Below are 108,321 nucleotides of genomic sequence, written 5' to 3'. Positions count from 1 at the left end.
AGGGGCCGGCGTCCCGTCCCCGGCGCGGTGCTGGCCCTGGCGCTGCTGCCGCCGCTGGTGCTGCTGGAGTGGTGGGCCCCCTTCATCAGCGATCTGGTCTTCAAGCTGATCGAGCCGGACAGCGCCTATCGGCTGGTGTGGACCAGCTTGTTCTGGATCTGCATCCCGGCGATGGCCCAGACCCTTGACCCCGGCGGGCGCCGGGACAGCTCCATGAGGTGGTCCGTGGAGCGAGGGATCCTGATGGCGATGCTGGCCGGACTGATCACCGTGCTGGCGGTCCCGATCGGGTTGCGGGGCCGATCGAATGCGTTCGTCTCCAAGCTGCCCCACCTGCTCACCTCCCCGGAGGAGGTGTGGCCGGCGGATGGCGCCACAATCGAGCCGATCCTCGGGTCCCTGCGGGAGCTGTGTGGGCGGGAACCGCGGCTGCAGGGCCGGACCCTGCTGAGCGATCCCTACGTCGGCGCGGTGCTGGGCACGCGTCAGTGCCTTGCCCCTGTGGCCGGCCGGGACATCAACCATCTCGGCGCGTCCTCGGTGGAGACGGGCCAGTATCCGGGGCTGCGTCCCGCGATCGGGTCGCCTGCCGCTCTGCGGGCCTGGCTCGATGAACGGCGGGTGGATGTGGTGGTGCTGCGCGATGCCTACCCGCCCTACGAGAGCCGGATCGCCCGGGCCAGCAACCATTGGCAGCCGGATCTGATCAGCCGCTACGGCGATCTCTCCATCAACCGTCTTTCCACGGCTCAGCTCGCCCGGGTGGGATTCCTGCTGGTGCGGCACGAGCACGGGATGAGGGTGTACCTCAGGACACCCCCTGCGCCTCGATGAGGGCTAGGCCGGGCTGGCGATCGCTGCCGCGGTAGCCCCCCGGATTGGCGCTCTGCCAGACCCAGCCATCGCGGCAGATGTCCGCCAGGGAGCGCTTGGTCTGCCAGCCCATGCGCCGCGCCGCCTCGCGGGGATCGGCGACGCTGATGGCGGAATCCCCCGACCGGCGTTCCACCACCGAATAGGGCAGGGTCAGGTCGTTGGTGGCCTCGAAGCTGCGCACAAGATCGAGCACCGAGTGGCCGCGACCGCTGCCGAGATTGAGGGTGAGCAGCTGGGGTGGCTCCGCCTGGAGCACTTCAAGGGCCCGGCCGTGGCCCTCGGCCAGATCCATCACGTGCAGATAGTCGCGGACGCCCGTGCCGTCGGGGGTGGGCCAGTCGCCGCCGAACACCTCCAGCCGCTGGCGGCGCCCGGCCGCCACCTGGCAGAGAAAGGGAAACAGATTGTTGGGGGGGCCGGAGGGGTCCTCACCGATGCGCCCGCTGGGGTGGGCGCCCACCGGATTGAAGTAACGCAGCAGGGCGATGCGCCAGCCGGGGGTGCTGGCGGCCACATCGGCCAGCATCCGCTCCACCGCGGCCTTGGTGTAGCCGTAGGGATTGATCGGCTGCAGCGGGGCCGTCTCGGGGATCGGCACCCGGTCGGTGAGGCCGTAAAGGGTGGCGCTGCTGCTGAAGACGAGCGTCTGACAGCCGTGGCGGTCCATGGCCTCCAGCAGCCGGACCGCCCCGACGACGTTCACGTCCCAGTAGCGCAGCGGCTGGCCCATCGATTCCCCCACCGCCTTGAGGCCGGCGAAGTGGAGCACGGCGGCGATGCCGCCGGCGCCCATCGCTTCCCCCTCCCCGAAGGCCCGGTCGAGGTCAAGGGGGCAGCGCACATCCCCCTTCAGCAGGGTGAACCGGGCCGGGCCCCCGTCCCCTGCGGCCCAGCGCTCCGGGGACAGCTGCCGCCAGCCCCCCAGCCCGGCCAGCTCGCTCACGCGGCGCAGGGCTTCGGGACTGCCGTTGCTGAAGTCGTCGATCACCACCACCCGGTGACCGGCCTCCAGCAGCGTCAGACAGGTGTGACTGCCGATGAATCCGGCTCCTCCCGTCAGCAGCACCGTGGTCAAGGACCGGCCCCCGTCAGGCTCTCGGCCACAACTTACCCGTCCTTAACCTCCGGCACCGCCATTGCCTGGCCACGGCCAAAGCCAGGCGATGGCGGTAATGTCCCCGCAGCACTGCCATCCCCCATGGACCCGGCCCAACCGCCGATTCGCACCATCTGTTGCATCGGAGCGGGCTATGTGGGGGGGCCGACGATGGCCGTCATCGCCGACCGTTGTCCCGGGATTCAGGTCACGGTGGTCGACCTCAATGCCGAGCGGATCGCGGCCTGGAACGACCCGGATCTGAGCCGTCTGCCGGTGTATGAACCCGGACTGGATGCGGTGGTGGGCCGGGCCAGGGGGCGCAACCTCCACTTCACCACCGAGGTGGATAAGGCCATCGCCTCCGCCGACATGGTGTTTCTCTCGGTGAACACCCCCACCAAGACCAAGGGCGTGGGGGCCGGCCAGGCCAGTGATCTGCGCTGGATCGAGGCTTCGGCCCGCCAGGTGGCCGCCTCCGCCCGGGGCCACACGATCGTGGTGGAGAAGAGCACCCTGCCGGTCCGCACCGCCGAGACGGTGAAGGCGATCCTGGGGGCCGCCCAGCAGAACCGCCCGGAGGGCGATCGCCGGCAAGCCAAGACCTTCGCCGTGCTCTCCAATCCCGAGTTCCTCGCCGAGGGCACGGCGATCGCCGACCTCGAGGCCCCCGATCGGGTGCTGATCGGCGGAGAGGACCCTGCGGCGATCGAATCCCTGGCCGGGATCTACGGCACCTGGGTGCCCCAGGAACGGATCCTGCGCACCAACCTCTGGAGCAGTGAGCTCTCCAAGCTCACCGCCAACGCCTATCTGGCCCAGCGGATCTCCTCGATCAACAGCATCGCCGCCCTGTGTGAGGCCACCGGGGCCGACGTGCGCGAGGTGGGCCGCGCCATCGGCACCGATTCCAGGATCGGCGCCAAGTTCCTGCAGGCCGGACCCGGCTTCGGCGGCAGCTGCTTCCAGAAGGACATCCTCAACCTGGTGTACCTGTGCCGTCACTACGGGCTGGAAGAGGTGGCGGGCTACTGGGAGCAGGTGGTGACCCTCAACACCTGGCAGCAGGACCGCATCGCCCGGCTGGTGGTCCAGCGCCTGTTCGGCACCGTCACCGGCAAGCGGCTGGCGGTGCTGGGCTTCGCCTTCAAGGCGGACACCAACGACACCCGCGAGGCCCCCGCCATCCGCATCTGCCAGGACCTGATCGAGGAGGGGGCCCGCCTGGTGATCGTGGATCCCAAGGTGTCAGCCGCCCAGATCGCCGAGGACCTCGGCCAGCCCGCCTCGCCGGCCGACGGCGGCTGGCAGACGGCGGCATCGCCGCTGGAGGCGGCCGCCGGCGCCGATGCCGTGCTGATCCTCACCGAATGGCGTGACTACGCCCGGCTCGACTGGGGCGCGATCGCGGCGGTGATGCGCCGTCCGGCCTGGCTGTTCGACGCCAGGGCCATCGCCGATGCCGCGGCCGCCCGGGCGGCGGGTCTTAACGTCTGGCGGGTGGGTGAGGGCTGAGTGACGCGGCGCAATCTGATCACGGGCGGGGCCGGCTTCCTCGGATCCCATCTCGTCGACCGGCTGATGGAGGCCGGGGAGGAGGTGATCTGCCTCGACAACTTCTACACCGGCCGCAAGGACAACATCCGCCACTGGCTGGGCCACGCCAACTTCGAGCTGATCCGCCACGACGTCACCGAGCCGATCCGCCTGGAGATCGACCGCATCTGGCATCTCGCCTGCCCGGCCTCGCCGGTGCACTACCAGTCGAATCCGATCAAGACCGCCAAGACCAGCTTCCTCGGCACCTACAACATGCTCGGGCTGGCGCGACGCGTCGGCGCCCGGCTGCTGCTGGCCAGCACCAGTGAGGTCTACGGGGATCCGGAGGTCCATCCCCAGCCCGAGAGCTACCGGGGCTGCGTCAACACCATCGGCATCCGCTCCTGCTACGACGAAGGCAAGCGGATCGCCGAGACGCTCTGCTTCGACTACCAGCGCATGCACGGCACCGAGATCCGTGTCATGCGGATCTTCAACACCTACGGCCCCCGCATGCTTCCTGACGACGGCCGGGTGGTGAGCAATTTCATCGTTCAGGCCCTGCAGGGTCTGCCCCTCACCCTCTACGGCGACGGCAGCCAGACCCGCTCCTTCTGCTATGTGGATGACCTGATCGAGGGCATGATCCGGCTGATGAACGGGGATCACACCGGCCCGATCAACATCGGCAACCCCGGCGAGTTCACCATCCGCCAGCTGGCCGAGAAGGTCCGGGACCGGATTCAGCCCTCCCTGGAACTCACCACCCAGCCCCTGCCCCAGGACGACCCTCTGCAGCGTCAGCCGGTGATCGACCTGGCCCGCGAGCTGCTCGGCTGGGAGCCGAAGGTGAGCCTGGAGGAGGGGCTGGGGCCCACCATCGCCTACTTCCGCGAACGGATGCAGGCGGTCCGTTGACGGCGAAGGGGCCGATCCTGGTCACCGGGGTCGCCGGCTTCATCGGGGCCGCGGCGGCCGAGCGGTTGCTGGCCCGGGGCGAACGGGTGGTGGGGCTCGACAATCTCAACGCGTACTACGACCCGGCCCTGAAGCGGGCCCGGCTGGAGCGGCTGGAGGCCCTGGCTCCGGCCGGAGCCTTTGATTTCCATCGCCTGGATCTGGTGGAGGCCGAAGCGGTGGCGGCCCTGTTCGCCGCCGAGCGCCCCACCCGGGTGCTGCATCTGGCCGCCCAGGCCGGGGTGCGGCACTCGATCGACAATCCGGCGCTCTACATCCAGAGCAATCTGGTGGGGTTCGGCACGGTGCTCGAAGGCTGCCGCCATGGGGGTGTCGAGCATCTGGTGTATGCCTCCAGCAGCTCGATCTACGGGGGCAACCGCCACACGCCCTTCCGCGAGCAGGACCCGGTGAACCATCCGGTGAGCCTGTACGCGGCCACCAAGAAGGCCAATGAGCTGATGGCCCACACCTACAGCCATCTCTACGGCCTGCCGGCCACCGGTCTGCGCTTCTTCACCGTCTACGGCCCCTGGGGTCGGCCCGACATGGCGCCGATGCTGTTCGCCCGGGCGATTCTGGCCGGGGAACCCATCCGGGTGTTCAACCAGGGCCGCATGGAGCGGGATTTCACCTACATCGACGACATCGTCGAGGGGGTGATCCGCTGCCTCGACAAACCCGCCACGGCGGATCCGGCCTTCGATCCGCTGCACCCCGATCCGGCCACGGCCGCGGCACCCCACCGGGTCTTCAACATCGGCAACGCCCAACCCGTGCCCCTGCTGCGGTTCATCGAACTGCTCGAGCAGGCCCTCGGCCGTCCGGCGATCCGGGATCTGCAGCCCATGCAGCCCGGGGACGTGCCGGCCACCGCCGCCGACACCACCGCCCTGGAGTCCTGGGTGGGGTTCCGCCCCTCCACGGCGATCGAGTCCGGGATCGGTTCCTTCGCGGCCTGGTACCGCGCCTTCCACGGCGTCTGAGCCGAGCCCTTCGGGCACAATGGGGCGCTGCCGATGCGCACCGTCTTGAAACCGCTCCAGAGCCTGCGGGGCATGGTCGACCTGCTGCCCGGTCAGACCCCCTTCTGGCAGCGGATCGAGGCCACCGCCAGGGAGCACTTCCGCAGGGCCGCCGTCGAGGAGATCCGCACGCCCCTGCTCGAGGTGACCGAGCTGTTCGCCCGGGGCATCGGTGAGGCCACCGACGTGGTGGGCAAGGAGATGTACAGCTTCGAGGACCGCGGCGCCCGCAGCTGCACCCTGCGGCCCGAGGGCACCGCCTCGGTGGTGCGGGCCGCCATCCAGCATGGCCTGGTGGCCCAGGGACCCCAGCGGCTCTGGTACGGCGGGCCGATGTTCCGCTACGAGCGGCCCCAGGCCGGCCGGCAGCGCCAGTTCCACCAGATCGGCCTGGAGTTCCTCGGCCACGCCGATCCCCGCAGCGACGTCGAGGCCATCGCCATCGCCTGGGATCTGCTGATGGACCTGGGGGTGGGCGGCCTGTCCCTGGAGCTCAATTCCCTCGGCAGTCCCGAGGACCGGCAGCGCTACCGGGCCGAACTGGTGGCCTGGCTGGAGGCCCATCGGGAGCGTCTGGATCCCGATTCCCAGAACCGGATCACCACCAACCCCCTGCGGGTGCTCGATTCCAAGAACCCCGACACCCAGACCCTGCTGGCCGGAGCCCCCACCCTGGCCGATGCCCTCAGCGGCGAGAGCCATGAACGCTTTCTGCGGGTGCGCCAGGGCCTGGAGGCCCTCGCCATCCCGTTCGAGCTCAACCCGCGCCTGGTGCGGGGCCTCGATTACTACGGCCACACCGCCTTCGAGATCACCAGCAGCCAGCTGGGGGCCCAGGCGACCGTGTGTGGCGGTGGGCGCTACGACGGCCTGGTGGAGCAGCTGGGCGGCCCCCCCACGCCCGCCATCGGCTGGGCCCTGGGCATGGAGCGGCTGGTGCTGCTGCTCAGCCAGGCCATGGAGGCGGGCACCCAGGCTCCGGTGTCGGCCGCCCAGCCTGACCTCTACGTGGTGAACCGGGGGGGCCTGGGCGAGGCCTGCGCCCTGGAGCTCGCCCGTCGCTGTCGTCAGCGCCCCGGGGCGCCCCTGGCGGTGCAGCTGGATCTCAGCGGCGCCGGCTTCGACAAGCAGCTCAAGCGGGCCCGCAGGAGCGGCGCCCGCTGGGCCCTGCTGCTGGGCGACGAGGAGGCCGGGGCCGGCCAGGTGCGGCTGCTGCCCCTGGATGCCGAGGCTGGATCAGGGGATCGGGTGCTGAGCCGGGAGGCGTTCCTGGCGCTGCCGCCGGATGAGCTGACGCGCCTGGGCTGAACGGCGGGCCATCGGGTGTCGTGACAGGCTGGGCACGCTGTAGGGCTGGCTCAGCGAGCCATGGCGATCGATGCGCACGGGAGCGGCCAATTTCGTGATCTTCTTTGATGAGAAGGAGGGCACCACGGCCTTGATGTCGCTGCTTGACAAGCTCCCGGGGATCACGATCCTGAGGAAGGACCGAGGCCATGGACTCACGAGCGTGGAACCCTTTGACCTCCACTCCTGTGGACGGATGTCCGAGGCTGATCTGAGATTTTGCCTGCATGGCCTTCTGGGCTCGCAACCTGTCGATCCAGAGGCCATCCAGGCACGGTATGGCCGAACGGCCATGGGCCGTTTATTGGGGGTCCGTCAAGGGGCCGTGACAGGCTTGAAGATGCGATTCCGGGTGTTGACATTGCCGTGGTATCCCGATCGCCTTCCAACACTGCATCGTGTCCTGAGTCGTACCCTGCCGCGAGTCAGCAGACAGCTAGAAGATCTTTCGCAAAGAATCAATCTCAGGAACTACAGGAGGTTGATGATCAAGATTCTGAAAAGGAATCAAGTCGTCGTCTTCCTTGCTGTGCGGCAGGATGTTTTTCGATGGGCCCTCTCGAAGTATCACGGTGATGGAACGGGCCAGCCTGGTCACCTGCAGTTCAGGCTGGCCAGAGGTGAACTTCAGAGAAGCGAGATTGGGAAGATTCATGTTGACCCCGTCCGTTTCGAGACCATCGTTGCCAGCTGCGAAGCCTTTCTGGCTCGAAAGCGGGAACTCATGCAGGTGCTCGTCAGGGCAGGACTGGAGGTCTATCCCATCTGTTATGAAGACTTTTTGAGCAGTCCGTATGAGACTCTGGCGCGTATCTGTCGATTGATTCGATTTGAGGTTCCCGAAGATGATCTGCGCAGGGTCGTTGCTGAGGGGGCCGACGTCCAGAAGGTTCATTCTGAGGACATCTCCGAGTTCGTGGAAAACGATCGCCAGATGATCGAACGTTTCGGCAACCGCTTTGTCCCATGGCAATGAGGGGTTCACGACCCAGTTCAGCTCGAGGCCAGCATTGCCCGACAGGACGGGAGCAGGGCTTCTGACGCTTTTTGATGCATTTCTGGTGAAGGGTAGTAGCGGTTGTAGTCGACGATGATGCCCTGGCTGTTCAGCAAGGGCTGGGGCATGCCCGCAGCGGTGCTGCACTCCACGAAGGCATCGGCGAAGGGGCGAATCATCTTCAGCATGGGTTCCGTGACGAGATGGGGGAACTTGCCGAGGAGCGATGGCTTGGGGCTGCGGTCCCATATCCCTAGCTTGTAGAGGACTTTCGCATAGAGCCGTCCTTGGGGCGTGCGAGAAAATCTCAACTCTTCCAGCCGTTGTCGACTTGGAAACCGATAGCTTTCCGGAGCGCGCTCCGAAAACCAGAAGAGAATCTTGGGCACGGAAATCTTGTTGAGGAGTTGAACCATTTTTTCGACATACGCCCTGGAATTCTCTTCGATGAGCTGCTCGATGAACTCGGGATCATCCCCCCGTTTATCTTTACCCAGGAAAAGGTCACTCCAGACCTGCTCAGATCTCATGGGCTGGCCATCGGGAAGCCGATGGCCTTTGGAAGCGCCCAGACCACAGAAAAACACCGAATTGTTGAGGCTTCTCCCCGACATGACCTGGACAACGACCAAGCGGGCCTGGTTGGCCAGGCCCAGCAGCGCCTGTGAATCCTGGGAGGAGAGGTAGTAATCCGGGCCTGCTCCCCCTCTGCCGAGATTCATGGTGCCCACGCCCAGTGTTCTGCCGATGATGGTGGGGAAAGGGTCCTCGCAATACGTGCCGAACGTCTGAGCTGCACCCAGGTAGGCGATGCCGTCGGAGCGGCTGGACTGGGGACCTCGCAGGGTGAGCCCGTCCAGCTGATACAGCTGATAATCAATGAACTCTTTGTCCCGGGCCTGATAGAACTTGCCCATGCCATCCCTCGTCGCCGTGGGTCCTGGCGGAAGCTTAGGGATTGGGACGTATACCGCCGGCTGAACCGTTGTCTGCCGTCCGTTGCGCGCCGTGGTGCATGGCGAAAAAAAAGCGGATCCCGGAGGATCCGCTGCAGAGCATCGGAGAACGATGGGGGCCGTTCAATCAGGCCGAACCGACACCCACGTAGGAGCCGTAGAAGAACAGGCCGACCACGAAGATCACGGCCATGCCACCGGCGGTGGCGACCATCCAGAGCGGCAGGACCCCTTCGGTCCACCGGCTCTTCCAAGCCACGGCCGGGCGACCGTCAGGAAGGCGGTCGGGGATCCGGCCGTCAGGAAGTGAGGATTTCTTGCCGCTCATGGATGGGGTGCCTCCCGATCAGTTGAAGAAGTAGCTGGAGAAGAGGATGCCGATGACGAACACGAACAGCAGCCCGAGATAGAGGCTCGTGCGGTTCAGCTCGACCGGCAGGTTGTTGGGGTTGGGATTGCGCTGCATGGATGTCTCAGCGACGGACGAACTGCATGGCCGCCAGGGCACCCAGGAAGAAGACCGTGGGGATGCCGAGGGCGTGGACGGACAGCCAGCGCACCGTGAAGATCGGGTAATTGCGCGGCGTGGTGGGGGCGGTGGACTGGGTCATGGTTCCTGGAGGCGCAGATCAAGGCTGCTCTTGCCCTCGTAACGCTGGCTCACGACGGGAGCCTTGGTTTCCTGGGCCTGGAAGTAGGCATCCGGACGGGGCGTGCCGAAGGCGTCGTAGGCCAGGCCGGTGGACACGAACAGGAAGCCCGCCAGGAAGATGGCCGGCAGGGTCACCGCGTGGATGACCCAGTAGCGGATGCTTGTGATGATCTCGAAGAACGGGCGTTCCCCTGTGGAGCCGGCAGCCATAGCAACAAGCGTTCAGCCCGGCAATCCTAGGGGTCGGCCAGCGGCTGGCGGGAGCGGGTCGGGGGGTTGGTTACAGAGGGATGCAGTTGCCCCCCGCCCTCAGCCCACCCAGCGCAGCAGCACACCCCGCTCCCCCAGGACGAAGCCCTTGCCATCGGCGGCGAAGACGATCCGGGAGAAGTTGGTGGGCTGCTCGCTGCCCACCGGATCCCGCTGCCAGCTGGCGCCGGCATCGTTGCTCACGAGCAGGGTGCCGTTGCCACCGCCGGTCCAGACGGCGCCGCGGGGATCCCAGGCCATGTCGAGGTAGCCGTAGCCGTTGGTGATCGGGATCACGGGCTTGCTCCAGTCGCCGCTTTCGGTGCTTTCGGCGGTGCTCGGGTCGCCGTCGAAGCGCAGCTGGGCGCCCCGGGCCACCATCCAGAGGTGGCCGTCGGGCTGGAAGCCCATGGACTGCAGCCGCTGGCTGCTGACCCGCTGGTGCACCTGCCAGGCGGGCAGGCCGGGTTCCCAGGTGGCGAAGAAGTTGCCCAGGCTGCTGACGCTGACGTAGTCGCCGTCGGCGCTGCGGCGCAGGTCGCGGATGGCGCCGGCGGCATCGCCCACCAGGGCCTGCCAGCTGGAGCCGGCATCGGTGGTGCGGTACACCGCGCCGACGTTGGTGGCCAGCTCGGCGGTCTTCGGCCCCAGGGCCGTCACCAGGTAGGGCTCGCCAGGCAGCTTGGTGTCGAGCAGCAGCCGGCTCCAGCTGCTGCCGGCGTCGTCGCTGTGCAGCAGCAGGCCGGGCTGGCCCACGATCCAGCCCTCAGGCCCGTTGAAGTCGATGCTGATCAGCCGGAAATTCTCCTCCTCCGGCAGGTCCAGGGCCCGCTCCTGCCAGCTGGCACCGCCGTCGTCGGTTTCCATGATCAGCCGGTTGCTGCCCACCAGGAAGCCGTGGTCGGCGCTGCTGAAGGCCACGTCGAGGGGGTTGGAGCGGGTGTCCAGGGGAACGGCCTGCCAGGGGCTGGCGGCGGCGGTGGGCAGTCCGGCGGTGACGCAGCCCGTGAGGCCGAGGGCGAGCACGAGGGAAATGGCCAGGCTGAGCAGGGGCCGCAGCGGGCGAAGGATGGCCGGCAGGGCGGGGAGGGGCGCAGGCATCAACGCAGGGAATAGAGGGAGAGGAAGAAAGCGAAGGCCAGGGCGAACCCCCCGAAGATCAGGACGTTCTTCTGGCCGGGGGTGAGGCGGTTCACCCCCAGGCCGAAGTTGAGGTTCTCCTCGAAGCCACTGGGCTTGTTGCGGGGGCCGATGTCCTTGAAGGCTCCCACCCGGCTGCGGCAGACCGGACAGCGGAATGCGACCGGGTCGAGCTCGAGGAAGGAGGTGCCGGCCGCGATCCCCAGCTTCTTCACCCCCTCGGCCGGGTCGTAGACGAAGCCGCAGCTGCGGCACTCGAAGCGGTGGCTGGAGGGGTCCTCGGCGACGGGTTCGGCCGCCTCGCCGAGGGTGCCGGCGGCCCCGCTGGGGAGCTCTTCGGTGGATGTCTCCGTCGGCGGTTCCGTGCTCATCCCGTGCCTGGCCATACCAGGGGACTCTATCGAGGGCGACCACGGGCCCAGCGGCCCCTCCGGCCGGCCGGAGGGGCCGGTCGTCGCGGCGACCGCCGCCCCCGGAGGCAGGTGGCAGAATGCGCGCCAGGTTGGGTCTGCCGATGTTCGTGCTCTCCGGCTACGACGCCTTTCTGGGCTTCCTGCTGATTTCGGCGGCGGTTCCGGTGCTGGCGCTGGTGGCCAACAAGCTGCTGGCGCCCAAGAGCCGCCAGGGGGAGCGTCAGCTCACCTACGAGTCGGGCATGGAACCGATCGGCGGGGCCTGGATCCAGTTCAACATCCGCTATTACATGTTCGCCCTGGTCTTCGTCATCTTCGATGTCGAGACCGTCTTCCTCTATCCCTGGGCGGTGGCCTTCCACCGTCTCGGGCTGCTGGCCTTCATCGAGGCTCTGATCTTCATCTCCATCCTGGTGCTGGCCCTGGCGTACGCCTGGCGCAAGGGCGCCCTTGAGTGGAGCTGAGCACCTCCCCACCATGACCCTCACACCTCCTGCCGGCTCCCTCTCCGTCGATGCCCTGCGCGATCTGCGTGAGGCCAGCTGCGGCCCCGTGGGCGCCCCCGGCGTCACCGCCGACCTGTCCGAGAACATCATTCTCACCAGCCTCGACGACCTCCACAACTGGGCCCGGCTCAGCAGCCTCTGGCCGCTGCTCTACGGCACGGCCTGCTGCTTCATCGAGTTCGCGGCCCTGATCGGCTCCCGCTTCGACTTCGACCGCTTCGGTCTGGTGCCCCGTTCCAGCCCCCGTCAGGCCGACCTGCTGATCGTGGCCGGCACCGTGACGATGAAGATGGGCCCGGCACTGGTGCGGCTCTACGAGCAGATGCCGGAGCCCAAGTACGTGATCGCCATGGGGGCTTGCACCATCACCGGCGGCATGTTCTCCGCCGACTCCACCACGGCGGTGCGCGGGGTCGACAAGCTGATTCCCGTCGATCTCTACCTGCCCGGCTGCCCGCCCCGCCCCGAAGCGATCTTCGATGCGGTGATCAAGCTGCGCAAGAAGGTCGGCAACGAAGCCCTGGCTGAGCGCGGCAACCTGCGACCCACCCCCCGCTACTGCACGACCCCCCACCAGATGAAGCGGATCGAGCCGATCGTCACCGGGGCCTACCTGCGGGCCGAAACCCAGCAGGCCGCCTTAGCCGCCGCCGCCGGTCTGCCGATGGCCGCCGCCGCTGACACCGCCACCGTCCCTGCCACCACCGCCACCACCACCGATGCCTGAGGAGTCCCCCGTCACCCCCGGCGCCTCGGACGCCAAGGAAACCACCACGGATGCCGGTGCCCTCCAGGCCGCCGCCCCTGGCCCTGTGGCCACCTGGCTGAGCGGCCAGGGGTTCGATGCCGTCGCCCTTGGCCCGGACCACTCGGGTGTGGAAATGCTCGGGGTGGAGCCCGCCGCCCTGCCCCTGGTGGCCACGGCCCTGAAGGCGGCCGGCTACGACTACCTCCAGTGCCAGGGGGGCTACGACGAGGGACCGGGGGGCCGGCTGGTGAGCTTCTATCACCTGGTCAAGCTGGCGACGATGGTCGATCAGTTTTCGGCCATGGCCGATGGCCACGGCCCCCTGCCGGCCGAGGCACGTCCCGAGGAAGTGCGACTCAAGGTGTTCCTCCCCCGGGATGGTGCCCTGTCGATCCCCAGCCTCTATGGCCTGTTCCGCGGGGCCGACTGGCAGGAGCGCGAGACCTTCGACATGTTCGGCATCGCCTACGAGGGCCATCCCCATCCCAAGCGGCTGCTGATGCCGGAGGACTGGAAGGGCTATCCGCTGCGCAAGGATTACGTGCAGCCTGATTTCTATGAGATGCAGGATGCCTATTGATGGCCCCTAGGGGAGCCCAGAGCCGCTGATGGCGGCGAGCGTTTCCTGCAGATAGCGGCTACCCCAGCGTTGATCGGGTTCGAGGTGGTTGCCTTCGGCCCATTCGTTCCAGGCGTTGATGAACACGATCGGTTCAGGCAGACCGCAGGCTGGGAGTCGTGCCACGGTCTGCCTGAGCCAGTGGCCGTAGCGCTCAGGCGTTGCATCCTGGAGGATGATGCCTCCCCAGCGTCGCCGGGCGGTGTTGTCCCAGGACGGGGTGACACAGGGGAAGCGGGGATAGGGGGGGACAGGCCTGGAAAGGGCGGCCTGGCAGACCTTGTCGTAGTCGACCACCCGGTGAATGCCTTTACCCGGTGACTCCTTCTTGATCAACCCCTTGACCCTTTCCCGCAGGCTGGGGGTCTGGTGGGGGAGCGAGCCGAGCATCGGCCAGCAGGGCTGAAACTCCACCGCGGCATCAAAGCCGAAGTCCTGAGGGTTCCTGATCTCACCCTCCTTCGATTCAACGGAAACGAGATAGAGATCTCCCAGGCCATGGTCATGGGCGATCGAACGCCAGATCTCTGCCGTTCGGTCCGGATGGGGCAAGGCGCTGGTGCGATAGACGAGGAACAGGGGTTTGCCCTCGATCCTGATGTAGCGAGGATCCCTGAAGGCCGTCAACAGGGACAACAGGTGGTCGCGGTCGTCCTGTTCGCTGTAGATCTGCTCCAGAAGAATCTCATCATCAGATCCGTCCCAGCGCCGGGTCCAGTTTTCATTGGCCCAGCAGAGACAGAAAGGAAAGTCCGGTTCACCGGAAGCCAGCACGTCTTCGAACGGCCGCTGCAGCACGCGCCGACCATTGAACCAATAGTGGTAGTAACAGAAACCATGCAGGCCGAAGGACTGTGCCAGCTCTGCCTGGGCCCGGCGGACTTCCGGCAGCCTCAGGTCGTAGAAGCCCAGATCCGCGGGCAGGTGCGGCTGGTAGTGCCGGGGGTACAGCGGCCGGGCCCTGGTGACATTCCGCCATTCCGTGAATCCCTTACCCCACCAAGCATCATTCTCCGGTATCGGGTGATATTGGGGAAGGTAGAAGGCAATGGCTTTGGCTGAATTCACGGGGAATGAAGGCCTGGCGTTTCGGACATCTATGCAGCGGAGCGAGCTGGATGCAGCGGAGCGAGCTGGATGCACACATTCAGGCTCACCCTAGGGCCGGATACGGTGCACCACCCTCTCACTGTTGCTGGGTTGAGGTGAATCACCATTCGCTGTCCTTCCTTCAGAGCCCCCTTGCCGGCGCTGCCTGCTCTGACCTGAGGGGGCGGCCCCCCACGGTTGGCTGCGCCGGATGGTCGTCAAGAGCAGACGCAGCAGTCGCCTCAGCAACAGCGTTTTGGAGCTGAGGACGGCGTCCTGGGCCCGGATGGTTTCGGCCTGTGCCTTGATGGACCTCTCGCGGTCATCGAGGCAATGGACCATGGAGGCGACCCAGGTGTCCGTGGCTGGTGCGGTGGGTTGCGGTGTGGCGTCCTTCAGTCGAGTCCGCTCGCTGCCGGGCGCGGCGGCCTGGATGATTCCGGTGATGGTCTCGATATGGCTGTCGATGATGCTCAGATCCTCCATCTGGGCATGGTCATCCACCATCCTGACGGGATGGATCGAAGCGATCAGAGAGTTGACGGCGAACGCCAGCCCATCGGGCTCAACGCCGAATGGATAGTCGCCGTCGTTGCTTTCTGACCAGCAGTTGACCTTGTGCACATTCATGGTCAGCCGAGGCACACCATAGGATCTGGCGACGATGCGGTAATGCAGGCTGGTTGATACGACAGCCGCAGCGCTGGCAATCTGCTGACAGATGGCGAAGATGTCAACTGTCGGCAGGACTTCCATGGGAACGGAAGACCTATCGGCCAGCTGCTTGAATCGATAGAGATCTTCCAGGGAATCGTGATAGTTGGCCGTGCCGGCAAGACCGATCTTCAGACCGCCTGCAAAGCCGCCGGCAATCTGCGAGAGTGATTGGATGAGGGCAGTGGCGTGTCTTCGCAGATAGCTGCCATTGAAATGCAGCAGCAGATAGGGTGGCTTCCCAGGGTTGACAACGGGCATCAATCGGCTGATGGACAAAACAATGTCCGGGGTGAATGTGCTGTGGCCAACTCCCAGGCTCCTGGCGTTGTCTAGGGAGTGGGCATCTCGGAAGCCGATCATTCTGGCGGCAGCCAATGAAGCTTTCAGCTGTTCGTTGTGGGCACTGTCGTCTGCCAGCTGGGTGAGGCCGATGCCATAAAACAGTCTGTTCTCCCATCGCTTCAACTCCTTGTCGAAACGTTCTTCGGTTGGTGTCAGATAGGGGAAGGGGCGGTCCGTGCCCAGCTGCTGATGGACATTGGAGCAGACGACGTCCTTGAGATGGAAGGGCAGAGGGGCAGGGGAGTCGCAGGCCAGCGCCTCCCTGAAGGAGCAGGACGCCGTTTCACCTCCGACATGCAGGATGGGGATGCTTGTATCCAGCCCGCTGGCCAGCAATCGGAAGATGGAGTGGACCCTGGTGCCTCCCCACTCCGTCAGATCATTCTCAAGAATGCTGGCATGAATCGTGCGGATTCCTTTCTGTTGGAGCAGCTTCTCAAAGGCAAAGCCCATGAGGAGATCTCCAAAATTGTGCCTTTCAAAGGCGCCGAACAGAATGGCGTCGGGATTCATTCGTTAGCGGCATCGGCCGGGTTGGGAGCGCATCGGAAGCTGCGGAGCCCATCCATGGAGGCTGCTCGGATGGTCCCCTGGCTCCTCATCGCTCAGGAGCTCCAGATGCACCGGCCTGGATGATCGCTGGTCGATGGGTGCGAGGGCTTCGGCGCATTCTTTCCGCCCTGACAGCGACGGGAGTCTATGCCTTCAATCCCGCTTGTGCTTCCGGTAGAAGCGGATCACCTCCTTGGCCACGCTGCGGGGTTCATGGCGCAGGGTGGCGCTGGGGCGGGCCCCCTGCAGCGGCGCCAGGATCACCTCATAGCCCTGCTCCCTGAGGACCGAGGCCTCGCAGGTCACGGGTTCGGCGCCCCGCAGCCGGTAGATGTCGAGCAGGCTGGAGTCGTCCAGGTCCTCCTGGGCCAGCACGGCCGTGAACAGGCGCTGCTCCACCCCCAGGCTGGCCAGCTGGGCTTCGATCGCCCGCAGATGGCCGCCCACGTCCAGGCCGTCGGTCTCCCCGGGCTGGGTCATGAGATTGCAGATGTACAACCGCGGCGCCTTGCTGGCGCTGATGGCGCTCACCAGCTCCGGCACCAGCAGGTTGGGCAGCAGGGAGGTGTAGAGGCTTCCCGGTCCCAGCACGATCAGCTCGGCGTTGGCGATCGCCTCCAGGGCCCGCGGCAGGGCCGGCGGCCGTTCCGGGGTGCAGCCCAGCCGGACGATCGGGCAGGGGGCGTGGCCGATCTCGGATTCCCCCTCGATCCGCTCGCCGTTCTCCAGCTCCGCCCAGAGGCGCACGTCGGCGTTGGTGGCGGGGACCACCTGACCCTGCACCGCCAGCACCCGGCTGCTGGCGATGATCGCCGACTCCAGACTGCCGGTGATCGCCGTCAGGGCGCTCAGGAACAGGTTGCCGAAGCTGTGGCCCTCCAGGCCGCTGCCCGCCTTGAAGCGGTACTGGAACAGGCGGGTCAGGAGGGGCTCCTCCCGCGCCAGTGCCGCCAGGCAGTTGCGGATGTCGCCGGGGGGCTGCACCCCCAGCTCCCGCCGCAGCACGCCGCTGCTGCCGCCGTCGTCGGCCACCGTGACGATGGCGGTGAGGTTGCTGCTGTAGCGCTTCAGGCCGCTCAGCAGGGTGGCCAGCCCCGTGCCGCCACCGATCGCCACGATGTTGGGTCCCCGGTTCAGGCGCCGCTGGGCCAGCAGGGCATCCACCAGCAGGGTGTCCTTCTCCGGGGCCAGGGCCTGCTGGATGGCGCCGAAGCTGCGGCTCTGGCCCAGCCAGATCATGGCGGCGCCGATCAGCAGCACCAGCGGGCCGGTGATGCCCCGGGGCATCACCTGGGTGAGGCGGTTGAGGCCCCACCGGATCGTCTCCAGGGTCCAGTAGATCGGCTGCAGGTCCGCCCACACCGCCGCCCCCAGCAGGGCGATCACCAGGCCCAGGCCCGAGGTGATCATCCAGCGCTTCACCACCAGGCCCGGCTGCAGCCAGCGGGCCGCCCGCCGCGAGCGGCTCATCAGGTCCTGCTGACGCAGGTCGCCGCGGCCCACCCAGCGGGGGCGCCCCGGGCGGGAGCCGCCCCGGCGCCGGCGGGCGTTCGCAGCGGGGCCTCGGACCGTCAAGGGCAGGGCGTGGCGACGCGGCACAGACCAACCGAACTGTACGGATGAAAAGCCCGTCCTGAACCGGCAGGATGGGAGCCGGGCCCCAGGGGCCCCCTCGCCGTGGTTCCTTGGCCTCCAGTCAACTCGCGCTGAAAGTTCCCCCGGCCATCCCACCGGTGGCCCAGATGGAGAACCTCAGCATGCGCTGGGGACCCAACCTGGTCCTCGACCGCGTCGACCTCAGCCTCACCCCGGGCGAGCGCCTCGTGGTGGTGGGACCCTCGGGCTCCGGCAAATCCACCCTGCTGCGCCTGCTGGCGGGGCTGCAGCTGCCCACCTCAGGCCTGCTGCGGATCCACGGCGAACCCCAGACCTACCTGCGCCTGGACCAGCGCCACCCCCCGGACGTGCGCCTGGTCTTCCAGAACCCCGCCCTGCTGGCCTCGCTGTCCGTGCGCGAGAACGTCGGCTTCCTGCTCTACCGCTTCAGCCGCCTGGGGGAGCGCGAGATCGCCGAACGGGTGGACCAGGCCCTGCAGGCCGTGGGGCTGGCGGGCATCGCCGACCGCATGCCGGGGGAGCTCAGCGGCGGCATGCAGAAGCGGGTGAGCTTCGCCCGTGCCCTGATCGACGACCCCACCCTGGCCTCGGCCCGCACCCCCCTGCTCCTCTTCGATGAGCCCACCGCCGGCCTCGATCCGGTGGCCTGCACCCGCATCGAGGACCTGATCGTGCGCACCTCCCGCATCGTCCACGCCTCCACCCTGGTGGTCAGCCACGTGATGAGCACGATCGACCGCTGCGCCGAGCGTGTCGCCCTCCTCTACGACGGCCGCTTCCGCTGGGTCGGCACGGTGGAGGACTTCCGGGTCAGCACCAATCCCTATGTGGTGCAGTTTCGGAGCGGTAGTCTGCACGGACCGATGCAGCCGGCCGAGAACTGAGCCCATGCGCCGGAGTGTCCGTGAAGCCCTGGTTGGATTTTCCCTGCTGGCCGCCATCGCCAGTGGCCTGGGTCTGTGGTTCTGGCTGCGGGGGATCTCCCTGAGAGGCAACACCTGGACCATCCGCGCCAGCTTCGCCGATGCCGCCGGTCTGGCCGACCGTTCGCCGGTGACGTTCCGCGGCGTGCTGGTGGGCAGCGTGCGCCGGGTCACCGTCACCGACGCGGCCGTGGTGGCCGACCTGGAGATCACCGACCCGCGCCTGCGGCTGGCCCGCCCCCTGGTGGCCCGGGTCGGCAATGCCTCCCTGCTCGGGGGCGACGCCCAGGTGTCCCTGCTGGTGGGCGGCCCCCCCCTTCCGGCCAGCCTGCCGGGGCCGCGGGAGCGGGGCTGCAACAACACCCGCATGGTCTGCGATGGCGGCCAGGTGAAGGGAATCGCGGCGGCCAGCCTCGACACGGTCACCGAAACGGTCCAGGGTCTGCTCGACCAGGCGGAGAAGGAACAGCTGGTTCAGCAGATGGTGGCGGCCACCGCCGCCTTCTCCAAGACCGCCAAGGAGACCGAGAAGCTCACCAAGAGCGGCCAGGTGTTCCTGACCGACGCCCAGGTGCTGGTCAGCCAGCTGAACCGTTCGGTGGGCAAGGTGGATCCGATCCTGAGCAACCTCAACCTCGCCAGTGCCGATGCCGCCCGGGCCAGCAAGCACGTGGGCAACCTGGCGGCGGCCCTGGACAACCCGAAGACCGTGGCCGATCTCCAGGCCACGCTCACCAACGCCAAGCAGCTCACCGACCGCTGGTCGGCCGTCGGCGGTGATGTGAGCAAGCTCACGGGGGATCCCAAGTTCCTCGACGGCATCCGCAGCGTCTCGATCGGCCTGGGCCGGTTCTTCGAAGAGCTCTACCCCGCCGAAGTGGATGCGGCGCGCGACCGCAAGGCCCGCCAGGATGCCCGCCAGCAGGAGGCGAAGGCCGCCCGCCAGGCCGCCCAGGACCGGCTCGCTCCCACGGTCAGAAACCGTTGATCGCCTCCAGGGCGATGGCGGCGATGGCCTGGTCGCTCGCCTTGGGCAGCTGCACATAGCGGCCGCCGGCCGCCTCGGCCAGCACCTTGCCCATGCCGCTGCCGATGAACTTGCGCTCGGTGTCGATCACCAGCAGCCGCAGACCCAGGCTCTGGTAGCGGCTGGCCACCTGCCGCAGCTCCTCCTTGAGATCCACCGGTTCCTCCCCCTCCAGCACCGGCTGGCCCAGGGAGCGGCTCAGGGGCACGTTGCCGCGGCCATCGGTGATGGCCACCACCACCACCTGGCCCAGGTCGCCGGTGGCCAGGGCGTTCGCCCCCACCCGGGCCGCCTGGGCAAGGCCGTGGGCCAGGGGTGAGCCGCCGCCGCAGGGCATCGATTCCAGCCGCCGGCGGGCGGCGGTGATCGAGCGGGTGGGCGGCAGCAGCACCTCGGCCTGCTCGCCGCGGAAGGTGATCAGGGCCACCTCATCCCGGTTCTCGTAGGCCTCGGTGAGCAGGCGGATCACGGCCCCCTTGGCGCTCTGCATCCGGTTCAGGGCCATCGAGCCGCTGGCATCCACCAGGAAGATCACCAGGGCGCCGGCCTTGCGCTGCAGCTGCTTGGCCCGCAAGTCACCCTCCTCCACGATCACCTTGCGGTGCGGCTCCCGGGCGCGGCGGGCCTTCTGGTAAGGCGCGGCGGCCCGCAGGGTGGCGTCGATGGCGATGCGGCGCACGGGGCCCCGGGGCAGCATCGGCTTCACGTAGCGGCCGCGGCTGTCGCTGAACACCCCCGCCCGGCTGCCGCTGCCGCCGCTCCTGGCCTTCGCCGAAGCGAACACCAGCAGGTCGGGGTCGATGGCGGTGGCCTCGGGATCCAGGAGGAATTCCTCGGGGATCTGGGGCGGGGCCTGATCCTCCGGGCTGTCGTCCTCGTCGTCGTCGTCCTGGTCCTCGGGCTCGTCGTTCTCCGGCTCCTGCTCGGGCGGTTCCGGGTCCTCGGGGGGCTGCTCCCCCTGGGGCGGTGGCGGTGGCGGCGGCTCCATGGGCTGGTCGGGATCCGGGGGCGGCAGCTGCAGGGCCCGCGGGGCGATCACCAGGCGCACCGCCACCTGCAGATCGTCCGCCTCCACCCGGTCGCGGCCGGAGAGGGCCGCATGGGCCCGGGCCACCCGCACCGCGTAGAGCTCGGCCCGGTGGCCCTCGACGCCGCCGCGGATCGCCTCGGTGACCAGGTAGCGGATCTGCTCCCGGTCGATGGTCACGTCCGGCAGCCACTGGCGGGCCAGCAGCAGCTGGGTGGCCAGGGCCTCGGTCTCCTCCTGCCAGCGGGCGCCGAAGGCGCTGCTGGAGGCGCCGTGGTCGAGGGCCGAGCGGGTGATCGCCACCCGCTGGTCGGTGTCGAGCAGCTGGTTGGCCGACAGGGCGATGGCGAAGCGATCCAGCAGGTGGTCGCGCACCGCCCCCTCCTCCGGGTTGTAGGTGGCGATCAGCAGGCAGCGGCAGGGGTGCGACAGGCTCAGCCCCTCCCGTTCGATGCGGTTCTCGCCGGAGCCCACCGCCGCCAGCAGCAGGTTGGTGATGCCGTCATCCAGCAGGTTGAGCTCGTCGACGTAGAGCACGCCCCGGTGGGCCTCCGCCAGCAGTCCGGGCTGGAACACCGGCGCCCCGGCGGTCAGGGAGGCGGCCACGTCCACCGAGCCGATCAGCCGGTCTTCGGTGACGCCGAGGGGCACCTGGATGAACGGGGCCGGCATCACCCGGGTGGGCAGCAGGGCCTCCGGATCGGCACCGCTGGGATCGCCGCCCAGCTCGGTGATGCGTTGCCGGGTGGGGCCGTCCCACTCGTCGGGCCGGGAGGGATCCGCCTGCCGCAGCCCCGGACCATCGGCCAGGTCGATCACGTCGATCGGCGGCAGCAGGGCATGGAGCCCCCGGGCCAGCACCGACTTGCCGGTGCCGCGCCCGCCGGCGATCACCACGCCGCCCAGGCCGGGGTCCACCGCCGCCAGCAGCAGGGCCAGCTTCAGGGTGCCGTGGCCGGTGATGGCGGCCAGCGGAAAGCTGCCGGTAGGCGCGGCACCGGCGGGGGCGGCAGGGGACCCGCTGACGACCATGGGGCAGTGGCTGGGTGGGTTGGCCAGTCTCGCCGACCGGGTGGCGGCGGAGGCGTGGCCGTCGTCTATCCGTTCCGCCCGCTCCAGATCAGCCCCAGAAGCACATGGAACCCCCCCGCCGCCAGCAGCACCAGCGCACTGATCCGGGTGAGGGTGGCGCCATGGCGCAGCAGCTTCCGGGAGGTGCCCATCAGACCGGCCCAGAGGCTGGTGGCCGCGATCAGCGCCGTGTACCCCAGGGCATAGCTCACCATCGTGGCCACCGACAGCAGACCGGAGCCGGTGCCGGCGGCGGCGGCCAGCACCGAGAACAGCACCGGACTGGCACAGGGGGAACTCACCAGGGCGAAGCCCATCCCCACCAGGAACGGCCCTCCCGATGGGGGCAGAGCCGGCAGGCGGGGCAGGCGCAGCGGCAGCCATCCCCCCAGATGGAGTCCCATCAGCAGGATCACCAGACCCACCCCGAGGTGGACCGGGCCGCGGTGGTCCACCACCACGGCCGAGGCGAACGAGGCGACCAGGCCGAACAGGCTCAGCACCAGGACGGTCCCGGCCACGAAGCCGGCCACCCTGACCAGGGCCTGGCGTCGGCTGAGCGGCCCGAGGGTGCCGATGTAGCCGAGGTTCAACGGCAGCATCGCCAGCACGCAGGGCGACACGCTCGCCAGCAGCCCGCCGAGGAACGCGGCGATCGGAACCAGCAGCGGTGGGGGCGAAGGCCAGGCCTCGAACCGTTCGGCGTAGGCCTGCGACGCGGCCAGGATCGCCTGATCCAGCTGGGCCCCGATCCGCGGCAGGCCCTCCAGCCCCAGTGCCGCCGCCAGGGACGCCGCGGCCAGGACCATCAGCAACGCCGGTCCGGTGCGGTTCAGGGGCGACCGGATCATCGCCGGATCATCGACCGGGCCTTGCCGATGGCGGCGACGTAGGCGCCCGCATCCGTGCTGGCCCGGAAGGTCTGCACGCTGGTGCCGTTGCGGGGGTCGATGACCGCCACCAGGGAGGTCTGGCTGCGGTTGGCTTCCAGGAACGCACCGAGCCCGAGCGACCTGGCCCGTTCGCGGGAGGCCTTCAACGTGGCGGCATCGGACACGTCGAAGGTCACGAACGTGGCTTGGCCGGCCTGACTCTCCGCGAGGGAGCGCAGCGTCGGCGCGATCGTGCGGCAGGCGGGACACCAGCTGGCATAGATGTCCACCACCACCGGGCGGCCCTGCAGCGACGGGGCGAGGGCCCCGGCCGGCTTCTGGGCCAGCCACGCCCCAGCGCCGTCCACCGGAAGCGGTGCGCGGAGGGACGCCGGTCCAGCCAGGCTGCCGGGCAGCGGGTTCGCGAGGGAGAGCAGCAGCACGGACAGGGGGAAGGACATCGGGGCGGCGTCGATGGACGCCTCCAGTACCGCCAGCCCCTTGCGGTGGATTGCCGCAGCGCCGTCCCGCCGCCGGCCGTTGGCCAGGATGGCTCCCACCGGCCCGGAAGGGTGTTGCTGGCGGAGGCCCGAGGGCGACGGTCGATGTTCCACTCCCCTGCCGATCCCCTCTCCGTCAGCCTGGCCATCGCCCTCGGGGCCAACCTCGGCGACCCCGTCGCCACCCTCACGGCCGTGCGGCCGCAGCTGGAGGCGGAGCTGGGCGCCTGGGCCGCGGCGCCCCTGCAGCTGAGCTGGTCGCCCCGGTTCCGCACCCAGCCGGTGGGGGGGCCGCCGGGACAGCCGCCATACCTCAACGCCGTCCTGCTGGCGCGGCTCAAGACGCCGCCGCTGCTGGCGGCGGCCTGGCCTGATCCCGCCCGGCTGCTGGCGCGGCTTCTGCAGCTGGAGGCGACGTTCGGCCGGGAGCGCCGTGAGCGCTGGGGACCCCGCCGTCTCGATCTCGACCTGCTCTGGTGCGGGCCCTTCACCTGCCGCAGCCCGGAGCTGGAGCTGCCCCATCCGCGCCTGGGGGAGCGGGCCTTCGTGCTCGCGCCCCTGGCGGCGATCGACCCGGACCTGCCCCTTCCGGTGGCGTCCACCGGCACCCCCGTCACGGCCTCCGCAGGGCTGGCGGCCCTGCCGCGGGCCGCCATGGAGCCGCCACCCCTGGTGCTGCCGGGGGAGCCGGGCTGGCCGGAAGGGCCCTGATGCCGCGCCCGGCGGCCCCCGCCCGTCACACTGGGGGCCCCGATGGCCTGTCCCATGGCTCCCCTGCCGCCCCCCGAGCCCTGCACCCATCTGGAGACCACCGCCGCCCTGCAGGCCCGCAAGGTGCGGTTCGAGCTCAACCGGGTCGTGCTGCCGATCGGCATCGAGGGCACCTACGGCGTGATCCGCCATCCGGGGGCATCCCTGGCGGTGCCCGTGCTCGAGGACGGCCGGGTGGTGATCCTGCGCCAGTACCGGTTCGCCGTGGCCGGCCGGCTGCTGGAGTTCCCGGCCGGAACCCTGGAGGAGGGGGAGGAGCCCCTGGGTTCGATGCGGCGGGAGCTGGAGGAGGAGACCGGCTACAGCGCCAGCCGCTGGGACCCCCTGGGCGCCATGCACCCCTGCCCCGGCTACTCGGACGAGGTGATCCACCTGTTCCTGGCCCGCGATCTCACCCTGCTGCAGGACCGCCCCCCCGGTGACGACGACGAGGACATGGAGGTGCTGCTGCTGGAGCCGGCCCAGCTGGATGCGCTCCTGGCCAGCGGCGACGAGGCCCTGGACGGCAAGACCGTGACCGCCTGGTACCGCGCCCGCCAGCTGCTGGGATCCTGATGGCCCCGGAGCGCTGGCTGTTCTGGCATCGCCGCGACCTGCGCCTGGCCGACAACCTGGGCCTGGCGGCGGCCGCCGCCGCCACCCCGGCGGTCACCGGCCTCTACGTGCTTGATCCGGCGATCCTTTCAGGCCCGCTGATGGCTCCGGCCCGGGCCTGGTTTCTGTGCGAGAGCCTGCGGGAGCTGGCGGCCCGCTGGCGGGCGGCGGGCAGCCGGCTGCTGATGCTGCAGGGGGATCCCGCGGCCCTGGTGGCCCAGGCGGCCCGGGCGACCGGGGCCGCGGTGGTGGCCTGGAACCGGGAGGTGGAGCCCTACGGCCGCGAGCGCGACCGGCAGGTGGCGGCGGCGCTGCGGGCCCAGGGCACCCGGGTGCTGGTGGACTGGGACCAGTTGCTGGTGGCCCCGGAGGCGATCCGCACCGGCGCCGGGGAGCCCTACCGGGTCTACGGCCCCTTCCTGCGCAACTGGCGCGGCCAGGTGGAGGCCCGGGCGGCCCTCGGCGCCGGATCCGCCGGCGGCCTGGAGCCGGTGGCGGCGCCGGGCGGTCTGCTGGATCTCGATCCCAGCGCCCTGCCGGAGGAGCGGGCGCCCCTGTGGCAGGCCCTGCCCAGGCTGGATGTCGTGCCCAGCGCCGAGGAGCTCGGTTTCCCCTTCAGCGGCGCCGATCTCTGCCCCTGCCGCCCCGGCGAGGCGGCCGCCCTGGCCCAGCTGCAGGCCTTCGCCGACGGCGGCGTCAACGGCGGTCCCCTGGCCGCCTACGAGCCGGGCCGCAACCTGCCGGGTGAGGCCGGCACCTCCGCGCTGTCCGCCGCCCTCAGCGTCGGCACCCTCAGCCCCCGCCAGGCCTGGGCCGCCGCCCGGGGCGCCCGGGCCCTCGCCCGCAGCGCCGAGGCCCTCACCTCCATCGGCGTCTGGGAGCAGGAGCTGGCCTGGCGCGAGTTTTACCAGCAGGCCCTGTTCCATTTCCCGGAACTGGCCGACGGGCCCTACCGGCCCCAGTGGAAGGTCTTCCCATGGGAGAACGATCCCGAGCGGCTGCGGGCCTGGGAGGCGGGGTGCACCGGCTTCCCGATCGTGGATGCGGCGATGCGACAGCTGAACTCCAGCGGCTGGATGCACAACCGCTGCCGCATGATCGTGGCTTCCTTCCTGGTGAAGGATCTGATCTGCGACTGGCGCCTGGGCGAGCAGGTGTTCATGAAGCGGCTGGTGGACGGCGACCTGGCGGCCAACAACGGCGGCTGGCAGTGGAGCGCCAGCAGCGGCATGGATCCCCGGCCCCTGCGCATCTTCAATCCCGCCACCCAGGCGGCGAAGTTCGACCCCGAGGCCACCTACATCCGCCGCTGGCTGCCGGAGCTGGCCCATGTGGCCACCGCCGACCTGATCAGCGGCGCCATCGGAGCCATGGAGCGCCGGAGCTACCCCGAGCCCATCGTCAGCCACAAGGTTCAGCAGGCCCGCTTCAAGGCGCTCCACGCCGCCCTGCCCCGGGGCTAGAAGGGGGCTGTCTCAGGCGACGACCGCTTCGGCCCCCACCAGGCTGCGCACGGCGGCGATGACGCTGTCCTGCTGCTCGGTGGTGAGTTCCGGGAAGATCGGCAGGCTGAGCACTTCGGCGCAGAGCCGTTCGGTGATCGGCAGGCTGCCGGGCCCGTAGCCGAGGTCGGCGTAGGCGGGCTGCCGGTGGATGGGGATCGGGTAGTAGATGATCGTCGTCACGCCCGCCTCCTGGAGCTGCTGCTTGAGCCAGTCGCGGCAGCAGGCCTCGGGCAGGCCGTAGCTGGCGCTGTCGGCCGCCGGGGTGCAGCGTCCCCCGCAGGCGCTGGTGGCGGCGGGGCAGCGGGGCACCCGCACCACGAACTGGTTCCAGCTGTGGCCCTCCGGTCCGGGCGCCGCGGGCACCAGGCCCGGCAGGCCCGCCAGTTCCCGCTGGTACCGCTCGGCGATGGCCCGACGCCGCTCCACCCAGTCGGCCAGGTGGGGCAGCTTCACCATCAGGACGGCGGCCTGCATGGCATCGAGGCGGCTGTTGTAGCCCAGATCGGTGTGCAGGTAGCGGCGGGGCATGCCGTGCACGGCCAGCTCCCGGATCCGCTGGGCCAGCTGCGCGTCACCGCAGACCACCATGCCGCCGTCACCGGCCGCGCCCAGGTTCTTGGTGGGAAAGAAGCTGAAGCAGCCGGCGTCGCCCCAGCCGCCCACCGGCCGGCCGGCCCAGCTGGCGCCGCTGGCCTGGGCGCAGTCCTCGATCACCCGCAGGCCATGGGCGGTGGCGATGGCCATGATCCGCTCCATGTCCACCGGCCGGCCGAACAGGTGCACGGGCATCAGGGCCCGGGTGGCGGGGGTGATGGCGGCCTTGATCCCCTCCGGATCGATCAGGTAGGTGTCCGGGTCCACGTCCACGAACACCGGCGTGGCCCCCACGGCGCTGATCGCTTCGGCGGTGGCGAAGAAGCTGAAGGAGCTGGTGATCACCTCGTCACCGGCGCCGATCCCCAGGGCCCGCAGGGCCAGGACCAGGGCATCGGTGCCGCTGTTGCAGCCGATGGCGTGGGGGACCCCGCAGGCCTCGGCGAAGGCGGCCTCGAAGCCGCTGATGGTGCTCCCCCCGATGTACTGGCCACTGCGCAGGACCTCCAGAACGGCCTGATCAAGGGCGTCTCCCAGCTGCTGCAGTTGCTCGCTGAGACTGAAGGGGGGCACATGCATGGCGGCAACATTAAGCCTGCGGATCCGACCGCCGGGGGCGGCCCCTGGAAGCGTCAGCCGCTGAACCAGGGGGGCTCGGCTCCGGCCCGCCACTTGATGTTGCAGCCGATGGCCGGCCGCTGCGGCTCCGGCACCGGCCGCCCCTCCAGCAGGGCGGTCACGGCCGCCCGCAGATCCCGGCCGTCGCAGGCCTCGCCGCCGGGGCGGCTGCCATCCAGCTGGCCCCGGTAGGCCAGGCGGTGCGCCCCATCGAAAAGGAAGACGTCCGGGGTGCAGGCGGCCCGGAAGGCGCGGGCCACGTTCTGGTCGGGGTCCTGCAGGTAGGGGAAGGTCCAGCCGCAGGCCTCCGCCTGGGCCGCCATCCCCGCCGGCCCGTCCTGGGGATGGCTGGCGGTGCTGTTGCTGCAGAGGCCGATCAGGCTCACCCGCCCCTCCAGGTCGCCCTGCAGCCGGGTGAGCTCCGTCTCCACGTGCTTCACGAACGGGCAGTGGGGGCAGAGGAACAGCACCAGCACCGGCCTCCCGGCCAGGGCGGCGGCCGCGAGCGGACCGCCCCTGACCGGCCGCAGAGCGGCCTGCATGGCGGCCAGCGGCAGGGGTGTGCCAAGGGGCAGCATGGTGGAGCTCGTGAGGACCATGGCTGTGCTGCCGCCCTTGCTGCAGAGCGGATGGGGGATAGCGGGTCAGGATCATCGCCGCCACCGAGCCGTTCCCGCCGTGCCGCCGCCGAGCCCGCTGGCCCGCCGCCCGCGGGCGACCCTCCCGCCGGCCTCGCGCCTGCTGGCCCTGCCGCTTCTGGCGGCCCTGCTCGCCGGCTGTGTACCCGCCGATCAGCGCCCCAGCGGCCGGGTGTACCCCCTGCCGCGACACCAGCCCAATGACGGGCTCGCCGTGGTGAGCCGGCCCGGCGGCGAAGGCCTGCACATCTGGATCGAGACGGACACCGCTCGCCCGGGGATCTGCCGGCCGCGCTGGCTCCCAGACGCCGCCCGGCTGTCGGGTGGCAATGGCCCCCATCCCACCAGCTTCGGGCTGGCCCCCCGGGAGGAGTTCTTCCAGTCCCTGGAGCGGGGCAGGGTGCGCCTGGCCCTGCGGCGCCAGATGGAGGCGCTCTGCCGCCAGCGGGCGCCCGGCAGCACCTTCCTCTGGGAGCCGCCGCCGCGGACGGCGGCCGAGCACCGGCCGCCGGTCCTGCCCCTGCTGGAGGAGCCCGATCTGCTCAGCGATCCCCGGGCGATCCGGCGGGCCGAAAAGCAACTGCTGGGGCTGCCCCTCAGCCCCGAGGACCTTGAGGAGCCCGGGGCGACGGACCACGGGGGCTGGTGACGCCCACCGCCCGAGCGGCTCAGGCCAGGGCCGCCGCGCCCACGTACCCCTCCGGCAGCACCAGGGGCCAGACCACCGGCTGCGGTTCCCCCGGGGCGGGAGGCGGGCCGAACAGACCCTGGCCCCTGGCCTTGAGCTGGGCCTCCAGCCGGCACCAGGCGGCCAGGAAGGCTTGCTCACGCCGCGGCTCCGGCAGGCGGCCGATCGCCTCCCGCTCCCCCGGCGGCAGGCAGCGGCGGGCGATGCTCTGCCACTCCGGCACCGGTCGCCGCTGCTCCACATCCACCCCCACCGGCCGCCGGGGGTGAAAGCCGAGAAGGATCAGGTCCCCCGAATGGGAGACGTTGAAGCGGGGGGCGGCCGGCGGCGCGGTAAGCAGCTCCGGCTTGCCCTGGGGACCACTCCCCAGCACGAGTCCGGCGGGGTCACACCCCAGCCAGCTCCCCAGGAACAGCCGCAGGGCGCCGCGACCGAGCAGGAAGCGCTCGCCATCCCCCTCGCCCCGGAGCCGGCCCAGCCGTTGCCGTTCCCCTGGATCCAGCAGATCCCCCAGGGGGGACCGCAGCGCCCGGACGTCCGGGTCGCGGCGGTCGATCAGAACCAGCAGGGGAGGTCCCTCGGGCCCAACGGGGGGCCAGGGCGGCGGGGCCGGGGCCGGGCCCGTCCGCTCTGGCCAGCGTTGGGGAATCAGGCCCATCAGCTCCCGTACCGGCCGCCGTCGGACCCGGGCGAGGGCAGGCAGGGGGCCCCCGCGGGTGGGGGAGAATCGCCGCACTGCATTCCTTCGCCCTCCGGCGCTCCGTTTCCCATGCTCCTTGATCTGCGCGGCAAGAAGGCTCTCGTCACCGGCATCGCCAACAACCGCTCGATCGCCTGGGGCATCGCCCAGCAGCTGGCGGCGGCGGGCTGCGAACTGGGCATCACCTACTTGCCGGACGACCGGGGTCGCTTCGAGGGCAAGGTGCGCGAACTCACCGCCCCCCTGAACCCCACCCTGTTCGAGCCCCTCGATGTGCAGAACCCGGCCCAGATCGAGGCCCTGTTCCAGCGCATCGCCACGCAGTGGGGAACGCTGGATGTGCTGATCCACTGCCTGGCCTTCGCCGGCAAGGATGAGCTGGTGGGAGATTTCAGCGCCATCAGCCCGGAGGGCTTCGCCCGGGCGCTGGAGGTGAGCGCCTATTCCCTGGCGCCCCTCTGCCGCCATGCCAAGCCCCTGTTCAGCGCTGGGGCCAGCGTCATCACCCTGAGCTACCTGGGCGCCGAGCGGGCGATCCCCAACTACAACGTGATGGGGGTGGCCAAGGCGGCCCTGGAGGCCTCGGTGCGCTACCTGGCGGCGGAGCTGGGCCCAGAGCGGCAGGTGCGGGTGAACGCCATCAGCGCCGGCCCGATCCGCACCCTGGCCAGCTCGGCGATCGGCGGCATCCTGGACATGATCCACAACGTCGAGGAGAAGGCCCCCCTGCGCCGCACCGTCACCCAGGACGAGGTGGGCGCCACGGCCGCCTTCCTGGCCAGCCCCCTGGCCAGCGGCATCACCGGCCAGGTGATCTACGTGGACGCGGGGTACTGCATCACGGGAATGTGATCCGGCCCTGGCTGCTTTCGGCCAGAGGACGGTCGGCACTGGAGAGTCCTTGAGCGATGCCATGCAGAGAACCATTGTCGATAAGGGCATTGCGGGGCTTGGTAATCGCCTTCAGGTCCTGGGCCATTGCTGTGATCTCTCCAGCCGATTCAACGCTGTTCTGTGTGTTGACTGGACCCATAATTCATGGAATGATCTTTTCGAGCACTATTTTTCGCTGGCGTGCCCTTCGGAGCCGGCCTTTCAGCGGTCTGAAGGTGATTTCGGCCATGTGATCCCGCCGCGATATACGAGTTGCATCACGCAAGATCCCCTGAAATGTGAGGCCTTGCAGCATGGAATGTTTCTGACCGACCAAGAGCCAGCCCTGGACGGACCCTGGGACACCTTGGTTGTCTGCCGCTATCTCGCGCGCTACTCCAATCGTCTCTTTCGGCTTCTTCGCTTGCATCGAGAGGTCAGGAAGGCAGTCGTCGATCGGATGGGCGACCTGGGCCTGGCGCCGAGCAGTTATGACTGTTGGCATGTGCGTCATACGGATGCCTCGGGTGGATGCCCTCTCGACATTCTGAAGGCCATTGCACACTCTCCAAGTAAGCGGAAGAAAGTTGTGATCACTGACAGCGTGGAGGTTGTCGGCTTATGTGTGCCCTATGGAATCATCTGCCCATCCATCATCCCTGTGGTCAAGAGCGGCAGCCGACATGGGGTTCATCATCTCGGAGAGGCCCAGCTTGGCCAGCAGGGGTTGGTCAAGCAGGACGTCAATCGTTCAGCTGTGGTGGACCTCATGATCGCTGGTCTGGCCTGTCAATTCTGGGGAACTTGTCAGCAATCGACATTCAGTGAATTCATCTACCGTGGCAGAATTGTTTCTTGGTTTGATGCGGCGATTTTCGGTCAACGATTGAGCCTGCTTTGCTGGGCCAATGCCCACGTCGCCAGTCTACTGTTGCGTTGCTACCTTAGTTACAAGATTCGCTGGGGGCGGCGCCTGGGGTGGATTGTCCAATGATTCACCTTTTGTGTCTCGAAGACTCTCGGACGTGATGACGTTGCATCTTCCGGCTGGTCCTTCCACTCCCCGCAACCTCTCCCACGTTCTGCTGTTCTGGTTCGGCGATGACTGGGGGGTGTACGGCCGCACCTACGAGCAGATCGCCACGACGCTGAGCCGATGTGACCATGTCAAGCAGGTGCTGGTCATCCTGCCCTCCTCGAAGGGGGAGACGCTGGCCACATCCTTCCAGGTCATCTCCGACAGACTTGCCGTCGCCCGTCTCTACTGGAGACCGGGTGGGATCAGCCCCTGGCGGCCACGAAGTCTCGGTTCGCTGCTGAAGCTGCAGCGGGAGCGCATCGCCCTGGGGAGACGGATTCGATCCCTGGGGTTCCGGAAACGGAACACCCTGCAGTGGTTGTTTCCGCCCCATCCCGTCCTGGATGAGCTGGTGGCTCAGGTGCCTGCTGCTGCCCGGATCATCCAGATCGTGGATGATTTCACATTGGTGGACAAGACCGACTGGTACTACCCCTTTGCGGTGGATCAGTATCCGCGCCTCGGGTCGATGGCCGACCTGATCGCCGTCACCTCGAAGGCAAATGAGGACAAGTTCTCGCCCCAGGCTCCCTGTGTCCGGATTGATCAGGCCGTCAGCTCGGCGTTCCTGGCGCAGGCCTCCGACTTCCAGCCCGCTGGCCCCCAGCCGGTTCTGGGCTATGTCGGCACGTTCTGGGATCGCACCGACATCGATCTGCTGCGCAGGATCGCCCTGGAGCGCCCCCACTGCCGGCTGCTGCTGGTGGGTCCCGAGCTCAACCGGCGCCTGTCGGACTCCGGCCTGCTTGGCCTCGCCAATGTGGAGTGGCTGGGGAGCCTTCCCAATGATCAGGTGCCGATGCAGCTGAAGCGGATGAATCTCTGCCTGATTCCCCATCTCGATACGCCCTTCTCGCGGTCGATGAGTCCGCTGAAACTGTTTCAGTACATCGCCAGTGGCAAGCCGGTGGTCTCCTCCGCCGTGGAAGGGCTGGAGCTGGCTGAGGATCTGATCCGGATCGAGAAAGATCCCGCTTGCTTCCTTGAGGCCATCGATGAGGAGCTGGCCTCCGACAGCCTGGAGAAGTTCCGTGCGCGGGTGGCCTTCGCCGCCGCCCAGACCTGGGAAAGCCGGGTGGAACGGATCCTGGCGGCTCTGCCGACTCAGCCCTGAGGCATCGGCATCAGGGTCCCCATCCATTCGATGCTGGTGGTGTGCAGGTTGTAGTACGCCGCCTCCACCTGCAGCCGGCCCGATCGGAGCCTGTCGGTGAGCATCACGCTGGAATCGACGAGGTTGCGGGCGGCGTTGAGGGTGTGACGCCGGCAGGCCTCCTCCAGGTTGTGTGCGCCACCGAGGCTGAACAGCTCCATGCGCAGCTGGCCCACCACCTGGGACAGGCTCGGCGTCAGGTTGAGGTCCCGGTCGAAGGCGGCCGCCACCGCACCGCAGGCGGCGTGGCCGAGCACCACGATCACCGGCACCTCCAGGTGACTCACGGCGTACTCGAGCGAGGCGATCGCGGCCACGGTGCTCATCGTGCCGGCATTGCGCACCACGAACAGATCGCCGAATCCCGTGTCGAACAGCAGCTCCACCGGCACCCGCGAGTCGGCGCAGCCCAGGACCGCCGCCACGGGAGCCTGGCCCGCTTCCACCTCCAGCATCCGCAGGCGATCGCTGTGGGGGTGGAGCACATGGCCGTCGAGAAAGCGCTGGTGCCCTGCACGCAGCTGATCGAGGACGGCACCGGGACGGTCATGCATGGGACTCACCCCACCACCCCTGGCGGCCCGGCGCCGTAGCGCTGCACACCGTCGCTCCCCCGATCGCCATGGGCGCACCGGACCGACGGAGCGCGGTCTCTGGGGCTTTGGCATGATTCAGGTCCGGCCCGTCGCCTTCGCCCGCGTGTCCATCAGCTCTTCGCGCACCGGCCCTGCACGCACCGGCGAGGTCCATCGCGTCACCGGTGAGACCGACGTGCACGTGGCCCTCGATCTCGATGGCACCGGCCGCGCCCAGGTGGCCACCGGCGTCCCCTTCCTCGACCACATGCTCCACCAGATCGCCAGCCATGGCCTGCTGGATCTGGAGATCACCGCCCGGGGCGACACCCACATCGACGACCACCACACCAACGAGGACGTGGGGATCGCCCTGGGCCAGGCCCTGGCCCAGGCCCTGGCCGACCGGCGGGGCATCCGCCGCTTCGGCCACTTCCTGGCCCCCCTCGATGAGGCCCTGGTGCAGGTGGCCCTCGACTGCTCCGGCCGGCCCCACCTCAGCTACGACCTGGCCATCCCGGCCCAGCGCATCGGCACCTACGACACCGAACTGGTGCGGGAGTTCTTCGTGGCGGTGGCCAACAACGCCGGCCTCACCCTGCACATCCGCCAGCTGGCGGGGGTGAACTCCCACCACATCGTCGAGGCCGGATTCAAGGCGTTCGCCCGCGCCCTCGACCAGGCGGTGGAGATCGATCCCCGCCGTGGTGGGGCCGTGCCCAGCAGCAAGGGGGTCCTCGAGCGTGCCGGCCACGCCGGTGTCTGACGGGGTCGTCGCCACTAGCATCGGACCATCCGTGCACACGCCATGCGTACCCTCCTGCTGCTGATGGCGGGCTTCACCGCCGCCGTTGCCGTGGCTGCCCCGGCCCGGGCCGCCGACTGCCTGCCGGGCCAGGTCCAGGCCGCCCCCTGTGCCGTGTCCCAACCCCCCTGCCCGGTGGTGGAGCTGCCCTGCGAGGCCTGAGGCCGGCACGACCGCCCACGTCTTCACACTCCGTTACGTGATAATCGAAACAGCGCGCTGCGCTGTTCTTTCCGTGGGTTGATCCGATGACCGTTGCCTCCCCCGCCGCCGCGGCCTCGCCTGCCTACGACCGCGCCGACTGGGCCAGCTCCTTTCGCAACGTCAGCGTCGAGCTCAGCGACGAGCCCCTGATCGCCGCCCGCGGCGCCATTCCGGCCGAGCTGAGCGGCACCCTTTACCGCAACGGGCCCGGCCGGCTGGAGCGGGGCGGTCACTGGGTCCATCACCCCTTTGACGGTGATGGCATGGTCACGGCTCTGCGCTTCTCCGAAGGCGGTGCCCGGCTCAGCAACCGCTTCGTGCGCACCGAAGGCTGGCTGGCCGAGGAGAAGGCCGGCACGGTGCTCTACCGGGGGGTGTTCGGCACCCCCAAGCCGGGTGGTCCACTGGCCAACGCCTTCGATCTTCGCCTCAAGAACATCGCCAACACCCACGTGGTGCGGCTCGGCGACCAGCTGCTCGCCCTCTGGGAGGCCAGCTCCCCCCATGCCCTCGATCCCGTCAGCCTCGAGACCCGCGGCCTGACCCTTCTGGACGGGGTGCTCAAGCCGGGTGAGGCCTTCAGCGCCCACCCCCGCTTCGATCCCGGCCACCACGGCGCACCCCGCATGGTCACCTTCGGTGTGAAGGCCGGCCCGCGCAGCACCGTGCGCCTGATGGAGTTCGCCGCCGACGGTCCCGAGGCCGGCACCCTGCTGGCCGACTCCAGCCACAGTTTCGGCGGTTTCGCCTTCCTGCACGATTTCGCCATCACCCCCAACTGGGCGGTGTTCCTGCAGAACGCCATCGACTTCAACCCCCTCCCCTACGTGCTCGGCCGCAAAGGGGCCGCCCAGTGCCTGAAGTCCCGGGCCGGTGCCCGTGGCCAGTTCTGGCTGATTCCCCGCCAGGACGGCGCCTTCGCCGGCCAGGAGCCGCGGGTGCTGGAGGCTCCGGAAGGCTTCGTGTTCCATCACCTCAATGCCTGGGAGGACGGCGACGCGGTGGTGGTCGACAGCATCTTCTACGCCGATTTCCCCTCGATCGGCCCCGACCAGGACTACAAGGAGGTCGACTTCGATCGCATCCCCGAGGGCCTCCTGGAGCGCTGCCGTCTCGACCTGGCCAGCGGCACGGTCACGGCCACGCGGCTGAGTGAGCGCACCTGTGAATTCGCCATGGTGGCCCCCGCCCGGGTGGGGCTCGAGAGCCGCTACGGCTGGATGGCGGTGGCCGAGCGGGAGCGGGGCAACGACCCTCTGCAGGCCCTGATGAAGCTCGATCTGGCCAGTGGCGAGTCCCTGGTCTGGAGTGCGGCGCCCCGCGGGTTCGTCAGCGAGCCGATCATGGTGCCCCGTCCCGGCGCCACGGCCGAGGATGACGGCTGGGTGCTCGGCCTGGTCTGGAACGGCGCCCGCAGCGCCAGCGATATGGTGGTGCTCGATGCCGCCTCCATGGATGAGGTGGCCGTGCTGGAGCTCCCCCTGGCCATCCCCCATGGCCTGCATGGCAGCTGGGTGGCGGCCTGAGGTCGCCTGTTCCGGCGTTCGCCCGGGGGCTCAGCGCCGCAGCAGCCCCCGCAGGCGGCGCGCCACCTTTCGGATCAGGTTGAGCACGGGCCAGAGCAGGGAGAGGGGAAAAGGCTGGCGGATCAGCGGGGTTTCGGCCTTGCGGTAATCCCTGTAGAGCCGCCGGTGGGCGTTGGGGTCGGCCGAGCCGTCAAAGAGGCTGTAGCGCAGGCCGACCTCTTCGCTGCCCACCAGGCGCCGGTGGGGATGGGCCGCCAGGATCGGATGGATGCTCTGGGTGTACGCGACCGGGCCGGTGGTGCAGATCACCGCCTCCCAGGGATGGGCGAAGGCGAAGGGATCGAAGCGATCGATGTTGCTGAGCACCGCGGCGATCACGGCGGCCAGAAAGGGATGGCCCGGGGAGGCGATGACGTGCCACTGCTGGAATTCACCGCCCGGGATGGCGGCCAGCTGCCGGTGGGTGCCCCAGCCGGCATGGGGACTGCCGGGCGAATGGTCCCACTGGCTCAGCAGGTAGGCATCATCGTCGCGCAGGACGTCGGACAATGGCCGGGTGACGCCGACCTTGACGTCCAGGTAGACACCGCCGAAGTGGTAGATGCAGAGGTAGCGGAACAGATCGGCGCGGGCGGCACCGTAGGCAGGATCAATCCGCCGGTAGCGGGCCAGGATCGCCTCGCCGTAGATCTCGCCGATGAGGCGCTCACGATCGTGATCGTCGTAGAAGCGATAGGTGAAGTCCGGGTTGAGGGCTTCGATGGCGCGGCAGTTCTCCTCCAGCACCGCCGGCATCCGGCTCCTGCTGCTGAAGGTCTGGTGGATGATCCGGGGGATGCCGCGGCTGGCCGGAGGATGGGTGGCCAGGGACGCCCCTGGCAGCAGCCATGCGCTGACCGGGTACGCTTCTTTCCGCGCCCGCATCGCCTCCGCCATCGTCCAGCCCCGACAGGCCCTGTCCGGCCTCAGCCGCGGGAGAAGCGGCTGAAGGTGGCGGGGGAGAAGGTATGCCCCTCGGAGAGCGCGATGGCCACCACGGCATCGGTGTCGGCGGCGGCTTCCACACGGGCCTTCAGGGCAGGATCGGCCGCCACCTTGGCGAGGAACGCGTTGAGCTGGGATTTCGACATGGGACCATCGACGACGGACTCTCCGTCCTACTCCCTTCCGGAGCGTGGCCCGGAGCCCGATGCGGTGTTCCGTTCCTGCCATGGCCTGGTTCATCAAGACCGAGACCTTCCGGCTCCCCGCTGATGCGGTGATTCCCCACCTGCAGGAGCATCGCCGCTGGGTGGAGCGCCTGCGCCAGGAGGGCCTCAGGATCAGCAGCGGCTACCTGGTGGACGACCAGGGGCGGCCCGGCGGCGGCGGCCTGCTGCTGCTCGAGGCTGCCGACCATGATGCAGCCCTGGCCCTGGTGCTGCAGGATCCGATGGTGCTGGCGGGGTGCGTGCACTGGCAGCTGCAGGGGTGGCGGCCGGCGGTGGGGGACCTGGCGGTGTCCTGATGGCGGACCGGCGTCTCCTGGTCATCTCGAGGATCGGCGTCGGCCCCCCCTATGCCGGCAACCGCAGCCGCCTGGCCGCGTTGCTCGACGACCTGCGGGCCCTTGGCTTCGAGCTCCACTTCGCCGGCGTCGATCTCTCCGCTGAGGAGAAACGGGAGACCCGCCAGGCTGTGGACCACTGGATCCACGACTTCGTCTGGCCCGAGGGCGGCCGCCGCCCGCTGGCGCAGCGGATCCGGTATCGACTCGGAGGGGCATGGCAGGGGCTCCGTTGTCGCTGCAGCCCCGGCCGGGAGCGGAGCCTCCCCATCGGCAACCACCCGCTGGATGACTGGTTTCATCCGAGCTGGCTGGCTGAGGCGCGCCGTCTCCAGCGCGCCGGCCACTACAGGCGCGTCTTGGTGTCCTATGTGATCCATTCCGCCTTCTTGGAGGCGTTCGACGACCGCTGTCTGAAGATCCTGGATTGTCATGACGTCTTCACGGATCGCAACGCCCTGCTCCACGAGGCGCAGCTGGATCCGGATGATTTCTGGATCTCGCTGAACCAGGGGGATGAGCGCCGGGGATTGCGGCGTTCCGATGTCATCCTCGGCATCCAGGAGCGGGAATCCAGCTACTTCCAGCGCCTCACCCATGGCCGGCGTGTCGTCAGGACGGTGGGCCACATCCTTCCATCCGACCCCTTGCCCTTCTCCGAAGATCAGGTTCCCGTCGTGGGCTATCTGGCCTCGGCCAATCCCCTCAACCGGGTGGGACTGAACTGGTTTCTCGAGGAGGTGTGGCCCCAGGTCAAGGCCAGGGGTGGCGTCGGCCGGCTGGTGGTGGCCGGTGGAATCTGTGGGGCCATGCCCTTCCCTGAGGAGGTCCAGCGCCTCGGGATCGTGACGTCACCCCGGCAGATCTATCAGCAAGCGCTCTTCATGATCAATCCCATGCGTTCGGGCACCGGACTGAAGATCAAGACGATCGAAGCGATGGCCCACGGCCGGGCGATCGTGACCACTCCGGCAGGCGTGGAGGGGATGGCGCTGGCACCGGGGGTTTCGGTGGCCGGAACGGCGGACGATTTCGCGATGGCCATGCTCGCCTACCTGCGGGACCCTGCGGAAGCCCGCACCGCCGGTGCCGCTGCAGCGGAGCATCTGGGGGGCCTGCGCCATCAGGCGCGGCAGGCCCTGCTGGAGGCCCTCCACACCCCTCCTCTTCAACGGTTTCGGCCGGCTTTCCGGTAGGCCTCGGCGATCGGCTCGGCCATGGCCGCCCAGGTCAGGGTTCTGCCGAGGCGGCTGTTGTGGGAACGCATCCCGGCGAGATCGCGCCCCTCGATCCTGGCCAGGGCCTCCGCCAGGAGGCCGGGGGCGTAGTACTCCGCTCCGGCCTCACCCGGCAGGTCGTAGACCCTGGCGGCATCGGGGAGCACCATGGGACAGCCGAAGGTGAGCGCGAGCGAGACCACCCCCGAGGTGAGGGTGGCGGTGTAGGGGGCTACCAGCACATCGGCGAGGGCAAAGAGGGCGGACACATCGTTGTCCGACACGTAGCCGATGCGCAGGCGAAGGCGTGGGTCCTTCGCGGAGGCTTCGTTGAGCCATTCCGTCGAGACTCCCGGGATGGGGGCACCGGCGATCAGGAGCCGGCAATGGGATCCAGGCTGGTGGCGAAAGGCCTCCACAAGCGACTCGAGACCCTTGTAACGACGGATGTTGCCGAAGAACAGGAAGGTGAAGTTGACCTTGCTGAGGTCTGTTTCCCTGGCCAGGGTTTCCACCCGGGACGGATTGGGCGGATAGTCCTCAGGGTAGGCGGCATGGGTGGCCACAATCGCCTTGCTCTGGAGCGGGACGGCGTATTCCTCTTCGGCTCGGGCAATCGATGATCTGCTGTGGAAATGAATGCCGTTGGCAAATCTGGCGATCAGTCGGCGCATCTTCCGCTCCCTGGCGGGGTCTGGGCATTCGTGGCTGATCAGGTTGTGAACGGTCCAGAACAGACTTCCCCCCCGCAGCCTGAACAATCCCAGGTCGCAAAACATGAGAACGTACCAGACCAGAAATCGAATACTGGAATGGGCGTAGACGGCTTGATCCGTCAGCCCGTTCAGCCAATGCAGGTGAATGATCACATGCCTGGAATGCAACCGTTGCTGCCGAAAAAAGGCCCCCAAGAGCGGCGGGGGATCCTTGACGATGACGCGGAAGCCCTGCTGGATGAGCGCTTCGGCAAGCCGCTTCTGGTAGGGATTGAATCGTCGCTTGTCGGGGAGGAAGACCACCGTCTCTCCCGTCCCTTGTCCGCCCTTGTCGAGAACTGACATGGCTGGACAGCAGGACGGCTTCATCCCAGCCAAGGATACAGGCCCCGGCCTCCGGTCCAGGCTGGCCTCGGCCAGCGGCTGGATCGACAGCTTTAGAATCAGAAATCGATGGCCGACTCGTCCTGCCGTGACTGAATCAGCCAGGACGACGGATTCAGCCGACCCAACGGACCAACGTCAAAGTCTTTTCGTCGTCGGTTCTGAAGAGCCTTATCACCGGGCTCTCTTCGAGTCACTGGAGACAATCTGCTCGGTGCAGACACTGGACCCCCGCATCAGCTGGCGGGGCTGGCTGCCCTCCTTCGGTCGCCGTCGCCACGCCTGTGAGCTCCCCCGCGGAGCCTTCTCCCGTCATCGCTGGCTGGTCAGGATTCTTGCCCCCCTGGTGCAGCGGCGGCTGCTGGCCACCTACGGCCGGGCCGACGCCCTGATCCTCACCGATCCCCACGCCTGGCCCTATGCGATTCATTACCGCGGCCTCGCTTCCGTCATCGCCTATCTGGTCAGCGATGACTACGCGGCATACCCCCATGTGCGACTCGATCAGGAACACGATCTGGTCCGCCATGCCGATCTGATCTTTCCGGTGTCGCGGCGTCTCGCCGAGGTGCTCCAAGCCCGGTACGGCATCGAGGACTCCCGCTTTCACACCATCCCCAACGGCATTCCCTCCTCCTGGCTGCCGGCCGACCCTCCCCCCGCGCTTCCGCCCCGGCCATCCCAGCGCCCCGCCCTGCCGGCGGATCTGGTGCCCGCCGATTTCCGGCCCCTGATCGGCATCATCGGCGTGATCGGCAGCCGCATCGACCTGCTGCCGATCGTCGCCGCCCACGACGCCCTGCCTGAGCTCCGCTGGCTGTTCGTGGGGCCGGTGCGCCGCCAGGTGCCCGGCCTGGCCCATCTCCAGAGCAGCCCGCGCTGCCGCTTCCTCGGCGCCATGCCGTACACCGAACTCCAGGCCTGCTTCGCCACCCTCGATGCGGCCGTGCTGCCCCTCACCGACGGTGACATCAACCCCTGCAGCAGTCCCGTCCGCTTCTTCTCCCAGCTGCCCACCGGCCAGCCCATCCTCTACACCGGCACCTGCGCCCAGATCGCCGAAACTCCCCGCCTGGCGTACCACTGCGCCGATGGGCTGGCCCTCACGGCCACCCTCGAGCGCCTGGCCGCGGCCGGCTTCCAGGACGGCCGCGCCGCGGAGCGCCACCGCTTCGCCACCGGATGCACCTGGCAGAAGCGGGCCGCAGCGATGGCCAAAGCCCTGGAGGCGGCGCTGGAGGCCCGCGGTCGGACCCCTGCGGCCCGCTAGGGAACCGTCGGTGTAGCTCCGCCTCCCGAGGCCAGCAGCTCCCGCAGGCCAGGCTCCAGCTGGGCGAAGGCCCGCCCCCGGTGGCCCAGCTGGCCCTTGAGGCCCTTGTCCATCTGCGCGTAGCTGAGGCCCGTCTCCGGCACGAGGAACACCGGGTCGTAGCCGAAGCCGCCGCTGCCCCGCGGGGCCTCCAGGATCTCCCCGTCGCAGCGGCCCTCCACCTCCAGGCGGATCGCGCCGCTCGGGTCGGCCACCGCCAGGGCGGCCACGAAGGCCGCCCGCCGGTCCGGCGCCAGGCCCTGGGCGCGCCGTATCCCGTCGACCTCGCCCAGCTCCCGCAGCAACCGGGCGATCCGGGCGGGGTCGCTGTCGGCGTAGCGGGCCGAATGGACCCCGGGGGCGCCGCCCAGGGCCGCCACCGCCAGGCCGGAGTCGTCGGCCAGGGCCCAGTGGCCCGTGGCGCGGGCCACTGCCTCGGCCTTCAGCCGGGCATTGGCGGCGAAGGTGGTGCCCGTTTCCTCCACCTCCAGACCCTCGGGCTGGGGCCGCACCTCCAGGGGCAGGGAGGCCAGCAGATGGGAGAACTCCCGGATCTTGCCGGCGTTGCCGCTGGCGATCACCAGCACGGTGGGCGCCACCCCGGGCTCCGCTGGGGCGGCCATCAGATGCACTCCGCCAGCTGGCGCGCCCAGGCCAGCACCGCCTGAACCCGGTCGGCGTCGGGGGCTTCGCAGTAGAGGCGCAGCAGGGGCTCGGTGCCGGAGAAGCGCAGCATCAGCCAGTGGCTGGGACCCATCCGCAACTTGACGCCATCGGTGCGGTTCACCTCCAGCACCGCCGCTCCCGCCACCTCCTTGGGCGGATCCTGGGCCAGCAGGGCCTCCAGCCGGCGGCGGCTGGCCATGTCCGGCAGGCGCAAGTCGAGGCGGTCGTAGACGCTGGCGCCACCGCAGCGCTCCTGCAGGGCCGCCAGCCGGGCGCCGAGGGGCAGGCCCCCCTCCACCAGCGCCTCGATCAGCAGCAGGGCGGCGAACAGGGCGTCCCGCTCCGGCAGGTGGAGGCCAAAGCCCACCCCGCCCGATTCCTCGCCCCCCACCAGCACCTCGCTGCTGAGCATCTCGGCGGCGATGTACTTGAACCCCACCGGCATCTCGATCACCTCCCGGCCCAGGTCGGCCGCCACCAGGGCCATCAGGTCGGAGCCGCTGACGGTCTTGACGACGCGGCCCCCCAGCCCGCGGGCCCGGGCCAAGTGGTCGATCAGCAGGGGCATCAGCAGCTGGGTGCTGCAGAAGCGACCCTGCTCGTCCACCGCGGCGATGCGGTCCCCGTCGCCGTCGAAGACGATGCCCACCGCGGGGCGGCCGGCGGCCGTGGCCTGGCGCACCTCGGCGATCAGCCGCTCCAGGTAGGGGGCCAGCGGCTCGGGCGGGTGGCCGCCGAACAGGGGATCCCGCTCCCCCCGGATCTCCCGGATCACGCCGGCGGCCGCCCCCGCCTCCCCCAGCAGGGCCGGCAGTCCCCCGGCGGCCGAGCCGTGCATCGGGTCCACGATCACCTGCAGCCCGGCGGCGGCCAGGCCCGCCACCAGGGCCGGGGCGTCGACCTTGGCGCCGAGGCCCGCCAGGTAGGTGCCCATGGCATCAAAACGCTCGGTGTCGCCGGGGATCGGCACCGTCAGGCCCCCGGCCGCCAGGCGCCGCTCCACCCGGGCGGTGAAGTCGCCCTCCACCGAGCCGCCGAAGGGCCCCTTGATCTTGAGCCCCAGCCATTCCGGCGGGTTGTGGCTGGCGGTGATCACCAGGGCCCCCAGGGCGCCCCGCTCCACCACCGCCCAGCTGCAGGCAGGGGTGGGCACGGGGGTGGCGGCCAGCAGGGGCAGCAGATCGGCCCCCCGCACGGCGCCGGCGATGGCCTCGGCCAGCTCCGGGGCCAGGAAACGCCGGTCGTAGCCGATCACCACCTCCCGGCTGGCGAGGCCCTCCGGGGCGCTGGCGGCCAGTTCCCGGGCGGCGGCGGCCGCCACCGGCAGCAGGCGCTCCATGGTGATGTCCACCCCGAGGATTCCCCGCCAGCCATCGGTGCCGAAGAGGATCGGTCCGGCCTCGAGGGGCAGGGGGGCGGAGGCCATGGGCGGCGCGGAGGCGAGGGAGGGGCAGGCCGGTCGTAGCAGGCCGGCCGCTCCGGATGGCCGCGGCGGGTGCCGGCCTGATGGCAGGCCACCGGTCCCCCTAGCCTGCAGCCCATGCCCCAGACCCCGGACGCCCCCTCCCCCGGATCCCCCGTCCTCACCGACCGCCTGCTGCGCAGCTGGGTGCGCTGCCGGCGGCGGGCCTGGCTCGATCTCCACGGTGCGCCCGAGGAGCGGCTGTGGAGTGCCCACCGCGCCCTGGCCCTCGATGACCAGCTGCGCAGCTTCCAGAGCCTGCTGCCCCAGCGCCCCGGCCATGGGGAGGCGGCCTGCCGGGACGGGGCGCCCGGTGTGGTGGGCCTGCGCCTGGCGGGAACCGGCCCCCGGGGCCTGCGTCTCGAGGCCCACCCGAGCCTGCTGGAGCGGGTCGAGGGGCCCAGCCGCTGGGGCGCCCACGGCTACCGGCCAGTGCTGGCCCGCCAGGGCCGGCGCCTCACCCGGGAGCACCGCCTGCAGCTGGCCCTGTGGGGGCGGCTGCTGGCGGAGCACCAGCGGGCCCCCGTGCCCCATGGGCTGGTGGTGGCCGGTGCCGACCGGGGGCTGGAGCGGGAACGGCTCGCCCTCGGCCCTTCCCTGCAGCGCCAGCTCGATGAAAGCCTGGAGCGCCTGGCCCTCGACCTGGCCCGCAGCGAGCCGCCGCCCCTAGTCAGCGACCGCAAGAAATGCACCCTCTGCAGCTGGCGCGGGGCCTGCGATCGGGTCGCCACCGCGGAGGGGCACCTCAGCGAGGTCAGCGGCATCGGCGGCAAACGGCGCGAACTGCTGCTGGAGCTGGGCATCGCCAGCCTCGACCAGCTGGCGGCGGCCGATCCGGACAGGCTGGCCGACGACCTGGCCGCCCACGGCGAGCAGCACCGGGAGGTGGCCCCCCGGCTGGTGGCCCAGGCCCGGGTGCAGCGGGAGGGCACCCCCCGGCGCAGCGGCGAGGGGGCCGGCCCCGCCCTGCCGGAGCTCTCGGCGGCCCCCGGGGTGCTGCTCTACGACATCGAATCCGACCCCGATGCCCGCGACGACTTCCTCCATGGCCTGGTGCGGCTGGAGCGCGGCGCGGACGGCCATTGGCCCGGGGCGCCGGGGCCGGGCGAGAGCCTGGGGAGCTATCAACCCCTGCTGGCCCTGCAGGAGCACGGCGAGGCGCTGCTCTGGCGACGGCTGAGCAGGCTGCTGGCCCGCTACCCCGACTGGCCGGTGCTGCACTACGGCGAAACTGAGTCGGTCGCCCTGCTGCGGCTGGCCGAGCGCCAGGGGGCCGGCGAGCGGGAGCGGGAGCGGTTGCGGGCCCGGCTGGTGGACGTGCACCAGCGGCTGCGCCGCCACTGGCTGCTGCCGGTCAACAGCTACGGGCTCAAGGCCGTCGCCGGCTGGCGGGGTTTCACCTGGAGCCAGAAGGGGGTCGACGGCGCCCGCTGCCTGCTCTGGTGGCGCCAGTGGCGGGAAGGCTCCGGCGGCCCGCGGCGCCCCAGCCGGCGGGCCCTGGGCCGCAAGCTGCAGCGGATCTTCCGCTACAACCAGGACGACAGCCTGGCCACCTGGGCGGTGGTCCGCTGGCTGCTGGATCAGGACGCGGCCTTGCCCCCCGGTCCCACCGGCGGCGGCTGAAACGCCTCCGGCAGCGAAAGGCTCAGGGCCACCCCCGGGGCCGCCCCGGCCATCAGCTGGCTCTCCTCCAGCCAGGCCTTGCGCACCAGGGCCAGGCCGATCCAGCCCCCGTCACCGGGGAGTTCCAGGCTGGAGGTGATCAGGCCAGCGCGGCCCCCGGCCCCGTCCAGTAGGGGCGTGCCCGCAGCCACGGCATCGGCGGGAACAGCCCCTTCCGGGCCAGCCCCTTCCGGGACAGCCTTGGCCCACCAGCGGCGCAGCTGCTGCTTCACCCCGTCGTAGGTGGCCAGCTTGGCCAGGGTCTCCTGGCCCACATAGCAGCCTTTGCTCAGGCTCACCCGCGCCGCCAGCCCCAGCTCGAAGGGGTTCACCTCCTCGTTGATCTCCCCCGGCGCCGCCGGCAGACCCTGCCGGAGCCGCCAGCGTTCCGCCTCCAGCGGCTCCAGGGGGCGCCGGGCGGCCAGGGCGGGGGGCAGGGGGGCCTCGGCGGGCAGCAGCAGGGCGTCCCCGAGCCGCCAGCCCGGCGATCCCTCCAGCGGCGCCCAGGTGCCGGCGGGCAGGGCCTCCGGTTCCGGCGCCCCCAGCGGCTGGTGCAGGACGGCCGCCGCCACCGGACCCAGCCGCACCTTGTCGGCGGGGAACAGCACCCGGTCGAGGGCGGTGCGCACGGCCGCGGGATCCCCGTCGACGATCACCAGCCAGGCCCCGGCGTCGTCCACCAGCACCTCCGCCACCGCCCGCAGCCGGGCCGTGGGGCTGATGCAGCAGGTGCCGAGCCACTGGCCCGGCCGCGCCCCCTCCAGGGCCTGGCTGGTCTGGCCGTGCAGCACCCGCAGGGTGTCCGGGCCGTCGAGCCGCAGCAGCCCCACCGGCCGCGACCAGCGGCTCCCCTGCGGTGGCGTCCAGTGCCAGGGATCGGCCGCAGCCGCTGTCGGGTCGGGGGAGGGGGCCATGGCGGAGCGCGTCGCGGGGGTGAGCCTGTCGTCGGGTCAGCCTGCCGCGCCGTCCAGCCCGGCGGCCGTGGCGGCCACCTCCTCGAGCAGGAACAGGCTGCGCAGGTCGAGGCCCGCCTCCTCCATCGCCTCGGCTCCCCCCTCCTGGCGATCGACGATCGCCACCACCCGCTCCACGGCGTAGCCCGCCTCCTGCAGCTGGGCCACGGCCTTGAGGGCCGAGCCGCCGGTGGTGACCACGTCCTCCAGGACCGTGATCCGGCTCCCGGCCGGCGGCAGGGGGCCTTCGAGCCAGGCGCCGGTGCCATGGCCCTTGGCCTCCTTGCGCACGATCAGCGCATCGAGATCGCGGCCGGCCAGGGCGGCCTGCAGGGCCACGGCGCTCACCAGGGGATCGGCCCCCAGGGTGAGCCCCGCCACCGCGGCCGCTTCGCCCTCCACCTGCTCCAGCATCAGACGGCCCAGCAGGGCCAGGCCGGTGCCGCTCAGGCTCACCGGCTTGCAGTTGACGTAATGCGGGCTGCGGCGGCCCGAGGCCAGGGTGAAGTCGCCCAGCCGGTAGGCCCGCTCCGCCAGCAGGGCGAGCAGGGCGGAACGCTGTTGGCTGGGGCTGGAGGGCAGGGAGACCATGGACGTTGGAGGGGGCGGCGTTGGGGGGCGGCGTCGCAGAGGCGGCCGGTGCGGAAGCCCATGGATGGGCGAGAGCGTCAGAGCTCGCTAACCTGCGCTCATATCGCCCGGGAGCTGGGCCCGTAGACCCCATGACAGCACCGATCCTGGCAGTGCCTGCCCCCCTCGCTGCGGGCCTCACCGCCCTGCTCCCCTTCGCCGTCCTGGCCCCCGCTCTCGCCGGGCCCGTGCTCTGCACCACCACCCTCGAAGCCCCCATGCCCGGCTCGGCCGGCTCCGGGCCGGTGGAGGTCACCCGCTGCGGCGTGACGCGCTCCGCCCCCGAGCTGATGGAGCAGCGCTTCTACAGCTTCTCGGCCCCCTTCGCCCAGGGCATCAACCTGCTGCACCAGATCACCGATCCCCTCGGCCTCTCGATCCCCGGCCGGGACGGCGGCAGGATCGTCGCCTTCGGTTTCCCCGACCAGAACATCGTCTGGGACGGCACCGCCATCGAGAACACGGCGTCGGTGATGCTGACCGAGCAGAGCGGTCTGATGCCCCAGCGCACCGCCGACATCACCAACGGCTTCAGCACCAGCCTCGGGTCAGGGGCCGCCACCCCCACCTATGTCCGGCCGCCGGCCGGCACCACCTGGACTCCGCCGATCCGGGGCCTCTGGTGAGGCCCCCGCCGGAGACGGCGGCCCGTCCCCCGGGGGTCTAGCAATCTGGTGAATGCAGCGAACTCATAATTCGCCTTAGGCGAGTTCGATCCTCGCGACCCCCATCTCCCTCACTCGCCCCACATCCGCAGCAGGTTGGTGTAGCTGCGGGTGAGCAGGTCGAAGATCTCGTCCTTGCCCTGCTTCTGGAAGAGGGCGCGACGGGCGGTGTCGAGCTCGAACAGGAGTTCGCGTCGGTCGCTGCGGCGCACCCGGCTCTGGATCCAGCCCACGGCCACCAGCCGTTCACCCCGGGTCACGGGTTCCACCCGATGCAGCAGGGAGCTCGGATACACCAGGGCATGGCCGGCCGGCAGGCGCAGGGCGCACTCGCCCCCCGGATCCTCCAGCACCAGCGCGCCGCCGTCGTACTGCTCGGGTTCGCTCAGAAACAGGGTGAAGGAGAGGTCGGAGCGGCCGCCGGCCATGAAGGCATTGTCGACGTGGCGGCCGTAGCCCTCGCCGACGCCGCAGCGGCTGAAGCGCAGGCTGTGCAGCCGCACCGGCAGGGCCGCCGCCTGCAGCAGCGGATGCTGGAGCAGGTGGTCGCTGAGGGCGGAGGCGAGGGTCTGGTGCAGGGAGGATGCCGGCTCCAGCTGGCGGTTGCGCTTCACCTCCCGGGCGTGCCATCCGGCCGTTTCGGCCCCGTCCCTCCAGGGGGCGTCCTTCGCCAGCAGGGCCAGGCGCAACTCGCCGACCTGGCCGCTGCTCAGCAGAGGTTCAAGACGGAACTGCATCCTTTGGCGCTCCGCTGTCCCAGAATTCTCGCCCCATCCATCACGGTGCAGGCCATGGCCCGATCGAGCATCGCCCTGTTCCTCGTCACCACCGGACTGATCACGGCCACCCTGGGCTGCGCCCAGTCCCCCGAATCGAAGGACCAGGAGGGCGGCGAGAACGGCGTCAGCGCCCCGGCCCCGGAACGGCCGGCCGCCGGGGCGCCGGAGGGGGCCGATAAGAACGGCGACCGGGATGGCGTCGGGGACGCTGGCGAGGGAGGGGAGGGCGGCGAGGGCGGCGAAGGCTGAGCCGGGGGGCGGGGCCTAACCTTCAGCCACGACACCCCACCGATGCGCTTCCTGGTCCTGGCGATCCTGTTGGCCCTGCTGGCCTTCTTCGCTGCCGGGGAGCTTGCGCTGATCCGACTCCGGCCCAGCCGCGTCCAGCAGCTCGAGGAGGCGGAGGAGCCCGGCGCCCGTTCCGTGGCCCGGCTCCAGCACCGCCTGCGCAGCGTCCTGGTGGCCACCCAGCTGGGGGTGGTGCTGGCGCTGCTGGCCATGGGCTGGCTGGCCCGGGGTCTGGCGGAGCAGGTGGCCGACTGGATGGGCTCGGGGGAGCAGGCCTGGATCGATGCCGGGGTCTTCCTGGTGCTGGCCCTGCTGGCCACCCTCCTGGGCGGTCTGGTGCCCAAGGCCTGGGTGCTGCACCGTCCCGAGGGCTCGGCCCTGCGGCTGGCACCCCTGCTGGAGTCGCTCACCCGCACCCTGGCGCCGTTGCTGCTGCTGATCGAGCGCTTCAGCGGTGGTCTGCTGCGGCTGCTGGGGCTGCCGCGCAACTGGGATGAGCTGGTGCCGGTGCTGTCGGCCGGGGAGCTGGAGACCCTGATCGAGAGCGGCAGTGTCACCGGCCTGATGCCCGACGAGCGCAGCATCCTCGAGGGGGTCTTCTCCCTGCGGGACACCCTGGTGCGGGAGGTGATGATGCCGCGCTCCGGCATGGTCACCCTGCCGCTGGATGTCACCTTCGCCCAGATGATGGAAGCGGTGCATGCCAGCCAGCACGCCCGCTTCCCGGTGATCGGCAGCTCCCTCGACGACGTGCGCGGCATGCTCGACCTGCGGCGGCTGGCCGAGCCGATCGCCCGGGGCCTCCTGCACCCCGACACGGCCCTGGCCCCCTGGATCCTGCCGGTGGCCCAGGTGCAGGAAAGTGCGTCCCTGGCGGACCTTCTGCCGCTGATCCGCAGCGGCCAGCCCCTGCTGGTGGTGGTGGATGAGCACGGCGGCACCGAGGGGCTGGTCACCGTGGCCGACCTCACCGGCGAGATCGTCGGCGAGGACGACAACCCCCTGGAAACGGCCCAGGACCTGCTGCCCCTCGTCGACGGCACCTGGTCGGCGGCCGGGGACCTGGAGATCGTCGAACTCAACCGCCAGCTGGGCCTGCAGCTGCCGGAAGCGGACGGCCACCACACCCTGGCCGGCTTCGTGCTGGAGCGGCTGCAGCACATCCCCTCCCCCGGGGAAGGGCTGCGCTGGCAGGGCGTCCGCATCGACGTGCTGACCATGGACGGCCCCCGCATCGAGCGGGTTCAGATCACCCTCGCCAGCACGGACGGAACCTGATCATCGATAATGCGCCCACCTGCTCCGCCCCTGCCATGAACCCAGTGCGCGTGGGTGTCATCGGCATCGGCAACATGGGCTGGCACCACGCCCGGGTGCTGAGCCTGCTGCGCGATGCCGAACTGGTGGGCGTCGCCGACCCCGATGAAGCCCGCGGCCGGCTGGCGGTGGAACAGTTCGACTGCCGCTGGTTCCCCGCCTACGAGGAGCTGCTCGGCGAGGTGGAGGCCGTCTGCATCGCCGTGCCCACCCTGCTGCACCACCGGGTCGGCATGGCCTGTCTGCAGGCGGGGGTGCACGTGCTGATCGAGAAGCCGATCGCGGCCACCCAGGAGGAGGCCGCCGACCTGATCGGCGCCGCCGAGGCGGCGGGCCGCCTGCTGCAGGTGGGCCACATCGAGCGGTTCAACCCCGCCTTCCGGGAGCTGCTGCGGGTCGTGGCCAACGAGGAGGTGGTGGTGCTCGAGGCCCGGCGCCACAGCCCCAACGCCGACCGGGCCAATGACGTCTCGGTGGTGCTCGATCTGATGATCCACGACATCGATCTGGTGCTCGAGCTGGCCGCCTCCCCGGTGGTGCGGCTGGCGGCGGCCGGCGGCCGCAGCTCCGATGGCCCGATCGACTACGTCAACGCCACCCTCGGCTTCGCCAATGGCGTGGTGGCCAGCCTCACGGCCAGCAAGATGGCCCACCGCAAGATCCGCAGCCTCAGTGCCCACTGCCGCAGCAGCCTGATGGAGACGGATTTCCTCAACCGCAATCTGCGCATCCACCGCCGTTCCCACGAATCGGTCAGCGCCGACCACGGCGAGCTGCTTTACCGCAATGACGGCTTCATCGAAGAGGTGAGCACCACCTCGATCGAGCCCCTCTACGCCGAACTCGAGCACTTCCTCCAGTGCGTGCGCGGCCGCGAGACACCGGCCGTGGATGGCCTGCAGGCCTCCCGGGCCCTGCAGCTGGCCGACCTGATCGAGCAGTGCGTCGAGCAGCCCAACCTCTGCATGGCCCTGGAGGCCCCGATCTAGACACCCGCCGCCGGAATCATCGCGGCAGGGGCCGCGTCCCTGTCGGCCAGCTCCTGCAGGGCCAGCAGCTGCCAGCGGCGGCAGTCGGCCGGGGAGGAGCGGTAGAAGAGATCCCAGGCCTCCGCCTTGTGGGGCCCGTAGGCCTCGCTGGGCACCTCGGGATGGCGCTGCTGCCAGCCCACCCGCACGGCGTGGCCGATCACCACGTCCAGGGCCAGATCGTCGTCGAACTGCACCTGGGGGTTGGCGGCCACGAAGGCCATCAGGGTGAGCAGGGTCTCGATGCAGAGCCGGCGGTACTCCGGGGCTTCGATCTTGCTGAGCAGGTGCTCCACCAGGATCGCGAAGTTCTTCTCCCCCGGCGTCTTCTCGCGCAGCAGCGGGGCGCTCTCCAGCCGGTTGCGCCGCTCCAGCTTGTCGCCGATCACGAGCCCCCGGCAGTGGTGCAGCAGGTCCCAGATGCCGGGATAGAAGTCCTTCGGCACCCGCTGCAGGGCCCCGAGCCGCATGCGGTGCTGCAGCCAGCTGCCGTCCTTGGGCAGTTCCGCCAGGGGGTCGGGCACCTCCCAGCGCACCCGCCCGCGCAGGTGCAGCTGCTCCTTGCGCTGCAGGGACGCCCGGGCGTGCTCCACATCGGCCAGCACGGCCCGCAGCCGGCGGCGGATGGCATGGGGCGGCAGGGCGCAGAGGGCCTCGAAGGCCTCGCTGGGGCTGAGGTTGGCCTCCCCCGCCAGCTCGCCGGTGAGCAGCAGCAGGAACTGCCCGAGCTGCAGGGTGAGGCTGCCGCTGAGCAGATCCACGTCGGAGCGGGCCAGGGCGTCGATGGCCAGCAGCAGCTCCTGCTGCAGCATCCATTCCCGGCCGTCCTCGCCGCTGAAGCGCCGCACCATCGCCGCGATCGCCAGGCTGCCCTCCGGATGGCTGAGCAGCGAATCGCGGGTGTAGTTGCGGCCCACCACCACCTGCTTCTGACGCAGCAGCAGGTCGGTGAGAGCATCCTCCAGCTGGGGGTGCACCAGGCCCATGGCGCCGGCGGCCCGGCGCACCACGCTCCAGTCGGCGTCGGCCAGGCCGCGGCGGTAGACCTCCTCCAGCAGCACCATCAGCCGCACCCCCGGGCCGCTGCGGGGGCCCTGCAGGCGGGCATTGGGCCCGAGCCGGCGGCTCAGCAGCTCCAGCACCTCCGCCTGCTCCTCCAGGGAGCGGCTGGCCCAGAGCCTGTCCACCAGGTGGGCCAGGGGGACGTCCTCCAGCTCCTGCTCCTGGCGGGCGGTGAGCGGCTGGTGGCTGGCGCTGGGCGGCAGCAGGGTGTGGCCGTCGGGCACCAGATCGCAGGCCGCCAGGGCCTGGGGCGGCAGGTCGACCAGGCTGGCCAGCGGCACCAGCTCCTCCAGCGACACCAGGCGCACCGCCACCGAGCCCAGCTGGCCCTGCTGCAGATCGCGGCCCAGCTCCAGGAAGGCGTCGGGGTCGCGGCGGAAGGGGCCGGCGGCGACCGGCACGAGCAGCAGCGGCGCGCCGGAGCCCCGCCAGTGGCGCTGCAGCACCCGCACCTCGGTGGCCACCGTGTCCACCAGCACCTGGGCGTCGTCGGCCAGGTAGAAGGTGTCCTCCTCCAGCACCGCCGGCAGGAAGCCGATCAGCTCGCCGTCATGGCGGTAGAGCCGGGCGGTGGCCTGGGTCTCCATGCGCACCGGCGGGTGGCCCGAGAGGCCCAGGCGGCCGTTGGCGCCCACCGTCGCCAGGCGCCGGGCCAGCTCGCGGGAACTGGCCACCCGCAGGGGCACCGACTCCGCCTCCGATGGCCGCCGCACCGGCAGGCCGGCATCCGCCAGGGCCGCGGCGATGGCGTCGTCGGCCGGAGCCAGGGCCACCAGCACCTCTTCGGCCCCCGGCGGGCTGGGGTGGCGGCGACCGCAGGGATCGAGATCCGCGGCGGTGATCAGGCCGTGCAGCAGCAGATCCGACAGCCAGGTGAGGCTCTGGGTCCAGAGCAGGGGGACGTTCTCGTTGGGGACGCGGGTCTGGCTGCCGGGCTGGCGCCGCTCGGCCTCGATGAGCCGCTCCGGCACCAGGTAGAGCTCCGGCAGCAGCGCCTCCCCGTCGACCGTCACGCTCAGCTCCCGGAGCTGCTCCCGCCAGCGGCGGGCTTCCTCCCAGCGGCCCTCGCAGCAGGCGGTGATCAGCTCATAGGCCAGGAACAGGGGCCACTCACATTCGATGTGCTCGAACTGGGCCAGTTCCTCCCGCTCGTAGTGGAGCCGGGTCACGTCCTCCAGCGCCGTCTGGTGGCCGTCGCGCCGGAAGCGCTTGTAGCCGTAGGAGCCGGCCAGCTCGCTGCGGATCTTCTCGCGGGTGCGCGCCACCAGCGCCGGATCCTCCACGGCCCAGGCGGGGTAGCCGATCACCGACAGGCAGGCGCTGTCGGCCTCCTTGCTGGCCGACTCCCGTGGCAGCAGGCCGCGCAGGGCACGCCGCAGCCGCACGATGGCGTCATGGGGGATGGTCAGGCAACTGCTGCCGTCGCCGTGGGGGCCGTAGAGATCCAGACCCACCAGGGTCTCGAGGGCGGCCTTCACCATGCCGATCGAGCTGGCGTTGCGCTCCGGCTGGCCGTGGTTGCCCTTGTCGCCCCGCTCCCAGATGCCGTAGTCGGCCACCCGGTAGGCCCGGGCCACGTAATAAACGAGGTTCTGGAGGAAGTCGCGCTCGTGGCTGGTCTGCACGATCACCAGGCCCGAGCGGGTGAGCTGGGCGAGCTGCAGCAGGAACAGGGCCGTGGCGTCGAGCTGCAGATGGCCCCAGCCGTCGTCGGCCACCACCGGATCCCCCGTGGCGGTGTCGAACTTGGCGTGGATGGCGTCGAGGCGCTCGAGGCTGGTCTTGAAGCGCTCCACCTTCGCCGACTGGCGCATCATCGAGCGCATCAGACCCCGCATCAGCTGCAGCACCCGCTGCTCCAGTTCAAAGCTGCGGCGGCAGGGTCCCGCCAGCCGCCGGTGGGCCAGGGCCAGCCCCCAGACGCACTGGATGGAGTAGACGCAGTCCCGGACCCAGGCATCGCCGTAGTTGCCGTGCACGGTGCTGGCGGTGCTGGCGGGCAGCAGACCCGTGATCGGATGCTGGCGCCGCAGGACGACGTGCTCGATGCCGCGGTCGAGGCGTTCGAGGAGCTCCCGGGCCTCCGCCTCGGAGATGGAAGGGGCGGGCGGATCGGTCACGCCCCTGTCGCCATTGCCAGCGGTGCTCATCATGGTCGCGTCAGGACGGGGCGTGCCGGTGGCGGCGGCCGTGGAACCAGGCCATAGATTCTCCCCGCCGTCGTTCCTTCCCATGGCAGCCCTCGCGACCACGCCGGTCCGTGCCCGCGTCCTGGGCATCCCTGTGAATGTAAGCAACGATGTTTTCCGGGACGCGGTGGCGCTGCACGCGGCCGGTGGCGGCCAGATCGTCACCCTCAATGCGGAGATGACCATGGCGGCCCGGGCGGATCCCGCCCTGGGGGCGGCGATCGAGGCGGCCCGGATGGTGATCCCCGATGGGGCCGGTGTGGTGTGGGCCCTGGGGCGCCAGTCGCACCGGGTGCGCCGCGCCCCGGGCATCGAGCTGGCCCGCCGCCTGCTCGACCATGCGGCCGCCCATGGCTGGCGCGTGGCGCTGGTGGGGGCGAGTCCGGCGGTGATGGATCAGCTGCGCGACCGCCTGCTCCACGACCTTCCCGGGCTGAAGCTCGTCTTCAGCGTCCACGGCTACCAGAGCGCCGACGCCTGGCCCGCTCTGGAGCGCCAGCTGCTGCAGTGCCGGCCCGATCTGGTGCTGGTGGCCCTGGGGGTACCGCGCCAGGAAACCTGGATCCAGGCGATGCCCGGACCCCGCAGCGGCCTCTGGATGGGGGTGGGCGGCAGCTTCGACATCTGGGCCGGCACCAAAAAGCGGGCCCCCACCTGGATGGGGGCCCTGCACATCGAGTGGCTGTACCGGCTGATCAAGGAGCCCAGCCGCTGGCGGCGGATGCTCTCGCTGCCGGCCTTCGCCTGGGCGGTTCTGCGCGAGCGCCGCTGAGCGGCTGGGTGGCAGGAACGCCGCTGATCAGCGGAAGCCGACCGAGGCCTGCCAGACGAAGGCCAGCAGCAGGAAGAACAGGGGGATGATCGGCAGGATGTCCACCAGGGGGCCGAAGGCCTGGTAGGCCTCGGGCAGCTGGGCGAGGGTGTGGGGCGCGGAGCCGGCCAGCAGGGAGAGAGCCATGCCTGGAGGAAGAACCATTGCTGTGGCCGGAACCTACCACGTGTGGGCGGCCGGGGAGCCGGGCTCCCAGGGAGCGAAATCCTCTGCAAAACAGCCTTCGCTGATCGCCCGCGCCATGGCGCTCGTGAAGCGCAGCAGGGTGGTGAGGTTGTGCAGGCTCAGCAGGGTGCGGCCCAGCAGTTCGTCGCTGCGGACCAGGTGGTGCAGGTAGCTGCGGCTGTGGTGCCGGCAGGCCAGGCAGCCGCAGCCGGGGTCCAGCGGGCCGTGGTCGTGGCGGAAGCGGGCATTGCGCAGGTTCCAGCGCTCGCCCCCCACCAGGGCGGTGCCGTGCCGACCCAGCCGGGTGGGCAGCACGCAGTCGAACAGGTCGAAGCCGTTGGCGACCGCGATCGCCATCTCCCGCAGGCTGCCCACCCCCATCAGGTAGTGGGGACGCTCCTGGGGCAGCAGGGGACCCACCTGGCGCACCACCCGGTGCATCTCCTCGGCGGGCTCGCCCACGCTCACCCCCCCCACGGCGATGCCGGGCAGGTCCATCGACGCCACCAGCCGCGCCGAGGCCTCGCGCAGATGGGGGAAGCAGCCCCCCTGCACGATCCCGAACAGGGCCTGGTCGCCGCCGCCGTGGCAGGCGACGCAGCGCTCCAGCCAGCGGTGGGTGCGCCGGCAGGCCTCCGCCACCGCCGCCTCCGTGGCGGGGTAGGGCGGGCACTGGTCGAAGGCCATCGCCACATCGGCCCCCAGGGCCCGCTGGATGGCCATCGAGCGCTCCGGGGTCAGGTCGATCCTTGAGCCGTCCCGGGGCGAGCGGAACACCACGCCGTTGTCGTCGATGCGGTTGATGGCGTCGAGGCTGAACACCTGGAAGCCGCCCGAATCGGTCAGCAGGGGGCCGTCCCAGCCCATGAAGCGGTGCAGCCCACCGGCCTCCGCCACCACGGTCTCCCCCGGCTGCAGATGCAGATGGAAGGTGTTGGCCAGCACCATCTGGGCCCCGGTCTCCCGCAGCTGGGGGGTGCTGACGCCCTTGACGGTGGCGGCGGTGCCCACCGGCATGAACCGGGGCGTGTGGACGGGGCCGTGGGGGGTGGTGAAACAGCCGCAGCGGGCCCGGGTCCGCGGGCAGCGGGCGGTGATCGTGAAGTCGAAGGCGATGGGGCCGCGGCGGCTCAGCGCAGACGCTACGTGCCGCTGCTGCGACGCTGTCCGGGGTTCCCGCCTCCATCTCCACCACCGCCGCCGCCCTGCCCATGCCCCGCCTCAGCGCTCCACCGTGGCTGCGGGATCTGGCCGGGGCCTGGATCTTCTATTCGGTGCTGCCGGCCTGGCCGGCGCCGGCCCCCCGGTTCGAGCGGATCGCCCGCTTCGCCCCCTGGATCGGCGCCGTGCTCGGGGCGCTCCAGGGCCTGCTCTGGTGGGCCCTGCAGGGGCAGGTGCCCCTGCTGGCCCAGGTGGTGCTGGTGCTGGCGCTCGGTCTGTTGCTCAGTGGCGGCCTGCACATGGACGGCGTGATGGACAGCGCCGATGGTCTGGCGGCGGGCGATCGCTGCCTGGAGGCGATGGCCGACAGCCGGGTGGGGGCGAGCGGCGTGCAGGCCCTGGTTCTGGTGCTGCTGCTGCGGGCCGGGGCCCTGGCGATGCTGGGGCCGGCGGCGCCGATGGCGCTGGTGTGGGCCGCGGTGGCCGGGCGGGTGGCGCCCCTGCCCGCCATGGCCTGGTTCCCCTACCTGCGGCCGGGCGGCAGCGCCGGGTTCCACCGCGACCACGGGGCCGGCCTGGCGGTGGAACTGCGGCCCGCCCTGCTGCTGCTGCCGCCCCTGCTGCTGCTGCCCTGGCCGGGCCTGATGGCCTGGCCCGTGCCCGTCGGAGTGCTGGCCCTGATTCCGGCCCTGGTGGTGCCCCTGGTCCTGGGCCGGCGCCTCGGCGGCCACAGCGGCGACAGCTACGGGGCCTGCGTGGAGTGGAGCGAATCGCTGGGGCTGCTGTTCATTGCCGCGGCGCTGACGGCCTGGGCAGGCTGAGCCGGAAGGCGTTGCCCTGCGCCGGCAGCCCCTCGGCCACGGTCCGGGGCGGCACCACGAGCGCCAGCTCGCCCCCCAGGCTGCGGGCCAGATCACGGCCGAGGGCCAGGCCCAGGCCGGTGCCGGGCAGGTCCTGCCCCCGGGTTCCCCGCACCCCCCGCCCGAAGATCGCCTCCCGCTCGTCGCCGGCGATGGCCGGCCCGCCGTCCCAGACCGTGAGCTGGAGCCCCCCGGCGTCGCTGGTCCAGTGCAGACCCACGGCGGCGCCCGGGGGGCTGTAGCGGAAGGCGTTCTCCAGCAGGTTGGCCAGGATCTCCGCGACGGCTCCACTGTCGCCGCTCCAGTCCGGCAGGGTCGGAGGACCGTGCCACTCGCGCCCCTGCAGGGTCGCGGTGGCGGCCGCCCGCTGCAGCAGCGGCTCGAGCGGTCCGGCCAGGGGCTGGCCCCCGGGTCCGCTCAGCAGGGGCGGCAGCAGCAGGGGCTGGGGGGAGACGGGGGCGGCGAGCCGTCCCTCCGGATGGACCAGGGCGCTGATGGCTTCCACATAACGGTTGATCTGGCGCTCCTCGGCCAGCAGGCCCTGCACCAGGGAACGGTCGTTGTGGTCGGGCCCGAGGCGCCGCAGCAGCAGCTGGCCGAAGGTGCGCAGGGCCGTGAGCGGGTTGCGCAGCTGGTGCAGCAGCAGGCCCAGCTGCTCCTCGCGCTCCGCGAGTCGCTGCCGCAGCTCCCCGCCCTCCAGATCCAGCCGCAGGGCCTCGGTGAGGGCCAGGGCCACGGCCTGGAGCCGCTGGGCCAGCGGCTCCGGCCAGGGGTTGCGGGCGGCCTCCACCTGCAGGGCACCGAGCAGGCGCTGGCCGTCCCGCAGGGGCAGCCAGCGCCGCTGCTCCGCCGGCACGCGCAGCCGGCTGACGCTGTCCACCGCCGGCAGGGCCCTCTCGTCCGGGGGCCAGTGGCCGACCGGCAGCAGGGTGGGCTGGCCCGTTTCCCCCTGCTGGGTGACGTAGACCACCAGGGAGCGGACCTCGGGGCAGTCGATGAACTGTCCCAGCTGGAACCCCACCAGGGCCAGAAACCGTTCCGAGACAGGCATCACCGGCTGCGGACCGGATCCGTCCGGAAATTTTTCAGCAGAGGCGTGTCGAAACGCAAAAAAAGTTTTAAGATCTTGGTAACGACCACTACTTCGCGGTCCTCGGACGGGCGGAAAGTTGCAGTCGTAACGGCCAGCGTTGCGCTTTGCCCGCAATCAAGGCTACAGCAGAGGCAGCTGCGTACCGCCTCTGTCCCGGCCATGACCTCCCCCGGGAGCCGGCCGGCGTTACTGACGGTGATCCTCTCCGACCAGCCCCAGGTCGACAGTCGTATGGACGTGGACCCGCCACCTCTGGGTGGTCGGTCCTCCCTTTCGTTCGGCGCCGGCCCCCGCCGCCGTCGCGCGTCTGCAGCCCCCCCCCCAACTCCACCTTTCGGTCTCCCTTCACCGGGATCCATCCCATGTCCAAGAAGCGCAAGCGGATCAGTCGCCGTCGTCTCGCAGGCCAGCGGGTCCTCGCCCATGTCCCGACCTTCAACCTCGAAACCGGCTCCCACAAACCGGTGACGGCAGCCCGCCGCTACATCGCCGAAACGGAGCTGACGGCTCCGGCGATCCTCAACGTGCGTCGCAACGAGCACACCACCGACCGCTTCTTCTGGGGGGAGAAGGGCCTGTTCAGCGCCCAGTACGCCGAAGAGAACCACTTCCTGTTCCCGTCCCTGCGACTGATCGTCGACACCATCGGCGAAGAGGTGCTCTTCGAGGGCCTCGAGTCCCTCGCCTCCGACGACTGGGAGGAGATGGAGGAGTACGAGTACGCCTTCGTCTGATTCCCTCCCGGCGGCTTCTGGTCAGCGTCCCTGCCAGCTCCTGACCAGAAACTCCCGCATCGGAGCGATCAGCTCGGCATCGATGCTGTGACCGCCTGGGAAGGCGATCCGTCGCACCGATCCACCGGCCTCCGCGAGCGATCGCTCCAAAGCCACACTGGCCGCGAACGGCACCACTGGATCCTGCTCCCCATGGGTGAGCAGGATCGCCGTGCGGGGTGTCCGGGGCTGCCAGTCGGGATGGGGGTAGCCGCTGCAGGCCACCAGCCCCGCCAACGGCAGGGGATCGCCGTCGTCCGGGCCGCCGCCGGTGGCCACGTCGATGGCCATGGCCGCCCCCTGGGAGAACCCCAGCAGGCAGGTGTGCTGGAGCGGCACCGACGTGCCCAGGGCCAGCAGCCGCTGGCGCAGGGCCCGACGGGCTTCGGGCAGCTGGGGCCACTCGGGCTGCTGCAGGTCATACCACTGGCGGCCCTGGCCGGCCGGGTGGGGCAGGGGAGCCCGCAGGGCCACCACGCTCAGGCCGATGCCGGCCGGATCGGCGCCCAGCAGCACCGGCCCCAGATCGAGCAGGTCATCGGCATCGGCCCCCCAGCCGTGCAGCAGCACCAGCCGACTGGTGGCCTGGCGCGGGCCGGCGAACAGGGCGGTGCAGTCGTCTTCGCCCGGCGGCAGGTCGGCGAGGAGATCCGTGGGCACGGTGAGGGTCGGCGGTTGCTGCGTAGGTTGGCTCCTCCCCCGTCCCTTCCGCCGTCATGGCTCCCACGGCCCTTCTGAGCGTGTCCGACAAGCGGGGCCTGGTGCCGCTGGCGGAGGGGCTGCTGGCCCAGGGCTATGGGCTGCTCTCCAGCGGCGGCACGGCCGCGGCCCTGGCCGCCGCCGGCCTGCCGGTGACGAAGGTGGCGGAGCACACCGGCGCCCCGGAGATCCTCGGCGGCCGGGTCAAGACCCTCCATCCCCGCATCCACGGCGGCATCCTGGCCCGCCGGGATGACCCGTCCCACCGCGCTGACCTGGAGGCCCAGGGGATCACCCCCATCGATGTGGTGGTGGTCAACCTCTATCCCTTCCGCGCCACCGTGGCCGACCCCGCCGTCAGCTGGGAGACGGCCATCGAGACCATCGACATCGGCGGCCCGGCGATGGTGCGGGCCGCCGCCAAGAACCACGCCGATGTGGCGGTGCTCACCGATCCCGACCAGTACCCGGGCTTCCTGGAGGCCCTGGCGGCCGGCCAGGTCGACGCCCGCCTGCGGCGCCGGCTGGCCCTGGCGGCCTTCGCCCACACCGCCGCCTACGACGCCGCCATCGCCGCCTGGATCGATGGCCGACTCGCCGATGAACCGGGTCAACCCCTCCGGCTGGAGCTGCCCCTGCGCCAGGTGCTCCGTTACGGCGAGAACCCCCACCAGGGGGCCCGCTGGTTCGGCGAGTCGGGCGTGGGCTGGGGGGCGGCCCGCCAGCTCCAGGGCAAGGAGCTCAGCTACAACAACCTGATCGACCTGGAGGCGGCCCTCACCACGGTGGCGGCCTTCGGCTACGGCCCGGGCGCCGAGCCGGCGGCGGTGGTGATCAAGCACACCAACCCCTGCGGCGTCGCCATCGGTGCCGACACCGCCGAGGCCCTGCTGCGGGCCCTCGATGCCGACCGGGTCTCCGCCTTCGGGGGCATCGTCGCCCTCAACGGGCCGGTGGATCTGGTGGCCGCCGAGCACCTGGCGGGGCTGTTCCTGGAATGCGTGGTGGCGCCGTCGTTCAGCGAGGAGGCCCGCCAGCGGCTGGCGGCGAAGGCCAACCTGCGCCTGCTGGAGCTCGACCCCGGCGCCGTGGCCGGGGCCGCCGGGGCCCTGCAGCTGCGCAGCGTGCTGGGGGGGGTGCTGGCCCAGCAGGCCGATGACGGCCCCGCCGATCCCGACAGCTGGCAGGTGGTGAGCACGCGCCAGCCCAGCGAGGAGGAATGGCGGGATCTGCGCTTCGCCTGGCAGGTGGTGCGCCATGTGCGCTCCAACGCCATCCTGGTGGCCCGGGACGGCCGCACGCTCGGGGTCGGGGCGGGCCAGATGAACCGGGTGGGCTCGGCCCGGCTGGCCCTCGAGGCGGCCGCTGGGGCCGCCCGGGGGGCGGTGCTGGCCAGCGACGGCTTCTTTCCCTTCGATGACACCGTGCTGCTGGCGGCGGAGCACGGCATCCGGGCGGTGATTCAACCCGGCGGCAGCAAGCGCGACGCCGATTCGATCGCCGCCTGCAACGCCAACGACATGGTGATGGTGATCACCGGCCGTCGTCACTTTCTGCACTGAGGGCACGGAGAAGTTGTAACTTCGATGCACTCGCAGCCGGCCCTGGCCCGGTGGAGTTCCAACGCGTCATGTTCGCCGCCCTTCCCGCTTCGATCGCCTTCGCCCTCAACTTCGCCCACCCCGTGCTGATGTGGGTGCTGCTGGGTCTGGCGGGCTACGCCATGGTCCTGGGGATCAAGGCCAAGAAGACCCGCACAGCCACCGCCGAGGACCGCAAGGAGCTGATCAAGGGGCAGTTCGCCAAGCGCCATTTCCAGTTCGGCAGCCTCGTTCTGGCGCTGATGGTGCTGGGCTGCATCGGCGGCATGGCGGTCACCTACATCAACAACGGCAAGTTGTTCGTCAGCCCGCACCTCCTGGTGGGGCTCGGCATGCTCTCGCTGATCGCCCTGGCGGCCTCTCTCTCCCCCCTGATGCAGGCCGGCAACCTGATTGCCCGCAAGGTGCACGTGGGACTCAACATGACCCTGATGACCCTGTTCCTGTGGCAGGCCGTCAGCGGCATGCAGATCGTCAACAAGATCCTCACCGCCCCCGCTCCCTGAGCAGAGACCCCGGGCGGCGTGGGTTCAGAACTGGGCCCGGCGCCGCGGCGGGCAGGGGATCCCGTGGCTGGCGTGGAAATCCTCCTGCACCTTCCAGGTGAGGCGGCGGGAGATCTGCCGCACGATCTGACGCAGCAGATGGTCGCCGCTGCTCTGGACCAGGTGCTCCGGCAGCAGGGAGAGCATGCCGGGCAGACGCAGCCACACCGCCAGGTCGAGCTGCCAGCGCACCAGGGTGTGCAGCATCACCCCGTCCACCTCCTCATGGGAGACCTCGGAGCCGCTGGCCTCGTCTAGGCGCAGGGAGGCCGCGAACTCGACGTCGTAGAGCCCCCTCAGGGCCGCGTCGGAGTCGGGCAGGGGCACGGTGACGATGCGGTAGACCCCGGCGGCCTGGGGGAGCAGTTCGAGGCCGATGGTGGGCTCCACCTCGAAGCCGAAGTTGCCGAAGCGGCCAAGGGTCAGCACATACCCCTGGCTGCCGATGGGCTCCACCGTCATCGGGGCGGCACAACGGCGGAACCAGCCCTCATGGCGGTCGAGGTAGGCGCCCACCACGGTGGCCGGAGCCCGCATCTCCATCAGGTCGGCGAAGGCGCTGGCGTAGCGGCGGATGGCAGGGTCCGCCCTGTCGCGAAGCGGCTCGCTGGGGGTGGGCCCGGTGTCGTCGGGACCCTGGTGCAGGGAGGAGCCTGCCGCCATCGTGGTCTGGGGCGTGCGGTGGGTCAGAGGGGAACGGCCAGAAAGGACGGGGGTTCTGATCTCCCGGGCGGCCCTGGGGGGAGGAAAACCTTTTGTGAATGTAAAGCCACCCGGTGGGGGCTCACTCCTCGCTGAGGCCCACCAGGCGTTCGATCACGTCCTCCACCACCCGGTCCGGGGTGGAGGCGCCGGAGGTGATGCCCACCCGCACCGGCCCCTCCGGCAGGAAGGGCTCCAGGATCTCGAGCTCACCGCCCAGGGGCTTGTGTTCGATGCGGTTGCCCGGCCCGATGCGCTCGGGGGTGTCGATGTGGAAGGAGCGGATGCCGCGGCTGACGGCGATCTCCTGCAGGTGGGTGGTGTTGGAGGAGTTGTAGCCGCCGATGACCACCATCAGGTCGAGGGGCTCGTCCACCAGGGCGAACATGGCGTCCTGGCGCTCCTGGGTGGCATCGCAGATGGTGTTGAAGGCGAGGAAGTGCTCGTTGAGCTCGGCGGGGCCGTAGCGCTGCAGCATGGTGCGCTCGAAGAGCCGGCCGATCTCCTCGGTCTCGCTCTTGAGCATGGTGGTCTGGTTGGCGACGCCCACCCGCACCAGATCCCGGTCGGGATCGAAGCCGGGGGAGCAGGCATTGGCGAAATGGCTCATGAAGGCCTTGCGATCGATGGCCCCCTGGCCCCGCTCGAGGATGAAGTCGCTCACCATGCGGGCCTCGGCGAGATCGAGAACCACCAGGTACGTGCCGGCGAAGGAGCTCGTGGCCAGGGTCTCCTCGTGTTTCACCTTGCCGTGGATGATCGAGGTGAAGGCGTGCTTCTTGTGCTTCTCCACGGTGTTCCAGACCTTCGACACCCAGGGGCAGGTGGTGTCGACGATGTGGCAGCCCCGTTCGTTGAGCAGCTGCATCTCCTGCACGGTGGCGCCGAAGGCCGGCAGGATCACCACGTCTCCGGTGCCCACCTCGGAGAAGTCCTTGACGTCGTCGTCGACCGGGATGAAGCGGACGTCCATCTGGCGCAGATGGGCGTTGACCGAGGGGTTGTGGATGATCTCGTTGGTGATCCAGATCCGCTCGCTGGGGTAGTGGCGGCGGGTTTCGTAGGCCATCGCCACCGCCCGCTCCACGCCCCAGCAGAAGCCGAAGGCCTCCGCCAGGCGGATCTTGAGGCGCCCGCGCTGCAGCACGTGGCCGTTCTCCCGCAGGCTGGCGATCAGGTTGCTCTGGTAGGCCTGCTCCAGGCTGCCCGCGACCTCGTCACCCAGGCCGAAGCCGCGGCGGTTGTAGCGATCCGAGTGGTGGAGGGAGCGCTTGAAGGCACGGGTGTCCACAGGCAGGTACCGGGTTGTGCCGACTCTATGGGGGTCGGCGGTGGGACGGGCGAAAAAAAACCGCGGCGTGAGCCGCGGTCGGTGGTGGGAGCAGGCCCCGGCAGTCAGTTGGTGGAGGCGACGAAGTCGGGATAGGCCTCCATGCCGTGCTCGCCGATGTCGAGACCCTGCACTTCCTCCTTCTCTTCGACCCGGATCCCACCGGAGAGCGCTCCGAGCACACTCCACACGATCCAGGCGGTGACGACGGTGAAGATGCCGTAGGCGACCACGCCCAGGATCTGCAGGCCGAACTGGCCGAAGCCCTTGCCGAAGAGCAGGCCCTTCTCGCCGTTGAAGAGGCCAACGGCCAGGGTGCCCCAGATGCCGCCGACGCCGTGGACGGAGAAGGCACCCACCGGATCGTCGACGCCGATCGAGTCGATGAAGGTGACGGCGTAGACGACGATGGCGCCGCCGATGAAGCCCACGACCCAGGCGCACCACATCGGGAAGCCGTCGCAACCGGCGGTGACAGCCACCAGGCCGGCCAGGATGCCGTTGATGGTCATCGTGAGGTCCGGCTTGCCGGAGTGGATCTGGGAGAACAGGGTGCCGGCGATGCCGCCGCCGGCGGCCCCCAGGGTGGTGGTGACGGCGATGTAGGGAACGGTCTCGTTCATGGCCAGGACCGAGCCGGGGTTGAAGCCGTACCAGCCCAGCCAGAGAATCAGGCAGCCGAGGGTGGCGATGGCCAGGTTGTGGCCGGGGATGGCCTGGGGCTTGCCGTCGATGTACTTGCCGATGCGGGGGCCGAGGATCATCGCCCCGATCAGGCCGGCCCAGGCGCCGACGGAGTGGACGAGGGTGGATCCGGCGAAGTCGATGAAACCGAGCTGGTTGAGCCAGCCGTTGGCGTTCCACTTCCAGCTGCCGGCGATCGGGTAGATGAAGCCGACCAGGATCAGGGAGAAGACGACGAACTCATTGAACTTGATGCGCTCGGCCACCAGACCGGAGACGATCGTGGCCGCGGTGCCGGCGAAAGCCACCTGGAAGAGGAAGTCGACGCTGGGAACGAGCTTGCCTTCGGTCACCATTTCGGGGGTGACGGTGGGGTCGAAGAACAGGCCCTTGAAGTGGAGCCAGCCGCCCACCACGGAATCCCCGTACATGAGGGAGTATCCGATGACCCAGTAGGCGGTCGCGGCCAAGGCGAAGACGATCAGGTTCTTGGCCAGGATGTTGACGGCGTTCTTCTGGCGGCAGAGCCCGGCTTCCACCATGGCGAAGCCGGCGTTCATGAAGATCACCAGGAAGGCCGCGATGGCCAGCCAGAGGTTGTTGATCAGGAAGGCGGGAGTGAGCTCGGGCAGCTCGGCCGCGTGGGCCGACAGATTGAACACGCCCAGGATGAACAGGGCCAGAGGCACACAGGCGAACCAGGTGAGGCCGGTCCGGGAGGAGAGACCACGAACCTTGCGCATTAAGAGGGCCGGGGCCTCCAGCAGGCTGGCCTCGCTGAGACTTCTCGGCGGTCGAACCTTGTGCGGGTGACTTGAATCGATCATGGGAACGTGGTGAAGAGAACGTTCGACTTCTGACGCCGGAGTAGGCATCAACAAGCTCCGACTATCCATGACGGACATCCGTTCCAATGTCTGATTCGCTACCAAATCAACCGGAGGCCGCCGCGCCGCCCGGCAGGCCGGGACAGGGCCGATCCTTAAAGGATGCAAAGAAATCCTAGAAATGTTCATTCTGGACAGTGCTGAGGCGCTAGAAATGCATCAGGGAAGCCACCCCGGCCTCCCTGTCTCCGACTTTGTCGCCATGGCCCGTTCCGCCCTCTGCTACCGCGGTCTCCGCTACGACCACACCCACGACCAGCTCCCCTCGCCCGCCCCGATCGACCACGTCTACCGCGGTCATCACTACGACGCGCCGCTGCGGCACCAGCCGTCCCCGGTGGATGGGGCCCTCGACCTCATCTATCGCGGCACCCACTACCACCATCACCAGGCCTGAGCGGCCAGGCCCAGCCAGGTCACGGCCGCGGCATCGAAGCTGAAACGGCAGGGCAGCACCTCCACCCCGGCCGCTGCGGCGGCCCGGAACAGCTCCCCGTAGCGGGGGTCGGCGCTGTCCCCCGGCGCAAAGCGCGTCACGTCGCCGCGGCTGAGGCACGGCACCAGCACCCCCCGGGCCCCCGGGACCAGGGCGGTGAGCTCCACCAGATGCTTCTGGCCCCGTTCGGTGACCGTGTCGGGGAACAGGGCCAGGTCGCCGTCGCTCCAGGTGGTGTTCTTCACCTCCACGTAGATCGGCCGCGGGTCGGCGGCGCCTTCGGCGGGTGTCAGCAGCAGGTCGATCCGGCTGCGGCGCCCCTCGCCGTAGGGCACCTCGGCGCGGATGCTGCCGATGGGGCCCAGCCACGGCTCCAGGCATCCCGCCTCGATCGTGGCCCGCACCAGGCGGTTGGGCAGGGCCGTGTTGACCCCCACCCAGACCGGGTTGCCGTCGTGGCCGGGCACCTCGGCCTGCTCCCAGGTCCAGGCCAGCTTGCGGCTGGGTGAGGGGTCATGGCGCAGGCGCACCCGGCCGCCCGGCCGCAGCACCCCGGTCATCGGCCCGGTGTTGGGGCAGTGGGCCGTCACCGTCTGACCATCGTCCAGCTGCACGTCGGCCAGGAACCGCTTGTAGCGCTTCAGCAGCACCCCCTCCGCCAGCGGGCCGATGGAGAGCACGGGCACGGCAACGGTCGCTGGGGCCATGGGGTCGGCTGCCCGAGGGGGGAGGGCCATACTGCCGTGCGTTCCGATGGGCAGTGCCCCGCCGCCATGGCCCGATCCCTGCGCCGGATTGCCCTGATCGTGGGGGTGGCCACGGCCCTCAGCAAGGTGGCCGGTCTGCTGCGCCAGCAGGTGATCGCCGCCGCCTTCGGTGTGGGCGCGGCCTACGACGCCTACAACTACGCCTATGTGCTGCCGGGGTTTCTGCTGATCCTGCTCGGCGGCATCAACGGCCCGTTCCACAGCGCCATGGTGAGCGTGCTGGCCCGGCGGCCGCGCCACGAGGGCGCCCACGTGCTGGCCAGCATCAACACGCTGGTGGGGGCGGGGCTGATCGTCGTCACCCTGCTGCTGCTGGTGGCCGCCGATCCGCTCATCGATCTGGTGGGGCCTGGCCTCGACGCCGAGCGCCACGCCCTCGCCGTGCTGCAGCTGCGCTGGATGGCGCCGATGGCCCTGTTCGCCGGCCTGATCGGCCTCGGCTTCGGCGCCCTCAACGCCGCCGACGTGTTCTGGCTGCCCTCGGTGAGCCCGCTGCTCTCCAGCGTCGCCGTCATCGGCGGCATCGGCCTGCTCTGGTGGCAGCTGGGCAGCACCATCACCCTGCCCGCCACGGCGCTGATCGGTGGGGTGGTTCTGGCCGCCAGCACCACGGTGGGGGCGATCCTGCAGTGGCTGATCCAGTTGCCGGCCCTGGCCAAGGAGGGTCTCAACCGGCTGCAGCTGGTGTGGGACTGGCGCGATCCCGGCGTCCAGGAGGTGCTGCAGGTGATGGGGCCGGCCACCCTCTCCTCCGGCATGCTGCAGATCAACGTCTTCGTGTCGCTGTTCTTCGCCTCGGGGATGCCGGCGGCGGCGGCGGGCCTGGGCTACGCCAACCTGCTGGTGCAGACGCCCCTGGGCCTGCTCTCCAACGTGCTGCTGGTGCCGCTGCTGCCGGTGTTCGCCCGGCTGACGGCGCCGGAGGACCGGCCCGAACTGGTGGCCCGGATCCGCCAGGGCCTGATGCTCTCCAACGCCACCATGCTGCCCCTGGGGGCGCTGATGGTGGCCCTGGCCGTACCGATCGTGGCCCTGATCTATCAGCGCGGCGCCTTCGACCGCGGCGCCGCCGACCTGGTGGGCCAGCTGCTGATGGCCTACGGCATCGGCATGCCGGCCTACCTGGGCCGGGACGTGCTGGTGCGGGTCTTCTATGCCCTCGGCGACGGCAACACCCCCTTCCGCTGGTCCCTGGCCGGCATCGGCCTCAACGCCGTGTTCTGCTGGGCCTTCACCGGCGGCCCCACCCCGGCCTGGGGCCTCCAGCTGCCCATGCTCAACGCCGGTGCCGCCGGCCTCGTATTGGCCACCGTGGCGGTGAACCTGATCACCTGCGCCGGCCTGCTGCTGGCCCTCAGCCGCCGGCTGGGGGGCCTGCCCCTGCGGCTCTGGGCCGTCGACAGCGGCAAGCTGCTGCTGGCCGCCCTGGTGGGCGGGGCGGCCTGCTGGTGGCTGTCGCTGGAGGTGGCCTGGCCCCCGGGCCTGGGGGGGCTGCTGCTCCAGAACACCCTCTGTGCCGCCCTGGCGGTGGGCCTCTACGGCCTGCTGGCCAGCCTCGCCGGCGTGCCCGAGGCCGGCCAGCTGCTGCGGATGGTGCGCCGCCGGGCCTAGGGGAGCCGCACCTGGCGCTCCTCCCGCACCTGCACCGGAATCTCCAGATGGGAGCGGCCGATCATCTGGGGGCCATCGATGGAGAAGATGCGGGCCTCAATGCCGAAATCGCGGAAGGCGCTCTCCAGCTCCTGGATCAGGGCCTTCTCCACCTGGGCCTCCGCATCGACCACCTTGCCGATCAGACGCCCGCCGAGCCGGCCGATGCGCTGGCGGACCACGTCACGGGCATTGGTGACTTCGATGACCAGCACGACCCGCCTGCGTGGGGCGTCACCCTATCGGTAGAACGGGCTTCCGGCCGCGGGCATCAGCAAAAGGGTTGCAGCACGTCTTCGAGATCACGCAGCTGGCCGGCGGGCACCAGCCGGGCCAGGGGCAGGCGCGTCGCCCCGCCGCCGATCGGCACCTGCACCGCCTCCAGGGCCTGGCGGGCGCAGACCTCGGCGCCCTGGTCGAGCCGGGCGGCGCATTCGATCGCCAGGATCTGGGCCAGGCCCGCATCGCCCAGATAGAGGTGCCAGCCGGCCACCTGCACGTACAGCCGGTCGGCGATGGCCCGGGTCAGTTCCTCGAGATCGGCGGCGGCAAGCGTCATGGCTGGGGCTCGGGGCGTTGCAGCACCACCACGCTGCCATGGACCAGCAGCAGGGCCGCCCAGCCGATCGTGAGCCAGCTGAGGTGGGACCAGGGGTGGCGCAGGCCCTGGACGAACCAGAGGCCGCTGTTGACGGCGGCGAACAGGGCGGCATGGAGCGTCAGGTTCACGATCCGCTCGAAGTGCCGATAGGTGGGATCGTCGGGATCGGCGGGGCCGTACCAGCGGATCGGCATGGTGGGGAAGACCGCCGCAGGCGGTGGTTGGGCTCTGCTGCGGACCCTATCGGGCCGGGGGTGGCGGGGGCGTTGTTGACGGATCGGCACCCCGTGGGGTGAGAATGACCGGGCAGGCGCTTGTAGCTCAGCGGATTAGAGCATCTGACTACGGATCAGAGGGTCGGGAGTTCGAATCTCTCCAGGCGCGTTCCTTCCCACACCGCCCCCCGGGGCGGTTTTTTTTGGTCCGGAGGTGGGGCCGGTGGCGTCCTGTGGGCGCCGGTGGGGCTGTGGGTGGGGCCCGGCCAGGCCTGCGGCGTTTGCCTACGATCGGTTTCACACCGAGTAGCCCCATGGCGGACCGAGCGGATCACGGCCCTGCGCACCCAGCAGCGTCCATCGACAGCCCCCTGGCCAGCGGCGATCCGGCCATCGCCGCCCTGATCGAGAAGGAGCTGCGGCGTCAGCAGACCCACCTGGAGCTGATCGCCAGCGAGAACTTCGCCTCCCGGGCGGTGATGGAGGCCCAGGGCTCCGTGCTCACCAACAAGTACGCCGAGGGCCTGCCCCACAAGCGCTACTACGGCGGCTGCGAGCACGTCGACATCATCGAGGACCTGGCCATCGCGCGGGCCAAGCAGCTGTTCGGTGCGGCCTGGGCCAACGTCCAGCCCCACAGCGGCGCCCAGGCCAACTTCGCCGTGTTCCTGGCCCTGCTGCAGCCCGGCGACACGATCCTGGGGATGGACCTCTCCCATGGCGGCCACCTCACCCACGGCTCGCCGGTGAACGTGTCGGGCAAGTGGTTCAAGGCCGTCCACTACGGCGTTGACCCCGAGACCCACCAGCTCAACTTCGACACCATCCGCCAGCTGGCCCTCGAGCACCGGCCGAAGCTGATCATCTGCGGCTATTCCGCCTACCCCCGCACGATCGACTTCGCCGCCTTCCGGGCCATCGCCGACGAGGTGGGGGCCTGGCTGCTGGCCGACATGGCCCACATCGCCGGCCTGGTGGCCTCGGGCGTGCACCCCAGCCCGGTGCCCCACTGCCACGTCGTCACCACCACCACCCACAAGACCCTGCGGGGCCCCCGGGGCGGGCTGATCCTCTGCAACGACGAGACCTTCGGCCGCCAGTTCGACAAGGCCGTCTTCCCGGGGTCCCAGGGGGGGCCGCTGGAGCACGTGATCGCCGCCAAGGCCGTGGCCTTCGGTGAGGCGCTGCAGCCCAGCTTCCGCAGCTACAGCCAGCAGGTGGTGCGTAATGCCCAGGCCCTGGCGGAGCGGATCCAGGAGCGGGGCATCGCCGTGGTCTCCGGCGGCACCGACAACCACCTGGTGCTGCTCGACCTGCGCTCCATCGGCCTCACCGGCAAGCTGGCCGACCGCCTGGTGAGCGACGTCAACATCACCGCCAACAAGAACACGGTGCCCTTCGATCCGGAGTCGCCGTTCGTGACCAGCGGCCTGCGCCTGGGCAGCGCCGCCCTCACCACCCGCGGCTTCGATGCCGAGGCCTTCCGCGAGGTGGCCGACGTCATCGCCGACCGGCTGCTGCACCCGGAGGATGCCGCAGCGGAACTGCGCTGCCGCGAACGGGTGGCCTCCCTCTGCGGCCGCTTCCCCCTCTATGGACGACAACGTGAGCTCCAGCACGCCTGACGGCCCCGTTCACCCGTAACGTGTCGCCTTCAGGACCGCACTTTTCCGGCCCGCCGTTGTGACCCTCGCCTACAGCCCCAACGCGGCGGCCCTTCTCACGGCCACTGCGGCGGCCCTGCTCACGGCGCTGATCGTGCCTGTGGTGCGGAGGCTCGGTCTGCGCTGGGGGCTGGTCGATCCGCCCGATGACCGCAAGCAGCACACCCTGCCCATGGTGCGGCTCGGCGGCATCGGCATCGTGGCCGGCTTCAGCCTCTCGCTGGCCTGCACCTGGACCTTCGGCGGCTTCGCCGACCTGCCGCCCGACAAGGACCAGCTGATCTGGACCACCCTGGCGGGGGCCCTCTGCTTCTTCGTGATCGGCCTGGCGGACGACCTGTTCGCCCTCCCCCCCCTGCCCCGCCTCTGCGGCCAGGTGCTCGTGGCCGCGGCGGTCTGGAACCAGGGCGTGCGCATCGGCAGCATCGACCTGCCCTTCGGCCTGGGGAGCCCGGCCGCCGGGCTGCCCCTGCCGGAGGGGCTGAGCCTGCTCGCCACGGTGGTCTGGCTGGTGGGAATCACCAACGCCATCAACTGGCTCGACGGCCTCGACGGGCTGGCGGCGGGGGTGAGCGGCATCGCCGCCGTGGGGCTGCTGTCGGTGAGCTTCAGCCTCAGCCAGCCCGCCGCCGGCCTGCTGGCGGCGGCCCTGGCCGGCAGCTGCCTGGGTTTCCTGCGCCACAACTTCAACCCGGCCCGCATCTTCATGGGGGACGGGGGCTCCTACTTCCTCGGCTTCGCCCTGGCGGCGATCAGCATCGTCGGCCCGGCCAAGCGGCTCACCAGCGTCAGCCTGCTGCTGCCCCTGATGATCCTGTCCCTGCCCCTGGCCGACATGTCGGCGGTGATCATGGGCCGCCTCCGGGCCGGCCGCTCCCCCTTCTACCCGGATCGCCGCCACCTGCACCACCGCCTGCTGCGGGCCGGCTTCAGCCACCGCCGCACGGTGGTGCTGATCTATGCCTTCACCCAGTGGCTGGCGTCCATCGCCCTGGTGCTGGCCAATGCCGAGATGCGCTTCCTCTGGCTGGCGCTGGCCACGGCCGTGCTGATCGCCGTGCTGGTGGTCTGCCGCCGCCAGATGCAGGAGGAGGCCAAGTGAGCGGGGCCCCCGGCGACGCCGGGGTGGAGGTGCTCTGCATCGGCACCGAGCTGCTGCTTGGCAACATCGTCAACGGCAATGCCCGCTGGCTGGCGGAACAGCTGGCGGCCCTCGGGGTGGTGCACCACCGCCAGCAGGTGGTGGGCGACAACCGGGAACGGCTGATCGAAGCGGTGCAACAGGCCTCGGGCCGCTGCCGGGTTCTCGTCACCACCGGCGGCCTGGGCCCCACCCCCGATGACCTCACCACCGAGGCGATCGCGGCGGCCTTCGGCGCCGACCTGGTGGAGCACGGCGAGATCTGGGCGGCGATCCAGGCCCGGATCACGGCCCGGGGCCGGACCGTGGCCCCCTCCAACCGCAAGCAGGCCCTGCTGCCGCGGGGGGCCCAGGTGCTGCCGAACCCCACCGGCACGGCGCCCGGGATGATCTGGACCCCGGTACCGGGGTTCACCGTGCTCACCTTCCCGGGCGTGCCCAGCGAGCTGCGGGCCATGTGGCACGCTACCGCGGCCCCCTGGCTGCGGCAGGCGGGCCTGGCGGGCGGGGTGTTCGCCAGTCGCATGCTGCGCTTCTGGGGGGTGGCCGAGTCCGACCTGGCCGAGCGGGTTCACGACCTGCTGGCCCTGGAGAACCCCACCGTGGCCCCCTACGCCGGGGCCGGGGAGGTGAAGCTGCGGGTCACGGCCCGGGCCGGCGACGCGGCCGCCGCCGCCGCCCTGCTGGCCCCGGTGGAGGCGGAACTGCGCCGCCGCACCGGCAGCAGCTGCTTCGGCGCCGATGGCGACAGCCTGGCCTCGGTGGTGCTGGCGGCCCTGCGGCGCCGGGGCGAGACCCTGGCGGTGGCGGAGTCCTGCACCGGCGGTGGCCTCGGGGCCGCCCTGGTGGCGGTGCCGGGGGCGTCGGAGGTGTTCCTCGGTGGGGTGATCGCCTATGCCAACGCCGTCAAGCAGGCGCTGCTGGGGGTGCCGGCGGCGGTGCTCGAGCGCCACGGGGCGGTGAGCGACCCGGTGGCCGTGGCGATGGCGGAGGGGGTGCGCCACCTCACCGGCGCCACCTGGGCCGTGGCGGTGACGGGCATCGCCGGACCCGGCGGCGGCAGCGACGGGAAGCCGGTGGGGCTGGTGCACATCGCCGTGGCCGGGCCCGATGGCTGCCGCAGCGAGGCGGTGCGTTTCGGCAGCGGCCGCGAGCGCGGCTGGATCCAGACGCTGACGGTGGGGGAAAGCCTGAACCGTCTGCGGTTACGGCTGAACACTGGGGCGATCTGAGCCGGCCTGATCGGAACATCTGCTGCGGCGGCCGCCAACGATCACGAATCCTGAGGCATGGACTTTTCCCCCCGGCCTGGGCCTTTTCCCCCGAAAGCAGGGACGTTTTCCACAGGTGGCGGCGGACGGACCGAGCTGCCGGAGGGGTCCTGGCTCCCGGCTGCGGGAAAGGCCTCCCCCCCTTGACCACGTCCCCCGGCGGGTACCGCCGCGGCGGCCACCCCCGGGCGGCGGCCGGGAAGCCGCCCCGCGCCGGGATTCTCAGCGGCGGTCCCTTGGGACCGGCCCGGTGGGGGTCGCTTTGACGCGGGGGGTGGCCCCATGGCCTGATGGGGGGGACCGATGACCAGCGCCGCATGAGCCAGATTCCCGACCACGCTCCCCGCACCGTGAGCATCGAGAACCAGATGCCGGAGGACCTGTTCGAGGCGATGCGGGAGTTCATCCGGGTGCATCCCCAGTGGGACCAGTACCGGCTCATGCAGGCCGCCCTGGCCGGGTTCCTGGTCCAGCACGGCAGCCACGACCGCGCCGTGGCCCGCCACTACCTCAACGGCCTGTTCCGCCGGGAGCCCGCACCAGCGGAACACCCTCCTTCTAGGGTGGTTTCGGACCGTCTTGATCCTTCCTCTTGAGCGCCGGCACCCTCTACGACAAGGTCTGGGAGCTGCACCGCGTCGCCGATCTTCCGGGCGGTGCCACCCAGCTGTTCATCGGGCTGCACCTGATCCACGAGGTCACCAGTCCCCAGGCGTTCGCCGCCCTCGACGATCTGGGCCTGTCGGTGCGCCATCCCGAGCGCACGGTCGCCACGGTCGACCACATCGTGCCCACCACCTCCCAGGCCCGGCCCTTCGCCGACCCCCTGGCCGAGGAGATGCTCGCCACCCTGGAGGCCAACTGCGCCCGGCACGGCATCACCCTCCACGGCCTCGGCAGCGGCCGCCAGGGGATCGTGCATGTGATCGCCCCGGAGCTGGGGCTCACCCAGCCCGGCATGACCGTGGCCTGCGGCGATTCCCACACCTCCACCCACGGCGCCTTCGGGGCCATCGCCTTCGGCATCGGCACCAGCCAGGTGCGTGACGTGCTCGCCAGCCAGAGCCTGGCGATGGGCAAGCTCAAGGTGCGCCGGATCCAGGTGGAGGGGACCCTGCATAGCGGTGTCTACGCCAAGGATCTGGTGCTGCACGTGATCCGCACCCTGGGGGTGAAGGGCGGCGTGGGCTACGCCTACGAGTTCGCCGGCCCGGCCATCGAGGCCCTCTCGATGGAGGAGCGGATGACGCTCTGCAACATGGCCATCGAGGGCGGGGCGCGCTGCGGCTACGTCAACCCCGACGCCGTCACCTTCGCCTATCTCAAGGGGCGGCCCCACGCCCCCGCCGGCGAGGCCTGGGAGCGGGCCGTCGCCTGGTGGAGCGCCCTGGCCTCCGGTCCCGACGCCGTCTTCGACGACGAGGTGGTGTTCGATGCGGCCACGATCGCGCCCACCGTCACCTGGGGCATCACGCCGGGGCAGGCCATCGGCGTCGACGAGGCCGTGCCCACCCTCGAGCAGACCGACAGCGACGAGCGGCCGATCGCCGAGGAGGCCTACCGCTACATGGATCTCCGCCCCGGGGCGCCGATCGAGGGGCTGCCGGTGGATGTCTGCTTCATCGGCAGCTGCACCAACGGCCGCCTCAGCGACCTGCGGGCCGCCGCCGCCGTCGCCCGCGGCCGGCAGGTGGCGGCGGGCATCAAGGCCTTCGTGGTGCCGGGCAGTGAGCAGGGGGCGGCCGCCGCCGAGGCGGAGGGTCTCGATGCGGTGTTCCGTGAGGCGGGCTTCGAATGGCGCGAGCCGGGCTGCTCGATGTGCCTGGCCATGAACCCCGACCGCCTGGAGGGGCGCCAGATCAGCGCCAGTTCCAGCAATCGCAACTTCAAGGGGCGCCAGGGTTCCGCCACCGGCCGCACCCTGCTGATGAGCCCGGCCATGGTGGCCGCGGCGGCGGTGAGCGGCCACGTGGCCGACGTGCGCCGCCTGATCGCCACCCCGTCCTCCCCAGAGCCCGCCGCCACCCCAGCATGAGCGCCACCCCCTTCCCGGCCGGACCGATCCAGCGGTGCCAGGGCCGCGCCGTCGTCGTGCCCGGGGACGACATCGACACCGACCGGATCATTCCGGCCCGCTATCTCAAGTGCGTCACCTTCGACGGGCTGGCCGAGGGGGTCTTCGCCGATGACCGCCGCGAGCGGGCCGGCGACCACCCCTTCGACCGGGCCGACAACCAGGGCGCCGCGATCCTGGTGGTGAACCGCAATTTCGGCTGCGGCTCCAGCCGGGAGCACGCCCCCCAGGCGCTGATGCGCTGGGGCATCCGGGCGGTGATCGGCGAGAGCTTCGCCGAGATCTTCTTCGGCAACTGCCTGGCCCTGGGCATCCCCTGCCTCACGGCCGACCACGCCACGGTGCTGGCCCTCCAGGCCGCCGTCGCCGCCCATCCTGGCGCCGGGCTGCAGCTGGATCTCGAGCCGCCCCGGGTGGTGCTGGAGGCCGATGGCGAGCCTCTGGAGTGGCCCCTGGAGCTGGCGCCCGGCCCCCGCCGCATGCTGACGAGCGGCGAGTGGAACGGCACCGCCCAGCTGGTGGCCCACGACGCCGAGCTGCGGGCCACCGCCGGCCGGCTCCCCTATCTGGCCGGCTTCGCCACCGCCTAGAAGGGGCGCTGCAGGACCCCCTGGGTGGGGTGGTAGGGGATGAAGGGCGTGCCGGGGCCGTTGAAGTTGAAGTCGTTGAGCCGCACGCGGATGCCGCCCAGGCCGTCGTAGGGGCTGTAGTACACGCCGATCTCGTAGGAGCGCCGCTGCCAGCGCAGCTCCAGGTAGGAACCGGTGACGTCGCCGTAGAAGCCGGAACTGGGGTCGACGTTGAAGCCGATGCCGCCGCTGAAGACCAGCGGCCCCACGATCTGCTGCGACAGGCCGATGCCGACCGTGCCCAGGTCGACGGCCCGGTCGAAGTTCAGCGGGCTCTGGCCCTGCCGCAGGGTGATGCCGCCGGTGATGGTCAGCTGGGTGTAGTCGAAGAACGGTTTCTCGAACCGGCCCAGGGTGAGGGTGGGCCCCCCGGAGAGCCCGATCGTGTTCTGGTTGGTGCCGTCACTGAAGTAGGCGGCCACCCCGAGCAGGTTGGCGTTGAAGCGCAGGCCCGGAACGATGGGCACCGGGGTGTTGGCCAGCGAGACCACGGGCGGACTGGTGGTGGGCTTGGCGGTCCAGATCGGCAACGAGAAGTTCATCGAACCGATGGCGTTGGCGCGCCACAGCTGCAGCAGATCGGTGCCGGTGGTGGGGTTGGCCTGGAAGTTGCCCACCCCCATGCGCCAGTAGTAGCTGCGGGAGATCGACCCCCAGCTGGGCAGGCTGCCCTGCTGCTCCAGCGAGACGCCATAGGCGGAGTAGACGTCCTGTTCGCCCAGGGAGCCGTTCCAGGTGCGGAAGCGGTAGGCCCCGAACAGGCGGAAGGTGCTGAAGCCCAGCACCGGCACCTTCACCAGCCGGGAGAGGTCGCCGAAGCTGCGGGTGCCGTTGGCGAAGTTGTCGGGATTGAAGGTGGAGATGGAGAGGCGGGCATCGGCGTTGAAGCCGAACACCGGTCCGGTGAGACGGGCGTCGAAGCCGAGGTAGTCGCCGGTCTTGGCCGGCTGCTCGACGATGTTGGTGGAGCCCGGTGGGGATCCCGGCAGGGGGTAGGCGTCGGTGTTGCCGGTGTAGAGGCGCTGGACCATCACCTGCGGCTGCAGGTTGAGGAGACCCTTCTCGCCGATCCTGACCGGGATGTTGTAGCCGAGGAAGAAGCCGTCCCGGTCCTCGCGGTCGTTACCGATCACCAGGGGATTGCTCACCTCCTCCTCCTTCTGGATGCGGCGCTGGCGCACCACCCGGATCGGCAGGCGATCCTCCAGGCGCAGGGTGTTGCGGCGCGCCCTGACCAGGGTGTCGCCGTTGGGCAGCAGGGTGATGACCACCTTCTCCGAATCCATCCACGACTGGGCCGGCGTGAAGGGGTCGTTGGTGAAGCCCACCCGATCGCCCGAGAGGGTGTTGGGGGTGATCTTGAGGCGGCGGGCCTGGATGCGCCAGCGGCTCACGGTGCCCTTGATCAGCTCCTGGTTGCCTTGGGTGGTCTGGTCCCTGAGCTGCTCCGGCCGCGTCGTTCCGAAATCGTTGGCGACCTCCGGCGTGGTGAACTCCCGCGGGAAGCCGAAGCGCCGCTCCGCCTTGAGGCTGCGCTCGAAGGTCACGTTCTCGACCCGCTGGGGGATCCGGGCGATGGCCTCGCGGCGCAGCCGTTCCTGGTGCCGGGCGTTGCGCCACACCCCGCCCTTGTCCTCCGGCGGTTTGACGGGGGGCGTCGGGGCCGGCTGGCCGCTGGTGCCGGTCCAGCCCGGCCCCATCGTCACCTGCTCAAGCTGCTGGGCCAGCCCATCGGGCTGCTCGCTGGCCAGGGGCGGGGCGTCCGGGCACCCCTGGGCGGGGGGCACGGGCATCGGCTGGCTGGCGGGTTTGTCGGTGCCGAAGCGGTAGCGCAGGCCCACCAGGTAGGCGTTGCTGCCTTCGCTGACGCCGCTGAAGGTGCCGTAGGCGCCGGAGCGGTGGTGGATGCGGCCGACGGCCGACCAGCGGGGCGTGACCAGGGCCTCCACCTCGAAGGCCAGATAGTTGAGCAGGCGCGCCGAGTTCTGGCGGAAGGTCTGCTCGTAGTTGCTCTTGGCGGTGAGAACGCTCAGGCCCTCCACGAAGTAGACGTTGAGCCAGGGCCGCAGCCACAGGCGAAGCCCCAGACCGGCGGTGAACTCGCCGAAAGCCTGGGCGGGGGTGTCGGAGAAGGGGATCGCCTGGTTGAAGCCACCGCCCGGCTGGGCGCTGGCCCGGTGCCCCAGCAGGTTGGCATCGAACTCCAGCGACAGGGGCCCGGCCTGGAAGAAGCGGCGCTGCAGGCCGATGCCGCCGAGGTATTCGGGCCGGAAGCGGCCGCTGAAGGTGAAGGTGTCGCCGAATTCACCGGCGTACATCTGGCCGGCCCAGGCGGTGACGGCCCAGGGGTAGGGATGCCACGTGGGCACGGCCGGGTAGACGGGCGTGCAGCTGATCGGCTCCGGCGGCGGCAGGGGCTGGGAGGCCTCGGCCTCGAGGTCGAAGTCCTCCTTGGTGGAGTCCAGGTCGATGACGCCGTAGACGTCGTCGATCTCCCCCACCCCCTCCAGCAGGGCATAGCGGAGGCGGCTGCCCTGCAGGTACTGCTGGCCGCGCTGGAAGCGGACGTTGCCCACCGCGTAGAGGGTGCGGGTGGTGGCCTCGAACTCCAGCCGGTCGGCCAGCAGGCGGCCGCCGGCGAGGCGGGCCATGACGCTGCCGGTGGCGACGAAGCGCTGCAGCTGGCCGTCGTAACCCTGTTGGTTGGCGGTGAGCTCCAGCTCCAGGGGCATGGCGTCGCCGGCCGGAGCGGCTTCCAGGCCCGGGGCCGGCGCGGCGGCGGCGGCGGGGTTAGCCGGTGGGAGTTCCGGTGCGGGCTGGGGCTGGGGCGTGACCGCCAGGGGCCGACGCCTCGGGGCCGGGGGCTGAAGGGTGGGTGCCGGATCGGCCGGGGGCTCAACGCCGGCCTGGGGATCGGCGGCAGGCGCGGCCTGGGGCTCGTCGTCGAAGGGATCCGGGGTGGAAGCGGTGCCGGGGGCGGCTGCCGGCGGCGAAGGGAGCTGGGCCTGGGCGGCCCGCAGCCTGGAGGGTGTGTCCGGCCGTGCCTGGGCCGGTGCGGCCGTCAGGGTCAGCCCAGCGGAGATGCCCAGCCACAGGACCAGCCCGGGGGTCAGGCCTGCAGGGGCCTGGCGACGTCCCGAGCGGGGATGGAGCACCACAGGCAGCGCATGAGCGGCAAGAACGCGGCCGATCCTGCCATGGGAGTTCGGGGGCGTCCCCCCGCGGCGGTCCGGTTTCCGGACGGGTGGCGGGGTGGTGCCGCCGCCGAAGGGGATCAGTCCTCCAGGTCCTTGCGGCTGGGGGAGCGGGTGGGATCGCTGGCCAGGAAGCCGAAGACGAAGATCCCGATGAAGAAGAAGACGACGGAGTAAACCGAGATCTTGAGAGCGAGCATGGTCTGTCCGGCGGGTGACAGGGAGTGACAGGCGCCGGTACGGGTCTCGATGACCCCTCGGCAGCCGCATCATCTTATGGGTGGTGGTTGGCCATCCAGGCTGTCCGATGCCGTTTGGCGGGGGCAACCGGCTCCGATTGAAACGTTTCGGTCACGTTCCCCATGCCCCGGCCCCTGGATCTCCAACCCCTCTGGCAGGCCGACCGGCCCGGGGGCGGAAGCGGTCCGGCGCTGGGGAGGGAGTGGGGGCTGCGGCATCGCCCCGACTGGGCGGCCCGGGGACTGATCATCTGGCCGCGGGGCGGCCAGGGGTGCCGTCTGCGCCTGCACTGCCCGTGCCCAGGGGCCTGGGCCCCCCTGGCGGCGGAGGCCCGGGCGCGACTGGCGCTGCGCTGGTGGGCCGACAGCGCCGAGCTGTGGGTGGACGGCGAGCGCATCCACAGCGGCGATCTGTTCGACACCGCCTGCCGCTGGCCCCTGCCCGAGCGCTGGTGGCGGGGGGAGGCCCTGGATCTGGAGCTGCGGCTGCGCAGCCCCCTGCACGACGACGGCGCCCTGATCAGCAGCCGCATCGAGCTGGAGCCGCTGGATCCGGCCGACCCCCTCGGCCTGCTGGAGGCGACCGCCACCGAGCTGCAGGAGCTGCGCCGCGGGCACCGGCACGACGGGGCGCCGGGGGAGGGGGCGGTCCAGGTGCTGGGCCACGCCCACCTCGATCTGGCCTGGCTGTGGCCGGTGGCCGACACCTGGCAGGCGGCGGAGCGCACCTTCGCCTCGGCCCTCGATCTGATGGAGCGCTTCGACACGCTCCACTTCGGCCACTCGACGCCGGCGCTCTATGCCTGGCTGGAGCGGCACCGGCCGGCCCTGTTCGAGCGGGTCCGCCGGGCCATGCGGGAGGGTCGCTTCGAGCCGCTCAACGGTCCGTGGGTGGAGAGCGACTGCGTGCTGCTCTCCACCACCTCGCTGCTGCGCCAGTTCCAGGAGGGCCAGGCCTACAGCCTGCGCACGTTCCCGGAGTGGAACCACCGGCTGGCCTGGCTGCCGGACAGCTTCGGCTTCGCCGCCGGCCTGCCGGCGCTGGCGGCCGCCACCGGGGTGCGCTGGTTCTGCACCCACAAGCTGGCCTGGAACGCCACCAACCCCTTCCCCCACCGGCTGTTCCGCTGGCGCAGCCGCTGCGGCGCCGAGGTGCTGGCGCTGATGACGGCGCCGATCGGCACCGACGGCGATCCGGTGGCGATGGAGCGCTACCGGCTGCAGTGGCAGCACGCCAGCGGCTGCGCCGACGCCCTCTGGCTGCCGGGGGTCGGCGACCACGGCGGCGGGCCGACCGCCGAGATGCTGGAGCAGCTGGCGCTCTGGCAGGCCCAGCCGGTGGCGGCCCGCCAGCGCCACGGCACCCTGCGCTCCTACCTGGAGCCCCTGGAGTCGCTGGCGGGGCAGCTGCCGGTGTGGCGCGACGAGCTCTACCTGGAGCTGCACCGCGGCTGCCCCACCAGCCGGCCGGACCAGAAGCGCCACAACCGCAGCCTGGAGCGGCTGCTGCGGGAGGCGGATCTGGCCGCGGCGCTGTTCGGCCGGCCGGCACCGGCCGCCACCGAGGACTGGCGCACCCTGCTGTTCCAGCAGTTCCACGACATCCTGCCGGGCACCGCCATCCCGGAGGTGTTCGAGCAGGCCGAGCCCCAGTGGCGCGGCGCCCGCCGCCGGGCCGCCCGCCGGCGCGACCGGGTCCTGCGGCGGGGGCTCGCGGCAACGGCGACCGGCGCCGCAACCGCCGGGTCTCCCGCGAGCACGGCTGAGTCCTGGTGCGTTGTGCAGCTGCAGCCGCTGCCGGCCCGGCCCCGCACCCTGCGGCTGCCGGCCGGCGACTGGTGGCTGGCGGCGGTGGACGGCGAACGGCGCCTGGCCGGCCAGCCGGCCCCCGGGGGCGGCCAGTGGCTGCAGATTCCCGGCCTCGAGGGGGTGGGGGTGCGGCACCTGCGGCGGCACCCGGCGTCCGCCGGCGGCGGCGGCGCCGCGGCGGCCGGGGCGGTGGCGGCGCCCGTGGAGGGGGCGGTGCGGCTGGAGCGGGCCACCGGCGGCGGGCCGGACCGCTGGCGGCTGGGCAACGGTCTGGTGTCGGCGCTGATCGGTCCGGCGGGGGTGGAGCAGCTCTTCGATGGGGCCGGCACGCCCCAGCTGGCGGGGCCGCTGGCCTGGTGCCGCTGGCGCGACCGGGGCGAGTTCTGGGATGCCTGGGATCTGGCCGCCGACTACCGCGACCATCCGCTGGCCTGGAGCTGGCAGGGGCTGCCGCAGTGGCTGGAGACGGGGCCGCTCTGCGCCCGGTTCGTCTGGCGCGGGCGCTGCGGCGAGAGCCCGGTGCGCCTGGACGGCCGCCTGCTGGCGGGCAGCCCCTGGCTGGAGCTGGTGCTGGGCACCCAGTGGAAGCAGCGCCACGAGCTGCTGCGGCTGGAGATTCCCCTGGCCGATCCGGCCTGCCGCTGGGCGGCCGACACCGCCGGCGGGGTGATCGAGCGGCCGGCCACGGCCCGCACCGCCCGGGAGCGGGCCCGCTGGGAGGTGGGCGCCGTCAGCTGGATGGCCGCGGTGGGCCCGGGCCGCGGCGACGGGCTGGCGGTGCTGCTGGATGGCCCCCAGGGGGTGTCGGCGACGGCGGAGCGCCTGGGGGTGTCGCTGCTGCGGGCGCCCACCTGGCCCGATCCCGGCGCCGACAACGGCTGGCAGCGGCAGCGGCTGGCCCTTCTGCCCTGCCCCGGCGGCTGGCGGGCGGCCGCGGCGCCCCAGCAGGCCACCCGGCTGCGGGAGCCCCTCTGGTGCCGGCCGATGGAGCCGTCCGCCGGAGCAGGCGCCGAGGCGGGGGGCGCGGCCGACAGGCTGTTCCCGTGCCTCGGCGAGGACCTGCAGCTGGTGGCCCTGCGGCCCCTGCCGGCGGACGACGGCGCGGATGCCGACGGCGCGGCGATGGACGCGGAACCGGAATCGGGCGCCGTGCTCCTCAGCGTCCAGAACCTGGGGCCCTGCCGGCGGCGCTTCTCAGCCGGACCGGACTGGACCGTTCTCGGGCCCTGTGATGCCATGGGCCAACCCCAGGGGGCCGGCGAGGGGAGTCGGCACCCGGTTGCTCAGGGGCCGGAGCCGCTGGCCCTGGCCCCCTGGCAGCTGGGGCACTGGCGGCTGCGGCGGGCGCCGGCGGGGAGCGCGGCGGCTCAGTCGTCGTGATCGTCGAAGGGATCGGTGAGGCCCTTGGACGGCGGGCCGAAGGCGGTGTACACCCCGAAACCGGTGAGGGCCAGCAGCACGGCGAGGACCGCGAGGGCCACCGAGAGGGCGGGGGAGGTGCTGGCGGCGGGTTCCATGGAGGGGGCTTGCGTCACAACTCTCGACAGCCCAACTCGGTGCGGCCGGCAAGACCCTTACAGTAAGCACCGCGATTCCGTGCCCGAGAGGTCCGAGCTGCCATGGCCCAACGCACCCGTCTGGGAAACCTGCTGCGCCCCCTGAACTCCGAGTACGGAAAGGTGGTGCCCGGCTGGGGCACCACCCCCGTGATGGGCGTGTTCATGCTGCTCTTCCTGGTGTTCCTGCTGGTGATCCTGCAGCTGTACAACAAGTCCCTGCTGCTCGAGGGCATCAACGTCAACTGGAACGGCGTCGGCTGATTCCTCTCGCCCCCTGTCCATGAACATCTTCGGCATCGGTCTGCCCGAGATGGCGGTGATCGCCGCCATCGGGCTGCTGGTCTTCGGACCCAAGCGGCTGCCCGAGCTCGGCAAGACCCTGGGGCGCACCCTGCGCGGCTTCCAGTCGGCGTCGCAGGAATTCGAGAAGGAGTTCCGCACGGCGGTGGGCACTGAGCAGCCGACTGGGCAGCCGATCGACATCTCCGGCCCCCCAGCCGCGATCACGCCGGCCGCCGAAGCTCCTGCCGTCGAAACGCCTGTCGTCGCGGAGACGGCAGCGCCTGTGGCCCCGGTGGCTGAGGAGGCCGCCCCCTCCAGCGGTCCCTCCAGCTGAGGACGGCCTGCCGTTGGATCTGCAACTGCTGGTGGGCCTGGGCAATCCCGGCCCCCGCTACGCCGACACCCGCCACAACGTCGGCTTCATGGTGCTGGAGCGCCTGGCCCGAGCCGGTGGTGCCAGCTTCCGCAACCAGGGCCGCCTGCACGGTCTGCTGGCCGAGACCGGCCAGGGGGACCGGCGGCTGCGGCTGTTGATGCCCCAGACCTTCATGAACGACAGCGGCCGCTCGATCCGTGCCGCCCTCGACTGGTTCCGGCTCGAGCCCGCCCAGATGCTGGTGCTGGTGGACGACATGGACCTGCCCCTGGGGCGCCTGCGGGTGCGGGCGGCGGGCGGCGCCGGCGGCCACAACGGCCTGCGCAGCACCATCGCCCACCTGGGCAGCGAGTCCTTCGCGCGGCTGCGCATCGGCATCGGCGCGCCGGGCGAGACGCCCGAGGAGCGGCGGGCCCGCACGGTGTCCCATGTGCTGGGCAAGTTCTCCGCCGCCGACCGGCCGGTGCTGGAGACGGTGCTCCAGGAGGTGGAGGCGGGCATCGACCTGATCCGCCGGGTGGGGCTGGAGAAGGCGGCCAACCGTCTGAACAGTTTTCGTGCCGATCCGCCGCCATCCTGAGAGCATCGACAACGTCCCGTGAGCCGCCTTCCCGCCACCACCGCCCAGCTGCGGGTGCTGCGCCAGAGCTTCAGCCCCTGCCTGCTGGAGGGGGAGATCAGCGCCGGCGGCTTCCAGTGGCGCTTCCGCTGGGCCTTCGACCGGGGCGAGCTGCAGGTGGAGCCGTCCCTCGGGCGGGCCCTGATCCAGGACGCCCTGCTGCGCTTTCTGCTCAAGGCCGACTACCAGCTCGAACCGGGCGGCGACTACGTGTTCACGGTGCGGGCGTCGTTCTGATCAGCTCCCGCCCCAGCCGGCGCTCCAGCAGCAGCTGGGCCACCACGTCGTCCCAGTCGCGGGGGGGCTGGCGCAGGCCCAGGGGCAGCAGCCGCCGCCAGCCGCGGGCGGGGTACAGCTGCCAGTAACGGCGCCGGGCCGCCAGGGTGGTGCCGCGCTCATCCACCAGCTCCACCGGCAGCAGGGGCTCCAGGCGCCGCCGCCAGGGGCCGCTGCCGGTGCCGTCGCCGATCACCACGGCGGCGAGGGCCTGCCGGCGGTGCCACTGCTCCAGTCGCTCCCAGGCCACCTCCGGGGGCAGCACCAGCGCCTCGCGGATCTCGCGGCGCCCGGGATCGGTGAGCACCAGGCCGCACTTGCTGCGGCCCGGATCGAGCCCCGCCAGGGGGCCGGGGGCCGCCAGCGGTCCCGCGCTCACGGCCGCACCGGCCGGGTGGCGGCGTCCTTGCGCAGCCAGCGCAGCTCCACGCTGATCGGGTCGGGGGTGTCGGCGTTCTGGAGGGCCACCGCCTCGAGGTTGGCGGTGACGCCGGCGGGGCGCTCGCTGAGGTCCCGGGCCAGGGCATTGAAGCCGGCGGCATCGAACTGGAGCCCGTTGACCAGGGTGCCCTGGCGCTGGGCCTTGGCGAAGGCGGCGGCCAGCAGCAGGTTGAGGCGGCTGCGCACGGCGTCGATCTCGCGCACGTCGGGTTCGAGGGCGGTGCGGGAGAGCACCTCCCCCTGCTCCACCACCTGGCGGTTGGGGCGCAGGTCGGGGAAGGCCAGCACCTGGGCCTCGCCCCGCAGCACGTTGGCGGCCGAGCGGATGCTGACCACCCAGACGCCGGGGGTGGCGAGCAGGGATTCCAGCCGGACGATGTCGCTGCGGGGCACCAGCAGAATCTGGCGGTTGGGGGGCTGGCCGGGGAGCAGCAGCTGGAAGGCGGCCCGGTTGGCCTCCTGCAGCAGGGCATCGATCACCTGCCTGGCCTGGTCGGGGCGCTGCAGCTGCACCTTGGCGGTGGCCAGGGGCTGGCCACTGGCGATCACCACATCGCCGCGGCGCAGGGCGATGACGTTGGTCTCCAGGTCCTTGAGTTCCTTTTCGCCGGCGGCGATGCGACGGCGCACATTGGCCAGCTCGGCCTCGGTGCGGCGGATCTCGGCGTCGCGGCCCCGCACCTCCCGGCTGAGCCGGGCCCGCTCCGCCTCCAGCCGGGCGCGCTCGGCCTGCAGGGGCTGCAGCTCGCGCCGCAGGGTGTCGACGCGGCGCTCGGCGGCCAGCAGCTGGTCACGGGCACGGCGCTGGCTGGCCAGGGCCTGGTCGCGGCGGCGTTCGGCGGTGATCAGGTCGAGGCGGCTGCGCTCCAGTTCGCCCCGGGTGCGGGTCAGTTCCCCCTCATTGCGCTTCAGGGCGGCGCGGCTGTCCCGCAGGCGGTCCTGGATCTGGTCGAGCTCGAACAGCCCCACCCGCAGGCGCTCGCTCACCAGCAGCATCAGCCCCAGCGAGACGGCACTGATCAGGCTGCCGGTGAGCACCGTGATCACCACGGCGGTCTTGCGGGGCCGCAGGTTGAACAGGCTGAGGCGCGCCTTGCCGACGCGGCTGCCCAGTCGGTCGCCGAGGGTGGAGAGCACTCCGCCGAGCACCAGGAGCGCGAGGATCAGCAGCCAACCCGACACCTTCCGAGCCCCGGTTCCGCGATGCACCAAGTATCCCTGGCGGGCGTCAGCTGAACCGCTTGGCCAGGGCGATGGGGTCGAAGACGGTGATCTTCTTGCGGTCGATCTGGACCAGGCCGTCGTTGCGCAGGTCGCCCAGCAGGCGGGTGATGGTGACGCGGGTGGAGCCGATCGCCTCGGCGATGGCCTGGTGGGAGAGGCGCAGGTCGATGGTGATGCCCTCGGTGCCGGGGACGCCGAAGTCGCGGCAGAGGACGAGCAGGAAGCTCACCAGCCGGGAGGACATGTCCCGGTGGGTGAGGGTCTCGATCATGGTCTCGGTCTGGAGGATGCGGGAGGAGAGGCCCTGGAGCAGCAGCAGGCCGACGCTGGCGTCCTGCTCGATGGCGCGCCGCACCGAGGTGGCCGGGGCGGTGACCATCTCGACCCGGGTGAAGGCGATGGCGTGGTAGAAGCGGTCGGAGCGCTGGCCGGTGAGCAGGGACAGGACGCCGAAGAGGCTGTTCTCGCGCAGCAGGGCCACGGTGATCTCCTCGCCCGACTCGTAGACGCGCGAAAGGCGCACGGCGCCGCGCCGCAGCAGGTAGACCCGCTCGGCCGGGTCGCCGGGGAAGAAGATCGTCTTGCCGCGCTCGATGGTCTCGACGCTGCTGCCGGCCAGGCCGCGGATGACGTCCAGCAGGGTGGTGGCCGTGGCGCCGGGGGCGCCCATGGGGGTCACGGAGCCGGGGGATCCGCTGGATGGACTGCTGGGGTAGCGGCTGAAGCCACGCGTAGCGCCGACCATCAAGGCGTGGCGAATGGTGATGAACCTATGGATCGGTCTGGCCGATCCATGTAGCCAATGACACTCTTTAGCCGGTCGTGGTGCCTGGCGCCACAGCCAGGGCCCGGCGCTGGGCCTCCTGCAGGTCCCGCAGGCCCGGTTCGGCCAGATCCAGCAGGGCGTCGAGGCGGGAGCGGGGGAAGGGGGCGCCCTCGGCGGTGCCCTGGATCTCCAGCAGCCGCCCCTGCTCGTCCATCACCACGTTGAGGTCCACCTCGGCGCGGGAATCCTCGGAGTAATCGAGATCCAGCAGGGCCACACCGTCCACGAGCCCCACCGACACGGCCGACACCTGCTGGCGCAGGGGCGAGGCGGCCAGCACCCCCTGCTGCTGCAGGCGTTCCAGGGCGGCGGCCAGGGCGATCCAGGCGCCGGTGATCGAGGCGGTGCGGGTGCCGGCGTCGGCCTGGAGCACGTCGCAGTCGACCAGCAGGGTGCGCTCGCCGAGGGCCTCCAGATCGAGGGCGGCCCGCAGGCTGCGGCCGATGAGGCGCTGGATCTCCTGGGTGCGGCCGGAGAGCTTCATCAGCTCGCGGCCCTGGCGGCTTGGGGTGGAGGCCGGCAGCAGGCGGTATTCGGCGCTGAGCCAGCCGCTGCCGGAACCCCGCCGCCAGCGGGGCACCTCGGGGTCGAGGCAGACGCTGCAGAGCACCCGGGTGCGGCCGGCGGCGAACAGCACCGAGCTGAGGGCGAAGCCCATCGGATCCCAGTCGACGGCCACCGGGCGCAGGGCGTCGGCGGCGCGGCCGTCGTTGCGGGGGGCGTCGGCAGGAGTGGTCACGCGGGCCATCGGCGAAGCCGATCGAGCGTAGGCGGCGCCGGTGGTACGTCTGTTCCCAGCCACTACCGATGGTGTGCCGGGCTGTTCAGGCCCGCTACATTCGGGAGGTGAGGGGTCGGGACGCTGCGTCCGGTCGCTTGCGTCAACGCTTCTGTGGGTTGTCCATGACCGCCAGCCTCATCGACCCCGGCCACCCCCGGCGCACGGCGGCTCCGGCGCGGACCGAGCCGCTGGCCCTGGTGCCACCGCTGCGGCTGGTGAGCCAGCCCGAGGGGCTGCTGCAGATCCACACGGCGCCGTTCCGGGGCAGCTTCGCGGCGGTGTTCAGCCAGGCCCTGCGCAGTGCCGGGCTGGGCAGCCGGGTGCTGGTGAGCCAGTTCCTCAAGGGGGGCGTGGAGCAGGGGCCGGCGGGCAGCCTGCGGCTGTGCGGCCGGCTGGAGTGGCTGCGGCCGGGCACGCCCCACTGCCTCGACGGGCCGCCGGGTTCGCAGGGGCCCGAGGGGGCCACGGCCGAGGAGGCGCTGGAGGCGGTGGCCGAGGTGTGGGAGGTGAGCCGGGAGCGGCTGCTGAAGGGCGATCTGGATCTGCTGGTGCTGGATGAGCTGGGGCTGGCGATCGCCCTGGGCTACCTGGGCGCCGAGGCGGTGATCGAGGCGCTCGAGCAGCGGCCAGCCCATCTGGATGTCATCCTGACGGGCCCCTCGATGCCGGCCAGCCTGATGGCGATGGCCGATCAGGTCACCCAGTTGCGCCGCGGCGGCTGACGCCATGCTCAAGAACGACCACTGGATCAACGAACAGGCTGCGGCCGGAATGCTGGAGCCGTTCCAGCCGACGCTGGTGCGCCACCTGGATCCGGAGGGCCGAACCGGGCCGGTGCTGAGCTTTGGATGCTCGTCCTATGGGTACGACCTGCGGCTGTCGCCGAAGGAGTTCCTGATCTTCCGCCACGTGCCCGGCACGGTGATGAACCCGAAGCGGTTCAACCCGGCGAACCTGGAGCCGGCGCCGATGCACAGCGACGAGGACGGCGATTACTTCATCCTGCCGGCCCATTCCTACGGGCTGGGGGTGGCGCTGGAGAAGATGCGGGTGCCCTCGAACATCACCGTGATCTGCCTGGGCAAGAGCACCTACGCGCGGCTGGGCATCATCGTCAACACCACCCCCGCCGAAGCCGGCTGGGAGGGCCACCTGACGCTGGAATTCAGCAATTCCTCCGGCGCCGACTGCCGCATCTACGCCAGCGAGGGCATCTGCCAGCTGCTGTTTTTCGAGGGCGACCCCTGCGCCACCACCTACAACGACCGCCAGGGCAAGTACCAGCACCAGCCCGAGCGGGTGACGCTGGCGAAGGTTTGAGGGGGGTTTGGAAGGATGGAGCAGTTGGCAGGGGGATGGGACTTCTGTAGCCAAATGGACAGTTGGTTATCGGGTCCGTCTAAGTCGCTTGTCCCGGTCGGCGCCACAGCGCTCAGAGACTGCTGTGGAAGAGCTCTGGGGGAATGGCCTGCGCTGCAGCTTCGGCTTATGCGGCTGGGAGTCTGCCTCATGGGTGGTTATCGGAACCGTCCAATAAACAGTTATGCTTGATTCACCACAACCCATCTCAACGATGACGCCACAATGGGACACGGTTTATGAAGGCCACCTCGGAGATCGGCCCTTAAAAGTGCTGAGCTATTCCGAGGGAGGGCTGAAAGTTATCACATCACAGCCATGCGATGAACCAGGGTCCGTTGAAGTTGATAGCGGTTCAACCCTGATTTTTCCGCCTACTGAGGCAGGCCGAGAGATCCATGTTGAGGGGGAAACACCTCAAGAGCTAGAAGCCAATCTCTTTCAAGATGGATACTTCACCGAAGAAGAAGCAAAGCAAATAATGTCAATGACTAATTTATCCAATATGTAGGTCAAAGCATAGCACTCCCTTCAATATTCTTTAGATATGCCAAACTTTTTTATTCTGCCAAACGATGCAATCATCGACTTAGACCATGTCATCGCGATTGTTCAGGAACCTCTGTTCAATGATATTTCTCAGGTATGCTTCCATATGGCATCAGGTTCAGTTGTTGCATATAAGACTTCAACAAGTGATAATGCTGCAAAGGTAAAGTGGTAAGCCTATCGCCAAATGAGACTGGGAGACACGCATAATGGTGAGATTAGTCAAATAGCATCAGAAGATTAGATTGCCAGGACCACGCTTACAATTGCGCAGAAGACATTTATTCTTGCATTTCTTTGTAACTCCAGCGTGCGACATCTAGCCGTTGGCTACCCCTTGTCATTGGGACATGGAAGGCATAACAATGCCATACACCTGAGCCACCTCCACAACGGCTTTTTCTAAATCACATGCTCTTTGTGGTCAGGTGATGGCAAGCGTTCGAGGTACGATGAAAAACGTGGGTGAACTGGAACCTTGACTGAGGGAGAAGCTCCGAGAGGAGTGGTCTTTTTGCAGGAAGCGTTAGCTGAACGAATGGGCAGGCCTGCTGTCATCAGAGGTGTAAAGGGTAACTCATCACAATGGTATATTTCTGACCCAAGCTTTTCGGTCCTTCAGCGTGGTGCCGGCAGCAATCCAAGGGGATACAGATCAGGCATCTTTGTCGATCGCGATGAGATCAGTTTTCACAACGTGCATTCAAGAACTCCCGCGCTGCTGCTGCGCAAGAATCTTATACAGCAGCCCGAAGCGCTATTGAACGCCTCCGAAAGAACACTTCACTTAAGGAGGTATCATTATCTGCACTTTTCATCCCGCATCATGTGCCGAAGAAGTGGCTCGAAGAAGTGGGCTGACACGGTAAGGGTTATTGAGTCTGCATCATGGAATGAATTCAAAAAGGAGATATCGACTGATCCATGTGCTCTCGTTCGTGACATGTTCCCTGATCTGCCAAGTGCAGGGAAGGTGGGATCTGGCACACCCGTGAGGGGAAGTGACTTCTACCTTCTCCTTGCCGACTACAGAAAGATTGAATATGCAAAAAGCGATGAAGTCTGTGCAAATAGGTCTTCACAAGTTATAGATGCAGCCTGGCACTTATTTGCTTGCCTGTATCCTTGGGACTCGCCAAGAGCTCGCGATGCATCATTACGGCGTGCAATGCTCTCAAAGCCAGGCTTGCTTGACTGTGAATTTAGAAAGATAGTAAATTCTGACCACTCTGAGTGCGATGGCACTGAGGTACAGGCTGCGCACATAGTTCCCCACGCTCGAGGCGGTAGTGACCGATACTGGAATGGAATGTGGCTATGTTCCAAGCATCACCGAATGACAGAGGGACGTGTAGCGGGAAGTCGATCCCGGTCTAATCCAGTGGAGCTAGATGTCCGGCTGATTATCCCGGCAGGCGACCTCTAACGCCGCCATTCACCTGATCCGCCTTCATATTGGTGCTGATAGCCTGGAATAGTGTAATGTCACGCTGTTTGCGGCCAGGTGATGGCCAGCGTTAGGCATGCGCTATGCCTGTTCATTAGAATGAGCAAACTAAGCCATAAGCACTCATGTCGGACAAGCCGACGATTTTCTTTAGTCACTCCACGAGGGATCAGGCCCCGCTTCAGATACTGCGAGATCTATTTCTCTCCAAGACAGGCGGCAGCATTGATGTCTTTATGTCTAGCGATGGACAAAGCATTCCGTTTGGAAGGAACTGGGTACATGAAGTAGAGAGTGGTCTTAAGCGCGCAAAACTTATGTTCGTGTTTCTTACTCCAAACTCAGTCAGGTCTAGCTGGCTATACTTTGAGGCGGGCCATGCTTATAGCAAAGGAATTCGCGTGGTCCCGGTTGCGTTGCTCGGAATTGATCTGTCTGCAGTTTCAGCCCCTCTGAGCTTGCTTCAAGGATTTAACATTCATTCCGGAAGCAGCCTGGGAAATATAATCGCAGCTGCTAACCAGGAGTTTGGCCACAGCCACAATGAAACTTTTTCTCAAGATGAGCTATCCAGGATAGTATCTGCGGGAAGTTCACATTATCAAGGCGGACTCGGGCCCTATGCAGAGGAAGTAGATGAGATAACAAGCAGCTTTATGGAGAGCAGCCTCATAAAGAGCAACATCGCAGAGTCGCTTGCTGATGCTGCTTTGCAGCTTGAGAAAGCCTCAGTTGAATTTGCGATTAATGGGTCATCACTGGAAATGATGGGGATCGTATTAACGGGAATTACTGATGATAGCAATCCCGGCTTTAGCAGAATCCAGCTTAGTATTGATCCGGCCTCAGCCTTGGAAGGATTTGAAGCTCTTAAGCTTGTAAAGCATGCCGTGACAAAAGAGCATGACGAGTTGAACTATATTCAATTAGCATTTGCTGATGGCATCTCCAAGGTCGAAGGATTCCACAGGATATCTGGGAGGCTAACTGGCGCGGATGTAAGAATCGCTGGTTCGGCCGAATGCACTTATCGCAGCATCACCTTCTCTCTTGATCGGCAGCATATCCTAGGAAGCAAAGGAGTTTATCTTGGAAATCCGATCTTAAGAATTAGAGCTGGCAGCGAAGGAGCTGATCTTTATCGGGATCTAGGCGGCTTACTGGATCTTCTCTTTGAGCGACGTGTTCTCTGGAGATCTAATTGATGAGTATCTCAGGAGGACATTGGCGAAGCCTAACATCAAGATCCAGCGGACGGAGCCAAGGATGCTTAATCAATCCCTATCTCACTTCCGCCGCTGATCTTGGCGTTATCTGTTCAGAAGAACCGACCTGGTCATCGGTGAGCTGACGGGGAAGTCCAACGATGCCGACAGTCCACAGGAGCGGTCCGTATCGGTTCTTCTTCTACTGCCATGAGTCCAACGAGCCGCCACAAGTTCATGTGGATCGAGATCAGGACTTTTGCATGGTATGGCTCATGCCAGTTGCACTGTCTTCAAGTCTTGGATACAAATCCTGGGAGCTACGTGAGATTGAGTGGCTTGCCAGCTAGATCAGAGCTATTTTCTTGAAGGCATGGGAGGAGTTTCATGGCTAACTTTGTTGAGCGGGTCATAAAGGTTACCTGCGCTGAGGACCGTCTGATCGTCGACCTCGCAGACGGACGCTCTATGTCAATCGCCCCATGCCTTGTCTCAAAGCTCTTGCCATTCTGTCAGTCTGGTCGTCTATCTATGCGCTATACCTTTATCGCTGCTGACTATGGGTTGGACGACACAAGCCTCAACATCTGTCGAGGTTGAGATCGCAACGTTAACGGGCACACTCCATGGCACACAGATGATTCCAGAGTCTGATGTGCCACGGCCAGCGGTGCTGATCATTGCGGGTTCAGGCCCGACCGATCGCAATGGAGACAGTTCTCTCGCTGGGAAGAACCATAGCCTCAAGCTCCTCGCTGAAGGATTAGCCGATCATGGCATTGCCTCAATCCGTTATGACAAGCGCGGCATTGGAGCGAGCGCAGCCGCAGGACCGGAAGAAGCTGATCTACATTTCGATGCCTATGTTGAAGATGCTGCACTCTGGATTCAGCAAATGCAGGCAGACTCTCGTTTCTCAAGTGTCACCGTAATCGGTCACAGCGAAGGCTCTCTGATTGGAATGCTGGCGACCCAAGCAAGCGGTGCAGATGCACTTGTCTCCATCGCCGGCCCTGCCCAACCCGCATCACAGCTTTTGCGAGACCAGCTGCGACCCAGCTTGCCAGAAGCATTATGGCAAGAGAATGAGCAGATTCTTGCTGCGCTGGAGCAAGGGAAGAGAGTGGCCTCCATTCCACCAGAATTCAACGCTCTCTACAGATTGAGCATCCAACCCTACCTCATGTCCTGGTTTCGCTATATCCCTACTCAGGAGATTGCTCGACTCACTGTGCCTGTCTTGATTGTTCAAGGAACCACTGATATTCAAGTGCCTGTCAGTGAGGCGCAAGCCCTGAAATCAGCTAAGCAGGATGCGGAGCTTAGAATCATTGACGGGATGAATCACGTCTTAAAAGCTGTTTCATTGGACCCTCTACAGCAAAATGCTTCCTACGGTGACCCCTCGCTACCGGTTGTGCCTGAACTCGTTGAGGGGATCTGTCAGTTTATTCATGCTAGTGAGGCGCACCATGAGGCTAGCCAGTCGCTGTAACGGAACGTGCCAAAATGATTGATTGAGTGGTATCAGCTCTCTGCGTCTGGGGCCTTGGTTATTCCCCATTCCCTGACGGCGATTTCGACTTGCTCTCCGGGTCGCCTCTGCTTATCTTGTATAGCCAACAGCTTGGCGAGGCGTCTCAGTATTTCTCCCTGCTGGAGCGATGTCGCGTTGCCAAGGGCGTCAGGGCGTTACCACGGCTTGCTTTGGGCGGAGCGCGTTCGGCCCATCTGGAAGGGAGTGTGGCGATGCTGCGTATGGCTGGGTATCCCGTATCGATTCAGCGGGTGAACAACGTGTTCCAAAGAGGCGCTTGGGAAATACTCCGGACTGTGCACGCTGATGGCTAACATCAAGATTCGGCGCGCGGCTCCAATGGTGCTGGGTCATGAGGCAAGGTCACGGTCCGCCACTGGTCTGGAGCCTTAGACGTAGGGAGTGCGACCAGACGTCTTCCGATCCACCGACGACCCGAAGAGGATCAGGTATGCCTCAACCAGACCCCAGCTTCACGGCCACTGACGGGCTGAACGTCGCCGTGGAGCTGATGCGTTCGCCAGGTGGCACGCCGGTTGAGTTGCCTTCAGAGCTTCCAGAGACCGGACTTGGTGACAGGCAGACGCTCGAAATGCTCTCCTGCCATGTCCTCGGTAAAGCAGCCCAGCTGAGCGCACCCACCGCACTGGCGCACATGGACCCTCCCACTCCCTGGATCACGTGGGCCATGGCGCTCTGGGATGCCAGTCTCAACCAGAACCTGCTGCATGAGATGACGTCCCCTTTCGCCACCCAGGCAGAGGAGCGCGTCGTGTCATGGCTCACTCCGTACTTCGGGATGCAGGGCGGGCATGTTTGCTCGGGTTCGACCATCGCCAACCTCACGGCCCTCTGGGCAGCGCGAGATTCCTCGGGAGTGCAGATGGTCGTCACTTCCGAAGCGGCCCATCTCAGCATCGACAAAGCATGCCGCCTGTTGGGACTTCAGCTGGTGAAGGTCCCCGTGGATTCGCTTGGACGGCTGGATCGTGAGCAGCTGCCAGACCTCAACGACGCATGCCTCGTGTTGACCGCTGGAACAACCGCCATGGGCTCCATCGACCCGCTCGACCTGATCGGCGCGGCGCGATGGACCCACGTCGACGCCGCATGGGCCGGCCCCTTACGACTCAGCCCCGCGCATGCCTCCAAGCTCGAAGGGATCGAAGCGGCCGATTCAGTGGCGGTGTCGGCTCACAAGTGGCTCTTCCAGCCCAAGGACTCGGCGCTTGTGATGTTCCGTGAGCTCGAGGCTGCCAATGCCGCGATCAGCTTCGGCGGCGGCTATCTCGCCAAGCCCAACGTCGGCGTTCAGGGCTCCCGCTCCGCGGCGGCCATCCCGCTGCTGGCGACCCTGCTGGCGTGGGGTCGCACGGGACTGGCTCGGCGGCTCGACCACCTGATGGAGGTTGCTGAGTCGCTGGCGGATGCGATTGAGGGGAGTGAGCGTCTCGAGTTGTGGGGTCGACCGCAGACAGCGATCAACGTCTTCCGTCCGGTGGATCGGCAGACGGATGCTTTTGTTGCGGCCTTGCCGAAGGGCATGCTGTCGACGTGCGTTCTCGATGGCGAGACCTGGGCCCGTTCGGTGGCCGCCAATCCTTCGGTGGATATCGATGGTGTGATCAGGAGTGTGCTGGTCGCCAGCCGCTGAGCAGATGGCGCAGACGCTAAGGCGATGAACCTTATGGTCCATTGTCCTTGCCCAGACCGTCAGACCACGAAGCTCTACCTATAGTAGTCGCCGCTTTCTCTCTCCTCGCAGGTGCCGGCTTGGTGTGGTTCTTGCTGTGGACGATGCACACTTGGAAACGGCGAAGCCGATTCTGCGCTACCGCTATCAACTTGGTAGCCGGAGCTACATCGGCTTCCATACCTCCTCCTCAGGGTATGGCGTCAGTCGAGCGGCGATGGAGGCGGTTGTCAGGCCTTACGCCCAAGGAAGCGTGGTCAGGGTCTGCTACAACCCTGGGAATCCCGGAACCGCCGTACTTGACATCACGGCAACGTCTGATTGGCTCTATAGGTTCGTCTTTGGTGTCGGTTTCTTGCTGCTCGCCGATTTCTGATCCTGTGATGAGATCTATCCCAGGGCGAGGTGAGATTGCCTCGGCGGGTTGATAAGCTCGAAGGGTAGGCGTGACTTGGTCCCGTGGAGCATTGTCTGAACTTCGCTTACGGCTCCAACATGCTCACGGCCAGGTTGCGTCAACGGGTTCCGTCCGCGCGTGCGCTCGGCTTGGCGGCGCTGCGGGCGCATCAGCTGAAATGGCATAAGGTCGCCAACGATGGATCGGGCAAGTGCGACATCGTGACGGCGGCCGATTCAAGCCGTCTTGTTTATGGGGTTGTCTATGAGATTCCTCTCGCAGAGAAGCATCAGCTGGATCGTGCGGAAGGTCTCGGGTTTGGCTATGAGGAGCAAACGAAGACCGTCGATCTGGCTGGTCAGCTCGTTGATGTGCAAGCGTATGTTGCCACAAGGATCGATCCGGAGATCCTGCCCTATACGTGGTATCGGGCCCTGGTGGTTGCTGGCGCCATGGAGCACAACGTCCCTTCCGCGTACATCGATGAGCTCAGAAGGGTCCCGGTCATCCACGACCCTGACCAGCAACGCCATGCCGAACAGATGGCTCTGGCTGCCGAGGCCTGACTCCTCCCTCCTTCTGACTGTCAGCGCCTACGCTGGCTTTCGGATCGGATAGGCATGGCAACCCCATCATGCGATTCGTAGGGTTTGATCCAGGCGGCGAAAAGGCGTTTGGCTGGGCAGTCGTCGAAGCCACGACAGATGGCCTCCGGTTTGTTGCTGGCGATGTTGTGAGTAGCGCGCCTTCCGCTGTCGCACAGTCTTCAGCGCTGTTGCCCGGAGCGCCAGCTGCAGTTGGAATCGACGCTCCCTTGTTTTGGGTATGCGAGGGTGATCGCAGCGCAGATGCACAGGTGCGCAGGCTTGTTTGTGCAGCTGGTGGCCAGTCAGGCACCGTCAGCCATGTCAACTCCCTGCGTGGAGCCTGTCTTGTTCAGGGTGTGCTCGTTGCAAAGCTATCCCGTGAGCAGTGGCCCGCCGTGCCACTGACGGAATCGCATCCCAAGGCGCTCTTGCGGGTATCGGCGGCGGCGCGAGCCTTTGTGTCTGCGCCCGAGTTTTGCGAGCTGAGCGAGCATATCCGGGATGCTGCGCTTGCCGCTTATGCTGCCCACGCCTTCGAGACGCAAGCGACTGGTTGGCACGATCTTCTTCTCAATGAACGCTCCCCGTTTTTCCCTGGCGGTACGGAAGTTGCCTACTGGTTTCCAAAGCAGTGAATCTGAGCCCACCCATCGTGGGCCTCTCCATGTCGAGTGACTCCCGTTGCTGACCCGTTGAAGGTGCTTCGCTGCTTCAGCGCCCTGACCTGCCTGTTGCTCATGGGTTGTGAACCCCTATGGAACTCCGTCCATCGTTCGGCTCTGGAGTCCGATATCCGCGTCATCCTCAAGCCAGCGGGGGTCGTGCCGCAGCAGCTGGAATGCCGCATGGTCGGCTCGACGCGGGATGGCTCCTGCTCCGTCAGCCTGACCCAGGCAGAGACCGACGCTGTGATTCGCGCCCTGGAGCTGGAGAGCGTGCCTTGTCGCCCATGCCGTCCCGAGTTGTGCAGTGGGAGAGCCCATGTACCAGGCAACCTATGGCCTCTCGGCCCGTCCAAAATCCCTGTGGCTCTCCAGTGGCTCGGCTTTCGAGTATCTCCTCCTCACGATCAACAAGAGCACAGGGCAAGCCTGCCTTCGGGTTTCGTATGCGTATGGCTAGGGTATCGACTTCCTCCCGACGATTGAGGGGGTTCGGCCATAAACTGGCAGGCATCACGGCGGCAGGCATGCTGATTCTGAGCGTAAGGTGTTTCCCTGTCATGAATCGCAGGATTTTGCTAGGCTCCCAAGCCGCTGCCCCAAGTCGCATGGCCGCCATCCCGACCCTGCACTTCTTCTGTGGGAAAGCCGGAGCAGGGAAGACGACGGTTGCCCAGGCTGTGGCGCAGGACACCCGTGCGATTCTGATCTCGGAGGACATCTGGATGGCCCGCTTGTTCGGGGATCAGATGAGCACCTTCCAGGACTACATCCACTTCTCCAGGAAGATGAAAACCGTGGTGGGTCCCCTTGTGGTGGACCTCCTGAAGGCCGGTCAATCCGTGGTGCTTGACTTTCAGGCCAATACCAAGGCTGGGCGTGCCTGGTTCCGTTCGCTGTTCGAGGAGGCAGGGGCAGAGCATCGCCTTCATGTCGTGAACACGCCGGATACCGAGTGCCTGGCACGGATCGCCAGGCGTAACGACGAGCGACCGGAAGGCTCCCATCCACTGACGGAGGACGACTTCCACCACATCTCCTCATTCTTTGAAGCTCCAGAAGACTCCGAGTGCTTTGTGGTCACGATGCATTCGATGTGAGTCGGCCGTGCCCTGATGGACCTCCCATGACCCATTCCGCCATTGCCGCTGCCTACGACCAACTCGCTCCCAGATGGCAGGATGACACGTTCAGCACCGTCGATGGCGTACGCCAGCACCAACGTGCTCTGGCGTTTCTGGGCTCCATTGATCGCGGCTGGGCTTTGAGTGTCGGCTGTGGCTGCAACACGCGGTTCAATCCCTTGCTGCGTGAGCATGGCCTTCTTCTGGAGGGGATTGATCTGTCGCACCGGATGATCGCGCTGGCTCAGGACGCGGACCCCTCCGTCGTGCTGCACCATGCGGATGTCTGTGATTGGAGCCCGCCGCGGATGTACCGCTTCATCTCGGCGTGGGACAGCCTCTGGCACGTGATGCTTCAGCATCAGCGCGCGGTGATGCTCAGGCTCATGGAAGCACTCGAGATCGGTGGCGTCTTTCTGTTCACTGCGGGAGGACTGGACGGGCCGAGCGAGCACGTCGATGCGACGATGGGACCGGAGGTTTACTACGCCACCCTGGGAATTCCTGGTCTTCTCGAGATCCTCAAGGACGGCGGATGTGTCTGTCGCCACCTCGAGTTCGACCAGTTCCCAGAGACTCACCTCGCCGTCATCGCCCAACGAACGGCCTGAGCCATCATGCAGCCATGCCCCTGATCACCACCGTGGGCATCGACGTGGGTGGCGCCCGCAAGGGCTTCCACGCCGTGGCCCTCACCGGCGGCACCTACGCCGCCCAGCTGGCCACCCCTGATGCCGTGGAGCTCGCCCACTGGTGTAGCTCCGAGGTGCAGGCGAGCGTGATCGCCATCGATGCCCCCTGCCGCTGGAGCGCCGATGGCCGCGCCCGTCCCTGCGAGCGGGAGCTGCGGCAGCAGGGGATCATCTGCTTCGCCTCGCCCACCCGCCAGGCCGCTGCCGCCCACCCCACCGACTACTTCGGCTGGATGCTGCGTGGCGAAGCGCTCTATCAGGCCCTCGCGCCGAGCCATCCGCTGGTAGCCGCGCTGCCGATCGTTGGCCAGCGCTGCTGCTTCGAAACCTTCCCCCACGCCATCACCTGGCACCGGCGTGGCGGCAACGCCCAGGCCACCCAGAAGCGCAGCCAGCGGCGGGCGTTGCTGCAGCAGGCGGGGATCGCGCTGCAATCACTCACCAGCATCGACTGGATTGATGCCGCCCTCTGCGCCCTCGCCGCCCACGACGCCGCCAGCGGCGGCGCCTGCGTGCACTACGGCGAACCGGAGACCGGCTGGATCGTGGTGCCTCAGTGAGCCGCCGGGGCCTCGGCCCCGCGGGCCACGGAGATCAACGCGCCCACCAGGCCGAGGGCGCCCACCAGGCCGAGGGCGGCCGCCAGGCGAAAGGCCAGCTGCTGGGCCCCCAGAAAGGCCGCCAGCTCGGTTCCGCCCAGCCGTGCCCCCACCTCCCCCGCCAGGGCGGCGTCGGCCCCGGCGACGCCGAGGCCGTGGGCGACCAGGGCGGCCGCCAGCGCCGTGCCGATCGCCTGGCCGAAGCTGCGGGCCGTCGACAGGAAGCCGTTGGCCACGCTCAGGTGCTGCGGCGGCACGGTGTTGAGCGTGGCGCTGTTGTTGGGGGGATGGAACAGCCCGCCGCCCATGCCCAGCAGCACCAGCGGCCCGATGATGCTGGCGTCGGCAGCATCCGGACCCAGCCACGACAAGCCCAGCAGGCCCGCACTGATGCAGAGCATGCCGGCCGTGCTGAGGGTCCGCGCCCCCACCCGATCCCCCAGGCTGCTCACCGTGAGGCTCGTGGCGGTCAGCACCAGCGAGAGCGGCACGATCAGCACCCCCGCCATCACCGGCGAGCGCCCCAGCACCAGCTGCGCGTACAGCGGCAGCAGGAAGTAGCAGGACACCGCCGCGACGAAGTAGAAGGAGGCCGCCACCGAGCCGCAGGTGTAGGCCCGCGAGCGGAACAGGCTGAGCGTCAGCAGCGGCTTCGGCCGGCGCTGCTCCACCGCAACGAACAGGGCCAGGACCGCCGCGCCGCCCAGCAGGATCGCCAGGCTGGCCGGCTTCAGCCCGCCCTGGGAGAGCTGCTCGATCACCAGGAACGGCGCGCTGGTGGCCACCACCGCCAGCACGGCACCGGCCCAGTCCATGGCGGTGCGGTCCTGGCTGCGGGGGCGGGCCCTGAGGATCCGCAGGCTGAGGATCAGCCCGGCCAGGCTCACCGCCAGGATCACCAGAAACAGCGAGCGCCAGCCGAACTGGCCGATCAGCAGGCCGCCGAGCACCAGCCCCGTGACCTGGGCCAGCGCCAGGATCGAGGCGTTGACGGCCATGGCCTTGCGTCGCTCCTGCTTCGGGAAGACGGCGGTGATCTCGGCCATCACGTTGGCCAGCACCAGGCCGCCGCCCACCCCCTGGAGCACGCGGAAGGCGATCAGGGTTTCCACCGTCGGCGCCAGCGCGCACAGGACCGACGTCACCACCAGGACGGCCATGCCGATGACGACGATGCGCCGGCGTCCCCAGATGTCGGCCAGGCGTCCGGCCGGCAGCAGGGTGACCGTGACGGTGAGCAGGTAGGCGACGATCACCCACTTGAGCACCGGCAGCCCGACGCCGAACTCAAGCGCCATCGCCGGCAGGGCCAGCGTGACGATGAACCCGTCCATGTAGACAACGAAGTTGCCGCATTCCACGGCGGCCAGGGTCCACCAGCGCTCGGGATGGGCCGGTGGCGCCTCCCCCGGACGCTGGACGGCGGCGTTGGCTTGGTCCATGGCCGGTGCTGCCCTGATGCTGAAGTCTCAGGTGCGGAAAGCTAGGGGACGCCGCTGGTTCGTGGGTGGTGTGTCGAGGCGCTGCCGGTCGATGGGGCAACTGGGGCTTGAATAGCCAGCAGGCCAAAGAAGCGCCGATTCCAGGAGCCAGACCCTTGCCCTACGTGAACGTTCAGATCACCCGAGGTGCATCGCGGCAGCAGAAGGCCGAAATCGTCAAGGACATCACGGAGTCCCTCGTTCGTGTGCTCGGCAAGAAGCCCGAGCACACCCATGTCGTCATCCAGGAGATCGACGACGAGAACTGGGGATTCGCCGGGATGCTCACGGACGACTGGAAGGTGGCGCAGGCGGGGACATCCAGCCATGGGCGATAGAGCTGCCACCGATTGGGAGGCCAGGTTCCAGGCCAGCCGGGAGCCCCAGGTGAAGGTGCTGGAGAAACCGTTCGCGGGCATCCCCGCCGGTGCCCGGATGCTGGTCGTCACCCCTCGGATCGTCGATGCGGCGGTGTGCGACATCGCGCCTGGGGCCGTGGTGGCGGCGGCGACCCTGCGTCAGAGGCTGGCCGCGCGGCACGGGGCCGAGTACGCCTGTCCGGTCACGACCGGGATCGCCCTTCGGGTCGTGGCCGAGCGCTCCTACCTCCGCCTGCAGGCCGGTGCGGACCCGGTCACGCCGTTCTGGCGCGCGGTTGACCCCGACAGCGACCTGGCCGGCAAGCTGGCCTGTGGCCGGGAGTTCCTGCGGCAGATGCGGTCGGCAGAGACGGCACCCCTGCGCACCGGTCGATGAAACCCAGGGCCTTCGAGGGCGGCTGCCTCTGCGGTGCCATCCGGTTCCGAGCCACCGGCGCTCCGGTGAAGCCCCACACCTGCTCCTGTGCCATCTGTCGCAGGCACTCAGGCGCGCTCACGCTCAGCTGGGTGGAGTTCCCTGCGGCCAGCGTCGCGTGGATCGGCCCCGGCGGCAGGCCCGCCACATGGCGTTCCTCCGCCTTCTCCAGCAGGGCGTTCTGCAGCACGTGCGGCACCACGATCGGAGCCATCGACGACGACCCGGTCGTCGCCCTCGCCACCGGCGCCTTCGACAAGCCCCACCTCAAGGATCTGGCCCCGACGGCCCACTCCTATGTCTCGCGCCGGCCGCGGTGGTGGCATGTCGCTGCCGAGGCCAGGGGCCGCCGGGAGGACTGATGTCCGCGGCCGGGCAACGGATCGCTCGGGCCATGGCCGATGGCTGCTGTGGCCATAGGCAAGAACGGATCCTGCCTGGTCTGGTTGAGTCGCCCGTCGCCATGGTGCCCCGTCCCAGCCGGGTGGTGAACATGCTCGAAGCCAAGACCCACCTCTCCCGGCTGGTGGACGCGATCGAAACCGGCGCCGAAGCCGAGGTGGTGATCGCCCGCAACGGCCGGCCCGTGGCGCGGCTCACCAGCCTGCAGCCCCCGGAGCGCCCCCGGCGGCTGGGCCTCGCCCGCGGCCGGTTCGTGGTGCCCGAGTCGATCGATGCGGCCCATCCCCTGATCGCCGATCTGTTCGAGCAGGACTGATGCGCCTGCTGCTCGATACCCACACCTTTCTCTGGGCCATCACCGATGACCCGAAGCTGGGACCCCGCAGCCGGGAGCTGATCACCAGAGAGGCCAGCGCGGTGTTCCTCAGCCACGTCTCGCTCTGGGAGATCGCCACCAAGCACGCCCTGGCCCGCAGCGACATGCCCCTGTCGGCCGGCGAGGCCATCGCCTGGGCGGAGCCATCCGGCTTCGAGCTCCTCCCCATCGACCTCCCCCATCTGCCGGCGCTGGAGCAGCTGCCCCTGCACCACCGCGATCCGTTCGGCCGTCTGCTCGTCGCCCAGGCCATCGGCGGCCCCTTCACCCTGCTCAGTGCCGACGCGGCCTTCGCCGCCTACGGAGGCCCGCTGCAGGACGCCCGCGCCTGAGGCCGCCAACGCCAGATCCCCCCGGATCATCCAGGAGCCCCCGGCGGCGCCGCCCATAGTGACGCCAGATGGGAGGGCGCGCGATGGTGGGGCGGCGGGCACGGCTGGGGCTGGTGGCGGCGGGCGGGGCCGGGCTGCTGGCCCTCGGTGTCAGCCTGCTGCGCCGCGCCACCCCGCCGCCGCCGCCACCGGTGGTGGAGCGGCCGGTCCGCACCGTCACCGCCCTGGGCCGGCTGGAGCCGGTCAGCGCCCTGCGCACGATCGCGGCGCCGCTCTCGGGCGCCGGCCAGCCCACCCTGCAGGCCCTGCTGGTCGACCGCGGCGATGCGGTGCAGGCCGGCCAGTTGCTGGCCCTGCTCGACAACCAGCCCCAGCTGGAGGCCGCCGTGGCGGCGGCCCGGGCCGAGGTGAACCTGGCCCGTTCTCGCCTGGCGATCGCCAGCGCCGATGCCGGCAGCGGCGAGGACGGCCAGCGGGCCAAGGTGCGCTCCCTGGAGGCCCAGCAGCGCACGGCCGCCACCGAGGCCGCCCGCTACCAGAGCCTGTTCAGCAGCGGTGCCGTCTCGGCCGAGGAGCGCGACAACCGCCGCCTCAGCCTTGACACCGTCACGGCCTCGCTGCAGGAGGCCCGGGTGCTGCTGGCGCGGCAGCTGGCCCGCAGCAGCGCCGGCAGCGGCGGCGTGGATCTGGATGTGGAGGCCTCCCGGCGGGTGCTGGAGCAGGCCCAGGCCAACCTGCAGCGCGCCATCGCCGCCCGCGACGACAACCTGATCCGGGCGCCGATCACCGGCACCGTGCTGCAGGTGTTCGCCCGGGCGGGCGAGGCCCCCGGGGCGGAGGGGATCCTGCAGCTGGGCCAGACCGGCCGGATGCAGGCGGTGGCGGAGGTGTACGAGAGCGATCTGCCGCGGGTGCGGCGGGGCCAGCCGGTGCGGATCACCAGCCCGGCCCTGACCCAGCCGCTGCAGGGCCGGGTGGGGCAGATCGGCGCGATCGTGCTGCGCCAGAACCTGATCAACACCGATCCCAGCGCCAACACCGACAACCGGGTGGTGGAGGTGCGCGCCCCGCTGACGCCGGAGAGCAGCCGGCGGGCGGCGGGGTTCACCAACCTGCAGGTGCGGGTGGTGATCGGGCCATGAGAACCCCGCTCGGCTGGCTGCAGCTCCGTCACGACCGCGGCCGCTTCCTGGTGGCCCTCGCCGGCATCGCCTTCGCCGATCTGCTGATGTTCATGCAGCTGGGCTTCCAGGCGGCCCTCTACGACAGCAACACCCGCCTGGATCGGGCCTTCCGGGGCGATGTAGTGCTGATCAGCCCGAAGGCCCTGAACCTGCAGAACCTCTCCACCTTCCCGCGCCGCCGGCTGCTGCAGGCCCTGGATGTGCCCGGGGTGGTGGACGCCCAGGGCCTTTACATCCGTACGGTGAACTGGCGCAATCCCCAAACGCTGCGCAGCGCCACGGTGCAGGTGCTGGGATTCGATCCGGATGCCGATGTGCTGCGTCTGCCGGAGGTGCGGGCCCAGGCCGATCGCCTCAAGCTGCCCGACACGGTGCTGTTCGACCGGGGCGCCCGGGGCCGCTACGGCGAGGTGATCGCCCGGCTCGATCGCGGCGAGCCGGTGACCAGCGAGATCGAGCGGCGCACCATCGCCGTGGGCGGCCTGTTCCGCCTGGGGGCCTCCTTCGGGGCGGACGCCACCCTGATGGCCAGCGACCAGACGTTCCTGCGGATGTTCCCGCGGGCCAAGGCCGGCAGCATCAGCGTCGGCCTGCTCACCCTGGCGCCGGGCGAACCGGTGGCGCCGGTGGTGCGGGCGCTGCGGCGCCACCTGCCGGACGACGTGCAGGTGCTCAGCCACGCCGACTATGTGCAGTTCGAGGAGAACTACTGGCGGGGGGCCAGCCCGGTGGGCTTCATCTTTGGACTGGGCACGGCGATGGCCTTCGTGGTGGGGGTGGTGATCGTGTATCAGGTGCTCTCCACCGACGTGAACGCCCACCTGCAGGAGTACGCCACCTTCAAGGCCATGGGCTTCCGCCAGCGCTGGCTGCTGCTGGTGGTGGTGGAGCAGGCCCTGATCCTGGCGGCCCTGGGCTTCATCCCCGGCGTGCTGATGCCGCTGTGGCTGTATGCGGTGGCGGCCAAGGCCACCAGCCTGCCGATCGCCATGACCCTGGGGCGGGCGACCACGGTGTTCGTGCTGACGCTGGTGATGTGCCTGGCCTCGGGGGCGATCGCCACCCGGCGGCTGCAGGCGGCCGATCCGGCCGAACTCTTCTGATGGGGACCGGCGCCATGGCCAGCGCGATCGTGATCGAGGGGCTCAACCACCACTTCGGCCGGGGCGCGGTGCGGCGCCAGGTGCTGTTCGATGTGGCGCTGGAGGTGGCCGTCGGCGAGATCGTGCTGCTCACCGGCCCCTCCGGCTCCGGCAAGACCACCCTGCTGACCCTGATCGGCGGGCTGCGGGCGGCCCAGGGGGGCCGGCTGCGGGTGCTGGGGCGGGAGCTGGTGGGGGCCACGGCGCTGCAGCTCACCCTGGCCCGCCGCGAGCACGGCTACATCTTCCAGGCCCACAACCTGCACCGCAGCCTCAGCGCCGCCCAGAACGTGCGCATGGCGCTGGAGATGCGCGGCACCCTCAGCGACGGGGAGATGGACCGGCGCGCGAGGCGGATCCTCGAGAGCGTGGGGCTGGGGGATCACCTGGACGTCAAGCCGGACCAGCTCTCGGGCGGCCAGAAGCAGCGGGTGGCGGTGGCCCGGGCCCTGGTGGGGGAGCCGCCGCTGCTGCTGGCCGATGAACCCACCGCCGCCCTCGACAGCCACTCCGGCCGCGAGGTGGTGCTGCTGATGCAGCGGCTGGCGCGGGAGCAGGGCTGCACGATCCTGCTGGTGACCCACGACAGCCGCATCCTCGACATCGCCGACCGCACCCTGTCGTTGGAGGATGGCCGGCTCTGCTGATCGGGGCCAGAGACGATGTTCACGCTGGAGCAGATCGTTCCCTGGGGCCGTTCCTTCGCGGAATACGTGGCCATGTTCTCCCTGGCCGACAGCGATCTGGCGGGCCGGATCCTGGGCTGCGGCGATGGCCCTGCCGGATTCAATGCGGAGGCCAGCAGGCGGGGCCTGTCGGTGGTCTCCTGCGATCCGATCTACGCCTTCACGCAGGAAGAGATCGCCGACCGGATCGACGCCACCTACACGGAGGTCATCGAGCAGACCCGGCGGAATCCATCGGCCTTCGTCTGGGACACCATCGCCTCCGTTGAGGAGCTGGGTCGGGTCCGCATGGCGGCGATGCAGGCCTTTCTCGAGCATTATCCGGCCGGCCTGCAGGAGGGGCGCTACGTGAATGCCGAACTGCCGGCGCTGCCGTTCCCCGATGAGGCCTTCGACCTGGCGCTCTGCTCCCACCTGTTGTTCCTCTACAGCCGCCAGCTGGACGCGGCGTTTCACCAGGCCTCGCTGCTGGAGCTCACTCGGGTGGCCCGCGAGGTCAGGGTGTTTCCCTTGCTGGAGCTGGGCGGAACGCTGTCACCCCATCTCGCTGGCCAGGTGGAGATCCTGCGGGCGGCGGGATTCCGTGTGTCGTTGGAACGGGTGGGCTACGAGTTCCAGCGGGGAGCCTGCGAGATGCTGCGCCTTCAGCGTGAGGATGGCTGAGCGCTCCGCGTTGTCTCTTGCCCCCCGTTGTTGTCCGTCAAGCCGCTCCCGATGACTTGGAGGTGATCGTTCCGCTGTTCGACGCTTATCGCCAGTTCTATGGCCAGCCGTCCGAACCGGATCGCGTCCGCGCCTTCCTGCAGGAGCGGCTGGCCCAGGGCGACTCGGTGCTGCTGATCGCTGAAGCCGATGGCCAGGCGCTCGGTTTCACCCAGCTCTATCCATCGTTCTCCTCGGTATCGATGGCGCCGATCTTCATCCTCAACGACCTGTTCGTGGTGCCCGAGGCCAGGCGTTCGGGCGTGGCCCGCCACCTGCTGGAGGCCGCCGTAGGTAAGGCGCGCGAGGCCGGGGCCATCCGGCTCTCGCTTTCCACCGCCCACACCAACACCGCCGCCCAGGCGCTCTATGCCTCGGCCGGCTGGGAGCGTGATGCGGTGTTCTGCGTCTACCAACGCACCGTTCACCGGCCAGCGCCGCCGATGTGAGCAATGGCGACCGTCATGCGTTCAACATTCCTGCCGGTGGACTGGCCTACAGTTGGCATCTGCTTTTCCTCCAGCGTCAGCCATTCCCCTTCACGCGAGGGATTTGCCATGGGTAGCGATCGCCTCTTTCGTGCTGTTGATTTCATGCAGCTGTCCGACGATGAACCGATACGGTCGGTGATCGTGGAAACGGCTGAAGCTGTGGTCGTCGCGTGGTACGTCAAGCCAGGCCAACGGATTGCTGCCCACGTTCATCCTTCCGGGCAGGACACCTGGACGATCCTCTCCGGTCACGGCACTTATCTGACAGAGGCATCGGGTTCTGCCTTGGCCATCACAGCTGGCGATGTGGTCGTCGCTCCCGTGGGTTGTGTGCACGGCGTCAGCAATCACGGTCAGGAGCCACTCACCTTCATTTCCGTTGTTTCGCCCGCCGATGCTGGCTTTGAACCGATGCCTGACGCCTTGACCCCGACCTCTCCACTCAGCTCTTGAGGACTGCCCTCAGAGGATTCACGGCACCGAGGACCGCATGGCCGCTCGGGACGACGGTGCTGCCGCCAGCTCTGGGGAGGGGCCAGCCGGCTTGCCAGGTGCCTGACGTGCGGCTGGAGGCACCGGATCCAAGCAGCCGCAGCCCGTTCACCCCTCAGTTCTGAAACAGGTCGTCTGGGCAGCGCGGTCGGCTGTCGCTGCTGATCTGCCCGTCCTGGATCCGGATGATCCGCCCGCTGTTCTCGGCCACGGACGGGTCATGGGTGACGAGCACGATCGTGAGCCCATCGGCGTGAAGACCGGAGATCAGCTCGATCACCTCCTGGCCGGTCCGTGAATCGAGAGCGCCGGTGGGTTCGTCGGCCAGCAGCAGTTCGGGCTGGTTCACCAGGGCGCGGGCGATCGCGACGCGTTGTTGTTGGCCACCGGAGAGCTGATTGGGTCGGTTGGTCATCCGGTCCGCCAGCCCCACCTGCTCCAGCATCGCCGCCGCCCTCTGCCGCCGCTCCTCCCGGTCGTAACCGGCATAGACCATCGGCAGCATGACGTTCTGCAGTGCTGTCAGGCGCGGCAGGAGGTTGAATTGCTGAAAAACAAAACCGATCCGAACGTTGCGGATGTCCGTGCGTTCATTGTCACTCAGCTGGGTGATATCACGGGCATCGAAGTAGTACTGGCCACTGCTGGGCTGCTCCAGGCATCCGAGAATGGTCATCAGGGTGGACTTGCCGGATCCAGACGTGCCCACAATCGCGGTGTACTCGCCTCGAAGGATGGTCAGGTCGATACCGTGCAGAATCTCAGACTCCATCTCTCCGATGCGATAGGCCTTGGTGATCTGTCGCAGTTGCAGCATGGTTCAATCGCTCCGAAGTGCCGTCATCGGATCCAGCTGGGCGGCCTTGCTGGCCGGATAGGCGCCGAAGAACACACCGATCACCAGGCAGAAAATCAGTGAGCAACCCACCGCATCCAGGGCGATCCCTGCGCTCCAGCCAAAGACCGAATTGATGGCCATCGACGCCAGCACACCAAGCAGAACACCCAGGAGGCCGCCCGCCAGAGACAGCACCGTTGATTCGATCAGAAACTGGCGCAGGATGTCACTGCAACGGGCTCCGATGGCGCGCCGGATGCCGATCTCACGCGTTCGCTCTGTGACGGACACCAGCATGATGTTCATGATGCCGATTCCCCCCACCAAGAGGGAAATGGCGGCGGATCCACCCAGCAGTGCCGTGAACACATTGGCGACGGCGTTGGAGGCGTTGACAAGATCGGCCTGGTTGCGAATCAGGAAGTCGTCCTCTCGGGGCGGCACGATCCTGTGGCGTAACCGCAGCAGGTTGGTGATCTGATACTCCCCTGCCTCCATGCCCTCGGCGGACCGCGCCGAAACCGCGATGCTCTCCACCGACACGCCGGCTGTGGTGTTCATCCCCACGATCCTTGCGGCCATCGTGGTGAGCGGAATCAGTACCTGATCGTCCTGGTCGCGGAAACCCGTGCTGCCCTTGAACTCCAGCGTGCCGATGACGGTGAAGGTCTCGCCGCGGATGCGGATCGTGCGGTCCAGGGCGCTGCGGTCCGTCAACCCGAGGCTGTCGACGACGGTCTGTCCCAGCACGGCCACCCTGGCGGCCTGGTTGAGTTCGGCCTGGTTGAAAAAACGCCCGCTCAGGGGCAGAAAGTCGCGCACCGCCACGAAGGCCGGCGTGCTGCCCACCACCGTGGTGTTGGTGTTGCGATCGGCCAGCACCACCTGGGCACGTTGGCTCAGATTCGGAGCCACGTCCGCCACGGCGGGGATGGACGCGGCGATCGCCCGGGCATCCTCCCATGTGAGGGTGGTGGCCGAGCCCGCTCCCCGTGAGGCGGGGCCGCCGCCGGGTGCCACGCCGCTCTGCACGAAGAGCAGGTTCGAACCCAGCGATTTCAACTGGCTCTCCGTCTGGAGCTGGGCGCCGC

Annotated in this window: 120 protein-coding genes, 2 tRNA genes and 1 pseudogene (2 of these 123 cut by a window edge); 75 read left to right on the top strand and 48 right to left on the bottom strand. The window is 69.2% G+C overall.

Annotated features, from left to right (window positions below):
• Positions 1-834, top strand: partial view of a hypothetical protein gene (locus L107_RS05170; protein ID WP_159816742.1) — the final stretch only. It extends 1,131 nt beyond the left edge of the window; only the last 834 of its 1,965 coding nucleotides appear in the window; the start codon falls outside the window, past its left edge; it ends in the stop codon at positions 832-834.
• Here L107_RS05170 and galE read toward each other — a convergent pair.
• Positions 809-1,951, bottom strand: a complete 1,143-nt coding sequence (gene galE / locus L107_RS05165) for a UDP-glucose 4-epimerase GalE (protein ID WP_159816741.1) — start codon at positions 1,949-1,951, stop codon at positions 809-811. The two genes, L107_RS05170 and galE, sit on opposite strands and share 26 nt — an antisense overlap.
• Positions 1,952-2,074: 123 nt before the next feature.
• Between galE and L107_RS05160 the strand changes: the two genes are divergently transcribed.
• The 5 genes from L107_RS05160 to L107_RS05140 all read left to right on the top strand — a co-directional run bounded on the left by L107_RS05160 (position 2,075) and on the right by L107_RS05140 (position 7,816).
• The gene (locus tag L107_RS05160) at positions 2,075-3,487 is read left to right on the top strand and encodes a nucleotide sugar dehydrogenase (RefSeq protein ID WP_159816740.1); all 1,413 of its coding nucleotides are present in this window, start codon (positions 2,075-2,077) and stop codon (positions 3,485-3,487) included.
• Positions 3,488-4,429 (top strand): UDP-glucuronic acid decarboxylase family protein, encoded by a 942-nt coding sequence (locus tag L107_RS05155; RefSeq protein ID WP_159816739.1) that lies wholly within the window; start codon positions 3,488-3,490, stop codon positions 4,427-4,429. It begins immediately after the preceding gene.
• Positions 4,426-5,454 carry an NAD-dependent epimerase/dehydratase family protein gene (locus tag L107_RS05150; RefSeq protein WP_159816738.1) on the top strand — a complete coding sequence of 343 codons (1,029 nt, stop codon included), beginning with the start codon at positions 4,426-4,428 and terminating at the stop codon, positions 5,452-5,454. The genes L107_RS05155 and L107_RS05150 overlap by 4 nt, the downstream gene beginning before the upstream one ends.
• Before the next feature lie 33 nt (positions 5,455-5,487).
• Positions 5,488-6,801, top strand: a complete 1,314-nt coding sequence (gene hisS / locus L107_RS05145; protein WP_370515379.1) for a histidine--tRNA ligase — start codon at positions 5,488-5,490, stop codon at positions 6,799-6,801.
• Between the two features lie 70 nt (positions 6,802-6,871).
• Positions 6,872-7,816, top strand: a complete 945-nt coding sequence (locus L107_RS05140) for a hypothetical protein (protein WP_159816737.1) — start codon at positions 6,872-6,874, stop codon at positions 7,814-7,816.
• A gap of 17 nt (positions 7,817-7,833) precedes the next feature.
• Here the strand turns inward: L107_RS05140 and L107_RS05135 are convergent, their stop codons facing one another.
• The 7 genes from L107_RS05135 to L107_RS05105 form a co-directional block, all read right to left on the bottom strand.
• Positions 7,834-8,754, bottom strand: coding sequence for a DUF6473 family protein (locus L107_RS05135; protein WP_159816736.1), 921 nt, complete (start codon positions 8,752-8,754; stop codon positions 7,834-7,836).
• Positions 8,755-8,920: 166 nt separating this feature from the next.
• Positions 8,921-9,121 carry a photosystem II reaction center protein J gene (locus L107_RS05130; protein ID WP_015109703.1) on the bottom strand — a complete coding sequence of 67 codons (201 nt, stop codon included), beginning with the start codon at positions 9,119-9,121 and terminating at the stop codon, positions 8,921-8,923.
• 18 nt (positions 9,122-9,139) lie between these two features.
• Positions 9,140-9,259 carry a photosystem II reaction center protein L gene (locus L107_RS05125; protein WP_015109702.1) on the bottom strand — a complete coding sequence of 40 codons (120 nt, stop codon included), beginning with the start codon at positions 9,257-9,259 and terminating at the stop codon, positions 9,140-9,142.
• A 7-nt stretch (positions 9,260-9,266) separates the two neighbouring features.
• On the bottom strand, positions 9,267-9,404 hold the full coding sequence (gene psbF, locus L107_RS05120; RefSeq protein ID WP_015109701.1) for a cytochrome b559 subunit beta: 138 nt from the start codon (positions 9,402-9,404) through the stop codon (positions 9,267-9,269).
• Entirely contained in the window at positions 9,401-9,655 is a 255-nt protein-coding gene (gene psbE, locus L107_RS05115) for a cytochrome b559 subunit alpha (RefSeq protein WP_015109700.1), read from the bottom strand. The genes psbF and psbE overlap by 4 nt, the downstream gene beginning before the upstream one ends.
• Positions 9,656-9,754: 99 nt before the next feature.
• Positions 9,755-10,795 (bottom strand): photosynthesis system II assembly factor Ycf48, encoded by a 1,041-nt coding sequence (locus L107_RS05110; protein ID WP_159816735.1) that lies wholly within the window; start codon positions 10,793-10,795, stop codon positions 9,755-9,757.
• Positions 10,795-11,205, bottom strand: coding sequence for a rubredoxin (locus tag L107_RS05105; protein WP_159816734.1), 411 nt, complete (start codon positions 11,203-11,205; stop codon positions 10,795-10,797). The genes L107_RS05110 and L107_RS05105 overlap by 1 nt, the downstream gene beginning before the upstream one ends.
• A gap of 143 nt (positions 11,206-11,348) precedes the next feature.
• Here L107_RS05105 and ndhC point away from each other — a divergent pair, with 143 nt between their 5' ends.
• From ndhC to L107_RS05090, 3 genes are read left to right on the top strand one after another with little or no spacing between them, the layout of a single operon-like run.
• Positions 11,349-11,711 carry a photosynthetic/respiratory NAD(P)H-quinone oxidoreductase subunit C gene (gene ndhC, locus L107_RS05100; protein ID WP_015109697.1) on the top strand — a complete coding sequence of 121 codons (363 nt, stop codon included), beginning with the start codon at positions 11,349-11,351 and terminating at the stop codon, positions 11,709-11,711.
• A gap of 13 nt (positions 11,712-11,724) precedes the next feature.
• The gene (gene nuoB, locus L107_RS05095; protein ID WP_159816733.1) at positions 11,725-12,480 is read left to right on the top strand and encodes an NADH-quinone oxidoreductase subunit NuoB; all 756 of its coding nucleotides are present in this window, start codon (positions 11,725-11,727) and stop codon (positions 12,478-12,480) included.
• Positions 12,473-13,081 (top strand): NAD(P)H-quinone oxidoreductase subunit J, encoded by a 609-nt coding sequence (locus L107_RS05090; RefSeq protein WP_159816732.1) that lies wholly within the window; start codon positions 12,473-12,475, stop codon positions 13,079-13,081. Before nuoB ends, L107_RS05090 begins: the two co-directional genes overlap by 8 nt.
• Positions 13,082-13,087: 6 nt before the next feature.
• Here the strand turns inward: L107_RS05090 and L107_RS05085 are convergent, their stop codons facing one another.
• From L107_RS05085 to yvcK, 3 genes are all read right to left on the bottom strand, one after another.
• Positions 13,088-14,188 carry a glycoside hydrolase family 99-like domain-containing protein gene (locus L107_RS05085; RefSeq protein ID WP_159816731.1) on the bottom strand — a complete coding sequence of 367 codons (1,101 nt, stop codon included), beginning with the start codon at positions 14,186-14,188 and terminating at the stop codon, positions 13,088-13,090.
• 90 nt (positions 14,189-14,278) lie between these two features.
• On the bottom strand, positions 14,279-15,781 hold the full coding sequence (locus L107_RS05080; RefSeq protein WP_159816730.1) for a polysaccharide pyruvyl transferase family protein: 1,503 nt from the start codon (positions 15,779-15,781) through the stop codon (positions 14,279-14,281).
• 192 nt (positions 15,782-15,973) lie between these two features.
• On the bottom strand, positions 15,974-17,290 hold the full coding sequence (gene yvcK, locus L107_RS05075; RefSeq protein WP_159816802.1) for a gluconeogenesis factor YvcK family protein: 1,317 nt from the start codon (positions 17,288-17,290) through the stop codon (positions 15,974-15,976).
• Between the two features lie 272 nt (positions 17,291-17,562).
• Here yvcK and L107_RS05070 point away from each other — a divergent pair, with 272 nt between their 5' ends.
• Both L107_RS05070 and L107_RS05065 read left to right on the top strand, forming a co-directional pair.
• Positions 17,563-18,321, top strand: coding sequence for an ABC transporter ATP-binding protein (locus tag L107_RS05070; protein WP_201295813.1), 759 nt, complete (start codon positions 17,563-17,565; stop codon positions 18,319-18,321).
• A 4-nt stretch (positions 18,322-18,325) separates the two neighbouring features.
• A complete protein-coding gene (locus L107_RS05065; RefSeq protein ID WP_159816728.1) occupies positions 18,326-19,348 on the top strand; it encodes an MlaD family protein in 1,023 nt (340 codons plus the stop codon).
• Here the strand turns inward: L107_RS05065 and bchD are convergent.
• The 3 genes from bchD to L107_RS05050 form a co-directional block, all read right to left on the bottom strand.
• A complete protein-coding gene (bchD, locus tag L107_RS05060; RefSeq protein WP_159816727.1) occupies positions 19,335-21,446 on the bottom strand; it encodes a magnesium chelatase ATPase subunit D in 2,112 nt (703 codons plus the stop codon). The two genes, L107_RS05065 and bchD, sit on opposite strands and share 14 nt — an antisense overlap.
• Positions 21,447-21,511: 65 nt before the next feature.
• Positions 21,512-22,336: a cytochrome c biogenesis CcdA family protein gene (locus L107_RS05055; protein ID WP_159816726.1), complete on the bottom strand. Its 825-nt coding sequence runs from the start codon at positions 22,334-22,336 to the stop codon at positions 21,512-21,514.
• Positions 22,333-22,917 carry a thioredoxin family protein gene (locus L107_RS05050; RefSeq protein WP_201295806.1) on the bottom strand — a complete coding sequence of 195 codons (585 nt, stop codon included), beginning with the start codon at positions 22,915-22,917 and terminating at the stop codon, positions 22,333-22,335. The genes L107_RS05055 and L107_RS05050 overlap by 4 nt, the downstream gene beginning before the upstream one ends.
• Before the next feature lie 45 nt (positions 22,918-22,962).
• On the opposite strand from L107_RS05050, the gene folK reads away from it, so the two are divergent.
• Genes folK through L107_RS05035 form a run of 3 tightly spaced genes read left to right on the top strand, consistent with a single transcriptional unit; the run spans position 22,963 to position 25,685 of the window.
• On the top strand, positions 22,963-23,568 hold the full coding sequence (gene folK, locus L107_RS05045; RefSeq protein WP_159816725.1) for a 2-amino-4-hydroxy-6-hydroxymethyldihydropteridine diphosphokinase: 606 nt from the start codon (positions 22,963-22,965) through the stop codon (positions 23,566-23,568).
• A gap of 54 nt (positions 23,569-23,622) precedes the next feature.
• Entirely contained in the window at positions 23,623-24,183 is a 561-nt protein-coding gene (locus tag L107_RS05040) for an NUDIX hydrolase (RefSeq protein WP_106221033.1), read from the top strand.
• Entirely contained in the window at positions 24,183-25,685 is a 1,503-nt protein-coding gene (locus tag L107_RS05035) for an FAD-binding domain-containing protein (RefSeq protein ID WP_159816724.1), read from the top strand. Before L107_RS05040 ends, L107_RS05035 begins: the two co-directional genes overlap by 1 nt.
• 12 nt (positions 25,686-25,697) lie before the next feature.
• Here the strand turns inward: L107_RS05035 and L107_RS05030 are convergent, their stop codons facing one another.
• Positions 25,698-26,900 (bottom strand): DegT/DnrJ/EryC1/StrS aminotransferase family protein, encoded by a 1,203-nt coding sequence (locus L107_RS05030; RefSeq protein ID WP_159816723.1) that lies wholly within the window; start codon positions 26,898-26,900, stop codon positions 25,698-25,700.
• Between the two features lie 53 nt (positions 26,901-26,953).
• Entirely contained in the window at positions 26,954-27,538 is a 585-nt protein-coding gene (locus L107_RS05025; protein ID WP_159816722.1) for a thioredoxin family protein, read from the bottom strand.
• Between the two features lie 79 nt (positions 27,539-27,617).
• Between L107_RS05025 and L107_RS05020 the strand changes: the two genes are divergently transcribed.
• The gene (locus L107_RS05020) at positions 27,618-28,226 is read left to right on the top strand and encodes a hypothetical protein (RefSeq protein WP_236550515.1); all 609 of its coding nucleotides are present in this window, start codon (positions 27,618-27,620) and stop codon (positions 28,224-28,226) included.
• A 19-nt stretch (positions 28,227-28,245) separates the two neighbouring features.
• Here L107_RS05020 and L107_RS05015 read toward each other — a convergent pair whose 3' ends face one another.
• Complete coding sequence (locus L107_RS05015) at positions 28,246-28,923, bottom strand: 4'-phosphopantetheinyl transferase superfamily protein (protein WP_159816721.1); 678 nt, start codon at positions 28,921-28,923, stop codon at positions 28,246-28,248.
• 111 nt (positions 28,924-29,034) lie between these two features.
• On the opposite strand from L107_RS05015, the gene fabI reads away from it, so the two are divergent.
• From fabI to L107_RS05000, 3 genes are read left to right on the top strand one after another with little or no spacing between them, the layout of a single operon-like run.
• A complete protein-coding gene (gene fabI, locus L107_RS05010; protein WP_159816720.1) occupies positions 29,035-29,817 on the top strand; it encodes an enoyl-ACP reductase FabI in 783 nt (260 codons plus the stop codon).
• Between the two features lie 49 nt (positions 29,818-29,866).
• On the top strand, positions 29,867-30,832 hold the full coding sequence (locus tag L107_RS05005; protein ID WP_159816719.1) for a hypothetical protein: 966 nt from the start codon (positions 29,867-29,869) through the stop codon (positions 30,830-30,832).
• A 40-nt stretch (positions 30,833-30,872) separates the two neighbouring features.
• Positions 30,873-32,030, top strand: a complete 1,158-nt coding sequence (locus L107_RS05000) for a glycosyltransferase (protein WP_159816718.1) — start codon at positions 30,873-30,875, stop codon at positions 32,028-32,030.
• On the opposite strand, the gene L107_RS04995 is transcribed toward L107_RS05000, so the two are convergent.
• Positions 32,021-32,623 carry a carbonic anhydrase gene (locus tag L107_RS04995; RefSeq protein ID WP_159816717.1) on the bottom strand — a complete coding sequence of 201 codons (603 nt, stop codon included), beginning with the start codon at positions 32,621-32,623 and terminating at the stop codon, positions 32,021-32,023. The genes L107_RS05000 and L107_RS04995 overlap by 10 nt on opposite strands.
• A 112-nt stretch (positions 32,624-32,735) precedes the next feature.
• Between L107_RS04995 and hisB the strand changes: the two genes are divergently transcribed.
• The 3 genes from hisB to L107_RS04980 all read left to right on the top strand — a co-directional run bounded on the left by hisB (position 32,736) and on the right by L107_RS04980 (position 35,179).
• A complete protein-coding gene (gene hisB / locus L107_RS04990) occupies positions 32,736-33,410 on the top strand; it encodes an imidazoleglycerol-phosphate dehydratase HisB (protein ID WP_219904201.1) in 675 nt (224 codons plus the stop codon).
• Between the two features lie 42 nt (positions 33,411-33,452).
• A complete protein-coding gene (locus L107_RS04985) occupies positions 33,453-33,611 on the top strand; it encodes a hypothetical protein (protein WP_159816716.1) in 159 nt (52 codons plus the stop codon).
• A gap of 86 nt (positions 33,612-33,697) precedes the next feature.
• A complete protein-coding gene (locus L107_RS04980; RefSeq protein ID WP_159816715.1) occupies positions 33,698-35,179 on the top strand; it encodes a carotenoid oxygenase family protein in 1,482 nt (493 codons plus the stop codon).
• Positions 35,180-35,209: 30 nt separating this feature from the next.
• On the opposite strand, the gene L107_RS04975 is transcribed toward L107_RS04980, so the two are convergent.
• Positions 35,210-36,103, bottom strand: a complete 894-nt coding sequence (locus tag L107_RS04975) for a glycosyltransferase family 32 protein (protein WP_159816714.1) — start codon at positions 36,101-36,103, stop codon at positions 35,210-35,212.
• 41 nt (positions 36,104-36,144) lie between these two features.
• Positions 36,145-36,309, bottom strand: a complete 165-nt coding sequence (locus tag L107_RS04970) for a Nif11-like leader peptide family natural product precursor (protein WP_106221013.1) — start codon at positions 36,307-36,309, stop codon at positions 36,145-36,147.
• 80 nt (positions 36,310-36,389) lie between these two features.
• Between L107_RS04970 and L107_RS04965 the strand changes: the two genes are divergently transcribed.
• Together L107_RS04965 and L107_RS04960 are read left to right on the top strand one after the other, a co-directional pair.
• Positions 36,390-36,686 (top strand): YciI family protein, encoded by a 297-nt coding sequence (locus L107_RS04965; RefSeq protein ID WP_159816713.1) that lies wholly within the window; start codon positions 36,390-36,392, stop codon positions 36,684-36,686.
• Entirely contained in the window at positions 36,686-37,921 is a 1,236-nt protein-coding gene (locus L107_RS04960; RefSeq protein WP_159816712.1) for a glycosyltransferase family 4 protein, read from the top strand. Before L107_RS04965 ends, L107_RS04960 begins: the two co-directional genes overlap by 1 nt.
• Here L107_RS04960 and L107_RS04955 read toward each other — a convergent pair.
• Entirely contained in the window at positions 37,894-39,003 is a 1,110-nt protein-coding gene (locus tag L107_RS04955; RefSeq protein ID WP_159816711.1) for a glycosyltransferase family 4 protein, read from the bottom strand. The genes L107_RS04960 and L107_RS04955 overlap by 28 nt on opposite strands.
• Before the next feature lie 253 nt (positions 39,004-39,256).
• On the opposite strand from L107_RS04955, the gene L107_RS04950 reads away from it, so the two are divergent.
• Positions 39,257-40,312 (top strand): hypothetical protein, encoded by a 1,056-nt coding sequence (locus L107_RS04950; RefSeq protein WP_159816710.1) that lies wholly within the window; start codon positions 39,257-39,259, stop codon positions 40,310-40,312.
• Here L107_RS04950 and rdgB read toward each other — a convergent pair.
• Positions 40,309-40,974: an RdgB/HAM1 family non-canonical purine NTP pyrophosphatase gene (rdgB, locus tag L107_RS04945; RefSeq protein ID WP_159816709.1), complete on the bottom strand. Its 666-nt coding sequence runs from the start codon at positions 40,972-40,974 to the stop codon at positions 40,309-40,311. The genes L107_RS04950 and rdgB overlap by 4 nt on opposite strands.
• The gene (locus L107_RS04940; RefSeq protein ID WP_159816708.1) at positions 40,974-42,443 is read right to left on the bottom strand and encodes a phosphoglucomutase/phosphomannomutase family protein; all 1,470 of its coding nucleotides are present in this window, start codon (positions 42,441-42,443) and stop codon (positions 40,974-40,976) included. Before L107_RS04940 ends, rdgB begins: the two co-directional genes overlap by 1 nt.
• 114 nt (positions 42,444-42,557) lie before the next feature.
• Here L107_RS04940 and L107_RS04935 point away from each other — a divergent pair, with 114 nt between their 5' ends.
• On the top strand, positions 42,558-44,102 hold the full coding sequence (locus L107_RS04935) for a TM0106 family RecB-like putative nuclease (RefSeq protein WP_159816707.1): 1,545 nt from the start codon (positions 42,558-42,560) through the stop codon (positions 44,100-44,102).
• On the opposite strand, the gene L107_RS04930 is transcribed toward L107_RS04935, so the two are convergent.
• Together L107_RS04930 and pyrE are read right to left on the bottom strand one after the other, a co-directional pair.
• Complete coding sequence (locus L107_RS04930) at positions 44,060-45,055, bottom strand: folate-binding protein YgfZ (RefSeq protein ID WP_159816706.1); 996 nt, start codon at positions 45,053-45,055, stop codon at positions 44,060-44,062. The genes L107_RS04935 and L107_RS04930 overlap by 43 nt on opposite strands.
• A gap of 36 nt (positions 45,056-45,091) precedes the next feature.
• Entirely contained in the window at positions 45,092-45,685 is a 594-nt protein-coding gene (pyrE, locus tag L107_RS04925) for an orotate phosphoribosyltransferase (RefSeq protein WP_159816705.1), read from the bottom strand.
• 131 nt (positions 45,686-45,816) lie between these two features.
• On the opposite strand from pyrE, the gene L107_RS04920 reads away from it, so the two are divergent.
• Positions 45,817-46,350 carry an Occludin/ELL family protein gene (locus L107_RS04920; protein ID WP_159816704.1) on the top strand — a complete coding sequence of 178 codons (534 nt, stop codon included), beginning with the start codon at positions 45,817-45,819 and terminating at the stop codon, positions 46,348-46,350.
• 31 nt (positions 46,351-46,381) lie between these two features.
• Positions 46,382-46,454, top strand: a tRNA-Ile gene (locus L107_RS04915).
• A gap of 6 nt (positions 46,455-46,460) precedes the next feature.
• On the opposite strand, the gene L107_RS04910 is transcribed toward L107_RS04915, so the two are convergent.
• On the bottom strand, positions 46,461-47,126 hold the full coding sequence (locus tag L107_RS04910; protein WP_159816703.1) for a Fe2+-dependent dioxygenase: 666 nt from the start codon (positions 47,124-47,126) through the stop codon (positions 46,461-46,463).
• 54 nt (positions 47,127-47,180) lie between these two features.
• Between L107_RS04910 and L107_RS04905 the strand changes: the two genes are divergently transcribed.
• From L107_RS04905 to L107_RS04895, 3 genes are read left to right on the top strand one after another with little or no spacing between them, the layout of a single operon-like run.
• Complete coding sequence (locus L107_RS04905) at positions 47,181-47,417, top strand: hypothetical protein (protein WP_159816702.1); 237 nt, start codon at positions 47,181-47,183, stop codon at positions 47,415-47,417.
• Between the two features lie 42 nt (positions 47,418-47,459).
• Entirely contained in the window at positions 47,460-48,734 is a 1,275-nt protein-coding gene (locus L107_RS04900) for a hemolysin family protein (RefSeq protein ID WP_159816701.1), read from the top strand.
• Between the two features lie 35 nt (positions 48,735-48,769).
• The gene (locus L107_RS04895) at positions 48,770-49,762 is read left to right on the top strand and encodes a Gfo/Idh/MocA family protein (protein WP_015109659.1); all 993 of its coding nucleotides are present in this window, start codon (positions 48,770-48,772) and stop codon (positions 49,760-49,762) included.
• Here the strand turns inward: L107_RS04895 and L107_RS04890 are convergent.
• Positions 49,759-53,016: a glycoside hydrolase family 15 protein gene (locus tag L107_RS04890; RefSeq protein ID WP_159816700.1), complete on the bottom strand. Its 3,258-nt coding sequence runs from the start codon at positions 53,014-53,016 to the stop codon at positions 49,759-49,761. The genes L107_RS04895 and L107_RS04890 overlap by 4 nt on opposite strands.
• A gap of 79 nt (positions 53,017-53,095) precedes the next feature.
• Between L107_RS04890 and L107_RS04885 the strand changes: the two genes are divergently transcribed.
• On the top strand, positions 53,096-53,824 hold the full coding sequence (locus L107_RS04885) for a WecB/TagA/CpsF family glycosyltransferase (RefSeq protein WP_159816699.1): 729 nt from the start codon (positions 53,096-53,098) through the stop codon (positions 53,822-53,824).
• A gap of 27 nt (positions 53,825-53,851) precedes the next feature.
• Here L107_RS04885 and L107_RS04880 read toward each other — a convergent pair whose 3' ends face one another.
• Positions 53,852-54,010, bottom strand: coding sequence for a photosystem II reaction center protein K (locus L107_RS04880; protein WP_106220981.1), 159 nt, complete (start codon positions 54,008-54,010; stop codon positions 53,852-53,854).
• A 33-nt stretch (positions 54,011-54,043) separates the two neighbouring features.
• Positions 54,044-55,165 (bottom strand): tRNA guanosine(34) transglycosylase Tgt, encoded by a 1,122-nt coding sequence (gene tgt, locus L107_RS04875; protein ID WP_159816796.1) that lies wholly within the window; start codon positions 55,163-55,165, stop codon positions 54,044-54,046.
• Between the two features lie 95 nt (positions 55,166-55,260).
• On the opposite strand from tgt, the gene L107_RS04870 reads away from it, so the two are divergent.
• Positions 55,261-56,031: an adenosylcobinamide-GDP ribazoletransferase gene (locus tag L107_RS04870; protein WP_159816698.1), complete on the top strand. Its 771-nt coding sequence runs from the start codon at positions 55,261-55,263 to the stop codon at positions 56,029-56,031.
• Here the strand turns inward: L107_RS04870 and L107_RS04865 are convergent.
• Entirely contained in the window at positions 55,997-57,121 is a 1,125-nt protein-coding gene (locus tag L107_RS04865; RefSeq protein WP_159816697.1) for a sensor histidine kinase KdpD, read from the bottom strand. The genes L107_RS04870 and L107_RS04865 overlap by 35 nt on opposite strands.
• A gap of 404 nt (positions 57,122-57,525) precedes the next feature.
• Here L107_RS04865 and L107_RS04860 point away from each other — a divergent pair, with 404 nt between their 5' ends.
• A complete protein-coding gene (locus tag L107_RS04860) occupies positions 57,526-57,897 on the top strand; it encodes a DUF3155 domain-containing protein (protein ID WP_106220974.1) in 372 nt (123 codons plus the stop codon).
• 21 nt (positions 57,898-57,918) lie between these two features.
• Here L107_RS04860 and L107_RS04855 read toward each other — a convergent pair whose 3' ends face one another.
• Entirely contained in the window at positions 57,919-58,596 is a 678-nt protein-coding gene (locus L107_RS04855; RefSeq protein ID WP_159816696.1) for an alpha/beta hydrolase, read from the bottom strand.
• 56 nt (positions 58,597-58,652) lie between these two features.
• Between L107_RS04855 and purH the strand changes: the two genes are divergently transcribed.
• Together purH and L107_RS04845 are read left to right on the top strand one after the other, a co-directional pair.
• On the top strand, positions 58,653-60,197 hold the full coding sequence (gene purH / locus L107_RS04850) for a bifunctional phosphoribosylaminoimidazolecarboxamide formyltransferase/IMP cyclohydrolase (protein WP_159816695.1): 1,545 nt from the start codon (positions 58,653-58,655) through the stop codon (positions 60,195-60,197).
• Positions 60,198-60,265: 68 nt separating this feature from the next.
• On the top strand, positions 60,266-60,742 hold the full coding sequence (locus tag L107_RS04845) for a DUF4079 domain-containing protein (RefSeq protein ID WP_159816794.1): 477 nt from the start codon (positions 60,266-60,268) through the stop codon (positions 60,740-60,742).
• 24 nt (positions 60,743-60,766) lie between these two features.
• Here the strand turns inward: L107_RS04845 and L107_RS04840 are convergent, their stop codons facing one another.
• The 3 genes from L107_RS04840 to L107_RS04830 form a co-directional block, all read right to left on the bottom strand.
• The gene (locus tag L107_RS04840; protein ID WP_159816694.1) at positions 60,767-61,444 is read right to left on the bottom strand and encodes a DUF1997 domain-containing protein; all 678 of its coding nucleotides are present in this window, start codon (positions 61,442-61,444) and stop codon (positions 60,767-60,769) included.
• A gap of 121 nt (positions 61,445-61,565) precedes the next feature.
• Positions 61,566-62,774 (bottom strand): 4-hydroxy-3-methylbut-2-enyl diphosphate reductase, encoded by a 1,209-nt coding sequence (locus tag L107_RS04835; RefSeq protein ID WP_159816693.1) that lies wholly within the window; start codon positions 62,772-62,774, stop codon positions 61,566-61,568.
• A 104-nt stretch (positions 62,775-62,878) separates the two neighbouring features.
• The gene (locus L107_RS04830; RefSeq protein WP_159816692.1) at positions 62,879-64,324 is read right to left on the bottom strand and encodes an ammonium transporter; all 1,446 of its coding nucleotides are present in this window, start codon (positions 64,322-64,324) and stop codon (positions 62,879-62,881) included.
• 262 nt (positions 64,325-64,586) lie between these two features.
• Between L107_RS04830 and L107_RS04825 the strand changes: the two genes are divergently transcribed.
• Positions 64,587-64,781 carry a DUF4278 domain-containing protein gene (locus L107_RS04825; protein WP_159816691.1) on the top strand — a complete coding sequence of 65 codons (195 nt, stop codon included), beginning with the start codon at positions 64,587-64,589 and terminating at the stop codon, positions 64,779-64,781.
• On the opposite strand, the gene sfsA is transcribed toward L107_RS04825, so the two are convergent.
• Positions 64,769-65,527 carry a DNA/RNA nuclease SfsA gene (gene sfsA / locus L107_RS04820; protein WP_159816690.1) on the bottom strand — a complete coding sequence of 253 codons (759 nt, stop codon included), beginning with the start codon at positions 65,525-65,527 and terminating at the stop codon, positions 64,769-64,771. The genes L107_RS04825 and sfsA overlap by 13 nt on opposite strands.
• Before the next feature lie 66 nt (positions 65,528-65,593).
• On the opposite strand from sfsA, the gene murJ reads away from it, so the two are divergent.
• Entirely contained in the window at positions 65,594-67,198 is a 1,605-nt protein-coding gene (murJ, locus tag L107_RS04815) for a murein biosynthesis integral membrane protein MurJ (protein WP_159816689.1), read from the top strand.
• Here the strand turns inward: murJ and L107_RS04810 are convergent.
• From L107_RS04810 to L107_RS04800, 3 genes are read right to left on the bottom strand one after another with little or no spacing between them, the layout of a single operon-like run.
• Positions 67,195-67,452 (bottom strand): hypothetical protein, encoded by a 258-nt coding sequence (locus tag L107_RS04810; protein WP_015109642.1) that lies wholly within the window; start codon positions 67,450-67,452, stop codon positions 67,195-67,197. The genes murJ and L107_RS04810 overlap by 4 nt on opposite strands.
• Before the next feature lie 56 nt (positions 67,453-67,508).
• Positions 67,509-67,796: a DUF3181 family protein gene (locus L107_RS04805; RefSeq protein WP_015109641.1), complete on the bottom strand. Its 288-nt coding sequence runs from the start codon at positions 67,794-67,796 to the stop codon at positions 67,509-67,511.
• On the bottom strand, positions 67,793-68,032 hold the full coding sequence (locus L107_RS04800) for a 2TM domain-containing protein (RefSeq protein ID WP_159816688.1): 240 nt from the start codon (positions 68,030-68,032) through the stop codon (positions 67,793-67,795). The genes L107_RS04805 and L107_RS04800 overlap by 4 nt, the downstream gene beginning before the upstream one ends.
• Before the next feature lie 116 nt (positions 68,033-68,148).
• On the opposite strand from L107_RS04800, the gene L107_RS04795 reads away from it, so the two are divergent.
• From L107_RS04795 to L107_RS04765, 7 genes are all read left to right on the top strand, one after another.
• Positions 68,149-68,222: transfer RNA gene (locus L107_RS04795), tRNA-Arg, on the top strand.
• A 145-nt stretch (positions 68,223-68,367) separates the two neighbouring features.
• On the top strand, positions 68,368-69,678 hold the full coding sequence (gene glyA / locus L107_RS04790) for a serine hydroxymethyltransferase (RefSeq protein ID WP_159816687.1): 1,311 nt from the start codon (positions 68,368-68,370) through the stop codon (positions 69,676-69,678).
• Positions 69,679-69,736: 58 nt separating this feature from the next.
• Complete coding sequence (locus L107_RS04785) at positions 69,737-70,819, top strand: MraY family glycosyltransferase (RefSeq protein WP_159816686.1); 1,083 nt, start codon at positions 69,737-69,739, stop codon at positions 70,817-70,819.
• A complete protein-coding gene (locus tag L107_RS04780; protein ID WP_201295805.1) occupies positions 70,816-72,090 on the top strand; it encodes a competence/damage-inducible protein A in 1,275 nt (424 codons plus the stop codon). Before L107_RS04785 ends, L107_RS04780 begins: the two co-directional genes overlap by 4 nt.
• A 356-nt stretch (positions 72,091-72,446) precedes the next feature.
• Positions 72,447-72,725: a DUF2811 domain-containing protein gene (locus L107_RS04775; RefSeq protein WP_159816685.1), complete on the top strand. Its 279-nt coding sequence runs from the start codon at positions 72,447-72,449 to the stop codon at positions 72,723-72,725.
• Entirely contained in the window at positions 72,722-74,164 is a 1,443-nt protein-coding gene (gene leuC / locus L107_RS04770) for a 3-isopropylmalate dehydratase large subunit (RefSeq protein ID WP_159816684.1), read from the top strand. The genes L107_RS04775 and leuC overlap by 4 nt, the downstream gene beginning before the upstream one ends.
• The gene (locus L107_RS04765; RefSeq protein WP_159816683.1) at positions 74,161-74,793 is read left to right on the top strand and encodes a 3-isopropylmalate dehydratase small subunit 2; all 633 of its coding nucleotides are present in this window, start codon (positions 74,161-74,163) and stop codon (positions 74,791-74,793) included. Before leuC ends, L107_RS04765 begins: the two co-directional genes overlap by 4 nt.
• Here the strand turns inward: L107_RS04765 and L107_RS04760 are convergent.
• On the bottom strand, positions 74,790-77,987 hold the full coding sequence (locus L107_RS04760; protein WP_236550514.1) for a DUF3769 domain-containing protein: 3,198 nt from the start codon (positions 77,985-77,987) through the stop codon (positions 74,790-74,792). The genes L107_RS04765 and L107_RS04760 overlap by 4 nt on opposite strands.
• A gap of 119 nt (positions 77,988-78,106) precedes the next feature.
• On the bottom strand, positions 78,107-78,226 hold the full coding sequence (locus L107_RS04755; protein ID WP_015109632.1) for a photosystem II reaction center protein I: 120 nt from the start codon (positions 78,224-78,226) through the stop codon (positions 78,107-78,109).
• A 162-nt stretch (positions 78,227-78,388) separates the two neighbouring features.
• Between L107_RS04755 and L107_RS04750 the strand changes: the two genes are divergently transcribed.
• Complete coding sequence (locus L107_RS04750; RefSeq protein WP_159816681.1) at positions 78,389-81,454, top strand: alpha-mannosidase; 3,066 nt, start codon at positions 78,389-78,391, stop codon at positions 81,452-81,454.
• Here L107_RS04750 and psbN read toward each other — a convergent pair.
• A complete protein-coding gene (gene psbN / locus L107_RS04745) occupies positions 81,442-81,591 on the bottom strand; it encodes a photosystem II reaction center protein PsbN (RefSeq protein WP_159816680.1) in 150 nt (49 codons plus the stop codon). The genes L107_RS04750 and psbN overlap by 13 nt on opposite strands.
• A 102-nt stretch (positions 81,592-81,693) precedes the next feature.
• Between psbN and psbH the strand changes: the two genes are divergently transcribed.
• From psbH to L107_RS04725, 4 genes are read left to right on the top strand one after another with little or no spacing between them, the layout of a single operon-like run.
• Positions 81,694-81,894, top strand: coding sequence for a photosystem II reaction center phosphoprotein PsbH (gene psbH, locus L107_RS04740; protein WP_015109629.1), 201 nt, complete (start codon positions 81,694-81,696; stop codon positions 81,892-81,894).
• A gap of 19 nt (positions 81,895-81,913) precedes the next feature.
• Positions 81,914-82,249, top strand: a complete 336-nt coding sequence (locus L107_RS04735) for a TatA/E family twin arginine-targeting protein translocase (RefSeq protein WP_159816679.1) — start codon at positions 81,914-81,916, stop codon at positions 82,247-82,249.
• Positions 82,250-82,262: 13 nt separating this feature from the next.
• Positions 82,263-82,871 (top strand): aminoacyl-tRNA hydrolase, encoded by a 609-nt coding sequence (gene pth / locus L107_RS04730; protein WP_159816678.1) that lies wholly within the window; start codon positions 82,263-82,265, stop codon positions 82,869-82,871.
• Positions 82,872-82,889: 18 nt separating this feature from the next.
• Positions 82,890-83,147, top strand: a complete 258-nt coding sequence (locus L107_RS04725; RefSeq protein WP_015109626.1) for a DUF3146 family protein — start codon at positions 82,890-82,892, stop codon at positions 83,145-83,147.
• Here L107_RS04725 and L107_RS04720 read toward each other — a convergent pair.
• From L107_RS04720 to rph, 4 genes are all read right to left on the bottom strand, one after another.
• Positions 83,125-83,565 (bottom strand): resolvase, encoded by a 441-nt coding sequence (locus L107_RS04720; RefSeq protein WP_236550513.1) that lies wholly within the window; start codon positions 83,563-83,565, stop codon positions 83,125-83,127. The two genes, L107_RS04725 and L107_RS04720, sit on opposite strands and share 23 nt — an antisense overlap.
• Positions 83,562-84,809, bottom strand: coding sequence for a DUF3084 domain-containing protein (locus L107_RS04715; protein ID WP_159816677.1), 1,248 nt, complete (start codon positions 84,807-84,809; stop codon positions 83,562-83,564). Before L107_RS04715 ends, L107_RS04720 begins: the two co-directional genes overlap by 4 nt.
• A gap of 46 nt (positions 84,810-84,855) precedes the next feature.
• Entirely contained in the window at positions 84,856-85,521 is a 666-nt protein-coding gene (gene ntcA, locus L107_RS04710; protein WP_199310783.1) for a global nitrogen regulator NtcA, read from the bottom strand.
• 142 nt (positions 85,522-85,663) lie between these two features.
• Entirely contained in the window at positions 85,664-86,416 is a 753-nt protein-coding gene (gene rph, locus L107_RS04705; RefSeq protein ID WP_255451603.1) for a ribonuclease PH, read from the bottom strand.
• A 164-nt stretch (positions 86,417-86,580) separates the two neighbouring features.
• Here rph and L107_RS04700 point away from each other — a divergent pair, with 164 nt between their 5' ends.
• The 15 genes and pseudogenes from L107_RS04700 (at position 86,581) to L107_RS04640 (ending at position 98,270) form a co-directional block, all read left to right on the top strand.
• Positions 86,581-87,180 carry a cob(I)yrinic acid a,c-diamide adenosyltransferase gene (locus L107_RS04700; protein ID WP_159816674.1) on the top strand — a complete coding sequence of 200 codons (600 nt, stop codon included), beginning with the start codon at positions 86,581-86,583 and terminating at the stop codon, positions 87,178-87,180.
• 4 nt (positions 87,181-87,184) lie between these two features.
• Positions 87,185-87,778: a dCTP deaminase gene (gene dcd, locus L107_RS04695; protein ID WP_159816673.1), complete on the top strand. Its 594-nt coding sequence runs from the start codon at positions 87,185-87,187 to the stop codon at positions 87,776-87,778.
• A 310-nt stretch (positions 87,779-88,088) separates the two neighbouring features.
• Positions 88,089-88,328: a hypothetical protein gene (locus tag L107_RS04690; protein ID WP_159816672.1), complete on the top strand. Its 240-nt coding sequence runs from the start codon at positions 88,089-88,091 to the stop codon at positions 88,326-88,328.
• Between the two features lie 576 nt (positions 88,329-88,904).
• Positions 88,905-89,792, top strand: a complete 888-nt coding sequence (locus L107_RS17025; RefSeq protein ID WP_370515384.1) for an HNH endonuclease signature motif containing protein — start codon at positions 88,905-88,907, stop codon at positions 89,790-89,792.
• A gap of 146 nt (positions 89,793-89,938) precedes the next feature.
• A complete protein-coding gene (locus tag L107_RS04685) occupies positions 89,939-91,018 on the top strand; it encodes a toll/interleukin-1 receptor domain-containing protein (RefSeq protein ID WP_159816671.1) in 1,080 nt (359 codons plus the stop codon).
• Between the two features lie 161 nt (positions 91,019-91,179).
• Positions 91,180-91,368, top strand: coding sequence for a DUF4160 domain-containing protein (locus tag L107_RS04680; protein WP_159816670.1), 189 nt, complete (start codon positions 91,180-91,182; stop codon positions 91,366-91,368).
• Positions 91,369-91,688: 320 nt separating this feature from the next.
• On the top strand, positions 91,689-92,513 hold the full coding sequence (locus tag L107_RS04675; protein WP_236550512.1) for an alpha/beta hydrolase: 825 nt from the start codon (positions 91,689-91,691) through the stop codon (positions 92,511-92,513).
• A 553-nt stretch (positions 92,514-93,066) separates the two neighbouring features.
• On the top strand, positions 93,067-94,209 hold the full coding sequence (locus L107_RS04670; RefSeq protein WP_236550520.1) for an aminotransferase class V-fold PLP-dependent enzyme: 1,143 nt from the start codon (positions 93,067-93,069) through the stop codon (positions 94,207-94,209).
• A 124-nt stretch (positions 94,210-94,333) separates the two neighbouring features.
• Positions 94,334-94,624 (top strand): DUF3592 domain-containing protein, encoded by a 291-nt coding sequence (locus L107_RS17020; RefSeq protein WP_159816667.1) that lies wholly within the window; start codon positions 94,334-94,336, stop codon positions 94,622-94,624.
• An 83-nt stretch (positions 94,625-94,707) separates the two neighbouring features.
• Positions 94,708-95,211, top strand: coding sequence for a gamma-glutamylcyclotransferase family protein (locus tag L107_RS04660; RefSeq protein ID WP_159816666.1), 504 nt, complete (start codon positions 94,708-94,710; stop codon positions 95,209-95,211).
• Positions 95,212-95,279: 68 nt separating this feature from the next.
• A pseudogene (locus tag L107_RS17015) lies at positions 95,280-95,519 on the top strand (DUF429 domain-containing protein); the annotation flags it as partial.
• 108 nt (positions 95,520-95,627) lie between these two features.
• Entirely contained in the window at positions 95,628-95,867 is a 240-nt protein-coding gene (locus L107_RS17010) for a hypothetical protein (RefSeq protein ID WP_236550511.1), read from the top strand.
• 635 nt (positions 95,868-96,502) lie between these two features.
• Entirely contained in the window at positions 96,503-96,994 is a 492-nt protein-coding gene (locus tag L107_RS04650) for an ATP-binding protein (protein ID WP_159816664.1), read from the top strand.
• A 26-nt stretch (positions 96,995-97,020) separates the two neighbouring features.
• Positions 97,021-97,629 carry a class I SAM-dependent methyltransferase gene (locus L107_RS04645; RefSeq protein ID WP_159816663.1) on the top strand — a complete coding sequence of 203 codons (609 nt, stop codon included), beginning with the start codon at positions 97,021-97,023 and terminating at the stop codon, positions 97,627-97,629.
• Between the two features lie 14 nt (positions 97,630-97,643).
• A complete protein-coding gene (locus L107_RS04640) occupies positions 97,644-98,270 on the top strand; it encodes a DUF429 domain-containing protein (RefSeq protein WP_159816662.1) in 627 nt (208 codons plus the stop codon).
• On the opposite strand, the gene L107_RS04635 is transcribed toward L107_RS04640, so the two are convergent.
• Positions 98,264-99,751 carry an MFS transporter gene (locus L107_RS04635; protein WP_159816661.1) on the bottom strand — a complete coding sequence of 496 codons (1,488 nt, stop codon included), beginning with the start codon at positions 99,749-99,751 and terminating at the stop codon, positions 98,264-98,266. The genes L107_RS04640 and L107_RS04635 overlap by 7 nt on opposite strands.
• 164 nt (positions 99,752-99,915) lie before the next feature.
• Between L107_RS04635 and L107_RS04630 the strand changes: the two genes are divergently transcribed.
• From L107_RS04630 to L107_RS04580, 11 genes are all read left to right on the top strand, one after another.
• Positions 99,916-100,128, top strand: a complete 213-nt coding sequence (locus tag L107_RS04630) for a 4-oxalocrotonate tautomerase family protein (protein WP_236550519.1) — start codon at positions 99,916-99,918, stop codon at positions 100,126-100,128.
• Positions 100,118-100,546, top strand: coding sequence for a hypothetical protein (locus L107_RS04625; protein WP_236550510.1), 429 nt, complete (start codon positions 100,118-100,120; stop codon positions 100,544-100,546). The genes L107_RS04630 and L107_RS04625 overlap by 11 nt, the downstream gene beginning before the upstream one ends.
• The gene (locus L107_RS04620; RefSeq protein ID WP_159816658.1) at positions 100,543-100,947 is read left to right on the top strand and encodes a GFA family protein; all 405 of its coding nucleotides are present in this window, start codon (positions 100,543-100,545) and stop codon (positions 100,945-100,947) included. The genes L107_RS04625 and L107_RS04620 overlap by 4 nt, the downstream gene beginning before the upstream one ends.
• A gap of 101 nt (positions 100,948-101,048) precedes the next feature.
• The gene (locus L107_RS04615; protein ID WP_159816657.1) at positions 101,049-101,303 is read left to right on the top strand and encodes a type II toxin-antitoxin system Phd/YefM family antitoxin; all 255 of its coding nucleotides are present in this window, start codon (positions 101,049-101,051) and stop codon (positions 101,301-101,303) included.
• Complete coding sequence (locus L107_RS04610; RefSeq protein WP_159816656.1) at positions 101,303-101,695, top strand: type II toxin-antitoxin system VapC family toxin; 393 nt, start codon at positions 101,303-101,305, stop codon at positions 101,693-101,695. The genes L107_RS04615 and L107_RS04610 overlap by 1 nt, the downstream gene beginning before the upstream one ends.
• A gap of 68 nt (positions 101,696-101,763) precedes the next feature.
• Complete coding sequence (locus L107_RS04605) at positions 101,764-102,837, top strand: HlyD family efflux transporter periplasmic adaptor subunit (protein WP_236550509.1); 1,074 nt, start codon at positions 101,764-101,766, stop codon at positions 102,835-102,837.
• Complete coding sequence (devC, locus tag L107_RS04600; RefSeq protein WP_159816655.1) at positions 102,834-103,982, top strand: ABC transporter permease DevC; 1,149 nt, start codon at positions 102,834-102,836, stop codon at positions 103,980-103,982. The genes L107_RS04605 and devC overlap by 4 nt, the downstream gene beginning before the upstream one ends.
• A gap of 14 nt (positions 103,983-103,996) precedes the next feature.
• A complete protein-coding gene (locus L107_RS04595; RefSeq protein WP_159816654.1) occupies positions 103,997-104,668 on the top strand; it encodes an ATP-binding cassette domain-containing protein in 672 nt (223 codons plus the stop codon).
• A gap of 15 nt (positions 104,669-104,683) precedes the next feature.
• Positions 104,684-105,370 carry a class I SAM-dependent methyltransferase gene (locus tag L107_RS04590; RefSeq protein WP_159816653.1) on the top strand — a complete coding sequence of 229 codons (687 nt, stop codon included), beginning with the start codon at positions 104,684-104,686 and terminating at the stop codon, positions 105,368-105,370.
• Between the two features lie 17 nt (positions 105,371-105,387).
• On the top strand, positions 105,388-105,858 hold the full coding sequence (locus L107_RS04585) for a GNAT family N-acetyltransferase (protein ID WP_159816652.1): 471 nt from the start codon (positions 105,388-105,390) through the stop codon (positions 105,856-105,858).
• Positions 105,859-105,861: 3 nt separating this feature from the next.
• Positions 105,862-106,353 (top strand): cupin domain-containing protein, encoded by a 492-nt coding sequence (locus L107_RS04580; protein WP_236550508.1) that lies wholly within the window; start codon positions 105,862-105,864, stop codon positions 106,351-106,353.
• Positions 106,354-106,507: 154 nt separating this feature from the next.
• On the opposite strand, the gene L107_RS04575 is transcribed toward L107_RS04580, so the two are convergent.
• Entirely contained in the window at positions 106,508-107,209 is a 702-nt protein-coding gene (locus L107_RS04575; RefSeq protein ID WP_159816651.1) for an ABC transporter ATP-binding protein, read from the bottom strand.
• 3 nt (positions 107,210-107,212) lie between these two features.
• Positions 107,213-108,321: the 3' portion of an ABC transporter permease gene (locus L107_RS04570; protein ID WP_159816650.1), read on the bottom strand. The gene runs 160 nt beyond the window's last position; only the last 1,109 of its 1,269 coding nucleotides appear in the window; its start codon lies beyond the right edge, outside the window — the gene reads right to left on this strand; it ends in the stop codon at positions 107,213-107,215.

This window comes from Cyanobium sp. Copco_Reservoir_LC18 (assembly GCF_009834675.1).
Classification (GTDB): domain Bacteria; phylum Cyanobacteriota; class Cyanobacteriia; order PCC-6307; family Cyanobiaceae; genus Cyanobium; species Cyanobium minutissimum.
The sequence above is the reverse complement of the archived record's forward strand: the minus strand, read 5'-3'. Positions and strand labels throughout refer to the sequence as shown.

Excerpts from the sequence above, each read along its gene's own strand:
- L107_RS05160 (WP_159816740.1), top strand. The coding sequence starts at position 2,075 with ATGGACCCGGCCCAACCGCCGATTCGCACCATCTGTTGCATCGGAGCG.
- hisS (WP_370515379.1), top strand. The coding sequence starts at position 5,488 with ATGCGCACCGTCTTGAAACCGCTCCAGAGCCTGCGGGGCATGGTCGAC.
- L107_RS05140 (WP_159816737.1), top strand. The coding sequence starts at position 6,872 with ATGCGCACGGGAGCGGCCAATTTCGTGATCTTCTTTGATGAGAAGGAG.
- L107_RS05135 (WP_159816736.1), bottom strand. The coding sequence starts at position 8,754 with ATGGGCAAGTTCTATCAGGCCCGGGACAAAGAGTTCATTGATTATCAG.
- L107_RS05130 (WP_015109703.1), bottom strand. The coding sequence starts at position 9,121 with ATGAGCGGCAAGAAATCCTCACTTCCTGACGGCCGGATCCCCGACCGC.
- L107_RS05125 (WP_015109702.1), bottom strand. The coding sequence starts at position 9,259 with ATGCAGCGCAATCCCAACCCCAACAACCTGCCGGTCGAGCTGAACCGC.
- psbF (WP_015109701.1), bottom strand. The coding sequence starts at position 9,404 with ATGACCCAGTCCACCGCCCCCACCACGCCGCGCAATTACCCGATCTTC.
- psbE (WP_015109700.1), bottom strand. The coding sequence starts at position 9,655 with ATGGCTGCCGGCTCCACAGGGGAACGCCCGTTCTTCGAGATCATCACA.
- L107_RS05110 (WP_159816735.1), bottom strand. The coding sequence starts at position 10,795 with ATGCCTGCGCCCCTCCCCGCCCTGCCGGCCATCCTTCGCCCGCTGCGG.
- L107_RS05105 (WP_159816734.1), bottom strand. The coding sequence starts at position 11,205 with ATGAGCACGGAACCGCCGACGGAGACATCCACCGAAGAGCTCCCCAGC.
- ndhC (WP_015109697.1), top strand. The coding sequence starts at position 11,349 with ATGTTCGTGCTCTCCGGCTACGACGCCTTTCTGGGCTTCCTGCTGATT.
- nuoB (WP_159816733.1), top strand. The coding sequence starts at position 11,725 with ATGACCCTCACACCTCCTGCCGGCTCCCTCTCCGTCGATGCCCTGCGC.
- L107_RS05090 (WP_159816732.1), top strand. The coding sequence starts at position 12,473 with ATGCCTGAGGAGTCCCCCGTCACCCCCGGCGCCTCGGACGCCAAGGAA.
- L107_RS05080 (WP_159816730.1), bottom strand. The coding sequence starts at position 15,781 with ATGAATCCCGACGCCATTCTGTTCGGCGCCTTTGAAAGGCACAATTTT.
- yvcK (WP_159816802.1), bottom strand. The coding sequence starts at position 17,290 with ATGAGCCGCTCGCGGCGGGCGGCCCGCTGGCTGCAGCCGGGCCTGGTG.
- L107_RS05070 (WP_201295813.1), top strand. The coding sequence starts at position 17,563 with ATGGAGAACCTCAGCATGCGCTGGGGACCCAACCTGGTCCTCGACCGC.
- L107_RS05065 (WP_159816728.1), top strand. The coding sequence starts at position 18,326 with ATGCGCCGGAGTGTCCGTGAAGCCCTGGTTGGATTTTCCCTGCTGGCC.
- bchD (WP_159816727.1), bottom strand. The coding sequence starts at position 21,446 with ATGGTCGTCAGCGGGTCCCCTGCCGCCCCCGCCGGTGCCGCGCCTACC.
- L107_RS05055 (WP_159816726.1), bottom strand. The coding sequence starts at position 22,336 with ATGATCCGGTCGCCCCTGAACCGCACCGGACCGGCGTTGCTGATGGTC.
- folK (WP_159816725.1), top strand. The coding sequence starts at position 22,963 with ATGTTCCACTCCCCTGCCGATCCCCTCTCCGTCAGCCTGGCCATCGCC.
- L107_RS05040 (WP_106221033.1), top strand. The coding sequence starts at position 23,623 with ATGGCTCCCCTGCCGCCCCCCGAGCCCTGCACCCATCTGGAGACCACC.
- L107_RS05035 (WP_159816724.1), top strand. The coding sequence starts at position 24,183 with ATGGCCCCGGAGCGCTGGCTGTTCTGGCATCGCCGCGACCTGCGCCTG.
- L107_RS05030 (WP_159816723.1), bottom strand. The coding sequence starts at position 26,900 with ATGCATGTGCCCCCCTTCAGTCTCAGCGAGCAACTGCAGCAGCTGGGA.
- L107_RS05025 (WP_159816722.1), bottom strand. The coding sequence starts at position 27,538 with ATGGTCCTCACGAGCTCCACCATGCTGCCCCTTGGCACACCCCTGCCG.
- L107_RS05015 (WP_159816721.1), bottom strand. The coding sequence starts at position 28,923 with ATGGGCCTGATTCCCCAACGCTGGCCAGAGCGGACGGGCCCGGCCCCG.
- fabI (WP_159816720.1), top strand. The coding sequence starts at position 29,035 with ATGCTCCTTGATCTGCGCGGCAAGAAGGCTCTCGTCACCGGCATCGCC.
- L107_RS04995 (WP_159816717.1), bottom strand. The coding sequence starts at position 32,623 with ATGCATGACCGTCCCGGTGCCGTCCTCGATCAGCTGCGTGCAGGGCAC.
- hisB (WP_219904201.1), top strand. The coding sequence starts at position 32,736 with ATGATTCAGGTCCGGCCCGTCGCCTTCGCCCGCGTGTCCATCAGCTCT.
- L107_RS04985 (WP_159816716.1), top strand. The coding sequence starts at position 33,453 with ATGCGTACCCTCCTGCTGCTGATGGCGGGCTTCACCGCCGCCGTTGCC.
- L107_RS04980 (WP_159816715.1), top strand. The coding sequence starts at position 33,698 with ATGACCGTTGCCTCCCCCGCCGCCGCGGCCTCGCCTGCCTACGACCGC.
- L107_RS04975 (WP_159816714.1), bottom strand. The coding sequence starts at position 36,103 with ATGCGGGCGCGGAAAGAAGCGTACCCGGTCAGCGCATGGCTGCTGCCA.
- L107_RS04970 (WP_106221013.1), bottom strand. The coding sequence starts at position 36,309 with ATGTCGAAATCCCAGCTCAACGCGTTCCTCGCCAAGGTGGCGGCCGAT.
- L107_RS04965 (WP_159816713.1), top strand. The coding sequence starts at position 36,390 with ATGGCCTGGTTCATCAAGACCGAGACCTTCCGGCTCCCCGCTGATGCG.
- L107_RS04960 (WP_159816712.1), top strand. The coding sequence starts at position 36,686 with ATGGCGGACCGGCGTCTCCTGGTCATCTCGAGGATCGGCGTCGGCCCC.
- L107_RS04955 (WP_159816711.1), bottom strand. The coding sequence starts at position 39,003 with ATGTCAGTTCTCGACAAGGGCGGACAAGGGACGGGAGAGACGGTGGTC.
- rdgB (WP_159816709.1), bottom strand. The coding sequence starts at position 40,974 with ATGGCCGCCCCAGCGGAGCCCGGGGTGGCGCCCACCGTGCTGGTGATC.
- L107_RS04940 (WP_159816708.1), bottom strand. The coding sequence starts at position 42,443 with ATGGCCTCCGCCCCCCTGCCCCTCGAGGCCGGACCGATCCTCTTCGGC.
- L107_RS04935 (WP_159816707.1), top strand. The coding sequence starts at position 42,558 with ATGCCCCAGACCCCGGACGCCCCCTCCCCCGGATCCCCCGTCCTCACC.
- L107_RS04930 (WP_159816706.1), bottom strand. The coding sequence starts at position 45,055 with ATGGCCCCCTCCCCCGACCCGACAGCGGCTGCGGCCGATCCCTGGCAC.
- pyrE (WP_159816705.1), bottom strand. The coding sequence starts at position 45,685 with ATGGTCTCCCTGCCCTCCAGCCCCAGCCAACAGCGTTCCGCCCTGCTC.
- L107_RS04920 (WP_159816704.1), top strand. The coding sequence starts at position 45,817 with ATGACAGCACCGATCCTGGCAGTGCCTGCCCCCCTCGCTGCGGGCCTC.
- L107_RS04910 (WP_159816703.1), bottom strand. The coding sequence starts at position 47,126 with ATGCAGTTCCGTCTTGAACCTCTGCTGAGCAGCGGCCAGGTCGGCGAG.
- L107_RS04905 (WP_159816702.1), top strand. The coding sequence starts at position 47,181 with ATGGCCCGATCGAGCATCGCCCTGTTCCTCGTCACCACCGGACTGATC.
- L107_RS04900 (WP_159816701.1), top strand. The coding sequence starts at position 47,460 with ATGCGCTTCCTGGTCCTGGCGATCCTGTTGGCCCTGCTGGCCTTCTTC.
- L107_RS04895 (WP_015109659.1), top strand. The coding sequence starts at position 48,770 with ATGAACCCAGTGCGCGTGGGTGTCATCGGCATCGGCAACATGGGCTGG.
- L107_RS04890 (WP_159816700.1), bottom strand. The coding sequence starts at position 53,016 with ATGATGAGCACCGCTGGCAATGGCGACAGGGGCGTGACCGATCCGCCC.
- L107_RS04885 (WP_159816699.1), top strand. The coding sequence starts at position 53,096 with ATGGCAGCCCTCGCGACCACGCCGGTCCGTGCCCGCGTCCTGGGCATC.
- L107_RS04880 (WP_106220981.1), bottom strand. The coding sequence starts at position 54,010 with ATGGCTCTCTCCCTGCTGGCCGGCTCCGCGCCCCACACCCTCGCCCAG.
- L107_RS04870 (WP_159816698.1), top strand. The coding sequence starts at position 55,261 with ATGCCCCGCCTCAGCGCTCCACCGTGGCTGCGGGATCTGGCCGGGGCC.
- L107_RS04865 (WP_159816697.1), bottom strand. The coding sequence starts at position 57,121 with ATGCCTGTCTCGGAACGGTTTCTGGCCCTGGTGGGGTTCCAGCTGGGA.
- L107_RS04860 (WP_106220974.1), top strand. The coding sequence starts at position 57,526 with ATGTCCAAGAAGCGCAAGCGGATCAGTCGCCGTCGTCTCGCAGGCCAG.
- purH (WP_159816695.1), top strand. The coding sequence starts at position 58,653 with ATGGCTCCCACGGCCCTTCTGAGCGTGTCCGACAAGCGGGGCCTGGTG.
- L107_RS04845 (WP_159816794.1), top strand. The coding sequence starts at position 60,266 with ATGTTCGCCGCCCTTCCCGCTTCGATCGCCTTCGCCCTCAACTTCGCC.
- L107_RS04840 (WP_159816694.1), bottom strand. The coding sequence starts at position 61,444 with ATGGCGGCAGGCTCCTCCCTGCACCAGGGTCCCGACGACACCGGGCCC.
- L107_RS04830 (WP_159816692.1), bottom strand. The coding sequence starts at position 64,324 with ATGATCGATTCAAGTCACCCGCACAAGGTTCGACCGCCGAGAAGTCTC.
- L107_RS04825 (WP_159816691.1), top strand. The coding sequence starts at position 64,587 with ATGGCCCGTTCCGCCCTCTGCTACCGCGGTCTCCGCTACGACCACACC.
- sfsA (WP_159816690.1), bottom strand. The coding sequence starts at position 65,527 with ATGGCCCCAGCGACCGTTGCCGTGCCCGTGCTCTCCATCGGCCCGCTG.
- murJ (WP_159816689.1), top strand. The coding sequence starts at position 65,594 with ATGGCCCGATCCCTGCGCCGGATTGCCCTGATCGTGGGGGTGGCCACG.
- L107_RS04805 (WP_015109641.1), bottom strand. The coding sequence starts at position 67,796 with ATGACGCTTGCCGCCGCCGATCTCGAGGAACTGACCCGGGCCATCGCC.
- L107_RS04800 (WP_159816688.1), bottom strand. The coding sequence starts at position 68,032 with ATGCCGATCCGCTGGTACGGCCCCGCCGATCCCGACGATCCCACCTAT.
- glyA (WP_159816687.1), top strand. The coding sequence starts at position 68,368 with ATGGCGGACCGAGCGGATCACGGCCCTGCGCACCCAGCAGCGTCCATC.
- L107_RS04775 (WP_159816685.1), top strand. The coding sequence starts at position 72,447 with ATGAGCCAGATTCCCGACCACGCTCCCCGCACCGTGAGCATCGAGAAC.
- L107_RS04765 (WP_159816683.1), top strand. The coding sequence starts at position 74,161 with ATGAGCGCCACCCCCTTCCCGGCCGGACCGATCCAGCGGTGCCAGGGC.
- L107_RS04755 (WP_015109632.1), bottom strand. The coding sequence starts at position 78,226 with ATGCTCGCTCTCAAGATCTCGGTTTACTCCGTCGTCTTCTTCTTCATC.
- L107_RS04750 (WP_159816681.1), top strand. The coding sequence starts at position 78,389 with ATGCCCCGGCCCCTGGATCTCCAACCCCTCTGGCAGGCCGACCGGCCC.
- psbN (WP_159816680.1), bottom strand. The coding sequence starts at position 81,591 with ATGGAACCCGCCGCCAGCACCTCCCCCGCCCTCTCGGTGGCCCTCGCG.
- psbH (WP_015109629.1), top strand. The coding sequence starts at position 81,694 with ATGGCCCAACGCACCCGTCTGGGAAACCTGCTGCGCCCCCTGAACTCC.
- L107_RS04735 (WP_159816679.1), top strand. The coding sequence starts at position 81,914 with ATGAACATCTTCGGCATCGGTCTGCCCGAGATGGCGGTGATCGCCGCC.
- ntcA (WP_199310783.1), bottom strand. The coding sequence starts at position 85,521 with ATGGGCGCCCCCGGCGCCACGGCCACCACCCTGCTGGACGTCATCCGC.
- L107_RS04700 (WP_159816674.1), top strand. The coding sequence starts at position 86,581 with ATGACCGCCAGCCTCATCGACCCCGGCCACCCCCGGCGCACGGCGGCT.
- dcd (WP_159816673.1), top strand. The coding sequence starts at position 87,185 with ATGCTCAAGAACGACCACTGGATCAACGAACAGGCTGCGGCCGGAATG.
- L107_RS17025 (WP_370515384.1), top strand. The coding sequence starts at position 88,905 with ATGGGCAGGCCTGCTGTCATCAGAGGTGTAAAGGGTAACTCATCACAA.
- L107_RS04685 (WP_159816671.1), top strand. The coding sequence starts at position 89,939 with ATGTCGGACAAGCCGACGATTTTCTTTAGTCACTCCACGAGGGATCAG.
- L107_RS04680 (WP_159816670.1), top strand. The coding sequence starts at position 91,180 with ATGCCGACAGTCCACAGGAGCGGTCCGTATCGGTTCTTCTTCTACTGC.
- L107_RS04670 (WP_236550520.1), top strand. The coding sequence starts at position 93,067 with ATGCGTTCGCCAGGTGGCACGCCGGTTGAGTTGCCTTCAGAGCTTCCA.
- L107_RS04650 (WP_159816664.1), top strand. The coding sequence starts at position 96,503 with ATGGCCGCCATCCCGACCCTGCACTTCTTCTGTGGGAAAGCCGGAGCA.
- L107_RS04645 (WP_159816663.1), top strand. The coding sequence starts at position 97,021 with ATGACCCATTCCGCCATTGCCGCTGCCTACGACCAACTCGCTCCCAGA.
- L107_RS04640 (WP_159816662.1), top strand. The coding sequence starts at position 97,644 with ATGCCCCTGATCACCACCGTGGGCATCGACGTGGGTGGCGCCCGCAAG.
- L107_RS04635 (WP_159816661.1), bottom strand. The coding sequence starts at position 99,751 with ATGGACCAAGCCAACGCCGCCGTCCAGCGTCCGGGGGAGGCGCCACCG.
- L107_RS04625 (WP_236550510.1), top strand. The coding sequence starts at position 100,118 with ATGGGCGATAGAGCTGCCACCGATTGGGAGGCCAGGTTCCAGGCCAGC.
- L107_RS04620 (WP_159816658.1), top strand. The coding sequence starts at position 100,543 with ATGAAACCCAGGGCCTTCGAGGGCGGCTGCCTCTGCGGTGCCATCCGG.
- L107_RS04615 (WP_159816657.1), top strand. The coding sequence starts at position 101,049 with ATGGTGCCCCGTCCCAGCCGGGTGGTGAACATGCTCGAAGCCAAGACC.
- L107_RS04610 (WP_159816656.1), top strand. The coding sequence starts at position 101,303 with ATGCGCCTGCTGCTCGATACCCACACCTTTCTCTGGGCCATCACCGAT.
- L107_RS04605 (WP_236550509.1), top strand. The coding sequence starts at position 101,764 with ATGGGAGGGCGCGCGATGGTGGGGCGGCGGGCACGGCTGGGGCTGGTG.
- devC (WP_159816655.1), top strand. The coding sequence starts at position 102,834 with ATGAGAACCCCGCTCGGCTGGCTGCAGCTCCGTCACGACCGCGGCCGC.
- L107_RS04595 (WP_159816654.1), top strand. The coding sequence starts at position 103,997 with ATGGCCAGCGCGATCGTGATCGAGGGGCTCAACCACCACTTCGGCCGG.
- L107_RS04590 (WP_159816653.1), top strand. The coding sequence starts at position 104,684 with ATGTTCACGCTGGAGCAGATCGTTCCCTGGGGCCGTTCCTTCGCGGAA.
- L107_RS04580 (WP_236550508.1), top strand. The coding sequence starts at position 105,862 with ATGGCGACCGTCATGCGTTCAACATTCCTGCCGGTGGACTGGCCTACA.
- L107_RS04575 (WP_159816651.1), bottom strand. The coding sequence starts at position 107,209 with ATGCTGCAACTGCGACAGATCACCAAGGCCTATCGCATCGGAGAGATG.